Annotated in this window: 75 protein-coding genes; 19 read left to right on the top strand and 56 right to left on the bottom strand. The window is 37.2% G+C overall.

Annotated features, from left to right (window positions below; translation table 11 throughout):
- The 3 genes from ACFIMP_RS06355 to ACFIMP_RS06345 all read left to right on the top strand — a co-directional run.
- On the top strand, window positions 1-921 hold a 921-nt coding region (locus ACFIMP_RS06355; protein WP_375686143.1), incomplete at its 5' end, for a tyrosine-type recombinase/integrase.
- Window positions 922-1,816: 895 nt separating this feature from the next.
- The gene (locus tag ACFIMP_RS06350) at window positions 1,817-3,031 is read left to right on the top strand and encodes an NADP-dependent isocitrate dehydrogenase (protein WP_375613103.1); all 1,215 of its coding nucleotides are present in this window, start codon (window positions 1,817-1,819) and stop codon (window positions 3,029-3,031) included.
- A gap of 118 nt (window positions 3,032-3,149) precedes the next feature.
- Window positions 3,150-4,577: an MFS transporter gene (locus ACFIMP_RS06345; protein WP_375613104.1), complete on the top strand. Its 1,428-nt coding sequence runs from the start codon at window positions 3,150-3,152 to the stop codon at window positions 4,575-4,577.
- Window positions 4,578-4,621: 44 nt separating this feature from the next.
- Here ACFIMP_RS06345 and ACFIMP_RS06340 read toward each other — a convergent pair whose 3' ends face one another.
- From ACFIMP_RS06340 to ACFIMP_RS06310, 7 genes are all read right to left on the bottom strand, one after another.
- Window positions 4,622-5,821 carry an MFS transporter gene (locus tag ACFIMP_RS06340; protein WP_375686142.1) on the bottom strand — a complete coding sequence of 400 codons (1,200 nt, stop codon included), beginning with the start codon at window positions 5,819-5,821 and terminating at the stop codon, window positions 4,622-4,624.
- Window positions 5,822-7,106: 1,285 nt separating this feature from the next.
- Entirely contained in the window at window positions 7,107-8,225 is a 1,119-nt protein-coding gene (gene tgt, locus ACFIMP_RS06335; protein ID WP_375630133.1) for a tRNA guanosine(34) transglycosylase Tgt, read from the bottom strand.
- Window positions 8,226-9,675: 1,450 nt separating this feature from the next.
- Window positions 9,676-10,188: a peptidylprolyl isomerase gene (locus ACFIMP_RS06330; protein ID WP_375613107.1), complete on the bottom strand. Its 513-nt coding sequence runs from the start codon at window positions 10,186-10,188 to the stop codon at window positions 9,676-9,678.
- 18 nt (window positions 10,189-10,206) lie between these two features.
- The gene (locus ACFIMP_RS06325; RefSeq protein WP_375613108.1) at window positions 10,207-10,800 is read right to left on the bottom strand and encodes a peptidylprolyl isomerase; all 594 of its coding nucleotides are present in this window, start codon (window positions 10,798-10,800) and stop codon (window positions 10,207-10,209) included.
- Window positions 10,790-11,308, bottom strand: coding sequence for a pantetheine-phosphate adenylyltransferase (gene coaD / locus ACFIMP_RS06320; protein WP_375613109.1), 519 nt, complete (start codon window positions 11,306-11,308; stop codon window positions 10,790-10,792). Before coaD ends, ACFIMP_RS06325 begins: the two co-directional genes overlap by 11 nt.
- A gap of 24 nt (window positions 11,309-11,332) precedes the next feature.
- Window positions 11,333-14,116 carry a DNA gyrase subunit A gene (gene gyrA, locus ACFIMP_RS06315; protein WP_375686141.1) on the bottom strand — a complete coding sequence of 928 codons (2,784 nt, stop codon included), beginning with the start codon at window positions 14,114-14,116 and terminating at the stop codon, window positions 11,333-11,335.
- A 230-nt stretch (window positions 14,117-14,346) separates the two neighbouring features.
- Window positions 14,347-14,853: a single-stranded DNA-binding protein gene (locus ACFIMP_RS06310; protein ID WP_375611516.1), complete on the bottom strand. Its 507-nt coding sequence runs from the start codon at window positions 14,851-14,853 to the stop codon at window positions 14,347-14,349.
- A gap of 330 nt (window positions 14,854-15,183) precedes the next feature.
- Between ACFIMP_RS06310 and uvrA the strand changes: the two genes are divergently transcribed.
- The 4 genes from uvrA to ACFIMP_RS06290 all read left to right on the top strand — a co-directional run bounded on the left by uvrA (window position 15,184) and on the right by ACFIMP_RS06290 (window position 21,673).
- Window positions 15,184-18,099 (top strand): excinuclease ABC subunit UvrA, encoded by a 2,916-nt coding sequence (uvrA, locus tag ACFIMP_RS06305; protein WP_375686140.1) that lies wholly within the window; start codon window positions 15,184-15,186, stop codon window positions 18,097-18,099.
- 1,064 nt (window positions 18,100-19,163) lie between these two features.
- Entirely contained in the window at window positions 19,164-19,502 is a 339-nt protein-coding gene (locus ACFIMP_RS06300) for a P-II family nitrogen regulator (RefSeq protein WP_015856528.1), read from the top strand.
- Between the two features lie 59 nt (window positions 19,503-19,561).
- Window positions 19,562-20,971 carry a type I glutamate--ammonia ligase gene (gene glnA, locus ACFIMP_RS06295; RefSeq protein WP_375611514.1) on the top strand — a complete coding sequence of 470 codons (1,410 nt, stop codon included), beginning with the start codon at window positions 19,562-19,564 and terminating at the stop codon, window positions 20,969-20,971.
- A gap of 156 nt (window positions 20,972-21,127) precedes the next feature.
- The gene (locus tag ACFIMP_RS06290; RefSeq protein WP_375611513.1) at window positions 21,128-21,673 is read left to right on the top strand and encodes a hypothetical protein; all 546 of its coding nucleotides are present in this window, start codon (window positions 21,128-21,130) and stop codon (window positions 21,671-21,673) included.
- Window positions 21,674-21,707: 34 nt separating this feature from the next.
- Here the strand turns inward: ACFIMP_RS06290 and ACFIMP_RS06285 are convergent, their stop codons facing one another.
- Window positions 21,708-22,490, bottom strand: a complete 783-nt coding sequence (locus ACFIMP_RS06285) for an ATP12 family chaperone protein (protein WP_375686139.1) — start codon at window positions 22,488-22,490, stop codon at window positions 21,708-21,710.
- Window positions 22,491-23,209: 719 nt separating this feature from the next.
- On the opposite strand from ACFIMP_RS06285, the gene ACFIMP_RS06280 reads away from it, so the two are divergent.
- The 5 genes from ACFIMP_RS06280 to ACFIMP_RS06260 are packed head-to-tail and all read left to right on the top strand — an operon-like array spanning window position 23,210 to window position 27,094.
- Complete coding sequence (locus ACFIMP_RS06280) at window positions 23,210-23,698, top strand: prephenate dehydratase domain-containing protein (RefSeq protein ID WP_375686138.1); 489 nt, start codon at window positions 23,210-23,212, stop codon at window positions 23,696-23,698.
- Complete coding sequence (locus ACFIMP_RS06275) at window positions 23,685-24,242, top strand: hypothetical protein (protein WP_375613115.1); 558 nt, start codon at window positions 23,685-23,687, stop codon at window positions 24,240-24,242. The genes ACFIMP_RS06280 and ACFIMP_RS06275 overlap by 14 nt, the downstream gene beginning before the upstream one ends.
- Window positions 24,243-24,273: 31 nt before the next feature.
- The gene (locus tag ACFIMP_RS06270; RefSeq protein WP_375613116.1) at window positions 24,274-24,891 is read left to right on the top strand and encodes a DUF6421 family protein; all 618 of its coding nucleotides are present in this window, start codon (window positions 24,274-24,276) and stop codon (window positions 24,889-24,891) included.
- Window positions 24,888-25,835, top strand: a complete 948-nt coding sequence (locus tag ACFIMP_RS06265; protein WP_375613117.1) for a DMT family transporter — start codon at window positions 24,888-24,890, stop codon at window positions 25,833-25,835. The genes ACFIMP_RS06270 and ACFIMP_RS06265 overlap by 4 nt, the downstream gene beginning before the upstream one ends.
- Complete coding sequence (locus ACFIMP_RS06260; RefSeq protein WP_375652849.1) at window positions 25,832-27,094, top strand: ATP-grasp domain-containing protein; 1,263 nt, start codon at window positions 25,832-25,834, stop codon at window positions 27,092-27,094. Before ACFIMP_RS06265 ends, ACFIMP_RS06260 begins: the two co-directional genes overlap by 4 nt.
- A gap of 258 nt (window positions 27,095-27,352) precedes the next feature.
- On the opposite strand, the gene ACFIMP_RS06255 is transcribed toward ACFIMP_RS06260, so the two are convergent.
- The 9 genes from ACFIMP_RS06255 to ACFIMP_RS06215 form a co-directional block, all read right to left on the bottom strand.
- Window positions 27,353-30,106 (bottom strand): autotransporter family protein, encoded by a 2,754-nt coding sequence (locus tag ACFIMP_RS06255; RefSeq protein ID WP_375686137.1) that lies wholly within the window; start codon window positions 30,104-30,106, stop codon window positions 27,353-27,355.
- Window positions 30,107-31,054: 948 nt separating this feature from the next.
- Window positions 31,055-31,504, bottom strand: a complete 450-nt coding sequence (locus tag ACFIMP_RS06250) for a hypothetical protein (RefSeq protein WP_375613120.1) — start codon at window positions 31,502-31,504, stop codon at window positions 31,055-31,057.
- 161 nt (window positions 31,505-31,665) lie between these two features.
- Complete coding sequence (locus tag ACFIMP_RS06245; protein ID WP_375613121.1) at window positions 31,666-32,067, bottom strand: hypothetical protein; 402 nt, start codon at window positions 32,065-32,067, stop codon at window positions 31,666-31,668.
- Between the two features lie 363 nt (window positions 32,068-32,430).
- A complete protein-coding gene (locus ACFIMP_RS06240) occupies window positions 32,431-32,844 on the bottom strand; it encodes a hypothetical protein (RefSeq protein ID WP_375613122.1) in 414 nt (137 codons plus the stop codon).
- Between the two features lie 122 nt (window positions 32,845-32,966).
- Complete coding sequence (locus tag ACFIMP_RS06235; RefSeq protein ID WP_375613123.1) at window positions 32,967-33,128, bottom strand: hypothetical protein; 162 nt, start codon at window positions 33,126-33,128, stop codon at window positions 32,967-32,969.
- 943 nt (window positions 33,129-34,071) lie between these two features.
- Window positions 34,072-35,454 carry an amino acid permease gene (locus ACFIMP_RS06230; protein WP_375613124.1) on the bottom strand — a complete coding sequence of 461 codons (1,383 nt, stop codon included), beginning with the start codon at window positions 35,452-35,454 and terminating at the stop codon, window positions 34,072-34,074.
- A 448-nt stretch (window positions 35,455-35,902) separates the two neighbouring features.
- The gene (locus ACFIMP_RS06225; RefSeq protein ID WP_375613125.1) at window positions 35,903-36,262 is read right to left on the bottom strand and encodes a hypothetical protein; all 360 of its coding nucleotides are present in this window, start codon (window positions 36,260-36,262) and stop codon (window positions 35,903-35,905) included.
- Window positions 36,263-36,661: 399 nt separating this feature from the next.
- Window positions 36,662-38,200, bottom strand: a complete 1,539-nt coding sequence (hutH, locus tag ACFIMP_RS06220) for a histidine ammonia-lyase (protein ID WP_375629031.1) — start codon at window positions 38,198-38,200, stop codon at window positions 36,662-36,664.
- A gap of 1,312 nt (window positions 38,201-39,512) precedes the next feature.
- Entirely contained in the window at window positions 39,513-40,289 is a 777-nt protein-coding gene (locus ACFIMP_RS06215; protein ID WP_375686136.1) for a class I SAM-dependent methyltransferase, read from the bottom strand.
- A 421-nt stretch (window positions 40,290-40,710) separates the two neighbouring features.
- Between ACFIMP_RS06215 and ACFIMP_RS06210 the strand changes: the two genes are divergently transcribed.
- The 4 genes from ACFIMP_RS06210 (at window position 40,711) to parE (ending at window position 45,221) form a co-directional block, all read left to right on the top strand.
- The gene (locus ACFIMP_RS06210; protein WP_375613126.1) at window positions 40,711-41,337 is read left to right on the top strand and encodes a LemA family protein; all 627 of its coding nucleotides are present in this window, start codon (window positions 40,711-40,713) and stop codon (window positions 41,335-41,337) included.
- On the top strand, window positions 41,337-42,188 hold the full coding sequence (locus ACFIMP_RS06205) for a TPM domain-containing protein (RefSeq protein WP_375686135.1): 852 nt from the start codon (window positions 41,337-41,339) through the stop codon (window positions 42,186-42,188). Before ACFIMP_RS06210 ends, ACFIMP_RS06205 begins: the two co-directional genes overlap by 1 nt.
- Window positions 42,189-42,335: 147 nt before the next feature.
- Window positions 42,336-43,073, top strand: a complete 738-nt coding sequence (gene lipB, locus ACFIMP_RS06200; protein WP_375613128.1) for a lipoyl(octanoyl) transferase LipB — start codon at window positions 42,336-42,338, stop codon at window positions 43,071-43,073.
- An 81-nt stretch (window positions 43,074-43,154) separates the two neighbouring features.
- Complete coding sequence (gene parE, locus ACFIMP_RS06195) at window positions 43,155-45,221, top strand: DNA topoisomerase IV subunit B (protein ID WP_375621422.1); 2,067 nt, start codon at window positions 43,155-43,157, stop codon at window positions 45,219-45,221.
- A gap of 17 nt (window positions 45,222-45,238) precedes the next feature.
- On the opposite strand, the gene recJ is transcribed toward parE, so the two are convergent.
- Entirely contained in the window at window positions 45,239-47,023 is a 1,785-nt protein-coding gene (gene recJ / locus ACFIMP_RS06190) for a single-stranded-DNA-specific exonuclease RecJ (protein WP_375629022.1), read from the bottom strand.
- Window positions 47,024-47,319: 296 nt separating this feature from the next.
- Between recJ and rplM the strand changes: the two genes are divergently transcribed.
- Complete coding sequence (gene rplM, locus ACFIMP_RS06185; protein WP_015856544.1) at window positions 47,320-47,784, top strand: 50S ribosomal protein L13; 465 nt, start codon at window positions 47,320-47,322, stop codon at window positions 47,782-47,784.
- Between the two features lie 2 nt (window positions 47,785-47,786).
- A complete protein-coding gene (rpsI, locus tag ACFIMP_RS06180; protein WP_015856545.1) occupies window positions 47,787-48,272 on the top strand; it encodes a 30S ribosomal protein S9 in 486 nt (161 codons plus the stop codon).
- 311 nt (window positions 48,273-48,583) lie between these two features.
- On the opposite strand, the gene ACFIMP_RS06175 is transcribed toward rpsI, so the two are convergent.
- From ACFIMP_RS06175 to ACFIMP_RS06150, 6 genes are all read right to left on the bottom strand, one after another.
- The gene (locus ACFIMP_RS06175) at window positions 48,584-48,949 is read right to left on the bottom strand and encodes a response regulator (protein WP_273724078.1); all 366 of its coding nucleotides are present in this window, start codon (window positions 48,947-48,949) and stop codon (window positions 48,584-48,586) included.
- Between the two features lie 545 nt (window positions 48,950-49,494).
- On the bottom strand, window positions 49,495-49,854 hold the full coding sequence (locus ACFIMP_RS06170) for a hypothetical protein (protein WP_375686144.1): 360 nt from the start codon (window positions 49,852-49,854) through the stop codon (window positions 49,495-49,497).
- Between the two features lie 2,412 nt (window positions 49,855-52,266).
- On the bottom strand, window positions 52,267-53,055 hold the full coding sequence (locus ACFIMP_RS06165) for an ABC-2 family transporter protein (RefSeq protein WP_375613131.1): 789 nt from the start codon (window positions 53,053-53,055) through the stop codon (window positions 52,267-52,269).
- Window positions 53,039-53,863, bottom strand: coding sequence for an ABC-2 family transporter protein (locus ACFIMP_RS06160; protein WP_375629019.1), 825 nt, complete (start codon window positions 53,861-53,863; stop codon window positions 53,039-53,041). Before ACFIMP_RS06160 ends, ACFIMP_RS06165 begins: the two co-directional genes overlap by 17 nt.
- On the bottom strand, window positions 53,838-54,857 hold the full coding sequence (locus ACFIMP_RS06155) for an ATP-binding cassette domain-containing protein (RefSeq protein ID WP_375613133.1): 1,020 nt from the start codon (window positions 54,855-54,857) through the stop codon (window positions 53,838-53,840). Before ACFIMP_RS06155 ends, ACFIMP_RS06160 begins: the two co-directional genes overlap by 26 nt.
- A 795-nt stretch (window positions 54,858-55,652) precedes the next feature.
- Window positions 55,653-56,636: an RluA family pseudouridine synthase gene (locus tag ACFIMP_RS06150; protein WP_375613134.1), complete on the bottom strand. Its 984-nt coding sequence runs from the start codon at window positions 56,634-56,636 to the stop codon at window positions 55,653-55,655.
- Window positions 56,637-56,842: 206 nt separating this feature from the next.
- Here ACFIMP_RS06150 and ACFIMP_RS06145 point away from each other — a divergent pair, with 206 nt between their 5' ends.
- Complete coding sequence (locus tag ACFIMP_RS06145) at window positions 56,843-58,624, top strand: glucan ABC transporter ATP-binding protein/ permease (protein ID WP_375686134.1); 1,782 nt, start codon at window positions 56,843-56,845, stop codon at window positions 58,622-58,624.
- 1,248 nt (window positions 58,625-59,872) lie between these two features.
- Here ACFIMP_RS06145 and alaS read toward each other — a convergent pair.
- The 32 genes from alaS to ACFIMP_RS05985 all read right to left on the bottom strand — a co-directional run.
- Entirely contained in the window at window positions 59,873-62,539 is a 2,667-nt protein-coding gene (gene alaS / locus ACFIMP_RS06140) for an alanine--tRNA ligase (RefSeq protein WP_375686133.1), read from the bottom strand.
- 202 nt (window positions 62,540-62,741) lie between these two features.
- Window positions 62,742-63,785, bottom strand: coding sequence for a recombinase RecA (gene recA, locus ACFIMP_RS06135; RefSeq protein WP_273791424.1), 1,044 nt, complete (start codon window positions 63,783-63,785; stop codon window positions 62,742-62,744).
- A 967-nt stretch (window positions 63,786-64,752) separates the two neighbouring features.
- A complete protein-coding gene (locus tag ACFIMP_RS06130; protein ID WP_375613137.1) occupies window positions 64,753-66,078 on the bottom strand; it encodes a replication-associated recombination protein A in 1,326 nt (441 codons plus the stop codon).
- A 9-nt stretch (window positions 66,079-66,087) separates the two neighbouring features.
- Window positions 66,088-67,482, bottom strand: coding sequence for a DegQ family serine endoprotease (locus tag ACFIMP_RS06125; protein WP_375686132.1), 1,395 nt, complete (start codon window positions 67,480-67,482; stop codon window positions 66,088-66,090).
- 267 nt (window positions 67,483-67,749) lie between these two features.
- On the bottom strand, window positions 67,750-68,178 hold the full coding sequence (rplQ, locus tag ACFIMP_RS06120; RefSeq protein ID WP_273791421.1) for a 50S ribosomal protein L17: 429 nt from the start codon (window positions 68,176-68,178) through the stop codon (window positions 67,750-67,752).
- Window positions 68,179-68,202: 24 nt separating this feature from the next.
- The gene (locus tag ACFIMP_RS06115; RefSeq protein WP_375611485.1) at window positions 68,203-69,216 is read right to left on the bottom strand and encodes a DNA-directed RNA polymerase subunit alpha; all 1,014 of its coding nucleotides are present in this window, start codon (window positions 69,214-69,216) and stop codon (window positions 68,203-68,205) included.
- Between the two features lie 94 nt (window positions 69,217-69,310).
- Window positions 69,311-69,700: a 30S ribosomal protein S11 gene (rpsK, locus tag ACFIMP_RS06110; protein WP_007347762.1), complete on the bottom strand. Its 390-nt coding sequence runs from the start codon at window positions 69,698-69,700 to the stop codon at window positions 69,311-69,313.
- Window positions 69,701-69,815: 115 nt separating this feature from the next.
- Window positions 69,816-70,184, bottom strand: coding sequence for a 30S ribosomal protein S13 (gene rpsM / locus ACFIMP_RS06105; protein ID WP_026500557.1), 369 nt, complete (start codon window positions 70,182-70,184; stop codon window positions 69,816-69,818).
- Between the two features lie 182 nt (window positions 70,185-70,366).
- Window positions 70,367-70,945, bottom strand: coding sequence for an adenylate kinase (locus ACFIMP_RS06100; protein WP_375632413.1), 579 nt, complete (start codon window positions 70,943-70,945; stop codon window positions 70,367-70,369).
- The gene (gene secY, locus ACFIMP_RS06095) at window positions 70,942-72,288 is read right to left on the bottom strand and encodes a preprotein translocase subunit SecY (protein ID WP_375611483.1); all 1,347 of its coding nucleotides are present in this window, start codon (window positions 72,286-72,288) and stop codon (window positions 70,942-70,944) included. The genes ACFIMP_RS06100 and secY overlap by 4 nt, the downstream gene beginning before the upstream one ends.
- Window positions 72,289-72,449: 161 nt before the next feature.
- Window positions 72,450-72,917, bottom strand: a complete 468-nt coding sequence (gene rplO / locus ACFIMP_RS06090; RefSeq protein WP_375613141.1) for a 50S ribosomal protein L15 — start codon at window positions 72,915-72,917, stop codon at window positions 72,450-72,452.
- A 20-nt stretch (window positions 72,918-72,937) separates the two neighbouring features.
- Window positions 72,938-73,144, bottom strand: coding sequence for a 50S ribosomal protein L30 (rpmD, locus tag ACFIMP_RS06085; protein ID WP_375611481.1), 207 nt, complete (start codon window positions 73,142-73,144; stop codon window positions 72,938-72,940).
- A gap of 31 nt (window positions 73,145-73,175) precedes the next feature.
- Window positions 73,176-73,724 carry a 30S ribosomal protein S5 gene (gene rpsE / locus ACFIMP_RS06080; RefSeq protein WP_015856574.1) on the bottom strand — a complete coding sequence of 183 codons (549 nt, stop codon included), beginning with the start codon at window positions 73,722-73,724 and terminating at the stop codon, window positions 73,176-73,178.
- 111 nt (window positions 73,725-73,835) lie between these two features.
- The gene (rplR, locus tag ACFIMP_RS06075) at window positions 73,836-74,198 is read right to left on the bottom strand and encodes a 50S ribosomal protein L18 (protein ID WP_273791414.1); all 363 of its coding nucleotides are present in this window, start codon (window positions 74,196-74,198) and stop codon (window positions 73,836-73,838) included.
- A gap of 12 nt (window positions 74,199-74,210) precedes the next feature.
- Window positions 74,211-74,744 carry a 50S ribosomal protein L6 gene (rplF, locus tag ACFIMP_RS06070; protein ID WP_273791413.1) on the bottom strand — a complete coding sequence of 178 codons (534 nt, stop codon included), beginning with the start codon at window positions 74,742-74,744 and terminating at the stop codon, window positions 74,211-74,213.
- A gap of 39 nt (window positions 74,745-74,783) precedes the next feature.
- The gene (gene rpsH / locus ACFIMP_RS06065; protein WP_375613142.1) at window positions 74,784-75,182 is read right to left on the bottom strand and encodes a 30S ribosomal protein S8; all 399 of its coding nucleotides are present in this window, start codon (window positions 75,180-75,182) and stop codon (window positions 74,784-74,786) included.
- Between the two features lie 14 nt (window positions 75,183-75,196).
- Window positions 75,197-75,502 carry a 30S ribosomal protein S14 gene (gene rpsN / locus ACFIMP_RS06060; protein ID WP_273791412.1) on the bottom strand — a complete coding sequence of 102 codons (306 nt, stop codon included), beginning with the start codon at window positions 75,500-75,502 and terminating at the stop codon, window positions 75,197-75,199.
- Window positions 75,503-75,526: 24 nt separating this feature from the next.
- Complete coding sequence (rplE, locus tag ACFIMP_RS06055) at window positions 75,527-76,084, bottom strand: 50S ribosomal protein L5 (RefSeq protein WP_375611477.1); 558 nt, start codon at window positions 76,082-76,084, stop codon at window positions 75,527-75,529.
- Window positions 76,077-76,391 (bottom strand): 50S ribosomal protein L24, encoded by a 315-nt coding sequence (gene rplX / locus ACFIMP_RS06050; protein WP_015856579.1) that lies wholly within the window; start codon window positions 76,389-76,391, stop codon window positions 76,077-76,079. The genes rplE and rplX overlap by 8 nt, the downstream gene beginning before the upstream one ends.
- Window positions 76,392-76,403: 12 nt before the next feature.
- Window positions 76,404-76,772 (bottom strand): 50S ribosomal protein L14, encoded by a 369-nt coding sequence (gene rplN, locus ACFIMP_RS06045; protein WP_004855715.1) that lies wholly within the window; start codon window positions 76,770-76,772, stop codon window positions 76,404-76,406.
- Window positions 76,773-76,916: 144 nt separating this feature from the next.
- Window positions 76,917-77,156: a 30S ribosomal protein S17 gene (gene rpsQ / locus ACFIMP_RS06040; protein ID WP_012231991.1), complete on the bottom strand. Its 240-nt coding sequence runs from the start codon at window positions 77,154-77,156 to the stop codon at window positions 76,917-76,919.
- Between the two features lie 11 nt (window positions 77,157-77,167).
- Window positions 77,168-77,368 (bottom strand): 50S ribosomal protein L29, encoded by a 201-nt coding sequence (gene rpmC, locus ACFIMP_RS06035; protein WP_375606714.1) that lies wholly within the window; start codon window positions 77,366-77,368, stop codon window positions 77,168-77,170.
- A 14-nt stretch (window positions 77,369-77,382) separates the two neighbouring features.
- On the bottom strand, window positions 77,383-77,796 hold the full coding sequence (rplP, locus tag ACFIMP_RS06030; protein WP_375611475.1) for a 50S ribosomal protein L16: 414 nt from the start codon (window positions 77,794-77,796) through the stop codon (window positions 77,383-77,385).
- 36 nt (window positions 77,797-77,832) lie between these two features.
- Entirely contained in the window at window positions 77,833-78,543 is a 711-nt protein-coding gene (gene rpsC, locus ACFIMP_RS06025; protein WP_273791408.1) for a 30S ribosomal protein S3, read from the bottom strand.
- Complete coding sequence (rplV, locus tag ACFIMP_RS06020) at window positions 78,543-78,932, bottom strand: 50S ribosomal protein L22 (RefSeq protein ID WP_273791407.1); 390 nt, start codon at window positions 78,930-78,932, stop codon at window positions 78,543-78,545. Before rplV ends, rpsC begins: the two co-directional genes overlap by 1 nt.
- Window positions 78,933-78,934: 2 nt before the next feature.
- Entirely contained in the window at window positions 78,935-79,213 is a 279-nt protein-coding gene (gene rpsS / locus ACFIMP_RS06015) for a 30S ribosomal protein S19 (protein WP_004855734.1), read from the bottom strand.
- Window positions 79,214-79,228: 15 nt separating this feature from the next.
- Window positions 79,229-80,062, bottom strand: a complete 834-nt coding sequence (rplB, locus tag ACFIMP_RS06010; protein WP_375611474.1) for a 50S ribosomal protein L2 — start codon at window positions 80,060-80,062, stop codon at window positions 79,229-79,231.
- A gap of 20 nt (window positions 80,063-80,082) precedes the next feature.
- The gene (locus tag ACFIMP_RS06005; protein WP_273723987.1) at window positions 80,083-80,376 is read right to left on the bottom strand and encodes a 50S ribosomal protein L23; all 294 of its coding nucleotides are present in this window, start codon (window positions 80,374-80,376) and stop codon (window positions 80,083-80,085) included.
- Window positions 80,373-80,993, bottom strand: coding sequence for a 50S ribosomal protein L4 (rplD, locus tag ACFIMP_RS06000; RefSeq protein WP_375613145.1), 621 nt, complete (start codon window positions 80,991-80,993; stop codon window positions 80,373-80,375). The genes ACFIMP_RS06005 and rplD overlap by 4 nt, the downstream gene beginning before the upstream one ends.
- Before the next feature lie 2 nt (window positions 80,994-80,995).
- Window positions 80,996-81,733, bottom strand: a complete 738-nt coding sequence (gene rplC, locus ACFIMP_RS05995) for a 50S ribosomal protein L3 (protein WP_273791404.1) — start codon at window positions 81,731-81,733, stop codon at window positions 80,996-80,998.
- 27 nt (window positions 81,734-81,760) lie between these two features.
- The gene (gene rpsJ, locus ACFIMP_RS05990) at window positions 81,761-82,069 is read right to left on the bottom strand and encodes a 30S ribosomal protein S10 (RefSeq protein ID WP_005773267.1); all 309 of its coding nucleotides are present in this window, start codon (window positions 82,067-82,069) and stop codon (window positions 81,761-81,763) included.
- Between the two features lie 61 nt (window positions 82,070-82,130).
- Window positions 82,131-82,595: EF-Tu C-terminal domain-related protein (locus ACFIMP_RS05985; protein ID WP_375677724.1), on the bottom strand; the 465-nt coding region annotated here is incomplete at its 5' end.

Raw genomic sequence — 82,595 nt, 5'->3', positions numbered from 1 at the left:
CAAGAGTTTGTTGATAACTACAAAAGCGCACTTGCCGAGTTACAAGGGCTTATACTTCCTAAATCAAAAACTGGTAAGCTAGTCGAAGGTTCATTCGCATGGCTCCTTAAACAGTATTTTAACAGCTCCAATTGGCATAGCCTTTCTAAAGTCACCCAAAAACAAAAAGAACTCATTCTTATGAAGGTATGTGATACCATAGGAAACATTCCATACCAAGCAATTGAAAAGAAACATATCATAGCCGGTGTTGAACGGCGTAAAGAAACACCAGCAATGGCTAGAAATTTTCTGAAAGCCCTTAATGGACTTTTTAATTGGGCGATTGATCAAGGTCTTTTGGAAAATAATCCAGCTTTAGGAATAAAAAGACCCCCCCTCAAAAACAAAGAGGGATTTCCTGTTTGGACAGAAGAAGATGTCGAAAAATATTATCAAATATGGCATCATGGTACCCATGAACGTGTCTGGATTGATGTTCTTTTATATACGGGCTTGCGTCGTGGTGATGCGGTACGCATTGGCTGGAAAGATGTCAAAGACAATATTATTCATCTCAAAACAGAGAAAAGTAAATTCCAAACAGATGTTTTTCTTCCCATTTTACCGGAATTAGCTAAAACGCTTGAAACTGGTCCTATTGGAGAAGAAACATTTATCTGTAGTAAAGTGAATCAAAAATTCACCAAAGAAAGCTTTGGGAATGGATTTAGAGACGCTTGTAATGCGGCTGGAATTAAAAAATCGGCGCATGGATTAAGAAAATTAGCCGCAACACGTGCAGCTAATTCTGGAGCAACAGTATCACAATTGAAAGCAATTTTTGGCTGGACAGAAGATCAGATGGCATCCCTTTATACAAAGAGTGCAGATCGTAAAAGACTAGCTCTTGAAGCTATAAAAAAGCTCCAAAAAAGTTAGGGGCAGAGACAAAAAAACGTAATAGAATCAAAATTCATTAATTCCCTTATATTCTATATAATTCTTTGATTTTATTTACTCTATACCCGCCCCTTGGGCGTACCATGTTTCTTTTTTCTATGTGTAATATATTCATTTTATTTGTGTTTTTAAAAATGAGGGATGCATAAATAAAAATGAGGGAATAAGATTTTAAAAGGAATCTCTTCGTAAAAAGGATACAAGAATCATTAGGTGATTAATTTCTTTGTTGCATTTCGAGGATAGTGCTTTACTGCGCATAGTTAATAACAATAAGAATCGATAAAACATAAGAATTAGAAGATTCTAGCTCGCGATACGGTAATTTTATAAGTCATATTCTTGCGTATGCTGTTAATTTTTAAATTAAAACCAGCCGCATCATTTATACGTTTTTTTCAACCTTCAAAATTGAAGTTTATCTCAAACGCATTTTATATGAAGCATTTCTAATTACAGTGCCTTTGTTATCACATTAAACTTTTTATAAACAAACAGACCATAAGCTTAGAATTGAAATAGCAATATAAAAATAGTTTCTTATTCACCTAACACAACAAATCAAGAAACTATAATTCAGAATACGATCAACTTATTAAATGGAATCTCTGATAATAAAAATGCATAATCCCTGTCCCCCGGTGATCTAACTACCTTATCTATTAAACAGATTCTTCATCAATCATCGAATAATTATAGATTTTCAAACACATCACTTCTTTTCAAAAATTAAACCCTCCAACAAAATTTTACACTCTATTGATAATATATTCTAAAAGCTCATATTTGAATGCTTTTTTCCCTTGTTTTTACTTTTCATTATAAACTTGAAAGTGTTATACAAGTAGTATCGCTTAAAAGAAAAGGATTTCTAATGGTAAAGATCAAAGTAGAAAACCCCGTTGTTGAACTTGATGGGGATGAGATGACCCGCATCATCTGGAAATATATCAAAGATAAATTAATCCATCCCTACCTCGACATTGATCTAAAATATTATGATCTTTCCGTCGTAAATCGTGATGCAACCAATGATCAGGTAACTATCGATTCTGCCAATGCTATCAAAAAATATGGGGTTGGTATAAAATGCGCAACCATCACACCTGATGAGGCACGCGTTAAAGAATTTAACCTAAAAAAAATGTGGAAATCACCTAATGGCACAATCCGCAATATTTTAGGAGGAGTCATTTTTCGCGAACCCATTATCTGTAAAAATGTCCCTCGCCTTGTTCCTAACTGGACAAAGCCAATTATTATCGGACGTCACGCTTTTGGTGATCAATACAAGGCAACAGATTTTAAATTTCCAGGAAAAGGGAAATTAAGTATTAAATTTGTCGGTGATGATAATCAAGTTATTGAACATGATGTTTTTGATGCTCCAAGCGCAGGGGTTGCCATGGCTATGTATAACCTTGATGAGTCAATTCGTGATTTTGCCCGCGCATCCTTTAATTATGGACTACAACGGAATGTTCCAGTTTATCTTTCAACAAAAAATACCATTCTAAAAACTTACGATGGTCGTTTTAAAGATATCTTTCAAGAAATATTCGATACGGAATTTAAAACTGAATTTGAAAACCGTAAATTATATTACGAACACCGTCTTATTGATGATATGGTTGCTTCTGCATTAAAGTGGTCAGGTGGATACGTATGGGCATGTAAAAACTATGATGGTGATGTCCAATCTGATATTGTTGCCCAAGGCTTTGGTTCTCTGGGTCTCATGACTTCTGTTCTCATGACACCTGACGGCAAAATTGTTGAAGCAGAGGCAGCACACGGCACTGTAACACGCCATTATCGTCAGCATCAAAAGAATGAAGAAACATCAACGAACTCTATTGCATCTATTTTTGCATGGACGCGTGGACTAGCGCACCGTGCTAAACTAGATAACAATGAGAAGTTAAAAAACTTTTCCACGACATTGGAAGAAGTTTGTATTAAAACCGTCGAAGAAGGTTTTATGACCAAAGATCTCGCACTTTTGATTGGGCCTAAACAAAAGTGGCTTTCTACAACAGGTTTCCTCGATAAAATTGATGAGAATCTCAAAAAAGCAATGGGCAATTAAGTTATTACTTAAATTAAAATTCAAAGCTCTAAACAGAGCTTTGAATTTCTCTTGGCAAATTCAAAGAAGTACCTTATAAGTAAAAAGAGGATAGATTTTTATTAAATAGCAAACAACAGTGAAAAAACAGGGCTGGTCTGCGCTTTTATTGGGTAAAAATGGTCTTTGCTTTTTAACGTTTACAGGTGGAGTTGTGTTACACGCTACCAACGTTTATATTGTTATTACTATTTTACCCTCTCTTATGAATCATATTGGCAGTGAAATATATTATTCTTGGGTGGCTACTGTCTTTATTACAGCTTCACTCGTGGGTACTTCACTTGCAACAAAAATATTAGGGAAATTAGGTCCTCGCAATGCGTATGTTATTTCTGGACTTATCTTCACCCTAGGCACTTTTATGTGCAGCATTTCTTCATCTATGCCATTGTTTTTAATAGGACGCTTTATTCAAGGATTTGGAAGTGGTTCTTTGTTATCCCTATCCTATTCCATGGTACGGATTGTTTTCAGCCCATCTTTATGGTCACATGCATTAAGTATTATCTCTGGAATGTGGGGAATATCAACCTTGTTAGGACCAGCAATCGGGGGGCTTTCTGTATATTATGGCCTATGGCGAGCATCCTTTTTGATCATTGGCGTATTAGCTATATTTTTCTCACTCATCGCCTTTAAATTTTTACCAAAAAAGAATGAAAACGATGTTCCAACACCCCCTCTTCCTCTTCTCCAGCTTTTCACACTCAGCTTATTGATTTTTATTATTTCTGTTGGAGGGGCTATGGAGTCTACAATAGCAAAAATTTGCGGATTAGTTATCGGACTTAGTCTTCTTTTTGTTCTAGCAAAAATCGAATCATCTACCCCTCATCCTATGTTGCCCCGCAAATCCTTTTCTTTCTCTTCTGAAATCTTTTCTGTTTACGCATTGATACTCGTTATGACAACAGTCGTATACAGTATAGAACTTTATTTTCCACTTTTTCTTCAAGAGCTTCATGGGCAAGCTCCACTTATTGCTGGTTATATAGCAGCACTTATGAGCCTAGGGTGGACATGTGGAGCCATCTCAAGTGCTGGTCTCTCCACAAAAAAAATTCGCAACATCATTGTATACTCGCCCCTATTAAAACTGTTAGGCATAATGATTCTTTTATGGCTCATCCCAACAGAAGTTTCCGCGCTTGAATATATTTTTATTATTTGCTTAGCACTGTTTTCTATTGGAATCAGTGCGGGCATAGCATGGCCACATTTGCTCACAAGGATCTTACAATGTGCAAATGATGAAGATGCTCTCCGTGCCAGTGAATCCCTTACCTCTGTACAACTATTTTCAGCGGCCTTAAGTGCAACTCTAGCAGGAGTCATCACCAATCTTGCAGGCCTCTTTAATCCTGGAGGAACAATAGGAATGATCTTAGCAGCAAAAACTCTTCTTATAGTGCTCATGGGTCTTTTATTTTGTCTTGCTATTCCATTAGCACTGCGCATTTCTTACTTCATATTGAAAAACCCAACAGGACATTCCAATAACTAAAAATAAATATAAAAATTCCTTCTTCATTTAAAAAATGAAAAATATTAAGCATGCTTCTCCATATACCATGAGACGCAAAAAACCATTAATCCACACAAAGTTAGAACACTTCCTAAAACAGCTGTATATTCATAATTATAGCCCAATTTTAAAACTAATGCTCCAGATTCTGCACCAAGAGCGTTGGCAATATTAAAAGCAGACTGCATTAATGCTCCTGCCAAAATCTGTCCCTGTAGTGCAACATCCATAATTTTTGTTTGTATAGAAGGCATAGCAGCAAAAGAAGTTCCAACAAAAAAGCATCCTATTGCCGCTGTTAACGGAGCATAGGATAAAAAGAAAAAAAGAAAAAAAACAAATACGCTCCAAAGCATAGAGAAAAATATCATCGGTGAAATGCCAATTTTAACAGCTAATTTAGGCCCCAAGAGATTTCCTATCACCATTCCCAATCCAACTAACGGCATAATAAATGGTACCCACTCAAGTGAAACACCAGAAATATGCATTAATGTTGGCTTGATATAAGTGAAAACAGAAAATAATCCTGACGCTCCCACCGAAACCATCAACAAAAGAAGCCACACCTGCTTTTGCTTTAATACACCCATTTCTTGCAAAGGATTCGTTTTTGGAAAACTTGAATCACAAGGAAAAAAATTCCAAATAAGCAAACAACATAATAAAGCGATCATCCCCACAAGGACAAAAGCAATCTGCCAACCAATAAGTTGACCAATCCAAGTAGCACTGGGTGCTCCCAAAACGGTTGCAATTGTTAAGCCAAGCATAACATATCCAACAGCTTTAGAACGTTCTTTCATTTCTACCATTGAAGAGGCAACCATAGCCGCAAGTCCAAAATAGATTCCATGGGGAAGTCCACTGAGAAAGCGTAATACTACTAATATGCTAAAATCAGAAAAAAAGGCACTAGCAATATTTGCTAAGGCATAAAAAAGCATTAATCCCATCAAAACAGTTTTGCGTGATACCTGAGCTGTTGCCACAGCTAAAAGAGGTGCTCCAATCACAACTCCTAATGCATAAGCAGAAATATATTGACCAGCGGTAGGAATATCAACATAGGAACTTCGTGCCATCTCTGGCAGTAGCCCCATTGCGACAAACTCTGCAGTACCAATAGCAAAACTCCCCACGGCAAGAGCTAAAATTATTAAACGCCGTATTCTCGAATCAATTCCCAACGCAAGAACCTTTTGTTGATAAAAATCCTTCATACTATCACTTCTGGATAGGAGTTTTAACTGTAAATATCTGTAATACACACAAATAAAAATTCAAAACATTGTTATACGCATGCCCAATAGTCCCCAATAAAGTTTTAGAAATATTTTGATATATAAAGCATTTTATGGAGTTTTAAGTAAGATTCTTTAATGAAAAACCTTTGAAAACCTCAAGGTCACAGACGTATTCACCTATTTTTATCAGATCTGCCAGATAATAAACTTTGTCTCCTCTTTTCAGCCATTGTAATTTTACAGTGAAAACTTTATTTTGCAACGATATACTATATCCTATAAATAATTCTAAAATTTGCCGAAGAATGCATTTCAAACAAGTGAATAATATCTCATCATTATCTTGATACAAAGATAAAACTTCTCCCCCAAAATTATTGTTGCTTTATTTTGCTACCTGAATACAGATCCCCCAAATCGATAAGCTATAATTTCAACTTTAGGCCATTCTTATAAATTATTATAGAGTCTTTTAAAAATTCTCATGATAATAGTGCTTGGTTTCTAGATTTATTAAATACCCTCTTTTAGACATCTTTACCCCTCCCTCATCTAACAGAGGAATCGCATCAAATATCTAACTCACTATCTGTAAATTAAAATATTCACGTAAATATATTATGATTATTTTCAGATAAATTCTATAAACAAAGCAAAAAACAAATATAATAAATTTTGTATAAGTATGTTTATTGCTATTTTATAAATATGACAATTACCATGATTAATATTTAATTTATTATGACATAATATATATAGTTTTATTATATAAATAATATTACATAAATCTATTTTAAAAAATATTTATATATAAAACTTAAAAAATAAAATTATAACATTTTAAATGTTGTAATTTTATTTTAGTTTTATTTTAATTTTCTAAAAATTTATCTGTTCGATTGTATATAATCCATTCTTTACCTTTAGTAATAAAAAACAAAAAGTAGCTCATAAAAATACAATTTTCATACTTCTTTAAGAGTTCGCTAACGCCTCATTAATATTGTTGCTGTAAACAGTCATCAGAAACAGAAAAACTGTTTTTCTCCGGATCAGGTAGCGCGTACCGGAGTAACAGTTTCTGTTTTTATATAGTAATTAGAAACAGAATATGTGCCCTTATAAAACCGCACTGTTATATTTTAAGATAGTGAAATTTTATAATTTTAGAAGATGTTTCTAATTTCATATTTTTAACTAAATTTGTAAGTGCGAGAATAAATTCAATAAAAAAATGAGGTGCTATATTACGATTAATATTTTAGCGTCCTTGTGCCCATAGAGCACGCGTTTCAGCGCAAAAATCGGCATAACAGCCTTCCTCAATGGCATCACGAATTCCCTGCATAAGTTGTTGATAATAAAAAAGATTATTCCACGTCAACAACATCCCCCCAAGAGATTCACCAGATTTAATCAAATGATGCAAATAAGCACAACTATAATCATGTGCTGCTGGACAAAGTGACTGTGGATCAAGAGAAAGTGGATCTTCTGCATAACGCGCATTACGCAAATTAATTCTACCAAAGCGGGTAAAAGCTAAACCATGACGTCCTGCACGCGTCGGCATAACACAATCAAACATATCAACACCACGAGCAACACTTTGTAAAATATCATCAGGTGTCCCTACTCCCATAAGATAGCGTGGTTTATCCTCTGGTAAAATCGGACAAGTAGTATCCAATACTGCTGTCATAACACTCTGCGGCTCACCAACAGCAAGCCCTCCAATAGCATAACCTTTTAAATCTATTTCTTTTAATGCTTGAGCAGAACGTTCACGCAGTTTCATATTATCACCACCTTGAACAATCCCAAACAATGCTTTATCTGGCTGATCTCCAAAAGCTGTTTTACAACGCAGCGCCCACCGCAATGAAAGTTCCATAGCTTCTTCCATTTCTTTTTCAGTTGCGGGTAATGCAATACATTGATCCAACTGCATCTGGATATCCGCACCAAGAAGTTCTTGAATTTCGATAGAACGCTCTGGACTCATTTCATAGTAGGCTCCATTAATGTAAGAACGAAAAATCACACCTTGTTCAGTAATTTTACGGATTCCCGCCAATGACATAACCTGAAAGCCACCAGAATCGGTTAAAATAGGTCCGCTCCAGCGTGAAAATTCATGTAATCCTCCTAAACGCGCAACACGTTCAGCTCCTGGACGTAACATTAAATGATAAGTATTCCCCAAAATGATATCTGCACCAAGATCACGAATTTGATCCATATACATAGCCTTAACGGTTCCTGCCGTCCCAACAGGCATAAATGCGGGTGTACGAACACATCCTCGCCCCGTTATAATTTCGCCTCGACGTGCATACCCATCTTGAGCAATTTTTCTATAATGAAATGTCTTTATCATAACTCTCGTCTTTTTGATTCCACCAATGCATATCTCTATAGAAAGAAAAAAGATATCCCCTTACGAGCATTGTCAAAAGCTTTATGAATTAATTTTTGATTCGCTCAATATTGTAATCAGCATCAAAAATTAAACGAGATAAAAGAACATTTCTTGTTAAGAAACCACCATAATAAAAGTGATAATCTAGCTCCCAAAAAATAGTAAAATCCTTGTAATACCATACCTCAAAATACCTACGCTTATCCTTAACAGAACTGCAAAATTATTATCACAATAATTTCATCTTCACATACTTCCATAAGCAGTAACTTTGTACCCATAGAAGAAAATTTTGAACGCATTGTACAGCTTACATATTCTTTAACTTTTACAGATAAAAATTTTTCATCTACTGGGCACAGCGATCCTCACGCTTAATAAAAGCGCAAATGAGCATAATCATTTATCCACTCACAATATTGAGATAGCTCTTGGCATTAGAGATAATTCACAAAAGAAATTAACGTGTAAATAAAAATACTTTAAAAAACTAAAAATGCTTTTTGTAAAGATTCTCAAATACCAAAAGCTCTATCGTACCATTAGAGACTGAAAAAGCCGTATGATGGTACCCGCTTGCTCCTTCATAAGCTTTAAAGAAGGTGGTGCATAATATTTTATACTATTTATAGCTTTAAAACTATACATGCCATGAATGTCATCGTGGAAGTGAACGTTGATATGTACTAAGAAATGCTTCTTAAAAAACACGTAAATACGCAACACAAGTGTATTCCGTTTGGAGCATTCCTCTATTAAAAAACGAGAAAAATAAAAGCGTAAGTCCATACATAATCTTCATTATTTAAAAGATATTGCATTAGATACTTTTAAAAAAGTAAAGTTGAATTAAGAAGGAGATGGCAAGACTAGCCATTTGTTTCACTTCTGCGCCTTTATTATATTCTTCTAAGATTAAACTGTCTTCTTATTTTAAAGATTACGCCAATATATATAAATGCTGGTTTTCCACCTTGCTAGGAAAACTGGATGAGCGAGTAAAGCTCTTATCCATCTTAATATGTGTTTCAAACATGCTTCTGCATTAGGATGGGATGTTGATTTACGAGCAGAAACAAAAGCACACGCTCTCTTAGGAAAGTAACATCATAAAACCATTAAGACCGACAATGGATTGAAGAGAAATGCCGAATTTTTTATAAAACACTTTGCCAAACAACAACCATAATACAACAGACTTTGCGTTTTCTTATTCTGACAGGTGTTTGTACAAATCCGTTGCGTTATATTCTTCAGGAAGATCCGATTAAAGAAAATATATGGACAATGCTTAGCTCGAAATTATAAAAGGTAAGCGTGATACTACAAAAGAGTTTCGTGTGCCTTTATTGATCAGACAAGAGTATTTTTTCTTAGAAACTTACAATTGAAATCAGTATAGTTTATACTATTCTACATCCGCAGCAATAATGGCTTTGGTAATTGAATCTGGATCTGCAACAGGTTCACCACGTTTAATTTTATCAACATTTTCCATACCTTCAACAACCTGCCCCCATATGGAATATTGACGATCAAGCCACGGAGCATCTGCAAAACAAATAAAAAACTGAGAGTTAGCAGAATTTGGATTCTGACTCCGTGCCATAGAAACTGTACCACGCTTATGAGAAAGATTTGAAAACTCTGCTGTTAAATTTGGTTTTTCTGCCCCCCCCATACCAGCACGTGATAAATTGAATTTTTCACTATCCTTCTTTCCAAATTGCACATCCCCTGTTTGCGCCATAAAACCATCAATAACGCGATGGAAAATAACATTATCATAAGCACCTTCCCGTACCAGTTCTTTAATACGTGTAACATGACAAGGTGCCAAATCAGCAAAAAGCTCAATAACAACTCTGCCCTTTGTTGTTTCAAGAATTAAAGTATTCTCTGGATTTTTATTCTCAGCCATATGGAAAGCTCCCTTGATTCATTTCTCAACTTGTAAAGTAGCAGCATTAATAACATCAGGATTTTTTACAGATCCATTATTACTTGTCGTACCTTTTTTTATTTTATCAACAACATCCATCCCCTTTATAACCTCTCCAACAACCGTATACTGACCGTTTAAAAAATCAGCATCATCAAAACAAATGAAGAATTGAGAATTCGCGGAATCCGGATCTTGTGATCGTGCCATCCCAACTGTGCCACGCTTAAACGGCTGTTTTGAAAACTCCGCCGGTATATTGGGATAATTTGAACTACCCATACCAACGCGTTTCAGATCAAAATCTCTACTGCCTTTTTTTCCAAATTCTACATCACCAGTTTGCGCCATGAAATTAGGAATAACGCGATGAAACACAACATTATTATAGGCCCCCTCCTCTGTTAATCTTTTGATTTGCGCAACATGCTTTGGCGCCAAATCAGGACGCAGACGAATAATGACATCACCATCTTTGAGAGATAAAACAAGAAGGCTTGCATCACTTGCTGGGCTAGGATTACCAGCGACTGCAGACAATGAAAAAAAACAAAACACACATATCAAAACAGCAAAAATTCTACGAGACACACTTATTCTCCTTTAAAGACTGGAATTTCGAGCGCAAAGCTTGTGCAACATTGGGCGGTACAAATGGTGTCACATCACCTCCCATAGAGGCAATTTGGCGTACCAATGTAGACGTTATCGCGCGCCCAGAAACACTTGCCGGCAAAAAAACAGTTTGCAATTCAGGAGCCATAACACCATTCATTCCTGCCATTTGCATTTCATAATCAAGATCAGTACCATCACGCAATCCACGAATGAGAAATGAAGCACCAACTTCACGCGCCTTCTCAATGAGAAGGTTGCTAAATGAAAGAACCTGCAATCGATTAGAATCTGCACCAAATAAGTCTTTCCCGACCTGCGTAATGAAATCAACACGCTCTTCGAAGCTAAAGAGTGTTTTTTTGTCAGCCTGTATCCCTATAGCGACGACCACCTTATCAGCTAACACAAAACACCCTTTCAAAACATCAAGATGACCATTTGTAAGAGGATCAAAAGAACCCGCGTAAAGAGCAATTTTCATGACTTTACTCCTTCCTCTTAAAAATTATTTTTCTTCGCTCATATCAACTGTATCAGAATGCTTCTCACCTTCATCATCTAATGAACTCGTATCATCTTCAGGTTCAGAAATACGTTCAACCGATACGACTCTTTCACCTTTGGCTGTATTAAAAATTGTGACTCCCTTAGTTGAGCGCCCAGCAGTACGAATTCCCTCAACAGGGACACGAATAAGCTGCCCCCCATCTGATACCAACATAATTTGATCTTGCGCCTTCACCGGAAAAGCCGCTACTAATTTACCAATTTCAGCTGTTTTAGATGGATCTGTTGCGCGAATCCCTTTTCCGCCACGTCCCGAAATCCGGAACTCATAGGAAGAAGAGCGTTTACCATAACCAAACTCACTCACCGTCAAAAGCATTTGTTCACGTGCATGAAGTTCTGCATAACGTTCATCTGTTAACTCTGTTTCAGCCCCCCCATCCTCATCATCCAGAATGACAATATCTTCAACATCAGCATCTGCACCAGAAGCACGCCGTTCATTCATTACACGTTTAATATAAGCAGAACGCTCAATGGACGTCGCCTCGACATGCTCTAAAATTGTCATCGAAATGACTTTATCGCCTTTAGCTAAATTGATACCACGAACTCCCACAGAATTACGCCCAGCAAAGACCCGAACATCAACAACTGGAAAACGGATACATTGTCCATTGGCTGTTGTTAGAACAACATCATCATGTTCTGTACAGGTTTCAACAGAAAGAATTTCATCTTCTTCATCAAGTTTCATCGCAATTTTACCATTACGGTTAACCTGAACAAAATCTGACAACTTATTACGACGTACAGTTCCACGTGTTGTCGCAAACATGACATCCAATGCGCTCCAGCTTGCTTCATCTTCAGGCAAAGGCATAATTGTTGTAATGCGCTCACCTTGTTGTAAGGGAAGCATATTGATCAAAGCCCGCCCACGCGATTGGGGTGTCCCCAGCGGCAGTCGCCAAACTTTTTCCTTATAAACAATCCCACGTGATGAAAAGAAAAGAACCGGAGTATGCGTATTAGCAACAAACAACCGCGTTACAAAATCCTCATCCTTCGTGGACATACCAGAACGCCCCTTACCACCACGTCGCTGTGCACGATAGGTATTAAGAGGCACACGCTTAATATAGCCACTATGGCTCACCGTTACGACCATATCCTCTGGCGCGATCAGATCTTCACTCTCCATCTCAGCGCTACCAAAACCAAATACGGTACGTCGCGGTGTTGCAAATTCCTCACGCAGAGCACTCAACTCGTCCTTAACAATACCCATAATGCGTACGCGCGATGCTAAGATATCAAGGTAATCAGCAATATCCACACCAATTTTATTCAATTCATCAGCGATTTCATCACGTCCAAGGGCTGTCAATCGTTGCAAACGCAATTCTAAAATAGCACGCGCCTGTTCTTCAGAGAGATTATAAGTACCATCCTCATGAATAATATGACGAGGATCATCAATAAGTTTAATCAAAGGCGCGACATCCATCGCTGGCCAGCGTCGCTCCATTAATTGTGTACGTGCTGTCTGTGGATCAGGAGCTTTGCGAATAAGCGCTATAATTTCATCAATATTGGCAACAGCAAGGGCAAGGCCAACCAAAACATGTGCTCGCTCACGCGCTTTACGCAAAAGATATTTTGTTCGCCGACTGACAACTTCTTCCCGAAAAGAAACAAATGCACGAAGCATATCAAGCAACGTCATCTGTTCGGGTTTTCCCCCATTCAAAGCAACCATATTACAACCAAAGGAAGTTTGTAGTGGCGTATACCGATATAATTGGTTTAAAACAATTTCCGCAACAACATCTTTCTTCAGCTCAATAACAACCCGATATCCATCACGATCAGATTCGTCACGCAAATCAGAGATTCCCTCAATGCGTTTATCGCGCACCAATTCAGCCATTTTCTCAATCATTGTTGCCTTATTAACTTGATAAGGGATCTCACTCACAATAATTGCTTGTCGACCACTGCGAATTTCTTCGATCTCAACTTTAGCACGCATAATGATTGAGCCACGCCCTGTTTCATAAGCTGCACGAACACCAGAGTGGCCAAGGATAATACCCCCTGTAGGAAAATCCGGACCAGGAATAATTTCAATTATTTTATCGAGTGTGATATCGGGATTATCAATCAAAGCGATACAACCATCAACGACTTCACCAAGATTATGGGGAGGAATATTGGTTGCCATTCCCACAGCAATCCCCCCTGACCCATTAACCAAAAGATTGGGAAAACGCGCTGGCAAGACAACCGGTTCACGCTCACGCCCATCGTAATTATCCTGAAAATCAACAGTATCTTTATCAATATCAGCTAAAAGTTCTTCTGAAACTTTTTCTAAACGACACTCAGTATAGCGCATAGCCGCGGGTGGATCACCATCAACGGAACCAAAATTTCCCTGACCATCAATTAATGGATTTCTTAAAGAAAAGTCCTGCGCCATACGCACTAATGCATCGTAAATTGAAGCATCACCATGGGGATGAAATTTCCCCATAACCTCACCAACAACACCAGCAGATTTACGATACGACTTATTGAAAGAAAGCCCCATCTCATTCATAGCATGAAGGATACGTCGATGAACAGGCTTAAGACCATCACGGACATCAGGGAGTGCACGTGAAACAATCACGCTCATCGCATAATCGAGATAGGAGCGTTGCATTTCATCAATAATACTGATTGGTTCAATACCGGTTAGCACATCACGTTCTGGGTGTGGAGTAAGATCGGTCACAATTTCAAAACTTTCAAAAAAGAATCATTTCACTTTATTTATAGCGAAAAATACACAAAAATGCTAATTTCTCTCCCATGACAAAAAAGAAATTTAACAATATTTTTCAAGATGTTATTAATTTATATTTTAAATTACCAATAATAATTAACAATTTTCACTTCGCTAAACTTCAAAAATCTGAAACAAGCAAACCATAAAATGATCATAATACTGCAATTTAAAGACTCTTAAAAAGGGACGTCATCATCTAATTTGTGTGAAAAACTTTCTCCCAATTGATTATTATTTTGACCAAAAGCATTTCTCTGATTTGAGTGACTATCGGCAAAGCCACCACTATAACTCCCCCCTTGACTTGCTCCTTGCTCCCCGCTCGCAGCTCCCCGCCCATCAAGCATTTGTAATTCGCCACGGTACTTTTGCAAAACAATCTCTGTTGTATAACGATCATTTCCATTTTGATCTTGCCATTTTCGTGTCTGTAACTGCCCCTCAATATAAATTTTGCTGCCTTTTTTTAAATATTGCTCTGCAACTTTGACAAGGTTTTCATTAAAAATAACAATACTATGCCACTCAGTGCGTTCTTTTCGCTCATTTGTATTCCGATCGCGCCAACTTTCTGAAGTAGCAATACGCAGATTTGCCACTTGATCACCAGAATTCAAACGGCGGATTTCAGGATCCGCACCAAGATTACCAATCAAAATAACTTTATTAAGGCTACCAGCCATCGCATAAACTCCAAAATTTTAATTTGTAAAATACTCTGTTCTATAACAGTTATAACCCTCTTGACCTTCAATTTACATGTCGCAATTGACCATCAATATGGGTATTGCTATCCTTTACCAATATTGTATTCAGTGTAATTATAACAAAAGATGATAAAAACGCATAGTTTATTCCACCACGAGAGAATAAAAAGCTGCTCATTTGTATTTTTTTCACAAAACTTATACCTTCCTTTTGCATTAAAGCAGTTAAACACATTATAATTCTAAAAAAACAGTTTTATTCCATTTTAGGTGCTCAATTTTTGCCACATATGCCAAGGATAAAGTATGACTCATCAAAAATATATCTCCATTCGCGGTGCACGTGAGCATAACCTTAAAAATATTGATCTCGATCTGCCTCGTGATAAACTCATTGTTATAACAGGACTTTCTGGATCAGGGAAATCATCCTTAGCGTTTGATACAATTTACGCTGAAGGACAACGCCGCTATGTCGAAAGCCTTTCAGCCTATGCACGCCAATTTTTGGAAGTCATGCAAAAACCCGATGTCGACCGCATAGACGGTCTCTCTCCAGCTATCTCCATTGAACAAAAAACAACCAGTCGCAATCCTCGTTCAACAGTAGGTACCGTTACTGAAATCCACGATTACATGCGTCTTCTCTTTGCACGTATTGGTATTCCTCATTCTCCTGTGACAGGGCTTCCTATTGAAAGCCAGACAGTAAGCCAAATGGTGGATCAAATTATGGCCTTACCAAAAGGAACGCGAATTTTTATTATGGCCCCTTTGGTGCGAGGACGAAAGGGAGAATATAAAAAAGAGCTAACAGAACTTTTAAAAAGAGGATTTCAACGCGCTAAAGTTGATGGCAAGTTTTATGAAATCCCTGATATTCCACCTCTGGATAAAAAATATAAACACGACATCGATGTCGTGGTAGACCGCATTGTTGTACAGAAGGATATCACCTCTCGCTTGGCTGATAGTATAGAAACCTGTTTACAGCTAGCAAATGGGCTTGCCATTGCTGAAATGGCAGACCAACCCTTAGCACAAAAAGAAACAACAAAGGAATCTGCTCATAAATCAAAAAATGATACACACAAACGGCTCATTTTTTCAGAAAAGTTTTCCTGCCCTGTATCGGGTTTTTCTATTCCTGAAATTGAACCACGCCTTTTTTCGTTCAATAATCCTTTTGGCGCCTGTCCTCTCTGCGATGGACTGGGCATAAAAAAAGCAATGGATCCACTGAAAATTGTGCCCAATAAAAATCTTACCCTCAAGAATGGCGCCATTGCCCCTTGGGCTAAGTCAGATTCACTTTACTATAAACAAACCTTAGAAGCATTAGGAAAAGCTTACGGTTTCAAACTCACAGATCAATGGTGTGAACTCTCTAATGAAGCACAACAGGCTATTCTCTACGGTACAAAAAGAGATAAAATTTCTTTTATCTATAAAAATAATTCTGGTTCGCATAAAACGACCCAACCCTTTGAAGGAATCATCCCTAATATGGAGAGACGCTGGAAAGAAACCGATTCTGCTTGGTCTCGAGAAGAAATCGAACGTTATATGTCTTCTTCGCCCTGCCCAGCTTGTCACGGTTATCGTTTAAAACCAGAGGCACTTGCTGTAAAAATAAACGGAATGCATATTGGGCAAATATCAGATCTTTCTATTCTAAAGGCAGATGATTGGTTTGCCAATGTTCATCAATATCTCACAAAAAAACAACGTAATATCGCCGTACGTATTTTAAAAGAAATTCGTGAACGCTTGGCTTTTTTAAATCATGTAGGATTGGAATATCTTACCTTGTCTCGAAATTCAGGAACGCTTTCAGGGGGAGAAAGCCAACGCATTCGGTTGGCATCCCAAATTGGTTCTGGTCTTACAGGCGTTCTTTATATTTTAGATGAACCATCTATCGGTTTACACCAACGCGATAATGAACGCCTGTTGGAAATGCTGCGCCATTTGCGTAATCTTGGCAATACAGTTATTGTTGTTGAACATGATGAAGATGCTATTCTCACAGCAGACTATGTTGTCGATATGGGGCCTGCCGCAGGCGTTCATGGTGGAGAAATCATAGCGCAAGGAACACCGCAGGAAATTATAGAAAATTCAGCCTCTCTCACAGGCCAATACCTTTCAGGAAAAATGGCTGTTAAAATGCCGACAGAGCGACGCAAAATATCAAAAACGAAAACACTTAAAATCATCGGCGCCAAAGGCAATAACCTCAAAAATATCAATGCGAATATTCCTCTTGGAACCTTCACATGCATAACTGGTGTTTCTGGAGGAGGAAAATCAACATTTCTTATTGAAACGCTTTTCAAAGCAGCATCACATCATATCATGGGCTCTCATCACAGCCCTGCCAGCTATGACAAAATTGAAGGATTAGAATTTCTTGATAAAGTCATCGATATCAACCAGTCTCCTATTGGACGCACCCCACGCTCTAATCCCGCAACCTATACAGGTGCTTTTACACCGATTCGTGAGTGGTTTGCCGATCTTCCAGAATCAAAAGCCCGCGGTTACAAAGCTGGGCGTTTTTCATTTAATGTTAAAGGAGGACGGTGCGAAGCATGTCAAGGTGATGGAGTCATCAAAATTGAAATGCACTTTTTACCTGATGTCTATGTTACTTGCGATGTCTGTAAAGGAAAACGCTATAACCGAGAAACACTAGAAATAAAATTCAAAGGACAGTCTATAGCCGATATTTTGGATATGACAATTGAAAAGGCAGAGGAATTTTTCCAAGCTATTCCCGCTATTCATAATAAAATGGAAACTCTCATTAAAGTAGGATTGGGTTACATAAAAGTAGGACAGCAAGCAACCACACTTTCTGGTGGGGAAGCACAACGTGTAAAACTTGCGAAAGAACTTTCTCGTAAAACAACGGGACGTACACTCTATATTTTGGATGAACCGACAACAGGTTTACATTTTCATGATATTTCCAAACTTCTTGAAGTGCTTCACGAACTAGTCGAGCAAGGCAACACAGTTATAGTCATTGAACATAACCTTGATGTTATAAAGACAGCCGACTGGATTATTGATTTAGGACCAGAAGGTGGAGATCGCGGTGGTGAAATTGTTGCAATTGGACGCCCTGAAGACATCATTAAGGTTCCCGCTTCCTATACGGGAAAATTTCTAAAACATGTTTTACTGCGCCCATCTCTCTATAATTCCAATTCTTAGAAACGCTTTCTATTGTAAAATACAGCATACTAACAAAGCCTGTACTTTTATTATTACCTGTAAACCAACACCTAATTCCAGTGGTGCAACACGTTTGAAGCAAAGACTAAAAACAATTTAGCGCTTTATAAGCTGTTTCAGTTGTCGTATTGCCAAATAGGAACGCGCACATAATTGCGTATTTATTCTCTGTTTTGTTTATACCTGAAACGACCAGACAACCTAAACTGGGAAGAATATGAAGTTTTAAGGGTATAAATAAATTTCTATATTTCCATTTCCTTTTAATTTATCTTTATGATTTTCCAAGGCATCCACAGCAATATCTTATAATGAAGATTGCCATTGCTTCACACTTTTATTTATCGCGTTCCTTAATGAAGATCACATTCCTCACGAAGGAACAAAACGCCCCAAACGGAATATATTTGCGTTGCCAATTCCCACATCTGTTTTAAAGAAACATTTCTCAATGCTCTCAAGCCCATTTCACAACGGCTCCTATGAATGCTATAATGATAAACTCATTATTATACACCACCATCTTTACATTTATGAATCGGCATCATCACACTCTTTTCCAATATTTGTCTTCCCTACTCCCTAATATTGTAAAGCCTTTAATTATCGAAAGCTTTCATAAAAAGCATTTTATTTCTTTTTTCAAATGTTGTTATCCACACACTCATAACTATTTATGATATATAAAAGTATCGTTTTGATTGATTGACGATAAAAAGATCTAAAATGAGAAAATCTTACGCTATTAGAGTTTCTCATTCAATGTGGAGAGCGTCTAATTATCCTTATAAGTCAAGATATTATCTAATAAAAAAGAAACAAAACTCTTTTATTATATTATTTGAATTCTGTATAAGAATTGTAAGTTTTTTTCCCAAAAAACAGTATTTGGCTGTATTCTACAAAAGAAACTCTCCTAACAGAGCATAGAGTGTCATTATTTTCGACTTTTTGTGCACAAAGTATCTGTTGGACATCTTACAGTTGTCAATATAATGTGATGCAGTCTAAAAAGACAAAATAACGTTGGAGATAATTTCAGCATGAAAAAAATTGAAGCCATTATAAAACCTTTCAAACTTGATGAAGTGAAAGAAGCGCTTCAAAAAATTGGGTTACATGGTATTACAGTAACAGAAGCGAAAGGTTTTGGTCGTCAAAGGGAACATACAGAACTTTATCGTGGTACGAAATATGTTGTTGACTTTCTACCTAAAGTAAAGATTGAAATTGTTGTGTCCGATGAAAAACTGGAACAAACTGTTGATGCAATACGTAAAGCAGCTCAAACCAAACATATAGGGGATGGAAAGATATTTGTCTTTTCCATTGATGATGCAATTCGTATAGGCACAGACGAAACCGGTATCGATGCCCTTTAATAAATAACAGGAAAATTCACTTTTTTATCCACCTCAACGCCATATTAAGGAAATTGAATATGACAACCGCATCAGATATTATCAAACAGATTACAGACAACGAAATCCGTTTTGTTGATTTACGTTTTACTGATCCACGAGGAAAATTGCATCACATTACAATGGATATCGCAGAGATCAGCGAGGATACTTTTAGTGATGGTGTCATGTTTGATGGTTCTTCAATTGCTGGTTGGAAAACAATTAATGAATCTGACATGGTTTTAATGCCAGATCCAGCAACAGCACATATTGATCCTTTTTTTGCTCAATCTACTTTGGTCATATTTTGTGATGTACTTGATCCTGTCTCTGGTGAGTTTTATCGTAGAGATCCTCGTTCTATCGCCAAAAGGGCTGAGGTGTATATGAAATCTTTAAACATTGGAGATACAATCAATGTGGGTCCAGAAGCAGAGTTTTTTATCTTTGATGATGTGCGCTATAAAACGGACCCTTACAACACAGGGTTTAAACTCGATTCAAGTGAACTTCCCTCTAATGATGATACGGAATATGAAACAGGAAATCTAGGGCATCGCCCACGAATAAAGGGAGGCTACCTTCCTGTTCCGCCGATTGATTCCTGCCAAGATATGCGTTCTGAAATGCTCACAGCACTCAAGGATATGGGCGTACAGGTCGAAAAACACCATCACGAAGTAGCAGCAGGCCAACATGAATTGGGTATTCGTTTTGATACACTTGTTCGCGAGGCTGACAAGATGCAAATTTTTAAATATGTTGTACATCAAATAGCAAACAGTTATGGGAAAACAGCAACCTTCATGCCAAAACCAGTTTTTGGTGATAACGGCTCTGGAATGCATGTCCACATTTCCATTTGGAAAGATGGCAAACCCATTTTTGCAGGAAATGAATATGCTGGACTATCAGAAACCTGTCTGTTTTTTATCGGTGGTGTTATTAAGCACGCAAAAGCAATAAATGCTTTTACCAACCCATCCACAAACTCCTATAAACGTTTGGTTCCTGGTTATGAAGCTCCTGTTCTTCTTGCCTATTCAGCACGTAATCGTTCTGCATCTTGCCGTATTCCTATGAGCTCCTCACCAAATTCAAAACGCGTAGAAGTTCGTTTTCCAGACCCAACAGCAAATCCCTATTTGGCATTTGCAGCCCTTTTAATGGCTGGTCTTGACGGTATCAAAAACAAAATTCATCCCGGACATGCTATGGATAAAGATCTTTATGATCTTCCCTTAAAGGAACTTAAAGAAATCCCTACTGTTTCAGGAAGCCTGCGTGAAGCGCTTGAAGCACTTGACAAAGATCGTGGATTTCTTAAAGCTGGCGACGTTTTTGATGATGATCAGATTAATTCCTTCATTCAAGTAAAGATGCAAGAAGTCTTGCGCTACGAAACAACACCTCATCCTGTTGAATTTGATATGTACTATTCTGTTTAAACAATCAATACGCATTCTTTTGATTTTGAAAATGGAGGCAAAAGCTTCCATTTTTGTGGATATTCTTCTCATGCAAAAGCGCAAGAGGCTTTTTGCTCATCCGCTTTTCCTTTATAATGTGTTGAATCTCTTCAAATGAATTAACAAAGGTTTCTAATGCCGCGAATTTGTTTTCTCGTTTCAGTTCTTTTATGCATTGTCTTTATCACATCAACAACTAAAGCACATACAATAACCAACCAAAAACTTACAACTCTTGAAAAAGCAACATCTGCTTATAGTAAAGCACTTAAAAATGCCGATGCAAATGCCATCTTAAATGCTATTCCTCCCCAAGTCATCAACCGCTTAACCGCCAAAAAAAATCTTAATCAATCGCAATTTCTACAAATCATGAAAAGCCAAATAGAACGGTTGGCAGAAAGTTACAAGATTGAAACGATCAACATTGATCAAAAACAAAAACGTGAAGGTACCCTTGATAATGGTACCCCTTATTTTGTTATACCCGTGGAGCTTGTAACCACAACAAATGCTGGAAAAAAATGCTCTATTCAAACTGAAATTATTGCCCTACTTCACGATAACCAATGGTATTTTATCCGTGGTAATGACGAAGCGCTCTTAACCATAACCAATGAACTATTTCCTGGACTTGATAAAGTAAAAACCAATCCTCAAAAAGTCACAAAAATACTCTGAGCGAAAAGAATGCACGTAAATAAAAGATTTTCCCCTATAAACAAGTTGTAACAATTGTAGCAGCAGCATTAAATTCAACTTTTTTATGAGAACGGCGTGCTATTGTTTCTTTATCCGTTCCCCATTGCTCCATCATCCAATCTTCATCTAAATGGGCAATAGACCAAGCATGATCAGCATCAATGTTTCCCGCAGCAACAGCAAGAGCAATGAGAGCAGATCCCGTTAATGTTGTCATCATATGAAGTGCAGCAAGCATATAAGCAGACTCAACGCTACGTAAATAATGACTCACAGCTTGAAGTGCTTCTGGTGATTGTTCCACATGCATCAGCCCTTCTGTCAAATAAAACCTTGCACCCAGTTTTTTTTCTGCCCAATCTAATAAAGGATCCCATTGCTCAGATTGTTTTTGCACCAACTCTTTAGGTGTCTGTGCACGATAAAAGATCATATCACATGCAACGAAACGCAATAAATCTTCAAAAACCACCTGCATATCATCAGCGATACCATCAATAACAGTATTAACCAAACGCGTCATCGGCATTTTTGCAGGATCAACAACGTGCTTTTGGTTCTCAAATTCCTGAGCAACATATTCAGCAAACACTTCTGTTGGCACATGAAAATGACGCCTTGCGGGCGTTTTTACGGGACGTTCATCCAACAAAATCGTAAAGCCGGCCTCCTCACAAGCGATCTTCACTTGCTTATAAAACCGTTTTGGGTGTGATTGGCATGAAAGATTTTGAACCTTTTGAACAGAACTCTTCTTATTCAATGGCATATCAACATGATCCAAAATCTCACGCATATTTGTTTACCTCTGATCTTTTCAAAAAAAACGACTGTTTCTTTAGGTTCTGTAGCTTGAATAAGGTTTAATCTGACCTTCTTAACGATTCCAAAGAAGAAAAAAATCTTGCCAATCTCAATCTAACTTAAGAGTTATATTTCATGTTTCTTTTACAAACAAGACAATGATGATTGCCTTTTATATATTTAATACAATCATAATAGTAAAACAATTTCTAAAAGTATTATCTTAATTAAGAAGTTAAATATATTGAGTTTTATGGCAAAGATGTTCACGCCTTACCAATTTGCTTATTATTCACCTATAATAGTATTATCAATATGAACAGATTCAAAAACGCTGCTCATCCAAAAAATGATAGAGCAGTGCGGTTTACGTGTCATTCACCTTCGCTTAACCATTCCAATAATTCTCTAACATATCCAATAAATACCCTGCATAGAATTTTTCCTGCTCAATTACTCCCCTAAACGACGCTGTTTTACGGCATGATAGAATAATGAACAGACAAAATTATAATTGTAAATTTTCTTTCATATATACATTATTTTATAAAGCACTAAATTACTTAACGCATTGTTCTTGATATACTCTATCATATCACACTAATTTAAATTTAGTCGCATAATTAAAAGAATAGAGATCATGCAATCTGAAAATAATACTTTTATCTATACACTTGGCCCTGCAGATACTAACTGTGCAGCAGCAGCACAGTGTGGCTTGATAATCACAATCAAAATATTTTGTCCACTGACTCGAGATCCCGTATTATCTTATACGCAACTCTTGAAGAAGCATTTAATGAACTTGCTCAGAAAAAGGATGGATATCTCTTAAGCTGTGCTGCTTACCCTGATTTGCATACACTCATATTTACCCGTTTAGGTGATATGCAATTATTTGACAGCTTTATCATGCCTACTCACTCTATGGTTTTAGCTAAACGCAATAACGCTGATGAAATTAAAACCGTAGCGACTCATCCTGCCCCACAATCTCTGGTAGCTCATCAATATGACAAAGTATTTGCCAACAGCAATGCTGATGCAGCCGTTCTTTGTAAGGCTGAAAAAGCAGATGCTTGTATCACAACATCGGTTGCGGCAAATCGCTATAAGCTGAATATTATCGAAAATTTTGAACAAATGCCAATGGCCTTTTTGCTCCACTCACTAAAGTCAACTAATCATGAAAAAATCTGAAGTGCTTCTTTCCATTGTTAACTTAGCTGACAAATTCCGTATGCGCCAAGAACGAAATGGGAGCATTAAAGAACCAACTTCAGCAGATAATAATATGATCAATGAATTGATCACTCTGCTGAACCACCATGCCAATATTCTTGACGGATTATCTCCAAAACTTTTAGCGACCATTTCTGATGATCTTCTTCAGTGGATAATCAGCGGTTTAACGACCCCTCCTAAATTTGATAATACTTTGGCTGCTTTCAAAGCCCCATTACCAGATGCTCCCTTGTTTTTCTTGGCTCCAATGCGTGCAACAAATGGACCTGATCCAGAAGGATTCCGGCTGGAATTAGTTACAGGATATCGTCATGAAACGGCCTATCTTGCTGACGCCTCAAAATATACAAATAATTATCTATCACCTTTTCAATGTATAAAAATGGGAATAGCATCAAGAGGTTTTTTAGAAGGCAATTGCATTGTTCTATTCCCAGAATCTGTAGCAGCTGCTCAAAAAATTGATAAGCAAGCATTTGCTTTGTTTTTTTTTCAGTAAATTCTTTGATATTTACAACAAGCAAACAATTGTGGAAGCTGAACGTTTACTCGGTCGAGATAGTAAATTCCTGTTCGGTCAATTGCATAGTCGTAACTTATCTAAAGAAGACATTTACGATGCTCGCTGTTTGTGGGGCTATTATCATGACTATGCACATCATACCGGACCGCGGCCATTGGATAAAAATCTGTATATAAAATTAAATTGGTTTACAGGTCTTCTAGAAGAAACTAAAGTTGATTTAATTACAGTGCGTATTATGCTACAAAATCATCCAAAATTTTGGAAAGAAATAACTGAATTTATCCTATTAGAACGCATATTTCGTTATCCAAAAGATTCTGATCAGCATATGACATTCGATGCTGGTACAGGGATCTTGCTTTTTGAAATATTGATGCGGAACAAAGCATTGATTGAAACAAATCAAGGTTATCTTCAATTTGATTTGGAGCGTCTTGAAAAAGTAATAATATTGATGATAGCAGATATAGAAGCACTTGAAGCATTAGATGATGACGCTTATTTGGCAGGAGCTAAAGATTATATCCAAAATAATCTTGGTAAGCCGCAAACTTCACAGTCACGATTTAATTTTTCAACATCATCTTATGCACAGCGAGTGATTAGAGGATTAAATCATTGAGTTTTATAAAAGGACGATTATTATTATTTACTTTTGCCATTCTAGCATTGTTTTCCATAAGTTGGTTATTATCTAAGAATTTGGTTAGCAATATACCCGTCATGCATGCGGTTGGACTTAGGTTGTTTGCCACCGCTGCCACCTTATGGCTGATTGCAATATTTCGTGAGAAAGCTGTTTTCAGATCCCTACCATTGCTTTCCATGATACCTTCTTTTTTAATTCTCTCAGTGTTAGGATTTTCGCTGTATTTTGTATGCAGCTTTGGTGCATTAAAATCGCTCAAAGCCAGTGATTTAACCATGGTGCTCGCTACTATTCCAGGAATTACTTATATATTAGGTGCATTGACAAATGTCCTTAAATTCTCATGGCTGAAGCTTAGTGGAGTGATAATTGTCAGTGTAGCAGCTGTAGTATTCAATATAAATAGTGGAGAAGGTGGATATTATAACCTGATAGGAGTAGTGCTTGCCTTAACAGCAGCACTTTCTTATTCTGCTTATGGCTTATTGTCTAAACGTTATCTTAAAAATCTACCTTTGCTCACCTCACTGGCTTGGATCACGACAATTTCTGCAGCATCATTTATGCCATTATTTATTTTTGATCCTGCCCCACTCTTCTATCTTAAGTTAGAAGATATATTTAAAATATTGATTTTAGGAACTGTTTGCTCGGCACCAGTTTACGTATTATATCAAAAAGTTTTAGCCGAAGGAGGCGTATTATACGCCAACACTATCGGCGTATTATCCCCTTTTGCAGTGATTGCATGTGAATGGATAATCGGCTCGAGCCCTTCTCTCAATATGATCAAAATAATTGCTATGATTGTAGTTGTTATAGGGATGACACTCTTATTTATAGATGCATCAAAGGTATCTACATGGCAACATAAACGCCATTCTCAAAACTCCAAATTTAATGAGGAAACAAAATGAAAAAACTCGCGTTAGTTTGCCAGCGCAATGCAAAATTACCATTTATATTTGAAGCAGCACAAGCAGCTAATATCGAATTAGTAATGATCTATGATACCGCTGAAAGCGTTCCCTCTCAACACCCCGCAGCAGTAACTTCAACTTGGCAACTTCCTGTTTTTGATAACCCAGAGGCAGCTCTAGACACTTTTGCAACGGAAGCAAAAGAACGCAATATTTCTGGGGTTATGACCCTTCGCGAAGAAGCCATCCTATGGACAGCTTTGGCTGCAAAAAAAATCAATACTCCAAGTATTGAACCAGAAGTAGCAGCATTAACCAGAAATAAATATCTCATGCGTCAAGCTTTCGCTAAAGCAGGCTTAAGAACACCAGGATTCTTTTATATAGATCATCCAGAAGACCTATCACAAACACAAGCCTTGGATTATCCACTCGTTATTAAACCCGTCTCTGGATGGGCAAGTACAGGCGTAATGTTAGCTAAAAATTCCGCCGAACTTCCTGATCTCATTAAAGCCGTATGGAATGTTCAGCATAAAGACATGGCACGTTTTAATGATAAAAATAAACCTGTAGGTTTAGTCGTAGAACAGTATTTGCCAGGAAAAGAGTTTGTCGTAGAATGCTTTGTTGATACAGCAGGTGTACACGTTCTGGCCATTGGAGACAAGGGACAGCCTGAGGGACCATGGTTTGAAGAAACAATTTATCGTCAACGCTGTGATATAGATGATCCTTTAATTATTGCTTTATGTGAGGCTGCATGCTCTGGAGTTAAAGCTCTTGGTATAAATATAGGTGCTGCCCATGTAGAGCTACGCCTAGATGCTCATAATTTACCTTATATCATTGAGATTGGCGCTCGTATAGGTGGATCGGGTGTCTCCCATTTTATTGTTGAGCAAGGTACAGGGATTTCATTTGCAAAACTATGTATGAATGCCGCTTTAGCTGAACAAACCCCAGACCTTCCCGATATACTCCCAGCTGAAAAAGTGGCGGCAAATTATATTATTCCTCTTCGTGGTCATGGACGGTTTTCTGGATTTTTAGGTCTAGATAAGGTTGCACAGCATCCTCAAACCGCCAGAACTATCATTTTCTTTGAAACCAATCATCTTTCACCACCTCCACCAGCATTTGGTGGATATCCTGGTTTTATTTTCTCTGTTCATAACTCAAACGAAGAAGCACGCAATTACCACAAATGGCTCGATGACACCTTAAGCATCATATGGCAAAACATTGATTTATAATGATAATTTATCTTTATTCATATTGAATAAGAACCCCGATATTGTAGGATTTTCTCATTTTAATCTGTTTATCAGATGGACAAATTTTTTAAAACATTTGAGAAATGCTATAGTAGATAAAAATAAATCAACATGATATTTTCATATTTATTAAAGCACATGGTACCATTATTAAAAAATTCTGCACAAACAATGGTTTTAATTCCGATAGTAGAACAAGACTTCGAAAATCACATTTATTATTTTTAAAAAGATTGCTTAAAAATGATAGCGCAATCCACCAGAAAAACGAACTCCAGAAAAACCAGCCTTGGTTAACCTATGCTGATAGCTAAGATCACTGTGAAGTGTAACTTTAGAAGAAAACTGTGAATTGACACCCAAGCCAACTTCTAAGGAAGAACCAAAAGAACTCAACTGAAAAACATCTTTAAAATGAACAAATTGTTCTTTATCAAAACAATGAGCAAGATGAATAGTGCCATAAAAAGAAATGATACGATCCTTTTCAGAGGCTGTAAATGTTTTACTTAAACGCCCACCAACACGCATAAACCATTGATCTATTTTTTTCATCTCAACATCAAATCCGTCAATATCACGAAACTTATCAAATTGAAGATGTTGATAAATAAGCTGAAATTGCGGATCAAAAATAAGACCTTCACGTCCTATCATAGACACTTTACCAGCAGAAAAAGAAACGTTGAGAGGTTTTGCTTTTAATGTCGCCGTCTTACCCCAAGCATAGGTAAGCACATCCCCTTTAAACAAACCATAAGATAAAAGACCGTCTACGTAAAAATCAGTGTAATGTTTCACACTAGCATATGCCGTAAATGACCATTTATTAAATGTACTCTTTTGACTTTGTTCCACATTATGAGGTTGTAAGGAAAGTTTTCCATAGGTTCCCATAATCCCAAAAGATGTCGTATTATGTGCACTCTCTACCGTTTTAAGCAAAAGATCTGTTTTTATAGCGTTATAATCAACATGACCATCGTACCCATATTTAAGTGTAGAAAGATCTGAGACATAACGATAACTCCCACCATAACCGTGGACAGATAAAGCAAAGTTCCCTTCAACTTTTAATAATTTACGAGGAATAGACCGCCTAACTTGCAACTGCTTTTGTTGATGACTAATATCCATGAGCCCAACATGAAACAACGCATTTGGTAACAAAAGATAGGTCGGAACTTGTGGAACAACCTCTCTGACCTTTAACTCAGAAGGGGGAATAGCAGACACCTCTAAAGCAGGCTGAATATATTTACTTTCAAGGCGGAAATCCCAAAAATCTCCATCTCCTTCAACCAATCTTTGAGAAGTTTGTGCATTTCCAAGAGCAGAAGCTGGACCATAAGCATGAAGATAATATTGGTAAGGCAAACCCTCTAATGCGATATAAGCACGATTTAACTGAAAAGAATCCTCTGCCGCTTTTCCAGAAACCTGAATAAGTGAAATACTATGAGCATTTTCACCGGTTGCTATCTCACCCTGATTTTCTGCAACAAATTGCACATAAACTGTTGTTTTTCCAGAAACATCACCATGTATTAAAAGCCGATCAGTTTTTGTATTATCGAGCAAACCATCACTACTGAGATGCGTATTGAGATAAATATCTGCCCTATCTTGCGCACTATAAACTTCTTTTTCTCCCTTCCCAATATGAAGTGTCTGATACTCCTGAAACATTGGAGTCTCAAAAGCAATAAAACTATCAGAAACTTTCACAAATGAAATAGACGAACTTGTACGGTTTGCAACTTGCAAATCGATCTCTCTTCTTTTTGTCAAAAACCATTTTGATCCCCCTGTTAAATAAAGCTCAGCAATAGAATCATCGGCAACACGAGTCCCTCCTATCAATGAAGAAGAATTAGCCAAAATCGCTACACTTCCCCCTTTTTCAGCTGTTAATAATAAGTCACCAAAAATTTTTGTACCTTCTGTTACTCCAATATAAATACGACTGTTATGACTATGAACAGCTGTCCCATCTGGAACCTCAAAAATCGTCCTTTTCAAAAAGACAAGCCCCTGTTCATACGCATCATTTTCCTCATCCCTCTCAAAATACATACCATGTTTGTTACCTATTGCTTTAATTGTTGAATCTTCAATATTAACCCGCGAAATTAAAATATTTCCTTCCCTGCCGTTATTGGATGGCGTGTTAGAATCTTGTCCAACTGTTAAAACATGAACATCCGTAGAAATAATATTCGTATTTTTTACATAAACAGAACCCTGATGTTTTACATTGAAAACTGTATGTGTAATTTTTTCATTTGTATTTTCTTTGTCTTCTGTTTTTTGATATTTTGAAGCAATGGTAACACCATCTAAAGTCGCACTCCCCCCCCTCCCCACATAAAGCGCAGCAGCATCATTCACATCAATAAATCCACTTTTCATCTGAATACCCGCATCAGCACTAACGAAAAGAGCACTCTCTTGACCGATACCCAAACCTTCCACTTTAATTTTTGTATTCGTTAACGTAACAGATGCTCCTCGCTTCTCTGCATAAGCAGCAATCTGAAAAGCCTCAATTGTTCCACGATCAACCTCAATCATTCCATTATCAGCTTTAAGACCTATTGATACATTTTTAAAAGCTGAATCGCTCAAAACAATTTTTCCCCCTCGTGATACAAAAACACCATAAATATCTTCTATACCCGCAGTCCCTTCAACCTCTACACGCGTTGCCTGAATAACTGTATTTGGCTCCTGCACTACTATAGCAGCAGGTAACATGAGAGAACGACCCTCCCCATTCGTTTCTTTAACAGGCGCCGTGAATTTATATACTTTATCACTAATTGTATGCTTTGAACCATCACTGCATTCATAAGGTAATTTGTTTTTGTCACATGACAGTGATGTATATGAATGAGAATGTGCCTCAATATTTATATTTAACAAAAAAGAAAAAATAGCTGCTGTAAAAACGCACGAATACAAGTGATTGTTAGATACCTTGATTATCATTGTTTTTCAAAACTTTCTTTTTTCAACAAAAACAAAAAATGCTGGCAAAAAAATAAACCACAAATTAAACACAACAAGAATAAAACAAACAAAATTATTTTATTTTTTATGATAAAATCATAGCATTCAATAATATGTTTTGTGTTTTATGTAAAGAAAGAACAAAAAGTTTAAAAATACCATTTAGGATGAAAATCCCTTTAAAGAATGCATCTCAAAAACCGCTGGAAACTGTAATTACAAAAGGCCAAAAAACCAATCTTAAAAAAACGTAAAAAAATGCGAATTTTGAAGAGATATAATATTCAATTTATCTCACCACCAAAAAATAAAAATACAACAAAATGAGAATAACTTTTAAGATTAAACGATTAAAACGTTTTAATAAAACACAGAACAAAAAGATACAGTATACGAAATCTATAACCGCATCATCTCTTCAACTACAACAAAAAAACAAGAAATTGCACACTAATGTATAAGCTAATGTACACAATTTCTATATTAAAAATGCTAGATATCTAACAAAGAAATTTGAATAAATAAAAAACTTCTCCTAATACCCTATCATCAATGATTTGAATTAATAAATGTAATATTTTAGATCTTTTGATAAAATCTAAAATACAGTAAAACACTCACCATTCTGAACTTAAAAAACACCAAAATAAAATTTCATCAAAATTAGCTCTATGAAAGCTATCTGTTTATTATCGTTAAAGAAGATATTTTAGCAAAGCTATTATTTGCCATTCTTTATATTGAATAAATTTCTCTAAACAACAACTCACTATCCTCCGCTAGCATCATCTGACAACAACACTATTGCCAATCTCGTAGCTGATGAATATAACTACATTAGAGACAAAAGAGCTATATTTCTCTCTTCTCCCGTTTAATATTTTTATTTAATTATTGCTTTAAAAATTAACGTTCTACTGTTGATGATCACTTGTGCAAAGCTTTTTTTATTTTCTGGCGCTTTTTATCATTTTCAAAACGTAACATCAAATTTCGCTCTTGTTGTGTCGAATTGGTTACACCAAAAGTATCATTGTCCATAACCTGCTGATACCCTGCTACCATTAAATTGACTAAAAATGAATCACTTCGCGGCGTTGATGAAAAATAGATTCCCTTTGAATCTTGTAATTTGTACCGATAACCTGCTTTAGTCATGCACTCATAAACTGCTGCAAAATCACTTGCACGAGAATCCATATTTTCAGAAGAAGCGTAGATTGGTTTCCAACCACATTTTGACAGTGCTTGTTGGACCATAGACTTACTGACACCAAACTTTTCCCATAATTCTAACGTCGATGGGGGAGGTTTGCTAATACACCCAGCAGAGCTTAATAAAATTATAGCACTCAATAATTTCAATGTTTTTTTCATTTCCCCCTCCGTCAATATTTACGATAGAAAGACTGATAAGTCTTCTAATATTTACTCACACGCAAGATGACTTTTGTTAGCATATAGATATTGAAGAAACAATCCCACCCCCCATGCAAAAACAAGAATGGAAGGATTTTTGATTACAGCAGCCTCAATACTTAAGGTTGACATTCAGGTTGTTCTTTATGCTCTTCACAATGAGGACTATTCAAACGCCTCTCGACACTTCGCTGAGGAATAACTGCATCAGGCTGACAAATTGGAAGATTTTTATATTTCTCACACCACTTCATTCTTCCCAATTTATCTTGGAAACCTGCTTGGATCATACATGCATTCACAGACTCCTCAGCATTGAATTTCTCATCAGTACTTGTTTCTGTATCAAGACGACCATCAAGATGCTGTATTCCACATTCTAACAGAGCTTTTTTGATCTCAAGCTGATCAGCACCTGATTTTTCCCATGCATCTACAGCTGTTCGAGAAGGCTGCTCAGGGTAGCATCCAGCCATAACAAATAAGGTTATCCCGCTTAATAATTTTAAAATCTGCTTCATTTTCCTATCCTTGAGTAATTTTGAGATTACGAAACAATCTATAAATTATTTTACATGCTGTTTTTTATTTCCAAAACAATGATGAACATTATCAACCTATATTATTTTTATCTTTCCGAAGATTATGCCATAATTATTATATCAAAAATACGGTAAAATTATTACTAAAATCATCTATCTATCAACGATATGCTTATAATTATTATCAATATTTTGATTATAACCAAAATAGATATTTCATATTATTGCGCCAACAGTTGTGGTACCCATAAATAAATAGCATTGACATGCTGAATTAAGCCCCCCGCGTACGGGTATGAGAAACATGAAGGTAGGGATTGTGATCGTCACAAACAGCAAGACTTAAGGTTTGCATTCAGGTGCATTTTTATATTTTTTACAAAAAGGGCTGTTCAAGCGCTTCTTGACACTGCGCCTCGGGATGACAGCGCCTGAACGACAAATCGGCAAGTTTTCGGCTCTAAAAGTATAACATGGTCCACCCGCTCTTGCTACCTCTTCATCTTTATAGCGGAAACCTGATTGAAGCATGCAAGCATAAGTTGTTGCTTTTGCATTGATGCTCTGCTTTCTGTTTTCTGGATCGACATCATAAGGAGTTGGCATACCACATTCTAACAAGCCTTTTCCTATCTCTGTAAAATCTGCTCCTGGTTTTTCCCAAGCAGTCAAATATCCTGAAGGAGGCTTATTAAACTGACATCCAGCTATACTTAACAAAGTTACAGCACTTAATAATTTTACGATGTGTTTCATTTTTTACTCCATGATCTAATTCAAGGCTTTTGTTCTAAATGAGATGTGCCATAAAATTTTTGGCATTTTGGACCCGCATCTCCAAGACAGGTATGGGGATTTATGGGATTTGTAGCCACTCTCTACCATTCTATCCAAACGTTACTGCCAGCAGGTATCGTTTCGTAGGTATAGCCATTACCGCCAATAATTCTGCTTACAAAGTCAAATTTATTCCCATCAAAACCTGTTTCATGCGTCTGTGAATGGCTGCTATGATGGTCTGTCATGCCAACAATCGTCATACTTTCCCCCATTACATTGATATCTTGACCAGAAATCAGATGAGAAGCAATAATCGTAGCATCTCATTGTACATCCATATCAACATTGCCTGTTGCCTCAAGGATAGAGAGAATTGTTGTTGTGTGTGTTCAGAGCTATTGGAAGATTTCTCGTGTAAAAAGCCACTTTCCGATGATTTTTTTGCTGGTTGTAGTGTTCTTGAGCGCCTTTTATGGTAATATCGAATAATTTTGCACCGAAATACAGTTGCGGAGTGCATTTTGTCCGCCTCCACTTGTGATAAAAATTACTCTTGTATCAATATTAAAAAAATAAGTTTGATCCTTCCTCTTGTGAGAGCAATAAGAATCGTAAAACTGTCACACGTTCATTGTTCTCTTTAATTTACTCTTCTATGAGATTTTATTGTAATACCTTGCTGCTGTTTATTAAAGTTTTTGTAAAAACAATGATACAATGCCTCATGTAACTTTGTTATCCACTATTTTCTACCAACGCCAATCCTCTTTGAGAAAAAATACATAAAGAACTTTATCTTCGCTTCTAAAAGCAATAGTAATTTTCTAAACAACAAAATTTAAACAACCAATTTTTTAAAGAGCTAAAAAACAATTCTTACAATAACTTCTTTCGTGAAACAGAACTTCATTAATACGTTTAGAAAAAGATATCTGCCTATAATCATGTATCTGGTAAAATCTATTTGCACTGTTAGGCATTTTAACCTGAAAGACTTATATTGATGGCACAGCTCACCATCAAAAAAACGCCTAATATTTATATGATTTTGTCGTTACCGTAAACAATGGCTCACAAAAACTTCCAAAGCAAAATAATAACGAGCAGATTTTTTCAATCTAGATTGTTCTAACCTTTAGAGAAAACAATCAAACACCTGTTCTCCTGATGACATCAGCTATTTGTTTTGAGTTTTTTCTCTATTCACATTTTATTCAGCTTCTTTTGCTTAAAATTATAAAGTTTAAGTGCATAGAAACAAATAACAAGCCAAGCAATCCAAATAACACCTATAATTAAAACTGGTCGTGTCTCATCAAAATACCATAGGAGAATAAAAATAAAAACCATAAATAAAATAGAAAAAATCGATCCTATTGGCCAAAATGGAATGGGAAATTTTAAACCATTCTGAGCTTCTTTAGGCATCTTAATTCGCATAAAAAATTGTGAAAGTAGAATCATCATCCAAACAAAAACTGTCGCAAATGTTGCCATTGCAGCAATAAGAAAAAAAAGCTTTTCATGATAAAAATAATTAAGGACAGCACCAAGAAGAAAAATACCGAAGATCATCAAAATAACAAAAACTGGTATACCGTTTTTTGATAAATATTGAAACTTTTTTAAAGCATAACCTTCCTGCGATAAACCATGGATCATACGACAAGCACCATACATTCCACTATTCATTGCTGAAATAGCCGCTGTAACAACAACAATATTTAAAATATTTGCTGCATATGAAATCCCAAGATTTTCAAAAATGGATACAAAAGGGCTATCCATGAGACCAATCTCATTCCAAGGATAAAGAGACATTAAAATAGCTAACGTCATGACGTAAAAAAGCAAAATACGAACTGGAGTAGAATTAATTGCCTTTGAAATCGTTTGATGAGGGTTTTGAACTTCCATAACTGCCATGCCAATGATTTCTATGCCACCAAAAGCAAAAACAACAACACTAAAGCAAGCTAAAAAACCAAACCAACCATTGGGAAAAAGTCCACCATTTTTCCATAAATTATGAACAGTAACGGTAGAAAAATCTGCACCTTCACCCCACCCCCAAAAAATAATTGCTATTCCTAAAATAATCATCGCAATGATAGCGATAACTTTAATAGAAGATAGCCAAAACTCTAGTTCACCATAGACTTCTACAGCCGCTAAATTAATACCTGTGATGATTAATGTAATACTCAGTGCCCATACCCAAGGAGCAACATCAGGATACCAAAACCCCATATAAGTCGCAAAAGCTGTAATATCAGCCAAACCAACAAGAATCATCTCAAATACATATGTCCATCCCGTTAAAAAACCTGCTAATGGTGATATGTAATTTGCCGCATAACGAGCAAAAGAACCAGGCAATGGATTATGAAGTATCATCTCTCCTAGAGCCCGCATAACCATAAAAATAGCTAAACCAGCAATACAATAGGCAATCAAAACACTGGGACCCGCAAGCTTAATTGCCTGTGCAGACCCATAAAAAAGACCTGTTCCAATAGCAGAACCAAGAGCTAAAAAAATAACTTGGCGCTTACTCATCCCTCTTTTCAGTTCATTTATTGCCATTTCTTTCCTTACTTTTTGAAATGCTGACAATCCACACCACGATAACAGCTCTATGAGAAATAAAGCCTCATGTTTCTTTCACAAATATATTTCAAAAAACATCGAAGACCAGCCAGTCCAACACTTTGCTCTAAACAATGAAAAAATACTTTTATTGCGAATTATTCAGCTTTTATAGCCTACAATTTCGTATTATTTTATTCAAATAAAGTGATAATGAATTTTTTCATAATTGTCATTTAATTCATTTCGTATTCTCTAGTTTTTTACAGAGAAAATTAACCTTAATGTAATCTAAACTTTTAGGCTTCTATTTCAGTGCACTGAAATAGAAGCCTAAAAATTCATAACAAACACATTAACTATGCATACAATTAATTTTTTGTTACTTTAAGCCAACTCTCTTTGAGCTTATAAAAAAACTTTTTACGCCAATTGAATAGCTCAATTAATGATAATACGAATCTCGCAAGTTTTCAAAAGTATGAGAAAGTGTATCTACAACCCATCTTTTAAGGACTCCAGCTGCCTTAACGACAAGCTTTCCAATGAAAAAAAAATATACGGTAAAAAGAGCATCTTTGATTGTTGGTCCGATGATAGCGTTCTCCTTACCTCTGGGAATTTGCCCTGATATAGCAATAAAATCTTTGTTTTTCGCTGAAATAAGAGGCTCTTTCTCTTGGGCCACTATCATAATGAAAACTTCCTCTGGAAAGCTACCTCTCCTAAAATTTGCATGAATCTCAAGAATTTGAGAGAAAAAAAGAACTGTTATTGAAACACATAATTTAGCACTTTTAAACATTCCTTTCTCCTTTTTTATTTTAAATATCAAAAATAAACTATAAAATTCATAAAGTATTAACAAATAAGAATAATATAAAATAAAACTTTTATTTTTACTTGATACAATACATATATTATAATTTATATTTATAGAAATATAATATCACGAATATATAATTCGTGGATATTATTTAACTTATATTAAAATTTCTGATATAAATCAGAAAATATAGGTGCTTTAAGTTTATAGTTTCTATAAAATAACATAATATCTAGTTAACTACAAAAATCAGATATATACAGTAATAAATATATGATTTATTAAATAATTCAAATATTGTATCGCTCCTCTATATTTTCATATGAGGAAGTTTTAAAATTCAATATCCGCCCTTCAGCATTGACCTTCAAACAAATACTATTGAAAACTTAATGAAGGAAAAATTGTTTCTGGTAAAACAGATAATAAGTGCCCTTCACGCACAAGTATATGTGCTTGATGAAGATCTGGAGCCAGATAGCGATCTTCCTTAAGAGAAGCAACATTTTTTCGTAGACATTCCATAACAGATTGCAAAAAAGTACTTGTTTTTAAAGGTGCACGATATTCAATTCCTTGTGCTGCAACAAGCGTTTCAATGCCAATAAGTGTAAAAAGATTTTCGCTCATTACCAATAACCGACGCGCTCCATGGCAAGCCATTGAAACATGATCTTCTTGATTGGCAGAAGTTGGGGTTGAATCAACGGAAGCAGGATGGGCCATTTGCTTATTTTCAGACATCAAAGCTGCCGCTGTTACTTCAGCAATCATAAAACCTGAATTAAGACCCGCATTATGCGCTAAAAAAGCTGGAAGTCCATAAGAAACTGCTGGATCAACCATAAGAGCAATACGCCGTTGAGAAATAGATCCTATTTCACATAAAGCAAGAGCAATCTGATCAGCGGCAAACGCTACAGGTTCAGCATGAAAATTCCCACCTGATACAACTTCACCATTCCTTAAAATCAATGGATTATCTGTAACAGCATTTGCTTCAATAATCAGTGTTTTTGCTGCTGCCAGCAAAATATCAAAACATGCCCCCATAACCTGTGGCTGGCAACGTATACAATAAGGATCTTGTACACGCTCATCCCCCCGTAAATGTGCTGCACGAATTTCTGAATCCTCTACAAGCTTTTCTAATGTTTTCGATACAGCAATCTGCCCATAATGTCCTCGTAAAATATGGATATCAGGATGAAATGGCGCCGTTGATCCCATGATAGCATCTGTCGTCAAAGCCCCTGCCAACAATCCACCACACAATGCCCGATAACCTCGAAAAAGACCAGCAAGTGCAAGGGCTGTTGATGTTTGAGTCCCATTAATAAGAGCTAGACCTTCCTTTGCCTCTAAAATAATAGGGGACAATCCCGCTTTCTCTAATGCAACCGCCCCACTCATACGAATATTTTGAAAAAATGCTTCCCCTTCTCCCATCATAACAGCCGCCATGTGAGCAAGTGGAGCTAGATCACCTGAAGCACCAACAGACCCTTTTTCAGGGATGACAGGAATGACGCCCTTTGCAAGCATATTTTCCAGCAAATTTACCAATTCTAGACGAACTCCTGAAGCCCCTCTTCCTAAAGAGATAAGCTTTAAGCTCATTATCAAACGCACAATATTTTCAGCTAAAGGCTCTCCTACCCCACAACAATGGGACAAAATAAGGTTTCTCTGTAAAACAGCGACATCGTCCGCATCAATTTTAATGGAAGCCAACTTCCCAAAACCAGTATTAATACCGTACACAGGCTCACTTCCAGCAGCAATTTCAGCAATGCGCTGAGCCCCTTTCTCGATAGCTAAATGCGTGTCATTATGAAGTTTACTCACTTCACCATTAAAATAAATAGCTGCAAGCTCACTAAGCGTCACCTCGCTCGGTTTCAGTATAATAGTCATAATTTACTTTCTTTTTTTATCAAAGTATAACGTTTAGCATTATTGATCCTTCTATAAAACAAAAAAAACTATAACGACTCTTTAAAGCGAGAATGCTTTCTTAAAGGTATTCCTTACAATGGAGTTATTATCCAAAAGTAGAATAGTTTACGATAAATGAAAATGAAATATTGACAAACACAACCAAGTCATGGATTTCAAAAATAGATAAAGCTTTAATTTATAATCATAATCTAGCATGCTTCATATTAAATGAGAGAGCTGAATATCTTAAAACTCTCTCATTCCAAATCTGTGTATGTTGAATAAATCAAAACCATTCGCTTGCACGTAATAAGCGAGATTGGCGTATGGATAAAACTGTAAAAAAGGACTAAAAACTCCTCTTATGAACCGTGTCAAGGGCTGTCGCAACATTGGGAGATGAAAGTGTGGATGGTGCAGGCTTATTCTTTTATGAAGCGTAAAGATGAAAAAATCAATGGATTTATTATCAAGCTATTCTTACTAAACTTATAAAAACCTTAAATAGATAGCTGTCACAATCTATCATGATTGCAAAAATCAAACTCTATAGAAAATTAAAAAACTTATTCAACACATCACAACAGAGAAGAAATTGAGCTTATTTGCGACTTCTAAAATTGTATTTAAAGCGCCAGATTAAACCTTGAAAAACACATCTTCAATAAAACCACATAAGAATCGGCCTAACCCGTTATTTAAAATAGAAAATAAAAGAAGTTTTCTTATATCAAAAAAAATAATTAATATATTGTTTTATATTATATCTTTTAAACAGAGAAATGCTTCATATAGCATATTTATATTTTACTTTTTTGTTATATTGAATCTGAATTTAGAGATAATTTCAAAATGAGTTGTTTTTTAAAGGTGCTTCCAAGCCATTACCTTTTTTACTACAAATTTCTGATTATGATAATTTTTTGTACTTTTTCAGTTGTTTTTGTCAAAATTTATTAAAAACACTCTCATTTAATAACAAAAAAAAATCATAAAAACAAAGAATTATCAAATATTTCTATTCAATCTACCTCTTCTTATTTTATAAAATAATCTGTTGTTAAACTGCAGTAAAAAAAGCGCTTCGATACTATAATGCACTGCATAAATTTTCTATTTAAACTCTCTCATATCAAGTGAACAATGAAAATCAGCGGTAATAAGATGTCAATGTGAATGCTGAAGAAAAAAACTTTCGCCCTCAAAGTCTGCCTTAATAAGGCGTTAATTTCCTGAATACCGCCCACTCTGATGTGCTAAAAGAGCAAAAGCAATCATCGATATCGGATTATCCTGCATACATATAGAGCTCACTTCGATACAAAAGCTCCAAATTGCCTTGCACTTCATATTTCTTTATCAATGCGACCAATTGCCGCAAATATTCTTCCCCATAGCAAGCAATAGCGCGTTGCGCTTGCGTTGAAGAGCGGCTCATTCCAATAAAAGCTTCAGATGGGATCATCATCGTCCAATTGTGCGTATGAAAAAAAATCTTTTCTGGATCTACCCCAAAGCCATCAGTCATTTCCTGTAAAAAATCAAAATTACGATAATAACGGGAATAATTCGGACTCATTTTCTCTAACAATGTCTCATAAGCCTCTAGAAATTCGCTATGCTTGAAATCACGATTATTTTGAATAACCGCCATGACACCATTGACTCGAAGTTGATCTGAAACAGAACGAAGCAACTTGGGACGATCCATCCACTGAAACGCTTGCGCTGCAATGACAAGATCAACCTCGCCAATTTGAGGCAATAGGTCTTCGGCACGGCCCTGATACCACTGCACCGTAGGAAATTTTTTTCGCCCCTGCTTAATCATATCTGCCGATACATCGATAGCATGATATTGGTGCTCATTTCCTAAAAATTTAACAATTCCCTCTAATGCGATGCCTGTCCCAGCACCCACATCCACAATGGACAAATGCTTTTTGTTCTTAAAAGGATGGAGCATGGTTTTAAATAAAGTAAGGGGATAGCGAGGACGATAACGATCATAATCATTAGCCAATCCATCAAACTTTTCACTTTGCCGCTGAACACTTTCTATCATAGGACTTTCACCCTCCTTCTCAATTACTACCATACATAATAAAAAAGCCTTTTTATCCAATGTATTAAACATAACTTCTAAAGGAGGAAAATAAGAACTGCCCTGACCTTCTATCTTTCCATAAGATTGATACTTACATTTTTCTCTTTTCCAATTGTTATCTGCACGTTGCGAAACCCAAAACTCCTACGAAAATAATATATTTTTCTGTAATAATAATTGATATAAATATTATTGATCTTTTATAAGATGACATCTATATTACTATTATTATTTTAACATCAACAAGTCACTTAAGCGTACCTAAAACGCAGAGAGATATCAATTTATTGATAAATACGCCTGTTTATAAAGTTCAAAATACTTTCCACCAAGAAAATAAACCCTATATAATACATAAAATATCTGTGGAGACATCTTTATGTTAAATGTACAAACTTCTTCAATGTTTAAAATATTAAAAAAATTTCCAATCGTGATTCTTTTGGCATGGTTAGTGCCATTTTTAAGTGGGTGCGGATTTAATACGATACCAACAAATGAAGAAAAAGCACATGCAGCATGGAGTGAAGTGCTCAATCAATATCAACGTCGTACAGATCTCATCCCCAATCTTGTAGAAACAGTTAAAGCTTACGCAGCTCATGAACAAAGCGTTTTCACAAATGTAATTGAAGCACGTGCTAAAGCAACGCAAGTCAACATTAATGCAGATATGTTGAATAATCCAGAAGTTATGCAGCAATATCTCAAAAATCAAGCAAATTTATCAAGTGCACTTTCGCGACTTATGGCTGTTGTTGAAAACTATCCGGATCTTAAAGCAAACCAGAACTTTCTTGCTCTTCAATCACAATTAGAAGGAACAGAAAACCGTATTTCCGTTGCGCGCCGCGATTATATTGAAACAGTACGTGCCTACAATACTGCACTCAAAACAATGCCGACGATGATTTGGGCAAAATTATGGTTTCGCGATGCTAAACCTATGCCAACTTTTACCATCGATACTGATAGCCAACAAACACCAAAGGTTAATTTTAATTAATGAAATCATTTCGATACTCTTTGCAACGTATTGTATTTCCACAATTATGGGCTTTTATCTGCTCTCTGTATTTAGTTGCTGCATTGGGAAGTATCGCTTGTTCGCAAATAAAATTTCCTCATTTAACAGGTTATGTTAATGATGTGGCTCATTTGCTCGATAATGCAACCAAGGAAGACTTGACAAAAAAACTGGCAGCACTCGAAGAGAAAACGGGAGATCAAATTGTTCTTGTAACACTCCCTACTCTTTCGGGCAACGATATAGAAACGTACAGCAATTCTCTTTTTCGTACATGGGGATTAGGCCAAAAGAAGATCAATAATGGTGTATTACTGGTCATTGCACCGAATGAACGCACAGCACGTATCGAAGTTGGATATGGTTTGGAAGGAGAGCTAACAGATGCTCTTTCCTCTGTCATTATTAATAGCTTCATGATTCCTAATTTTCGCGAAGGAAATTATCAAAAAGGAATTGCTGAAGCAGTTGATGCAATTATCAAAGTTATTACAGAAAGTGATTCTGATTTTACTTTTCGCATCAAAGAAAAAGCTAAAATCGTTGAAGAACAACGTAAACAAGCTGAAAAAGAAGAAATGGTAATCAATGCAATTATGTTTCTCATTCTCTTTATAGTCGTTGGTTTGCCCATTCTTGCAATGATTTTTGGTAAAAAAGTGGGTCCACAAAAGTATCTCTGGCTGGGGATCATCTTCACACCTTGGTTTCTTAACTTAAGTGCCGGTGGCAGATATCCTGGTGGAAGGTTCGGTGGTCCTCGAGGTGGAGGGGGATTTAGGGGTGATGGTGGATCATCAGGTGGTGGTGGTGCAACAGGAAGATGGTAAAAGGAACGTGGATTTTTAAGCGTAGCAAATCTTCTTAAGATAAAATTTTATGAACGTATTCTCTTTTATTCAACAATTCTATACCTTACTCTGTAATCACTTTTATTGATTACAATACAAACTCAAACATCAAGATAAATATTACCCATGACATGTGAATTGAAACATACAGATCGTAATCACTTATCACATCATTTTAATGCAATTCTAGAAAATCCACCCGTCGAATGGAAAATAAGCGATCATCTAGTTGAGTATCCTGAAGCTCTGCGTTATATGCAAGAACGTGTAGAAAAAATTCTTGCAAAAACTGCGCATGAACAAGTTTGGCTTCTCGAACACCCTTCCCTTTATACAGCGGGAACGAGTGCAAATAAAAAAGATCTTTTGGCGCCTAATTTATTCCCTGTTTATGAAGCAGGACGTGGAGGTGAATTTACATATCACGGTCCAGGACAGCGTATTGCTTATATCATGCTTGATCTTAAACGCCGGAAACAAGACATTCGTGCTTTCATTAGTGCATTAGAAGAATGGATCATACAGATGCTTGCCAACTTTAATATTAAAGGCGAACGCAGAGAAGATCGCGTTGGTGTCTGGGTTAAACAGTCTCATTGCCCATCAAAACAAAATGATCTTTCTTCCGAAGATAAAATTGCAGCTATTGGCATTCGAGTGCGCAAATGGATAAGTTTTCATGGAGTTTCTATCAATGTTAATCCTAATTTAGCCCATTATTCAGGAATTGTTCCTTGTGGAATTACAAACCACGGTGTAACAAGCTTTCTTGATCTAGGTTGCCCTGTAGCAATGCATGATATTGATATTGCTCTCAAACACGCTTTTGAAAAAATTTTTGGTCCAACAATCGATGTTTCCTAAGTGCATTGATTTTTAAATAAAAAACAGGCATAAAATTATTTTAATAAATATTTGATTTTATGAGGTGGATAGTTAAACGCTATGAGCGATAACAAAAAGGATCTTTTTAGTGTTTTAAATAAAGCCCAATCTCGGGTAAATACAAAAGAAAACACTCTGCAGTCTCCAATGAAATCAAACGCGATGATTTCAAGAAAAAGTGCAAAAGATACGCAAGAAGATGACTATAATGCCCTCTCTATTCGAGTTCTTGAGGGTTTAGAGCCGGTACGTTTACGCCCTGGAATGTATATTGGTGGAACAGACAGTAAAGCGCTTCATCATTTATTTGCCGAAATTATTGATAACGCGATGGATGAAGCTGTTGCGGGTTATGCAGATTCTATTGAGGTCTCATTAGATAGGAACGGTTATATAACCGTTACAGATAATGGACGCGGTATTCCTGTTGAAAATCATCCTCAAATGCCTGAGAAATCGACTCTTGAAGTTATTATGACACAACTCCACTCAGGGGGAAAATTTGATGGAAAGGCTTATCAAACTGCAGGTGGACTTCATGGAGTAGGAATTTCTGTCGTCAATGCTCTTTCTGATGATATGGAAGTTGAAGTTGCACGAGAACGAAAACTTTACCGCCAACGTTTCTCACGCGGTATTCCTCAATCTGGATTGGAAGATCTGGGAGATGTTTATAATCGTCGTGGTACACGCGTTCGTTTTCATCCTGATCATGAAATTTTTGGTGAAAAAGCAGCTTTTGATCCAGAAAAAATCTATAAGATGACATGCTCCAAAGCCTATCTTTTTGGTGGCGTAAAAATTCGCTGGTCTTGTGATCCCGTCATACTTGAAGGCGCAAAAAATATTCCTGAAAAAGCTGTTTTTCATTTTCCCGATGGGCTTAAAGACTATTTACTTTCGTCACTAAAAGATGAATATCGAGTAACGTCAGAAATTTTTTCTGGCAAAACACAACACAATAATGGCCATGGCTCCGTTGAGTGGGCTATCGCTTGGCATGGTGGTGATTCTTGTGTGCAATCTTACTGCAATACGATTCCTACAGGAGAAGGCGGAACACATGAAATAGGATTACGTCAAGCTCTTTTGCGTGGATTGAAATCCTACGCTGAGTTAATAGGAAACAAGCGCGCAACGATTATTACGTCTGACGATATTATGATTTCAACAGCCGCAATACTTTCAGTCTTTATCAGTAACCCTGAATTTGTTGGACAAACAAAAGATCGATTAGCAACCATTGAAGCACAGCGTATCGTTGAGAATGCAATTCGCGATCCTTTTGATCATTGGTTAGCAAATTCCCCACAAGAAGCAACAAAACTTCTCGATTGGGTTATCGAACGTGCTGAAGAACGTGTTAGACGACGCCAAGATAGAGAAATAAGTCGAAAAACTGCTGTCCGTAAATTACGTCTGCCCGGTAAACTTGCAGATTGTAGCCAGAACCATGCTGTGGGTGCTGAACTATTCATTGTTGAAGGGGATTCTGCAGGAGGATCTGCTAAACAAGCAAGAAATAGAGCAAACCAAGCAATTTTACCTCTTCGTGGTAAAATCTTAAATGTCGCCAGTGCTGCACATGAAAAAATGAACTCAAGCCAAACAATTAGCGATCTGATCCTTGCTCTTGGATGTGGAACACGCTCCAAGTATCGTGAAAAAGATCTCAGATATGAACGTATTATCATCATGACAGATGCTGATGTTGATGGTGCTCATATTGCGTCACTGCTCATTACCTTCTTCTTTCAAGAAATGCCTGACCTTATTCATCAGGGACATTTATATCTTGCCGTCCCTCCCCTTTATAGAATATCGCAAGGAGGAAAAGTTGCTTATGCTCGTGACGACATTCATAAGGATGAATTGCTCAAAACTGAATTTACTGGAAAAGCTAAAATCGAAATCGGGCGTTTTAAAGGGCTGGGTGAAATGCGCGCAGAACAACTTAAAGAAACGACTATGCATCCTCAAAAACGTACATTGCTTCGTGTTTCTATTGATGCCGTGGAAATGCAAGAAACGAAAAAGACTGTAGAAAGTCTCATGGGAACAAAACCAGAAGCACGATTTCGTTTCATACAAGAAAACTCTACTTTTGCTTCTAATCTAGACATCTAATATAAAAAATATCCCTTTCAAACCACTGCAGCTGCGTCAATCACGCGCAGTTGCGGATTGATCGTTCCATTCCAATAATTCAAACTAAGATGACCAGCTAAATGAATCATTTCACCAATATTTTCAAAAAGAAAATCACCTAGCGATGTCCCTACAGCACGAAAAGCTATTCCTTGTAGTTTTTTTCCTTCAACATTAGATACAATGAGGCGAAGATGTCCTTTACCAACTTCAGATAGATTCACCAGTCGATGAGAGGGAAGAACAAAAACAGGTGTTGCATTCCCTGCCCCAAATGGCCCTGCTTTTTCAAGCAATTCAAACAGCGCTTCATTAACACCAGAAGCAGAAAGAGAACCATCTATACTAAGAGATTTTTTTGCACGCAACTGTGAAACCATTAAAGAAACTTTTTCTTCTAGCCATTTTCGAAAAATTTCAATTTTTGTTGATTGAATTGTAATTCCTGCTGCCATACTATGCCCCCCTCCTTTTTCTAATAAATTGAGTGTAACAGCTTCACGAACGATTGCTCCTAAATCTATACCATTAATTGAGCGTCCCGACCCTACGCCATTTCCATCTTCTTTCAAAGCAATAGCAAAAACAGGACAAAAAAAACGCTCTTTGAGGCGGGAAGCAAGAATACCAATAATCCCCGGATGCCATTCTTTATGAGAAATGACAAGTGACAATGGTGTTTCTTGACCTTGATAAAGAGAAGCAATATAGGATTCCGCTTGTGCTAATTGAATATTCTCCATTTCTTGGCGTTCTTGATTAAGCCGATCTAATTGTTCTGCTATTCTGTCCGCTTCATCTTTATTCTCACAGCTAAGCAAACGTGCTCCCAAAGCTTGATCACCAATGCGCCCTCCTGCATTAATTCTAGGACCTAATAAAAAACCTAAATGAAAACTATTAAGCGGCTCCCCTATTCGTGCAACCTTTGTTAAAGCTGTTATTCCTAGATTATGCATAGAACGAGCAACTTGAAGCCCTTTTAACACAAAAGCACGGTTAACCCCCTGTAATGGAACGACATCACATATGGTTGCCAATGCAACAAGATCAAGCATACTTAAAAGATCAGGCAGCGGCCCTTGGAATTGTTTTTTCCGCAGCAAATGATGAACCCAAGCTAACGTAACAAAAACAACACCAGCTGCACATAAATGCCCCTGTTTAGAAAAATCATCAGGACGATTAGGATTGACAAGAGCAACAGCTTCTTGATGAATCTCTGACATTTGATGATGATCTAAAATCACAACATCAGCACCAGCAAGCCTAGCTGCTTTTACGGCATCTGGACTGTTTGCGCCACAATCAACAGTGATAATTAACCGAGCGCCTTCTTGCACAAGCATCCTCATTGCTTGTTCATTCGGACCATAGCCTTCAACAATACGATCAGGAATATAAATTTTGACTTCAATACCAAAATAACGAAAAAAACGCGCTATGAGTGCCGATGAACAAGCACCATCAACATCATAATCACCAAAAACAGCAACCTGTTCTTGATTGAGAAGAGCCTTAACAATACGCTCTGCAGCGCATTGCATATCCCTAAAACTTTCTGGATCAGGCATAAGCGTACGTAATGTTGGATTAATAAAAGCAACAGCCTCAGCTTCATCCACATCTCTTGCTGAAAGTACTCGAGCTAACTGATCTGGAAAGCCAAATTTTTGAGAAATAGCGCGCGCGTTATTTATCCCTTGAACATCAAGGGCATCTAACCAAGCTTGACCACAAGCAGAAGATTCAACATTGAGAAAATAACGAGACCACTGCATTATTTCTTATTTTATAATGAAGAACGATAAAAGACAATCATGCGTTAAAGATAAAATAGTCTTTTGCAACATTCATTTTAAGTTTAAATGGTCTACAAACTTCTTTTAATGGGGTATTATAATACCTTTCTTGTAACATGTTGTTTTATAAAGTTTTTATTTTCTCTTGACGTCAATCAAAAGACATTATATCAGAGCAAGTAGTATGCGTTAAATATTTCGCTATGGTAACAATTTTCAACGCAAAACAGTAAAAATTCCCTTATATTAAAAGGGTTCTAATAAAGGATACTTCTATGGCAACTTTTTCACAAAAGCCAACTGAAGTGGTGAAAAAATGGGTTATTATTGACGCAGAAAACCTTGTTTTGGGTCGTCTTGCCACATTTGTTGCTAACCGCTTACGTGGCAAACATAAAGCTACATTTACTCCACATGTTGATGATGGTGACAACGTTATTGTCATTAATGCAGATAAAATAGCTCTCACTGGCAAAAAATATACGGATAAAAAATATTATTGGCATACCGGCTATATTGGTGGAATCAAACAACGTACAGCACGTCAACTTCTTGAGGGGCGTTTTCCCGAACGCGTTATTGAAAAAGCAGTAGAGCGCATGATTCCTCGAGGGCCCCTTGGTCGCCGTCAATTGAAGAATCTACGTGTTTACGCTGGAAGCCAACATCCACATGAAGCACAACAGCCTGAATCTCTTGACGTTGGTGCTTTAAACCGCAAAAACAAAAGGATTGCTTGATTATGGCTGAAATTAATTCTCTTTCTGAGCTTAGCATAGTAACAAGTATTACAGAAACACATGAAAATGTTGTTCCTGTTCACGTGCAGAAGCTTGATTCACAAGGACGTGCTTACGCAACAGGAAAGCGTAAAGACGCTGTTGCGCGTGTATGGATTAAACCAGGTTCTGGAAAAATCACGATCAACAATAAGGAATTTGACAAATATTTTGCTCGTCCTGTTCTTAGAATGATTCTTCGTCAACCAATTGTTGCAACAAATAGGGATACCCAGTTTGATATTATTGCAACCGTTGCAGGCGGTGGTCTTTCTGGACAAGCCGGTGCAGTGCGCCATGGCATTTCCAAAGCTTTAACCTATTACGAACCAGAACTTCGCTCAATCTTGAAAAAAGGTGGGTTTCTTACCCGTGATAGTCGTGTTGTTGAACGTAAAAAATACGGTAAAGCAAAAGCACGTCGTTCTTTCCAATTCTCAAAGCGTTAATTTCAATTTTTGCAATGCATAAAGCCTCGGACAAAAACGGGGCTTTTTTAAACTGCTAAAACAGACTTTTAGATGAATGTAGGAACAAATCTATACCGATTAGAAAAAACAAGAATGCAAAACAACCTCTTCTCTTAAGATAAAAGGCAAGAAAAATAGACCGAAAAAATTCAAAACTTCAGTTTCAATTTTTTAAATCTGTTTTACTAACTTGTAATATATCGACGTGCTAAAGCACAAAAATATTTACGCGACAACTTTAGCAATCTTATAAGCTTTTCAATATTTTTTCTATCATCACTTAACAAGCTTTAGTCCAAGAAATGCTTTACCATTGTAATAAAATGAGGGACAGAAATAGGCTTTGACATATATTCTTCACATCCACTGGCACGAATTCGCTCCTCATCGCCTTTCATAGCAAAAGCTGTTACAGCAACAACGGGGATTGATCGAAGTTCTTCATCTTCTTTTAATTGTTTAATAACATCTATTCCAGAGACCTCTGGCAACTGGATATCCACAAGGATAAGAGATGGCATTGATGAACGCGCCAAATCTAATGCCATAAGACCATTACGTGTTTCAACGGTTTCATAACCACTCGCTTCTACAAGATCGCGAAATAACTTCATATTAAGCTCATTATCTTCCACGATCATGACTTTTTTTGACATTCGTATAACTCCACCCTTCTCAGATAAAATAGAGAAATAGAAATGAATCCACATTCTCTTTGCTTAAGATAAAATGATAAAATGAATTGTAAACCACAAAGAGATTAAAAGATTCCAATAAAAGCATTTTTGCAAATATTTGTAAGACGCATCGCTATACTTATTCAGTTCATCAACATAAAACCCACAAATAGTCGTAAGATTGTGTGACCTTGTATTTTTTGAGTTGATATACAAAGTTTATGGATATCTCAATTAATGCATTCGCGTTTTCATCATAAAAAAAATATCAACCACAAACTTAGCTCAAATGCGCATTTTGAAGAGAAAAAAATTTAAGTAAATTTAAAAAGCAACTGATTAGCTGAATTTAATGCACCATATACTGGCATCCACAAAACAATATCTTAATGATATAAAAGGATAAACTTATCAAGGTCATTAAGATTAAAAAAAATAAATAAACCGTGATTAAATATCACGGTTTATTTAATATAAAACATTCAATAACAGCATAATTCAAAGTTTATCAAGGATAATATCTTTTAATTCAAAGCCCATGAACTATGAGCAAAAGCATCGAATGTTCTTCCACCTGTCTCTCTGTTAGGACTCGGTGGCTTTCTAGTAAAGAAATATACAAGATATGCGATGAGACCAAAAATCGCTGTCTCCAACCCCATTAAACCCGCAACTTTTTGGATATTTTTCTCAGCCCCTTGTCCTCCAAACTGGCTAATAATCATATCAACAGCTTTAATAACTCTATTTTCCTGTGTCATTACAGAAATAAAACCAGCATTTTGAAATCTGCCATTTAAAGAATCAGCATTGGCTCTTAAAATCTGTGAAAAGAAAATCGCTACTGCAACAAAACATACTATACAATGCTTGAATATTTTCATCATAACCACCTAATTACAATATTTAGTAAAATAAATTTTCTTTACCGCCCCCTCTAAATAGAAAACATTCCGTTATCTATCGATAAAGTATATTTATCTTCTGATAATAAAAATATAATACAAAATTTAATTAATAATTTTATTTTAATTGTTATTTTTATATTATATTACACTTACAATATATCCGTTACATGTTTATTTAATAATTGTCAATTATTTTATTTGTACTTTACATTATGTAGTTTAATGATAAAAATATATTAAAATAAAATTATTTTATTGTTTTTATTATAAATTTAGCTTTATTATCATAAATATTATTATGATTTTATAATATATAAAAATATCAATATGTTGTTTTTTAGTTACACATAATATTTTTATTTTTTTGTATAATATAGTAAAATAAATATTTTTATAAAATAATTTTTCCTTAGGATAGATTGAGAAAAAATATTTGCCCCAGCTACAATTAGCGTAAGCACCAGCTTAACTCTTTGATTGAAAAAGCTAAATTAGGTAAGATAAGGGATAACTTTGGTGAATGCGCCAAATCTAATGCCATAAGCTATTACACATTTCAACGATTTCACAGCCATGCGTTTCTACAAGAACGTGGAATAATTTTAATAAAGTTCATTGTCTTCCACAATTATAACTTTCTAACATTAATATAATTCCACGACTCTAAGATAAAATAGAGAAATAAAAATGAATACACCTTCTTTCTAACCAAGATAAAATGATTAAAAATATAAATCATAAAAAATTTAATAATGTCCAGTAAAAGCATTTTTGCAAATATTTGTAAGACGCATCGCTATACTTATTCAGTTTATCAAAATGATAATCTAGAATAGCCGTAAAATGATGTGATCGTATATTTTTTGAGTTAATACGAAAAATTTATGGATATTCAAATCAGCTCATGCCCCTTTTCATCTTAGAAAAGATATCAATCACGAAAATTAACATAGATATATATTTTGGAAAAAAATTTAAATAACGTTGATATGGATAGATTATTTGCTAGCAAACAATCTTCTCTATTAAATCAGAGTGTTCACTACTGTGATATTGTAATCTCAATCACGACAACACTTCAATAACAGACTAAAATATAGATTCACTATAAGCTTAAAATAAAAATTTTGGAATTGATCATACATACAATGAATGAACCGTAAAATACAAAAGTAATCATAACACTAGAAAATGAAAAAGCTTATCACTCTTGTTCACTATTCCTTCCTCTCTCATTTTTTCTGTGTTATTTTTAAAGTCTTGTAAAAGATATGAATTACATGCAAAAAAATTTAGCCCTTTGTAATCTCTACGCCATCAATCACATTAGTTTTATTAATGATAAGCAATAACATCTATATAGCTCTAAGTTTAGAGAGCAACACCAGATTAAAGTATCATTTTTATTTATTGTAAAGAGGATGTAAAACTCCATTTTTCTCTTATCATTGTTAATGAAAAATTGAAAAATGAGCTTATTAATATTAAAAAATAGAAAATAGAAAATAATTTTTTACAAAATAATATCTTATTTAATTACTTTTTTAAATAATATAAATATATTATATTTATATTGTATATGTTTAATTAAATAATAATATTTATAATAACACTAAAATATTACATAATAATTATCTTTATATTAAATAAAATCATAACATAAAATAAGAAATTTACAATAAAATTAAGTATAATTCCCTTAATTAACCATTGCAACAAAGAAATATATTTAATTATGTTATTGAACTCAGTTGCGTTGCCATCGTTTTTTCCCGCTTTGCTTAGTGGATCCTTTTATTTCCAAGCAATTATTAACTGAATTTTGACTGCTCAGCATGCTGAAAAATCTCTATGTGATTGTTGTCTTGATAATTGCTATCATGTTGTTTGGCGAAGCTCTTAGCTTTCTATCGGACAACTTAAAAGCTTTATTCTGTCAATGTTCTTATTGTTTAAGCAAAAACTCCTCCACGTAATAATATATTGAATGCACCAACAAAATCCGCACGAATAACCACATTCTGCACATATAAAAATTACCCATCTTTGACAATTTTTTAGCACTATAAACGCAACAAAAATAAATTTTGCTCGGAGAAGAAAGCACTACTAATATTGTACACCATCTTACCATTGGCTTGTGTCATCAAGCAGCCATCTAAACTCAAACTAATCTAAAACCAAGAAATTTAACTCTCTGATTTTTATTGTAAATTCTTTGCTCATAGCTATAGAAATACAACCGATTTTATGCATGAATATGTCTAATAAAAAATCCTCATGTGTAAATTTTACATGACTTATACCGCCAGCATAAATAACGATATTTTACAGTACGATAGAATTTTTACTCAATTTTTTATTTTTATAATCATGATGACTTTTATATTATCCCCCTAATCCATTAAATTTACGCATTGTTTTCTTATAACTTATGAAAGTCATGACCATGGAAAGAAAAGCGCTCAACAGAAGATATCCAATATTCCATTCGCCTTTACCAAGCAACAATGACACAGGCAAGGAAGCAGAAAAAGCCATGGGAAGCATAAACAAAAGCCATTTTACGATGCTTAAAGGATAAATTCCTATTGGCACAAATGAAAGCTCATAAATCATTTCATGAAAATATTCGACAGGCATCTTACGGCTAATAATAAATGTTATAAAATTGAACATCAGAAAAAAACAAATATTGACAATAAAAACACAAAATATTGCAACAACAAAAGAGATCCATCTTAGCTTAAGATCAGAAATATTCGGTAATGATACAAATAAATAGGCACTAACATAAAGGACAAAGAGCTTGATCAAATTAAGAGGTTTACACCAACCAAACAACATCAACAACCAAATTGAAACGGGCTTTATCAAGTATGGTTCAATTTTACCATCCGCTACTTTTTCAAAAAACGTTTCAATAGAATTAATAAAAATATTCAAAAATATTCCAAGTAAAACAAAGACAACAAAGATAAAATGGATTTCATCTCTGCTATAGTTACCGATCTTTCCTGAAAAAGAAGATACTCTATCAATAAATATGAATTGAATAAAATAATAGCATAGAGAAAGAATAAACTCCCCAGCCAAATTCTTACCATAAACAATCTGTCGGCGGATATTCAGACTGATAAAATGAAGGATGATTTTCATCTCAACCACCTGCTCCATTATATGCTTTCATCCCTTTATTCCAAGCGATATAAATTAAGAATAAAAAACACAAAATATAAGTAAAACTTCCGAAAATAAACTGCTGAAACAACGCTAAATTTTGCGTCGCGAAAAACTCGGCAGGAGCGGATATCATGAAACGATAAGGATTAAATTGCATAAGCGGAATAAGCCACACCGGCCAAAAAGATGGTGGTAAAAGAACACCCCCAAGAAGCGCTGAACTAAGAATACTAAAAGAGAGTAATATATTGTACTCAATCACCCAAAAGCTTAATAAAGCAATTCCAAAAGAGATTAAAAAACAAAGCAATTGTGATAGAATAACAACCAGAAAAAAGAACAGAAAAGCGATGACCAATCCCAGAATATTTTCATAGGATAAAACAAGCTTAACAATAAAAAGAGCCAATAATGGGATGCTATATAATACACTCTCCCCTAAAAAAGTAAAAAGCATTTGTGTCATATAACTAAAGGGCTTTGTAAGATATACTTCTAATTGGCCTTCTTTAACATGATGAGAGAAAAACTTAATCACATTATAACCATTATTTAAGCGACCTAGGACTAAAGCAAAAGCATAATAATACATCATATCATAAAAGCTAAAGCCATTTATGGTGTTGCCCGTATCAGAGAAAAGTGCATTCCATAATAGAAGTTGAATAACAAATGGCGAAAGTGTCCCAATGATAATATCGGTAAAAAACATTGCTCTATCACTTAGAACAGTGAGTAATCCATTCTTGGCAAAAAGAAACATACCAAAGCAGTGGTTAGATAAATTCTTTAAATTTAACACGGAGCATCTCTTCAAGCGAGGGAGTGGATACAGAGAACGTACAGTTCAATTTGGTTGTAATTTCGCGTACAAAACGCGCAAAATCCTCACGGGGCAGCGAAACCTCCAGCGAGCATTCTTCAGCGTTAAAGTGCTTATCTTTTAAAGAAGTAGATAATTTCAACGCAATCTCATCAATTTTTTCTACAACAGCTGAAGGTACAGCCATGTGTTCACAAAAAAACGTTATTCTCACCAAAGAAGGAATGACATTTTTAAGCGCGTGAAGATTACCATGAAACTGTTTCTTTCCTTTATGCAAGAGAATAATATCATCAACGTATCCATCAATATCTCCCATATCATGACTTGTGATGATATACCCAGTGCCACGCTCCCTTTTCAGTTTTTTAAGAAGCTCCCTGATTTCATGCTTAGATGTAAGATCAAGACCAATACTTGGCTCATCGAGAAACAACAGTTTAGGTCTAAAGGAGAGATTAAATGCCAATTCACTTTTCACTCTCTCACCCAGACTAAGCATCCGCACTGGCTTATCCATAATATGCTCAAGACCCAGTAACTCAGCGATCTCTTTAAGATCACGGGTAAAAGAGGCGCGTTCAAGACCATATAATGGTTGAACCATATCCAGACTGTAGCGTAAGGGCAAATCCCACCATAAACAATTCTTATGACCAAAGACCACACCCAAAGACTTGAACAGATTTTTCTTCGCTTTATAAGGATCAACACCAAGGACTTTAACACATCCCTCATCAGCGTATTGTATACCAGAAAGTATTTTAATCAGTGTCGATTTACCCGCTCCATTAGGGCCAAGAATTGCTAACGATTGCCCTGAAAAGAGGGTGAAACTCATGTCTTTTAACACATGATGATTTGTATAAACCGGCTTGAAGAGAGAAAAGACCTTGTTTTTAAAACCAATTCCTCTGTCAATGTTGCGATATATTTTTGAGACGTTATTAACGTCAATCAATAATGATCCCATCAGTCACTCCTCATTTCAACTTATCCCCCCTTTGAATGTTTCCATAATAAATATCTGTTTTTGTTCACTAGAAAAAACAAAAGTGTTCAAGCCCTCCTTAGAGCAATAAAACGCGCCTGACGTTTTATCTCCAATTTTTTGTCTAGATATTTTTTCAATGTGATGAGTTCACTTCAATGAAGCATTAAGATACTAAAAACTTATTTCTTCTTTTATGAAAGATAATCTTTTGGATAAACTAAGTAAGTAGAAAAATAATTGGTCATTGAAAGGAGAGCTTTGCTAAGAAGGCTTCATTGTGTAAGCAAAGATACAAAGCATAAATCTATACTATAAGCATATCAAACCACATTGATAACAAAACAAAAATCCTTGACAACAGGAATTTTTTGAGAGGCTACTTTCCCTCAGCATTACTATAAAATGCCTCCATTATTCCCCATGAAAAAACTAAAATTGCTTTCACTATTTTAGTAAATATCTTTCAGATTTTATCTAACTCATCTCCCTCAACAGACACGCCTCCCCAATATATGACCTCTGTAGATAATTCAAAGGAGCAGCTTCATAAACTCAGATTATTAAACGATACATCATATCCAAAATAACAATACAATCAATATGGATAAAGAGCTGTAGAAAGAAAGCCATGATATTCGAAAATTTCATCACTCAAAAACACAATTTTCTCATAGCGATCGACTTATCAAAAACTTTCTTCAAATGATGCCCTATTCATCTTATCAAATTTATAGATAAAATTTGTATCAATCAAAAAGAACAAATGAAGTTTGTTTAGTCGGTTTCAGCATCACTCTCATTAAAAGATAAAAGATTAAAACTTTGGACCATATGAGGTGGTAAAGGTGCAACAATGTCCAATATTCCTCCTGAAGGATGCGGAATACGAATACGACGTGCATGAAGATGAAGACGATTTTGAATTCCTCCTGGTAATGTCCAATTACTATCAGAAAAAAAATACTTTGTATCGCCAATGATAGGATGATCCATATGGGCTGCATGCACACGAAGCTGATGTGTTCTCCCTGTATAGGGTTCCATTTCAAGCCACGAAAGAGCCCGCCCTCGCGTATCTAAAACGCGATAGTAGGAAACCGCATGATATGAATCTGGTTCCCCATGTTCACAAACACGCATTTTGTCACCTTGTGCAGTCATTTCCTTAACCATCCACGTTGAAATTTTGTCCTGCTTTTTTTTAGGCACACCCCGAACCAACGCCCAATAAGTCTTTTTTGTTTCTCGCGCTCTAAAAGCAGCAGTTAAGGACTGAGCAGCTCCCCTTGATCGCGCAACAATAAGCACACCCGACGTCTCACGATCAAGACGATGAACCAAACGCGGCTTTTCACCTTTTTTATTGCGCCATACCTCAAGCATACTATCCATATGACGTGTTAAACCAGAGCCTCCTTGTACAGCCAACCCAGCTGGTTTATTAAAAACAAATACCTTTGGATCTTCATAAAGCAGCATTTTTTTCAAAACGGTCCCATCATCCTGCCCACGAAGTGTTTTATCCGTTATTGAAAGACTCTCCTTGTCATTAATAGGGAGAGGTGGAATACGAACAGCTTGCCCTATACAAAGACGCGTATCGGCTTTAACACGTCCACTATCAACCCGTATCTGACCAGAACGCAACAATTTTTGCAAAGCTCCAAAACCAAGTCCTGGATAATGCACTTTAAACCAGCGATCTAAGCGCATTCCATTTTCATCTGCCTCAACTTTTTTTATTTCTATGCCTGCCATGAAAATTCCCTTACCTGATAATTTTATTGATCTATTTTTGCGCCTTTATAAACACAAAAATTCATATTTTAGTTGGTTTTATCACACCATATTACAGTTAGTATCCAAAATTTCCTTTTCTTAACGTCCAAATTTTATTAGCTAAAAACTAAGCGTTGTAAAAATCAACAGCCTTTACGCTTAATAGCGAATGGAGATAATTAACCGTGTCCTTATTCAAAACCTATGCACGTGTTCTCACTTACCTAAATAGAGAAAAAAATGCATCCCTTTTAATCTGTACCGCTAATGTTATATTAGCTATTATCACTATTGCAGAACCTATTTTATTTGGACAAGTTATTGATTCTATTACAGACAAAACAGCTATCATCCCTACTCTTGCCATTTGGGTTTGTTTTGGACTTTCACATATTATTGCTTATGTCCTTGTTGCTCGCGGTGCTGACCGCTTAGCCCATAGACGCCGCTTAACGGTTTTAACGGAATCTTTCGAACGTATCATTGCCATGCCTTTAATTTGGCATCAACAACGTGGAACTTCCAACGCACTCCATACACTTTTGCGCGCAATAGATTCCATGTCAACCATATGGCTTGATTTTATGCGCCAACATCTCTCAACGCTTGTCGCCTTATTGGTTCTCATCCCCATAGCGTTTAATATGAATTGGCGTCTTTCAATAGTCTTGGTTGTGCTTGCCATCATTTATGTATTAATTGCACGTTTAGTGATGCGAAAAACAAAAGACGGACAAGCCGCTGTAGAATGCTATCATCATAACCTTTTTAAACATGTCAGTGACTCAATCTCTAATGTTTCCATTGTACAAAGTTATAACCGAATAAAAGAAGAAACTTCCATACTGCATCAACATACAAATGCTCTTCTTAAAGCACAAAATCCTGTTCTCAATTGGTGGGCGCTCGCCAGTGGCTTAAATCGAATGGCTTCAACAATTTCAATCGTTTGTGTTCTTCTCCTTGGAGCTTTTTTTGTTGCAAAAGATCAATTACGAGTAGGTGAAGTCGTTGCTTTTGTTGGATTTGCACAACTCATGATTAGCCGCCTAGACCAAATGAGCAATTTTATTAATTGTGCAATATCCTCACAAGCAAAACTGCAAGAATTTTTTGAAATGGAAGACTCAACCTTTCATATTAACGAACCGCAAAATCTTCCTTCCCTCCAAAATGTTAAAGGCGCCATACAATTTCATCACGTGACCTATCAATTCCAAAATTCTTCTCAAGGTGTTTTTGATATTTCCTTTGAAGTTAAAGCAGGACAAACTGTTGCGATTGTAGGACCAACAGGGGCTGGAAAAACAACATTGATCAATCTGTTGCAGCGCGTATACGACCCTACCCTTGGGCATATCTCCATTGATGGAATAAATATATGCTCAATCAATCGCGAATCTTTACGCAAATCTCTAGCAACAGTATTTCAAGACTCGGGTCTTTTCAACCGTACTATTCATGACAATATTTCAATAGGAAAAGCGAGCGCAACAAATGAAGAACTTTATGAAGCAGCAAAAATAGCAGAAGCTCACGATTTTATTCTAAAAAAAGCTGATTGTTATAACACAATGGTGGGCGAACGAGGATCTCAATTATCAGGTGGAGAAAAACAGCGACTAGCAATTGCACGCGCTGTTTTAAAAAATGCCCCTATTCTCATTCTAGATGAAGCAACAAGCGCTCTTGATGTTGAAACAGAGGCACGTGTCAAAGATGCTCTCGATTGCATAAGCCATAACCGCACTACTTTTATTATAGCACATCGCCTCTCAACAGTACGCAATGCTGATGTGATACTCTTTCTGGATCATGGTCACTTAATGGAAAAAGGAAACTTTCAAGAATTGATCGATAAAGGGGGACGTTTCTCTAATTTTTTAAAGGCAAGTGGTTTAACAATCAAACCACCAGAAAGAGAAGGAGAAAATGTTATTCCCTTACATGAAGCCATAGCTTCATAAAAACGATACTCTTCATAGATCTTATGCAAAAAATGCCTCTTCAATACAATAAGAGTGCTTATATATGATACAAGTAAAAAGATTTCTAAAAATGCCACAATCCATTTTAGGTATTTAAGAAAAATATTAAAACAGTTTAGTATTTTCTCTGCTATTGCAATTTTACTAGATTAGAACAAAAATATTTTCCTATATCTGTGCATATTGACGAGTATACATTCTCATTTAGGGAAAATGTAAAGGTAAAAACAATTTCCAGTTTTACCGTCTTCTTTTTACTCAGCTTTACGAATTTCAAAACGAACTAAAGAAATATCTTTTAAATAATGAATATTATGTATTGCTTTGCACTTTTGTTTATCACGTTCTTTATAGTCCTCTCATAAAGAACAGAACATCATTGTTTTGCACATTCATATGACTTTTTTAAGAAACATTTTTCAATGCTCTTAAGCCCATTTCACAACGACATTCGTGAGTGGTTTTGATTAATTTAACATACACAGAATTTGAAATAATAAAACCCTACGAATATTCGTAGCTCTTGTTCAAAAGATAAAACGATAAATTATCATTATAATTCAATATATTAAAGCAATTTCATCATAAATAAATTAGATGTTAATCTAAATATTTAGATTTATGTTATATTCCTTTGATTTATATTGATAATTCATTACTTTATAACTTAAAATAAAGATTTATAAAGATAGGAGAATATTCCTTTCAAGACCTTTTAATAATAAACCAAAAAACTGTTTTCTTGTACATAACAAGCAAAATGAAAATAATAGCTCTAAGATACAACAACTCTTTTATAAACCTTTTCAAGGAAAGAAATTTTATTCATTTGAATAACTAATCGAATAATGATAGCTTATAACTTTATAAGGATAATCGTATGCAATAAATCTTGTATTTTTCCTTTCATAAAAAGAGATGTTTCTTCAAAAAATCTATAAGAGCAACACAATAACTAGTCTTCCTAGTAAAAGAATACACAGTAAAGCATGAAGTGCTGCATAATCTATCTTATCTTAAAAAGGTGACTCCTGAAACGCTTGGAAGCTATAAAGCCAAATGATAAAGTGGTGATAAAGACAAACACTGTCTTTATCTTTACAATTGTATTTTCCCCAATTACGCTGTATCTGCATTTCAGAAATACACCAGACAGATATTCATGATACATAGATGCCAACCAAATATAACAATGTGAAAAATACCTATGCAGAATGATTTCATTCTTTAATTTTTTTCAAGAAAATCTTTTAGTGCCGCAAATGCCTCATCAGCTTTGTTCCCCTCAGGACCACCAGCCTGCGCCATATCAGGACGGCCACCTCCACCTTTACCACCAAGCATCGCTGAAAGAATACGAACGAGATCTACAGCATTTAATTTATCCGTTAAATCATCCGTAACACCGACAACAGCACTCCCTTTTCCATCCTCCGAGACACTAATAAAAGCAACCACTCCAGATCCAATTTGTTTTTTCTCAGAATCGACGAGCGCCTTAAGATCCCGTGGTAAAATATTTTTAACAACGCGTCCGGTAAAAGAAAACCCATTGATGATGATAATATCATCTTGGCTCCTTTCTGTTATTCCACCACTCAACATCATTTTCTTGCGTACATCATTCAATTCTTTTTCAAGTTTACGACGATCATCAAGCAAAATTCGCACCCGTTCTTCCACACCAGCAGAAGAAGTTTTTAAAAGATCAGCGATTTCATGAATACGTTCATCTTGGCGGCTAAGATAAAGACGTGCTTCTTTGCCTGTTAAAGCTTCAATACGCCGCACTCCAGCTGAAACAGAACTTTCAGAAACAATATGAATTAAACCAATATCACCTGTTCGCTCCACATGTGTCCCTCCACAAAGCTCAATTGACCAACGCTTTTTTAATCTTTCCTGTTCAAGTGGCTCCCCCATAGAAACAACGCGAACTTCATCACCATATTTTTCACCAAACAATGCCATGGCTCCTTCAGAAATGGCCTCATCTACAGCCATGAGGCGCGTTATTACTTTACTATTTTGCAAAATAATCTCATTGGCTAAATCTTCTATTTTTTTCAACTCTTTTGGTGAAACGGATTTTGGATGGGAAAAATCAAAACGCAACCGATCTGGCGATACAAGAGAACCCTTTTGTGTAACATGGTCCCCCAATGTTTGGCGTAAAGCTTCGTGTAACAAATGAGTAGCAGAGTGATTCGCACGAATTTTCTTACGACGAACAATATCAACCGTTAATTCTACACAATCAGACCTCGATGCCTGACCAGATTTCACCTCCCCAATATGGATAAAAACACCATCACCCTTTCTTTGGGTATCATGCACCTTAAAAATAAAATTTTCACCAGAAATGATACCGCTATCACCAATTTGCCCACCAGATTCACCATAAAAAGGTGTCTGATTAACAACAAGCATAGCTTTCTGATCTGAAGAAATATGATCAACAATTTTACCATCACATACAAGAGCTGTAAGAATACCTTTCGCTGTCTCAGTTTCATAACCTAAAAACTCTGTGGCCCCCACTTGATCACGAACAGAAAACCAGATTTTCTCTGTTACAGCTTCTCCAGAACCAGACCAATTGGCACGTGCTTCCTCTTTTTGGCGTTCCATCGCTTTATCAAAAGCACCAACGTCAACAGATATTCCGCGACGACGAAGAACATCTTGCGTCAAATCAAGCGGAAAACCATAGGTATCATAAAGTTTGAAAGCAACTTCACCATTCAAATAGTCTCCTTCTTTAAGATCGGTACTTGCTTCGTTCAACAAACCAAGTCCTCGTTCAAGCGTTTTACGAAAACGTATTTCTTCTAACCTTAAAGTTTCTGAAATCAAAGATTCAGCACGTGTCAACTCAGGATAAGCTTGTCCCATTTCGCGAATTAAAGCAGTCAAAAGTCGCCACATTAAGGGCTCTTTAGCACCAAGAAGATGCGCATGACGCATAGCACGACGCATAATACGACGTAAAACATATCCTCTTCCTTCATTAGAAGGAAGCACACCATCAGCAATCAAAAATGCAGATGAGCGAAGATGATCAGCAATGACACGATGGCTGGCAATAAAATCACCCTTTGCCTCAATCCCTGTAATTTCTTCTGATGCAGCAATTAATGCACGAAAAAGATCAATATCATAATTATCATGAACGCCCTGTAAAACAGCAGCAATACGCTCTAACCCCATACCGGTATCAATAGAAGGATGAGGTAAGTTAACACGTTCTTCCTTGGAAACTTGCTCATATTGCATAAAAACAAGATTCCAAATCTCAATAAAGCGATCCCCATCTTCATTAGCACTTCCAGGAGGACCGCCCCATATTTCATCACCATGATCATAAAAAATCTCCGAACAAGGCCCACAAGGGCCTGTTTCTCCCATCGACCAAAAATTATCAGCCGTCGCAATACGAACAATTTTTTCATCTGGAAGACCTGAAATTTTACGCCACAGTTCAGCAGCAACATCATCACTCTGATAAACTGTCACCAACAATTTATCTTTTGGCAGGCAAAATTCCTTTGTTAAAAGATTCCATGATAAAAAAATAGCTTCTTCTTTGAAATAATCACCGAAAGAAAAATTACCCAGCATTTCAAAAAATGTATGATGGCGCGCCGTATAACCAACATTATCAAGATCATTATGCTTTCCACCCGCACGAACACATTTTTGTGCCGTTGTTGCCTGCGTATAAGAAGGTTGTTCAAGTCCAGTAAAAACATTTTTAAACTGCACCATCCCTGCATTTGTAAACATAAGTGTAGGATCATTCCGCGGAACAAGCGGACTAGAAGAAAGAACTTTATGCCCATTACGATGAAAATAATCCAAAAATGTTGACCGAATATTATTAACACTATTCATGTTGACACCTGCTCAATACAGCACAAAACCATAAAAGAAAAATCCCCCCTCATTAAATCCTCTTCGCCACGCATGGAGTCAATTTAATCAAAAATGGAATATTTGTTTTAAAAAATTGAGAAAAAAATGACTGCGTATTTAAAAACTCAAACAAAAAAACAGAAAAATCTTAAAGAAAAAAAATTATAGACGACCCCCCCCATCAAATGGCTTCATCACTTTCTATATTTTCTGACCCTGCATTTTCTAACAATTCAATCGCAATCAAACCAGCATTTTGGCGCAAAGCTGCTTCAATCTCTGTAGCTATTTCCACATGTTCACGTAAAAACTGCTTTGCATTCTCACGCCCCTGCCCTAAACGCTGAGAATTATAAGAAAACCATGCACCAGATTTTTCAACAACACCAACCTTGACACCCAAATCAATCAATTCACCTACTTTGGAAATACCTTCACCATAAATAATATCAAACTCAACCTGTTTGAATGGAGGTGCCAATTTATTTTTCACCACTTTAACGCGCGTCTGATTACCAACGATTGAATCCCTATCTTTAATGGATCCAATGCGACGAATATCTAAACGAACAGAAGCATAAAACTTTAAAGCGTTTCCACCCGTTGTCGTTTCAGGAGAACCAAACATCACACCAATTTTCATGCGAATTTGATTAATAAAAACAACCATACAGTTAGAGCGAAAAATTGCTGCGGTTAATTTTCGTAACGCTTTACTCATTAACCGAGCTTGCAATCCGGGCAAAGCATCACCCATTTCACCGTCAATTTCTGCTCGCGGTGTTAAAGCTGCGACAGAATCCACAACAAGCACATCAACGGCACCAGAACGAACCAACGTTTCTGTAATTTCCAATGCCTGTTCACCGGTATCTGGCTGAGAAATGAACAAGTTTTCTAAATCAACACCAAGCTTACGCGCATAAATAGGATCAAGCGCATGCTCTGCATCAATAAAAGCACAAATCCCACCACCTTTCTGTGCCTCAGCAATAGCATGGAGAGCCAATGTTGTTTTCCCAGAACTTTCTGGTCCATAAATCTCAACAATACGCCCCTTCGGTAATCCACCAATCCCTAAAGCAATATCCAAGGATAACGACCCTGTTGGAATTGTTTCAATTTCAACAACCTGCTCTTTTTGCCCAAGACGCATAATCGAGCCTTTACCAAAAGAACGTTCAATTTGTGAGAGAGCAGCATCGAGAGCTTTTGTTTTATCCACGATTATATCCTTGACCGAATTCATAATAACCTAAAACTTTAGTGTATACTGTCTTTTAATTTAACTAAAGGCTTGAGTTTAGAGTTTCACAGACTATTTCCATTCCTATCTCCACATTATGTCCATAAACATTCATGGCCATCACAATAAAGAATTGGCATTGCTTATCTTATGACACATAATAAACTCCAATAAAGTAATATCTCTATGGGAGCATAGTTAACATATTTATATCTCTCTAGAAAAGGAACAATTTAATTTTAAACACAATGTTCTACAACCCTTCTGCTTATCCCTTTGATTAAATACTTGAGAGACTAAGAATTCTCCCGCTATTGATCACACAAAAAACGCATCATCAATCAACCTCATACCCTATTGCATCGAAGAACAAAACGCTATTGTGTTGCATATTCATGCACTTGATTTAAGAAACATCTCTCAAAACTTCCAAGCTCATTTTGTGACAATACCTATGAATGTGGTATACTGCAAAACCCTTTAGGCACCACCATCTTTACTCTATAGAAGGAGCAAGCCGGCACCATCACACTATTTATCATCCTCCAATATTGCAACAGCTCTCGGCACTTGAGACAATTCATAGGAGGGATTTTTAGTCCTTTCTTGTACAGTTTTTATCACACGCTAATCCTGCTTGTAACATGCAAGCGAATAACTTGATTGCTTCAACAAATAACAGACTTGGGATGAGAGAAATTTACGGTATTTGAAACTTTCATTCAACTTACGAAACAGTCAATTATCATTATAAGTCAATATATTATTTAATAAAACCAAAAAAAATAAAGCAGCTTAAAAGTTGAATGATATATTTAAATTTGAAAAAATATGCACTTTTGAAGATATCAAAAAAATCTCTACAAGCAATGCAATAAATTGTTTAAAATATAAGCTAAATTTCTCATACAATAACATAAGAGATCAATAAAAAACGTATTTCAACTCAAATTTTATTTTGATCTTTACGTTTTTTGCGCAACTGTTGCCACCACTCAAGACGTTTCACAATTTCACGCTCAAAACCACGCTCAACTGGTTTATAATAACTCTGACGTCCAAGTTTTTCGGGAAAATATTCTTGTCCTGAAAAAGCATCTGGTTCATCATGGTCATAACAATAACCACTTCCATACCCTTCTTCCTTCATAAATTTCGTAGGAGCATTAAGAATATGCTTAGGAGGTGGTAAAGAGCCATTTTTGCGTGCACAACGCAGTGCTGCTTTATACGCAAGATATGCTGCATTTGACTTTGGCGCAGTTGCAACATAAAGACATGCTTGCGCCAAGGCCAACTCTCCTTCTGGTGATCCTAAATAATCATAGGCATCTTTTGCTGCATTACAAATGACAAGAGCTTGAGGATCCGCCAAACCAATATCTTCAACGGCCATACGAACCAATCTTCGCCCAATATAGAGAGGATCTTCACCAGCATCCAACATACGTGCCAAATAATAAAGCGCAGCATCAGGATCAGATCCACGAACGGATTTATGCAACGCTGAAATGAGATTATAATGCCCATCTCGTCCTTTATCATAAATAGGCGCACGACGCTGAATAACTTTTTGCAAAGCAACAACATCAAGAATCTCTCCCAATGGCGCAATAGACCAAACTTCCTCTGCCAATGTTAACGCAACCCGCGCATCACCATCAGACATCTCTATCAAAACGTCTCTGGCATCATTATCCAAGGGAAGAGTTTTTCCCTCCACTTCTTCAGCACGCCTCAAAAGCATGTCCAAACTTTCATGATCATGAGAAAGAAATGTTAAAACACGTGCACGCGAAAGAAGGGCAGCATTCAGTTCAAAAGAAGGATTTTCGGTTGTTGCACCTATAAGTACCACAGTACCCTCTTCCATCACAGAAAGAAAACTATCCTGCTGTGCACGATTAAACCGATGAATTTCATCAACAAAGAGAAGTGTTTTATCCCCAGATATAAAACGCCTCTGCGCAACTTCAAAAATCTTTTTAAGTTCAGAAACTCCTGTAAAAATAGCAGAAACCTGTTCAAACGCGAAATTTGTTTCAAGGGCTAACAAACGTGCAACGGTCGTTTTTCCCGTCCCTGGAGGTCCCCAAAAAATCATCGATCCAATTGAGCCTGTTGCCGCCATACGTGAAAGCAAACCATCCTCTCCAATCAAATGCTTTTGTCCCACAACATCATTGAGAGAACAAGGGCGCATTCTTTCTGCAAGTGGCTGATTTTTATTAACTTGAAAATCAAACGACGAAGTAAAAAAATCTTTCTTCAAAAAAAAACCTCAACGAATAAATTGGCGAATATACATACCATCACGTTCATATTCCAATTGCCACATATTTGAGCGACCTTGCATAAGAACCTTTTTCAACTGATGAACTGTTTGAATTTTATGGCCATTTACAACACGTAGAATATCTCCTGACTGAAAAATTCCAGCTGCATTGCTCATTTCGTCAAGATTGGTAATCACAACCCCTTTTGCAGATATAGGAAGATGAAAACGTCGACTATTTTGCGGTGTTAAATCTAACACCTCAGCACCAGCAAGAGGACTGTCACCCGTAATTTTTTCAGATTTTAAAAATGCAGTTTCTGATATTGATGAAACTGTTATTTGTGTTTTTAAAGTTTTTCCACTTCGTAAATATTCCAAGGCAAGACTATGCTCAACGTCAGCTGTCATCAAACGATAACCAAGACTATCTGGACTGTCAACGCGTACCCCCTGCACACTCAAAATAACATCACCTACTTTCAATCCAGCTTTTTCAGCAGGACTATCTTTGATAACTTCAATAATCAGAGCACCATAGGGACGTTCTAAACCTAAACCACCAGCAATATCAGCTGTAACATTTTGAAAAGAAGCCCCAATATAAGGCGGCACAAAATATTTTCCACCGCGTTTAACAGTATCAAGCATCACTTTTACAAGATTAACTGGAATAGCAAAACCAATCCCTACAGAACCACCGGAACGCGAATAGATAGCCGTATTAATTCCGATTAACTGACCTTTCATATCAATTAAAGCGCCACCAGAATTCCCTGGATTAATGGCTGCGTCTGTTTGAATAAAAAAGTCAAAATCAGAAATCCCAACACGTGTACGCGCTTGCGCTGAAACAATACCACTTGTAACTGTTTGACCAACACCAAAGGGATTACCAATAGCAAGAACAAGATCACCAACTTCAACAGTATCAGAATTTCCCAAAGAAAGAGCCGGAAATTGAGCATCTTTTTCCTTAACTTCAAGAATTGCAATATCAGTTGCTTCATCTTTGAGCACGACCTTACTCTCAAACTCCCGTCCATCAGAAAAAGCCACTTTAATTTCGCTTGCATCTTTAATGACGTGGTAATTTGTAACGATCAAACCACGTGCATCAACAATCACCCCTGATCCTAATGACGATTGCTTACGAACAGGAAATTTATTTTGAAAACGACCAAAAAATTGCTCAAAAAATGGATCGCCTTCAAAAGGTGATCGAGCTCTAATTTGTCGAGCTGCATAAATATTTACAACAGATGGAACTGTCTTTTTAACTAAAGGAGCAAATGAAAGGGTGATTTCTGTTTGTGTTTGAGGAACATGAGCATATACATGATCAAATGATATCTGCATCATAATTGCAAAAAAAATCCGCACCCAAAAAGAATACCTCATAATCCACTCCTTATAAAATCAGCACATTCTGTTGAAGATTAATAGAATAAAAAAACGTATCCCCGCAAATTAAGGACCTCTATTAATATTTCATAATAGAGAATAAAAACAACCTATTTGAACAATAAATATTATAAAAATAAGATAATTCAATATTCTATAATTTTCTCTCTGCACCTATTTCTCAACTAAAACAAACTTAAAAATGCTCACAAAAAAACCGCCCAAGACAAGGCGGCCTTTAAAAATCCAACAGAATAAAAAACTCTACGAAGATGTTCCCTTTTCATTCTCAGAAGCTTCCATGCGAGCACGATCCCCAGCACCCTTCGCTTCAACATCACGATCAACAAATTCTATAACAGCCATGGGCGCATTATCACCGGTACGAAACCCCGCTTTCATAATACGCAAATACCCACCGTTGCGTGATGCATAACGTGGCGCAAGCGTATCAAATAATTTTGCAACCTTTCCTGCATCACGAAGTGCTGCAATAGCTTGCCGACGCGCATGCAAACCACCACGCTTACCAAGAGTAACGAGTTTTTCAACAATAGGACGAATTTCTTTAGCCTTTGGAAGCGTTGTCACAATCTGCTCATGCTCGATCAACGAAGTTGCCATATTTGCAAACATCGCTTTACGGTGACTGGCAGTACGGTTCAACTTGCGTCCTGACTTACTATGGCGCATAAGCCCTCTCCTTAAATTCTAATTTTAATATTGATCTTCATAACGTTTTGCAAGATCATCAATGTTTTCAGGCGGCCACGCAGGAATCTCCATCCCAAGATGTAAACCCATACACGCCAAAACTTCTTTAATCTCATTCAACGATTTGCGACCAAAATTCGGTGTCCGAAGCATTTCAGATTCTGTTTTTTGAATCAGATCACCAATATAAACAATATTATCATTCTTAAGACAGTTTGCCGAACGAACTGAAAGTTCTAATTCATCCACTTTTTTGAGAAGTGCAGGATTAAAAGAAAGCTCAGAATCAGCCTCTTCAACAGGCTCCTTCTGTGGCTCTTCAAAGTTAATAAATAACGATAATTGATCCTGAAGAATGCGTGCTGCAAAAGCAACAGCATCCTCACCATTAACAGCACCGTTTGTTTCAATCGTGAGCGTTAATTTATCATAATCGAGAACTTGACCTTCGCGTGTATTTTCTACTTTATAAGATACCTTACGGATAGGTGAATAAAGACTATCAATTGGAATAAGCCCTATACGTGCATCATCAACACAATTACGATCAGATGGCACATACCCCTTTCCTGTGTTGACAATAAATTCCATACGAATTTCAGCTTCTTCATCAAGAGTACAAATAACATGATCTGGATTTAGAATTTCCATATCCCCAACTGTACTGATATCTCCCGCTTTCACGACACCAGGCCCCTCTTTATAAACGACGACACGTTTAGGCCCTTCTTCTTCCATACGAAGCGCAATTTCTTTTATATTCAGAATAATATCCGTAACATCCTCACGCACACCTGGAATCGATGAAAATTCGTGCAAAACACCGTCAATCTGCACAGCAGTAATAGCAGCACCACGAAGCGAAGATAACAAAACGCGACGAAGCGCATTTCCTAACGTTAAACCAAAACCACGCTCAAGAGGTTCAGCAATCACACTTATAATATTTGGATTATCATGTGCACATGATTCAACCTTATTGGGTTTAATAAGTTCCTGCCAGTTTTTCTGGATCATATTTTTATTCCCGTTCTTTAGTTCCGTTACCATTCAATCGTAACGACCAATGTGAACATCAGAGAAATCTCCGACAACAAAAAACAACACCCAATTAAACACGCCGCCTTTTCCGCGGACGACATCCATTATGAGGAATTGGTGTTACATCGCGAATAGAAGTAATGACAAAACCAACAGATTGCAATGCACGTAAAGCAGATTCACGCCCTGATCCAGGTCCACAAACTTCAACTTCCAAAGAACGCATACCATGCTCTTGCGCTTTTCTTGCACAATCCTCCGCAGCAACTTGAGCAGCAAAAGGTGTCGATTTACGCGCACCTTTAAACCCCTGAGCTCCCGCAGATGACCAAGCAATTGCATTACCCTGAGCATCAGTAATAGTAATCATTGTGTTATTAAATGTTGAATTAATATGCACAACACCCGATGAAATATTTTTACGTTCGCGACGACGAACACGTGTGGCTTCCTTGGCCATAATTTCCCTTTCAACGATCTCATCACTGCCGTAACATCAGCAGCTCCACCTTTTTTCCTTGCCAAAAAAAATCAAACAAGAAAAAGAATATATAAAAAACCTCCCACAAAGGCCCTTATTTCTTCTTACCGGCGATTGCCTTAGCCGGACCTTTACGTGTACGGGCATTCGTATGTGTACGCTGTCCTCGGACAGGCAAAGACCGGCGATGACGCAATCCTCGATAACAACCAAGATCCATCAAACGCTTAACATTCATAGCAACCTCACGACGAAGATCACCTTCAACTTGATACCCCTGATCTATTGCCTCACGAATCTGCAGCACCTCAGCATCTGAAAGCTCATGCACACGACGCCCCAAAGGAATGCCAACTCTTTCAATAATTTCTTGAGCAAATTTTGGTCCAATCCCGTGGATATATTGAAGCGCAATAATTACACGCTTATTTGTCGGGATATTGACGCCAGCAATACGAGCCACGCCTACTCTCCTTAGTTATTTTGACAAATTGTTATAAAATACCTGATATACTTTACAGAAAAAAATAGACTCAGAAAAAAAATTCTTCCGAATCCTATTATTTCACTAAAATAAATTAAATTCACTTTTGATAGATTTCATCTCAAAAGTCAACTCTTTTCATTTATTTCTAAAAAAAAATCTCATGAAAGAAACCCTCTAATCATACGTGTCACTTCAGCAACACCAATCATTCCATCAATAACCTTCAACATTCCCCTCTCTGAATAAAATTTTGATAAGGGAGCTGTTTTTTCACGATATTCTACTAATCTTTTTGCAAAAGCAACAGGATTGTCATCTAAACGAACCTGTCCACCAGTCGCTATTGTTTCCTCAACGCGCTTCTTCATACGTTCAATCAACACGTCTTCATCAACACACAATTCAATAACAGCATTAAGCCGCATATTTTTTGAATCCAGTATCTGTTGCAACGCTTCTGCTTGCCCCACAGTTCGCGGATATCCATCCAAAACAAAACCGTTTACACAATCAGCTTCATCAATCCGATCTGATACGATTTGATTAACAATACTATCAGGTACCAAAGCACCAGAACTTATAATAGCTTTAGCTTTTTTACCAATCTCCGTTTCTTTGGCAATCACCTCACGCAACATATCCCCTGTTGATAAATGAGGAATGTTATATTCCTCAGTCAACATTTTTGCTTGCGTACCTTTTCCCGCTCCAGGAGGACCTAAAAGAATAACTCTCATCGATTCCTTCTACCTCCACGAAGTTTTGATTTTTTTATCAACCCTTCATATTGGTGGGCAACAAGATGCCCCTGAATTTGAGCAACCGTATCAAGTGTAACAGTAACAACAATCAACAAGGATGTTCCCCCAAGATAAAAAGGAACCTGTAATGCAGATATCATAAATTCAGGTAACAAACAAACCAAGATAATATAAATAGCGCCCACAACAGTAATACGCGTCAAAACGTAATCAATATATTCGGCTGTACGCTCACCTGGACGAATCCCTGGAATAAAACCAGAATGTTTTTTCAACTGATCTGCAGTATCACTTGGATTAAACACAATAGCTGTATAAAAAAAGCAAAAAAACGCCATTAAAAATGCATAAACAATCATATAAAGTGGCTGTCCATGACCAAGAGCATAAGAAATCTCCTGAACCCATTGTGGCATTTTATCAGAAAAATTATTAATAGTGGCAGGTAATAATAATAAAGATGAAGCAAAAATAGGTGGAATAACACCAGCAGTATTCAATTTTAAAGGAAGATGCGACATATCTCCTTGAAACATTTGATTACCGACCTGACGTTTCGGGTATTGGATAAGAATTCGTCGTTGCGCACGCTCTATAAAAACAATAAGCCCAATAACCAAAACAGCAATAAGAACGATTCCTATTAAAAGAAAAGTTGATAAATCAGCCTGACTATGAGCTGTCAAAAGCTGAGCAAAAGTAGAAGGAAAGTTGGCTACAATCCCTGTAAAAATGATAAGAGAAACCCCATTACCAATACCACGTGACGTAATTTGCTCGCCAAGCCACATAAGAAACATCGTTCCGCCAACAAGCGTAATAACAGAAGAAATACGAAACATAAGACCTGGTTCTAAAACAATTTGAAGCCCCGACCCTATACCGCTTTCAAGCGCAACCGCAATACCAAAAGCTTGTAGAATTGCCAATACGACTGTTACATAACGCGTATATTGATTGATAATCTTACGACCTAAATCCCCTTCTTTTTTAAGAGTTTCCAAAGAAGGAATAATAGATGTTAACAATTGCACAATAATAGATGCAGATATATAAGGCATGATACCCAGCGCAAAAATAGCCATACGCCCAACGGCACCTCCAGCAAACATATTAAAGAGTCCTAATACACCCGACGCGTGATGTTCAAATGTTTGCCGCAAAGCATCGATATTGATACCTGGAAGAGAGATGTAAGTGCCAAAACGATATACAAGAAGCGCCAACAGAGTAAACCAGATGCGCTTCTTTAATTCAGTTGCACGCGAAAAGGTGCCGAAATTTATATTGGAAGCAAATTGCTCTGCTGCTGATGCCATAAAACGTCTCCACTTTACACTCCAGTTCTTCAAATCACAGAAGTATAATCCTAAAATTCATATATGCATACACAAACAAATGCAGAACTTAAACAATTCTCCACAAAAGATCCCACAAAACAGATATTATTCTTCTTTAGGTCTCTATTCATATCAAAAAATTATCGAGCAATATCAGGAAGAATAACCTGGCCACCCACTTTTTCAATCTTAACACGAGCAGCTTGTGAAGCACCAGAAACATGAAAGGTAATCTTAGCCTTCAAATCACCATCAGAAAGAAGACGAACCCCATCTTTTTCACGACGAATAATACCAGCCTCTTTCAAAGAAACCATATCAACAGGCTTTTCAATATTCAACTTACCTGCATCAACTGCCAACTGAATACGTCCTAGTGAAACTTCATTGTAGGTTTTAGCAAAGAAATTCCTAAATCCACGTTTTGGCAAACGACGATAGATGGGCATTTGCCCACCTTCAAAACCATTAAGGGAAACACCAGAACGTGACTTTTGCCCTTTTACACCACGACCACCAGTCTTACCCGTACCGGAACCAATACCACGCCCAACACGCTTACGATTTTTTGTTGCGCCTTCGCAATCACGCAGTTCATTGAGTTTCATATCTAATACTCCCGCAACCCTTAACCTTCATCTATAACGCGAACAAGATGCCGAACCCGAGCAATCATACCCCGCACACAAAGTGTATCATCTAAAACGCGCCGACGACGCATTTTATTTAGTCCAAGCCCCTTTAAGGTTGCACGCTGAATCTGTGAGTTTCGAATAGGGCTTCCAATTTGTTCCACCGTCACAGTTTTACCACTCTGAGATTTTTTCTGAACCATTTCCTAATTCCTTTTCTGATAATCTCAGAAACTACCCTTCTAGGTCGACTAAATGGCGACGACGCGCCTGCAAAGTCGAATACTTTATACCACGTTGAGCAGCAATATCTCTAGGATGCATTTGATGTTTCAATGCATCAAATGTTGCACGAACCATGTTATAAGGATTCGACGACCCTAGTGATTTTGCAACGACATCCTGCATACCAAGAGCTTCAAAAATAGCACGCATCGGTCCCCCAGCAATAATACCAGTACCAGCAGAAGCCGAACGTAGCAAAACACGCCCAGCTCCGTGACGACCTTCAAGATCATGATGCAATGTACGCCCAGACCGAAGCGGAACATAAATCATCCCACGTTTCGCAGATTCCGTTGCTTTACGAACGGCTTCTGGAACTTCACGGGCTTTACCATGTCCAAAACCCACACGCCCTTTTTGATCTCCAACGACAACAAGAGCAGCAAAACCAAAACGCCGACCACCCTTTACAACTTTAGCAACACGATTGATATGAACGAGCCTATCGACAAATTCATTATCGCGTTCTTCTCTCTCACCACGTTCTTTTTGTGCCATTCCTCATTCCTTTTTCTTTTCCGGAAGCACGATAACAAAGTCCCTCATCAAACTGGAAGAACTTAAACGAAATACTCTAAACTCTCCTTACTCATTCATAAATAAGAAATTTTAGAAATTCAAACCACCTTCACGAGCAGCTTCAGCTAAAGCTTTGACGCGACCATGGTACACATACGCTCCACGATCAAAAACCACCTCATTAACACCCGCTTTCTTCGCACGCTCAGCAATTAACTTACCAACAGCAAAGGCCGCCTTTTTATCAGCACCACTCTTTAACGATTTTTTCAAATCACTTTCAAGAGTAGAGGCTGAAACAAGTGTACATCCCCGCAAATCATCGATAACTTGAGCATAAATGTTCTGATTTGAACGATAAACACTAAGCCGAGGACGATCATGAGAAACCATTTTAATTCTACGACGAACACGCCTTGCACGACGTTGGATAATGTCCTTAGATGAAACCATAATACAAAATCCTTATTTCTTTTTACCTTCTTTACGGAAGATACGTTCATCTGCATGCTTAACACCTTTACCTTTATAAGGCTCAGGCCTACGATACTCACGAATCTCCGCTGCAACTTGTCCAACTTGCTGTTTATCAATTCCAGAAACAACAATTTCCGTTGGCTTAGGAACAGTCACAGTAACACCCGACGGAACTTTATAAACCACATCATGCGAAAAGCCCAGAGATAGTTGAACATCCTTACCCTGCAAAGCAGCACGATAACCAACCCCATTAATCTCCAACCTCTTTTCAAAACCATCTTTCACACCACAAAAAATGTTCTCAATCATTGAGCGCGACATACCCCATTTAGAACGCGCATCTTTTGACTGATCCCGCGGCATAACTGATATGATATTCTCCTCAAGTTTGACTAAGACTTCATCATTGACGACGTAACTCAGCTCACCTTTTGGACCTTTTGCCTTAACCAGCTGTCCTTCAACAGTAGCAGTAACTCCAGAAGGAATTGAAATGGGTTTCTTTCCAATACGAGACATTGTTCTAACCTACTTTTTCTTCCGTTTTCTTGACATAACTTAGAAAACACGACAAAGGAGTTCTCCACCAACATTCTGTTCACGCGCCTCATGATCTGCCATGACGCCTTTAGGAGTCGATAAAATCGAAATACCAAGGCCATTTGCCACCTGAGGAAGTGACTTAGCAGAAACATACACACGACGCCCTGGCTTTGATACACGTGAAATCTCACGAATAGCAGCCAGCCCTTCAAAATACTTCAATTCGATTTCAATTTCAGCTTTCCCATCACCTAAATCAATTCGATTATATCCGCGAATATAACCTTCCGACTGAAGAACATCAAGAACGTGCGCACGAAGCTTCGAAGCTGGAGTAACTACTTTACCTTTTTTACGACCAAGTGCATTACGAATACGTGTTAGCATATCACCAAGAGGATCTGACATAGACATTAAATAATCTCCTCTTACCAACTAGACTTTACAATACCAGGAATATAGCCAATAGAGCCAAGCTCACGCAACGCAATTCGCGACATTTTTAATTTACGATAATAAGCCCTCGGACGACCTGAAACCTCACAGCGATTACGAATACGAACTTTCGAAGAATTACGCGGCAACTCTGCCAACTGAACAGAAGCTTTAAAACGTTCTTCAAGAGAAACCTTCTGATCCATAACTATTGCTTTCAAACGTGCACGACGGGCAGCATAGCGCTTTACCATCACCTCACGACGCTTATTTTTTTCAACGGCACTTACTTTGGCCATAATTTCACCTCACTACGTTTGCCGTTACGAACGAAAAGGAAAATTAAAAGCACGCAATAACTCACGAGCTTCATCATCCGTTTTTGCTGTCGTACAAACGATAATATCCATACCCCAAATTTGATCAACTTTATCATAGTTGATTTCTGGAAACACAATGTGTTCTTTAATACCCATAGCAAAATTGCCACGACCATCAAAACTCTTTGGATTTAAACCACGAAAGTCACGAACCCGCGGAAGAGCAATCGTCACAAGACGATCTAAAAACTCAAACATACGATCTTTACGCAATGTAACTTTAGCCCCAAGAGGCATTCCTTCACGAACCTTAAAGGTCGCAATAGAATTACGCGCACGCGTAACAACAGCCTTCTGACCCGTTATTAGCCCTAAATCCTCAGCGGCAAGGGAAGGCTTCTTCGAATCAGCAGTTGCTTCACCTATCCCCATATTTATTACAACTTTATCAATCCGCGGAATTTGCATCGCATTTCTGTAATTAAACTTCTCTTGAAGCACTTTACGAATCACTTCAAAATAATGCGCTTTCATACGCGGTATTTGTCTTTCCTCAGCCATTAATCAACTCTCCCGAACGCTTGGCAAAACGAACTTTATTACCATCTGCATTCATACGAAAGCCTACACGTGTAGGCTTACCATCTTTAGGATCAGCAATCGCCAAATTAGACAGATGAATCGGAGCTTCTTTAGAAATAATTCCAGCTTCTTGCTTCTGCGTTTGACGTTGATGACGTTTAATCATATTAATCCCACGAACAAAAGCCTTATTCTCTTTTGGACTAACCTTAATTACTTCACCACTACATCCTTTATCCTTACCGGACAAAACAACAACTTTATCACCTTTTCGAATCTTCTGCATAACATTTACTCCTTACAGAACTTCAGGAGCAAGCGAGATGATCTTCATATGATTCCTACCACGCAATTCACGGGGAACAGGTCCAAAGATACGAGTACCGATCGGCTCTTTTTTATTATCTACTAAAACCGCAGCATTACTATCAAAACGAATGACACTACCATCTGCGCGACGAATATCCTTAGCAGTACGAACCACAACAGCTTTCATAACATCACCTTTTTTAACACGGCCACGAGGAATTGCATCCTTAACCGAAACAACAATAATGTCACCGACCGAAGCATATTTCCGCTTTGAACCGCCTAACACTTTGATGCACATGACACGACGCGCTCCAGAATTATCAGCAACGTCGAGGTTTGTTTGCATCTGAATCATGACTGGCCACCTTCTCTTAACACATATATCCGATTGAATCTTTTACACACTCGGATTTGCCTGCCAAATAACGATAAAGTTATCGCCTTCAAATTTATCAATGATAACCACACTGTTAAATTCTAAAACAATAAGCTTAACTCATTACGCTACATTGTCTTTTACAACAATCCAACATTTATCTTTCGAAATTGGTCTAGATTCCTGAATAGAAACTTGATCCCCAATCTTGAATTGGTTGTTTTCGTCATGCGCTTTATAATTTTTAGACTGCCGAACAGTCTTCTTAAGAAGCGGATGAGAATAACGGCGTTCAACTTTGACAACAACAGTCTTATCACTTTTGTCGCTAATAACAACACCCTGCAAAACGCGTTTAGGCATCTCTTATTTCCTTAAACCTTACTTTCACTTATCTTTTGACGAAGAAAAGTTTTAATACGCGCAATATCACGACGAACTTGTCTAACGCGCGCAGTCTTTTCTAATTGACCTGTTGCTTTTTGAAAACGCAAATTAAATTGCTCTTTCTTTAACTTAGCCAATTCATCTTTCATTTGGTCGAGCGTTTGCGCCCGTAATTCTGTGGCTCTCATCGCTTATAACCTCATTATTCAGCAATACGCTGGATGAAACGCGTTTTTATAGGCAACTTTGCAGCACCCAATCTTAGTGCTTCACGTGCAACATCCTCCGGAACTCCATCAAGCTCAAACATGACGCGCCCAGGAGCAACACGTGCAGCCCAATAATCAACACTTCCCTTACCTTTACCCATACGAACTTCAGTCGGTTTAGATGTAACCGGAAGATCTGGAAAAATGCGAATCCACACACGACCAGAACGCTTCATATAACGTGTAATCGCACGACGCGCCGCTTCAATTTGACGAGCAGTAACCCGCTCCGGCTCAACAGCCTTCAAACCGTAGGCACCGAAATTCAAATCCGTACCACCCTTCGCAAAACCGTGAATACGGCCTTTGAACTGTTTACGGAACTTTGTGCGCTTTGGCTGCAACATTGTTCTCTACTCCAAATTTTAGTTCAATCTCAAAAACTAAGCATTTTCGCGGCGACGATTCGATGAAGAACCAGATTGATCAGCTTCCGTAGCACGACGTTCTGAAGCCATCGGATCATGCTCAAGAATCTCACCCTTAAAGACCCAAACTTTAATACCACAAATACCATAAGCGGTCTTAGCTTCTGCTGTACCGTAATCAACATCAGAACGCAAGGTATGAAGTGGAACACGACCTTCACGATACCATTCCATACGAGCAATTTCAGCACCACCAAGACGGCCAGAACAATTGATACGAATACCTTCCGCACCAAGACGCATAGCAGACTGAACAGCACGCTTCATTGCACGACGAAAAGCAACACGACGCTCTAACTGTTGAGCAATTGATTGCGCAATAATTGTCGCATCAATCTCCGGTTTACGAATCTCCACAATATTCAATGAAGTTTCAGCATCCGTCATTTCTGAGAGTTTACGACGAAGCTTTTCGATATCAGCACCCTTTTTACCAATAATCAAACCAGGACGTGCAGAATGAATTGTAATACGACACTTTTTATGAGGACGCTCAATAACAACCTTAGAAATAGCCGCCTGTTTAAGTTCCTCAAGCACATATGAACGAATTTTCAAATCTTCATGAAGAAGGCGCCCATATTCACCACTATCAGCATACCAACGAGAGTCCCAAGTCCGATTAACACCAAGACGAAGTCCTATTGGATTGATCTTCTGCCCCATTACGCGGCCTCCACTTTTTCGGTAACTTCACGAACAATAACAGTAAGATGCGAAAATGGACGTTCAATTCTACTAGCACGCCCTCGACCACGAACATGAAAGCGCTTCATCACTATCGACTTACCAACATAAGCTTCCGCCACAACAAGCGAATCAATATCAAGATCGTGGTTATTTTCTGCATTTGCAATTGCTGATTCAAGCGTTTTTTTCACAGTAGCAGCAATTCGCTTGCGTGAAAACATCAAATCAGCGAGCGCTACATTAACTCTTTTACCACGAATCATTGCAGCAACTAAATTAAGCTTCTGCGGACTAACACGAATTGTCCGCGTGACAGCTCTTGCTTCATTATCTTTAAGCTGGCGCGAAACTTTAGCTTTTCCCATTCCTACTTCCTCTTCGCTTTCTTATCGGCACCATGACCATAATAAGTCCGGGTAGGAGCGAACTCACCAAACTTATGCCCAACCATCTCTTCAGAAACAGAAACAGGAATATGCTTATTACCGTTGTAAACACCAAAAGTTAAACCAACAAATTGCGGTAAAATAGTAGAGCGACGACTCCATATTTTTATAACTTCGTTGCGCCCACTTGCACGTACCTTCTCTGCTTTACCAAGAAGATAGCCGTCAACAAACGGACCTTTCCACACTGAACGAACCACCTCAGACTACCTTTCTCATTTCTTGCGTTGATGACGCGTACGCATAATAAATTTATCAGTGGCTTTATTGGAGCGCGTACGCTTACCTTTCGTAGGTTTACCCCAGGGAGAAACTGGATGGCGCCCCCCCGATGTACGACCTTCACCACCACCGTGTGGATGATCAACGGGGTTCATAGCAACACCACGAACATGTGGACGTTTACCACGCCAACGTGACCGCCCCGCCTTACCATCATTAATATTCCCATGATCAGGATTTGAAACAGCGCCAACAGTTGCAAAACAGCTACTCGGAACCAAACGCTGCTCACCAGAATTTAAACGAAGAATAGCCATACCATGATCTCGTCCAACCAACTGCGCATAAGCACCTGCTGAACGTGCAATCTGTCCGCCTTTCCCTGGCTTCATCTCAACATTATGAATAATTGTACCTACAGGCATATTAGCAAGAGGCATAGCATTACCTGGTTTAACATCCACATTTAAACCAGCCATAACAGAATCACCAACACCAAGACGCTGTGGTGCAAGAATATAACTCAATTGCCCATCCTCATAGCGGATTAAAGCAATAAAAGCGGTACGATTAGGATCGTATTCTAAACGCTCAACCTTTGCTGAAACATCACGTTTAAGACGCTTAAAGTCGACAAACCGATAACTACGTTTATGTCCACCACCCTGAAAACGAGCAGTAACACGACCGCGATTATTACGTCCACCCTTTGAAGACAAACCTTCAGTTAACATCTTTACAGGTTTTCCCTTATAAAGACAAGAACGTTCCACAATAACAAGCTGACGCTGCCCAGGTGTCGTTGGATTAAACTGCTTAAGTGCCATTATTCCTATCTCCGAGCCTCTTAAAGACCTGTCGAAACGTCGATAGTCTGACCACTGGCCAGAGTTACGATCGCTTTTTTGACATCACTCTGCCGACCAACTATACCTTTGAAACGCTTCACTTTACCCTTACGGACTATCGTGTTAACTGCTTTAACTTTTACGCTAAAAAGCGCTTCAATAGCAGCCTTAATCTCAGGCTTCGTCGCTTTCGGCGCGACATTAAAAGCAACTTGATTATATTCAGAAATCATAGTCGCCTTTTCAGTAATAACTGGACTAATAATTATATCATAATGGCGAAGATCTGTCATTTAAAACGCTCCTCAAGAGCCTCAACAGCTGCTTTTGATAAAACAAGTTTGCTGCGACGCAAAATATCATAAACATTAATTCCCTGAATAGGCAAAATGTCAATATTAGGGATATTAGAGGCTGCACGAAAAAAGTTAATATCAATCTCTTTACCATCAATCAAGAGAGCGTTATTAAATCCAAGCTTAGAAAAATGAGAAACAAGCATTTTCGTTTTAGCATCCTTAACAGTCAACTCATCCACAATAATTAAATCTTTTGCTTTTAATTTTGCAGATAAAGCAAGACGTAACCCAAGAGCACGAATCTTTTTAGGAAGATCATGCGCATGGCTACGAACCACCGGTCCATGTGCCTTACCCCCACCCCTAAACTGCGGTGCACGTGCAGATGAATGTCGAGCACGCCCAGTTCCTTTCTGTTTAAACATTTTTGCCCCTGTTCGCGACACATCAGAACGACCTTGGGATTGATGACTTCCCTGCTGACGACGTGCAAGCTGCCAACGAACAACACGTTGCAAAATATCCTCACGCGGAACAAGATCAAAAATAGCTTCAGAAACCTTTAATTTGCCAGCTTCATTACCATCAAGAGTTTTAATTACAAGATCCATTATTAGGCTCCCTCAACCTCAGAGGTTTCCGTCACCGGAGTAACCATTTCCGCTTTCTCCTTCACAAGACGGCGAATACCAGCAGGCTTTGGAGCATTATCAGGAAGACGCTTCTTCACAGCATCCCGTATCAAAATCCAAGAACCTTTAGAACCAGAAACAGCACCACGCACTAAAATTAAACCACGCTCACTATCAGTGGAAATAACTTCAATATTCTGTGTTGTTACACGCACTTGCCCCATATGGCCAGCCATTTTTTTACCTTTAAAAACTTTACCAGGATCTTGGCACTGCCCTGTAGAACCATGAGCACGATGTGTAATCGAATTACCATGAGAAGCACGATGTCCACCAAAGTTATGTCGTTTCATAACACCAGCAAACCCCTTACCAATACTGGTACCAGTCACATCAACTCTTTGTCCTGGAACAAAATGTTCCACTGTAATCTCAGTACCAACATCAAGAAGATTGTCGGGACTCACACGAAACTCTGCTATTTTGGCTTTAGGCTCAACAGAAGCCTTAGCAAAATGTCCACGAAGAGCTTGTGAAGTATTCTTAACCTTAGCAAAGCCTACACCTAATTGAACAGCAGTATAACCATTCTTTTCAACTGTACGCTGAGCAACGACTTGACAATTCTCCAAACGAAGTACCGTCACCGGCACATGCTCACCAGCATCATTATAAATACGGGTCATGCCCAGCTTCTGTGCTATTACACCTGAACGCATCGGGTCTGTTCCTTCTGTCCTCAAACCTCAGAGCTTAATTTCTACATCCACACCAGCAGAAAGATCGAGCTTCATAAGCGCATCCACTGTTTGCGGCGTTGGATCAACAATGTCAAGAAGACGCTTATGTGTTCGCATCTCAAACTGCTCACGACTTTTCTTATCGATATGCGGTCCACGATTGACCGTAAACTTCTCAATCCGCGTCGGAAGCGGAATGGGACCACGGACATTTGCACCGGTACGTTTAGCAGTCGATACGATCTCACGCGTCGACGTATCAAGAATTCTATGATCAAACGCTTTCAAGCGAATGCGAATATTCTGACTGTTCATGCTCTTTATTTCCCTGTTATACAAAGTGCCTTCAATAATCAAAGCACTCAACAAGCATTATTTATTCAATGATCTTAGAGACGATACCGGCACCAACAGTACGACCACCTTCACGAATAGCAAAACGAAGTTTCTCTTCCATCGCTATCGGAACGATCAACGAAACATCCATCGCAACATTGTCACCTGGCATAACCATTTCCGTTCCTTCTGGAAGCGTAACAATACCTGTAACATCCGTCGTACGGAAGTAAAACTGAGGGCGATAATTCGTGAAAAATGGTGTATGACGCCCACCTTCATCTTTTGTCAAAATGTAAGCTTCTGCTTTAAAACGTGTATGAGGTGTAACGGATCCTGGCTTTGCCAATACTTGACCACGCTCAATCCCTTCACGATCAACACCACGTAGCAGAGCCCCTATATTATCACCCGCTTGACCTTGATCCAAAAGCTTGCGGAACATTTCAACGCCTGTAACCGTCGTCTTAGACGTTGGACGAATACCGATAATCTCGATTTCCTC

It is taken from the genome of Bartonella sp. AP65SXKL, assembly GCF_042195725.1.
GTDB lineage: Bacteria > Pseudomonadota > Alphaproteobacteria > Rhizobiales > Rhizobiaceae > Bartonella.
The sequence above is the reverse complement of the archived record's forward strand: the minus strand, read 5'-3'. Positions and strand labels throughout refer to the sequence as shown.

Coding starts and splice junctions, on each gene's coding strand:
- alaS (WP_375686133.1), bottom strand. CDS start 62,539: ATGAATAGTGTTAATAATATTCGGTCAACATTTTTGGATTATTTTCAT.
- lipB (WP_375613128.1), top strand. CDS start 42,336: ATGACATGTGAATTGAAACATACAGATCGTAATCACTTATCACATCAT.
- ACFIMP_RS06330 (WP_375613107.1), bottom strand. CDS start 10,188: ATGGCTGAGAATAAAAATCCAGAGAATACTTTAATTCTTGAAACAACA.
- ACFIMP_RS06005 (WP_273723987.1), bottom strand. CDS start 80,376: ATGACAGATCTTCGCCATTATGATATAATTATTAGTCCAGTTATTACT.
- uvrA (WP_375686140.1), top strand. CDS start 15,184: ATGACTCATCAAAAATATATCTCCATTCGCGGTGCACGTGAGCATAAC.
- ACFIMP_RS06175 (WP_273724078.1), bottom strand. CDS start 48,949: ATGTCAAAAAAAGTCATGATCGTGGAAGATAATGAGCTTAATATGAAG.
- rpsK (WP_007347762.1), bottom strand. CDS start 69,700: ATGGCCAAGGAAGCCACACGTGTTCGTCGTCGCGAACGTAAAAATATT.
- parE (WP_375621422.1), top strand. CDS start 43,155: ATGAGCGATAACAAAAAGGATCTTTTTAGTGTTTTAAATAAAGCCCAA.
- rplQ (WP_273791421.1), bottom strand. CDS start 68,178: ATGCGCCATAGTAAGTCAGGACGCAAGTTGAACCGTACTGCCAGTCAC.
- ACFIMP_RS06165 (WP_375613131.1), bottom strand. CDS start 53,055: ATGGAGCAGGTGGTTGAGATGAAAATCATCCTTCATTTTATCAGTCTG.
- rpsE (WP_015856574.1), bottom strand. CDS start 73,724: ATGGCACAAAAAGAACGTGGTGAGAGAGAAGAACGCGATAATGAATTT.
- ACFIMP_RS06170 (WP_375686144.1), bottom strand. CDS start 49,854: ATGAAAATATTCAAGCATTGTATAGTATGTTTTGTTGCAGTAGCGATT.
- ACFIMP_RS06300 (WP_015856528.1), top strand. CDS start 19,164: ATGAAAAAAATTGAAGCCATTATAAAACCTTTCAAACTTGATGAAGTG.
- glnA (WP_375611514.1), top strand. CDS start 19,562: ATGACAACCGCATCAGATATTATCAAACAGATTACAGACAACGAAATC.
- ACFIMP_RS06225 (WP_375613125.1), bottom strand. CDS start 36,262: ATGTTTAAAAGTGCTAAATTATGTGTTTCAATAACAGTTCTTTTTTTC.
- rplO (WP_375613141.1), bottom strand. CDS start 72,917: ATGAAACTCAATGAACTGCGTGATTGCGAAGGCGCAACAAAAAATCGT.
- ACFIMP_RS06255 (WP_375686137.1), bottom strand. CDS start 30,106: ATGATAATCAAGGTATCTAACAATCACTTGTATTCGTGCGTTTTTACA.
- rpmC (WP_375606714.1), bottom strand. CDS start 77,368: ATGAGAGCCACAGAATTACGGGCGCAAACGCTCGACCAAATGAAAGAT.
- rplV (WP_273791407.1), bottom strand. CDS start 78,932: ATGGGAAAAGCTAAAGTTTCGCGCCAGCTTAAAGATAATGAAGCAAGA.
- rpsC (WP_273791408.1), bottom strand. CDS start 78,543: ATGGGGCAGAAGATCAATCCAATAGGACTTCGTCTTGGTGTTAATCGG.
- ACFIMP_RS06340 (WP_375686142.1), bottom strand. CDS start 5,821: ATGAAGGATTTTTATCAACAAAAGGTTCTTGCGTTGGGAATTGATTCG.
- ACFIMP_RS06290 (WP_375611513.1), top strand. CDS start 21,128: ATGCCGCGAATTTGTTTTCTCGTTTCAGTTCTTTTATGCATTGTCTTT.
- rplP (WP_375611475.1), bottom strand. CDS start 77,796: ATGTTGCAGCCAAAGCGCACAAAGTTCCGTAAACAGTTCAAAGGCCGT.
- rplX (WP_015856579.1), bottom strand. CDS start 76,391: ATGCAGAAGATTCGAAAAGGTGATAAAGTTGTTGTTTTGTCCGGTAAG.
- recJ (WP_375629022.1), bottom strand. CDS start 47,023: ATGCAGTGGTCTCGTTATTTTCTCAATGTTGAATCTTCTGCTTGTGGT.
- rplE (WP_375611477.1), bottom strand. CDS start 76,084: ATGGCTGAGGAAAGACAAATACCGCGTATGAAAGCGCATTATTTTGAA.
- ACFIMP_RS06235 (WP_375613123.1), bottom strand. CDS start 33,128: ATGACGATTGTTGGCATGACAGACCATCATAGCAGCCATTCACAGACG.
- rplN (WP_004855715.1), bottom strand. CDS start 76,772: ATGATTCAGATGCAAACAAACCTCGACGTTGCTGATAATTCTGGAGCG.
- ACFIMP_RS06310 (WP_375611516.1), bottom strand. CDS start 14,853: ATGGCTGGTAGCCTTAATAAAGTTATTTTGATTGGTAATCTTGGTGCG.
- ACFIMP_RS06210 (WP_375613126.1), top strand. CDS start 40,711: ATGTTAAATGTACAAACTTCTTCAATGTTTAAAATATTAAAAAAATTT.
- ACFIMP_RS06100 (WP_375632413.1), bottom strand. CDS start 70,945: ATGAGAGTTATTCTTTTAGGTCCTCCTGGAGCGGGAAAAGGTACGCAA.
- ACFIMP_RS06260 (WP_375652849.1), top strand. CDS start 25,832: ATGAAAAAACTCGCGTTAGTTTGCCAGCGCAATGCAAAATTACCATTT.
- ACFIMP_RS06125 (WP_375686132.1), bottom strand. CDS start 67,482: ATGAGGTATTCTTTTTGGGTGCGGATTTTTTTTGCAATTATGATGCAG.
- ACFIMP_RS06275 (WP_375613115.1), top strand. CDS start 23,685: ATGAAAAAATCTGAAGTGCTTCTTTCCATTGTTAACTTAGCTGACAAA.
- ACFIMP_RS06150 (WP_375613134.1), bottom strand. CDS start 56,636: ATGGCAGGCATAGAAATAAAAAAAGTTGAGGCAGATGAAAATGGAATG.
- rplD (WP_375613145.1), bottom strand. CDS start 80,993: ATGGATCTTGTAATTAAAACTCTTGATGGTAATGAAGCTGGCAAATTA.
- rpmD (WP_375611481.1), bottom strand. CDS start 73,144: ATGGTTCAGAAAAAATCTCAGAGTGGTAAAACTGTGACGGTGGAACAA.
- secY (WP_375611483.1), bottom strand. CDS start 72,288: ATGGCATCAGCAGCAGAGCAATTTGCTTCCAATATAAATTTCGGCACC.
- ACFIMP_RS06245 (WP_375613121.1), bottom strand. CDS start 32,067: ATGAAGCAGATTTTAAAATTATTAAGCGGGATAACCTTATTTGTTATG.
- ACFIMP_RS06240 (WP_375613122.1), bottom strand. CDS start 32,844: ATGAAACACATCGTAAAATTATTAAGTGCTGTAACTTTGTTAAGTATA.
- ACFIMP_RS06285 (WP_375686139.1), bottom strand. CDS start 22,490: ATGCGTGAGATTTTGGATCATGTTGATATGCCATTGAATAAGAAGAGT.
- coaD (WP_375613109.1), bottom strand. CDS start 11,308: ATGAAAATTGCTCTTTACGCGGGTTCTTTTGATCCTCTTACAAATGGT.
- rplB (WP_375611474.1), bottom strand. CDS start 80,062: ATGGCACTTAAGCAGTTTAATCCAACGACACCTGGGCAGCGTCAGCTT.
- rpsH (WP_375613142.1), bottom strand. CDS start 75,182: ATGTCTATGTCAGATCCTCTTGGTGATATGCTAACACGTATTCGTAAT.
- rpsI (WP_015856545.1), top strand. CDS start 47,787: ATGGCTGAAATTAATTCTCTTTCTGAGCTTAGCATAGTAACAAGTATT.
- ACFIMP_RS06250 (WP_375613120.1), bottom strand. CDS start 31,504: ATGAAAAAAACATTGAAATTATTGAGTGCTATAATTTTATTAAGCTCT.
- hutH (WP_375629031.1), bottom strand. CDS start 38,200: ATGACTATTATACTGAAACCGAGCGAGGTGACGCTTAGTGAGCTTGCA.
- ACFIMP_RS06230 (WP_375613124.1), bottom strand. CDS start 35,454: ATGGCAATAAATGAACTGAAAAGAGGGATGAGTAAGCGCCAAGTTATT.
- ACFIMP_RS06205 (WP_375686135.1), top strand. CDS start 41,337: ATGAAATCATTTCGATACTCTTTGCAACGTATTGTATTTCCACAATTA.
- rplM (WP_015856544.1), top strand. CDS start 47,320: ATGGCAACTTTTTCACAAAAGCCAACTGAAGTGGTGAAAAAATGGGTT.
- rpsN (WP_273791412.1), bottom strand. CDS start 75,502: ATGGCCAAAGTAAGTGCCGTTGAAAAAAATAAGCGTCGTGAGGTGATG.
- ACFIMP_RS06155 (WP_375613133.1), bottom strand. CDS start 54,857: ATGGGATCATTATTGATTGACGTTAATAACGTCTCAAAAATATATCGC.
- tgt (WP_375630133.1), bottom strand. CDS start 8,225: ATGATAAAGACATTTCATTATAGAAAAATTGCTCAAGATGGGTATGCA.
- ACFIMP_RS06215 (WP_375686136.1), bottom strand. CDS start 40,289: ATGATAGAAAGTGTTCAGCGGCAAAGTGAAAAGTTTGATGGATTGGCT.
- rplC (WP_273791404.1), bottom strand. CDS start 81,733: ATGCGTTCAGGTGTAATAGCACAGAAGCTGGGCATGACCCGTATTTAT.
- ACFIMP_RS06115 (WP_375611485.1), bottom strand. CDS start 69,216: ATGATCCAGAAAAACTGGCAGGAACTTATTAAACCCAATAAGGTTGAA.
- ACFIMP_RS06350 (WP_375613103.1), top strand. CDS start 1,817: ATGGTAAAGATCAAAGTAGAAAACCCCGTTGTTGAACTTGATGGGGAT.
- rplR (WP_273791414.1), bottom strand. CDS start 74,198: ATGGTTTCATCTAAGGACATTATCCAACGTCGTGCAAGGCGTGTTCGT.
- rpsJ (WP_005773267.1), bottom strand. CDS start 82,069: ATGAACAGTCAGAATATTCGCATTCGCTTGAAAGCGTTTGATCATAGA.
- rplF (WP_273791413.1), bottom strand. CDS start 74,744: ATGTCTCGTATTGGAAAGAAACCCATTTCAATTCCTTCTGGAGTTACT.
- rpsQ (WP_012231991.1), bottom strand. CDS start 77,156: ATGCCTAAACGCGTTTTGCAGGGTGTTGTTATTAGCGACAAAAGTGAT.